This window comes from Streptomyces sp. NPDC093221 (genome assembly GCF_044753885.1).
Classification (GTDB): Bacteria; Actinomycetota; Actinomycetes; order Streptomycetales; family Streptomycetaceae; genus Actinacidiphila.
Window position 1 is genome coordinate 1 of record NZ_JBIVOA010000008.1, and the last position, 115,343, is coordinate 115,343.

Annotated in this window: 91 protein-coding genes, 1 tRNA gene and 4 pseudogenes (1 of these 96 running past the window's edge); 43 read left to right on the plus strand and 53 right to left on the minus strand. The window is 71.9% G+C overall.

Going from position 1 to position 115,343, the window contains the following annotated elements; translation table 11 throughout:
* Positions 1-425: 425 nt before the first annotated feature.
* A complete protein-coding gene (locus tag ACIQCJ_RS26570; RefSeq protein WP_355346088.1) occupies positions 426-986 on the minus strand; it encodes a MarR family transcriptional regulator in 561 nt (186 codons plus the stop codon).
* A gap of 116 nt (positions 987-1,102) precedes the next feature.
* On the opposite strand from ACIQCJ_RS26570, the gene ACIQCJ_RS26575 reads away from it, so the two are divergent.
* Positions 1,103-2,566, plus strand: a complete 1,464-nt coding sequence (locus ACIQCJ_RS26575) for an MFS transporter (protein ID WP_402712933.1) — start codon at positions 1,103-1,105, stop codon at positions 2,564-2,566.
* A 168-nt stretch (positions 2,567-2,734) separates the two neighbouring features.
* On the opposite strand, the gene ACIQCJ_RS26580 is transcribed toward ACIQCJ_RS26575, so the two are convergent.
* The gene (locus ACIQCJ_RS26580) at positions 2,735-4,486 is read right to left on the minus strand and encodes a SpoIIE family protein phosphatase (RefSeq protein ID WP_402712745.1); all 1,752 of its coding nucleotides are present in this window, start codon (positions 4,484-4,486) and stop codon (positions 2,735-2,737) included.
* 113 nt (positions 4,487-4,599) lie between these two features.
* Positions 4,600-5,967, minus strand: a complete 1,368-nt coding sequence (locus ACIQCJ_RS26585) for an NAD(P)/FAD-dependent oxidoreductase (protein ID WP_355346094.1) — start codon at positions 5,965-5,967, stop codon at positions 4,600-4,602.
* Positions 5,968-6,276: 309 nt separating this feature from the next.
* Between ACIQCJ_RS26585 and ACIQCJ_RS26590 the strand changes: the two genes are divergently transcribed.
* Positions 6,277-7,209 (plus strand): TetR/AcrR family transcriptional regulator, encoded by a 933-nt coding sequence (locus ACIQCJ_RS26590; RefSeq protein WP_402712746.1) that lies wholly within the window; start codon positions 6,277-6,279, stop codon positions 7,207-7,209.
* Between the two features lie 292 nt (positions 7,210-7,501).
* On the plus strand, positions 7,502-9,646 hold the full coding sequence (locus tag ACIQCJ_RS26595) for a sigma-70 family RNA polymerase sigma factor (RefSeq protein ID WP_402712747.1): 2,145 nt from the start codon (positions 7,502-7,504) through the stop codon (positions 9,644-9,646).
* A gap of 85 nt (positions 9,647-9,731) precedes the next feature.
* Here ACIQCJ_RS26595 and ACIQCJ_RS26600 read toward each other — a convergent pair whose 3' ends face one another.
* From ACIQCJ_RS26600 to ACIQCJ_RS26620, 5 genes are all read right to left on the minus strand, one after another.
* Positions 9,732-10,481, minus strand: a complete 750-nt coding sequence (locus ACIQCJ_RS26600; protein ID WP_391041504.1) for a DsbA family protein — start codon at positions 10,479-10,481, stop codon at positions 9,732-9,734.
* 122 nt (positions 10,482-10,603) lie between these two features.
* Positions 10,604-13,858, minus strand: coding sequence for a BTAD domain-containing putative transcriptional regulator (locus ACIQCJ_RS26605; protein ID WP_402712748.1), 3,255 nt, complete (start codon positions 13,856-13,858; stop codon positions 10,604-10,606).
* Between the two features lie 992 nt (positions 13,859-14,850).
* Positions 14,851-18,168, minus strand: coding sequence for a dTMP kinase (tmk, locus tag ACIQCJ_RS26610; RefSeq protein ID WP_402712749.1), 3,318 nt, complete (start codon positions 18,166-18,168; stop codon positions 14,851-14,853).
* A gap of 314 nt (positions 18,169-18,482) precedes the next feature.
* Complete coding sequence (gene topA, locus ACIQCJ_RS26615) at positions 18,483-21,317, minus strand: type I DNA topoisomerase (RefSeq protein WP_391130041.1); 2,835 nt, start codon at positions 21,315-21,317, stop codon at positions 18,483-18,485.
* Positions 21,318-21,552: 235 nt separating this feature from the next.
* Complete coding sequence (locus ACIQCJ_RS26620; RefSeq protein ID WP_355346115.1) at positions 21,553-21,747, minus strand: hypothetical protein; 195 nt, start codon at positions 21,745-21,747, stop codon at positions 21,553-21,555.
* A 203-nt stretch (positions 21,748-21,950) separates the two neighbouring features.
* Here ACIQCJ_RS26620 and ACIQCJ_RS26625 point away from each other — a divergent pair, with 203 nt between their 5' ends.
* Complete coding sequence (locus tag ACIQCJ_RS26625) at positions 21,951-22,433, plus strand: TM2 domain-containing protein (RefSeq protein WP_355346118.1); 483 nt, start codon at positions 21,951-21,953, stop codon at positions 22,431-22,433.
* Complete coding sequence (locus ACIQCJ_RS26630; protein ID WP_391041513.1) at positions 22,426-22,875, plus strand: DUF2752 domain-containing protein; 450 nt, start codon at positions 22,426-22,428, stop codon at positions 22,873-22,875. The genes ACIQCJ_RS26625 and ACIQCJ_RS26630 overlap by 8 nt, the downstream gene beginning before the upstream one ends.
* 110 nt (positions 22,876-22,985) lie before the next feature.
* On the opposite strand, the gene ACIQCJ_RS26635 is transcribed toward ACIQCJ_RS26630, so the two are convergent.
* From ACIQCJ_RS26635 to bldG, 5 genes are all read right to left on the minus strand, one after another.
* Positions 22,986-24,530, minus strand: a complete 1,545-nt coding sequence (locus ACIQCJ_RS26635; RefSeq protein ID WP_402712750.1) for a methyltransferase — start codon at positions 24,528-24,530, stop codon at positions 22,986-22,988.
* Positions 24,531-24,726: 196 nt separating this feature from the next.
* The gene (locus tag ACIQCJ_RS26640; protein WP_355346124.1) at positions 24,727-25,302 is read right to left on the minus strand and encodes a small secreted protein; all 576 of its coding nucleotides are present in this window, start codon (positions 25,300-25,302) and stop codon (positions 24,727-24,729) included.
* Between the two features lie 212 nt (positions 25,303-25,514).
* Positions 25,515-27,902, minus strand: coding sequence for a sodium-translocating pyrophosphatase (locus tag ACIQCJ_RS26645; RefSeq protein ID WP_402712751.1), 2,388 nt, complete (start codon positions 27,900-27,902; stop codon positions 25,515-25,517).
* 318 nt (positions 27,903-28,220) lie between these two features.
* Complete coding sequence (locus ACIQCJ_RS26650; protein WP_355346130.1) at positions 28,221-28,634, minus strand: ATP-binding protein; 414 nt, start codon at positions 28,632-28,634, stop codon at positions 28,221-28,223.
* A gap of 79 nt (positions 28,635-28,713) precedes the next feature.
* A complete protein-coding gene (bldG, locus tag ACIQCJ_RS26655; RefSeq protein ID WP_031520166.1) occupies positions 28,714-29,055 on the minus strand; it encodes an anti-sigma factor antagonist BldG in 342 nt (113 codons plus the stop codon).
* Between the two features lie 160 nt (positions 29,056-29,215).
* Here bldG and ACIQCJ_RS26660 point away from each other — a divergent pair, with 160 nt between their 5' ends.
* The gene (locus ACIQCJ_RS26660; RefSeq protein ID WP_402712752.1) at positions 29,216-31,798 is read left to right on the plus strand and encodes a DEAD/DEAH box helicase; all 2,583 of its coding nucleotides are present in this window, start codon (positions 29,216-29,218) and stop codon (positions 31,796-31,798) included.
* Between the two features lie 72 nt (positions 31,799-31,870).
* On the opposite strand, the pseudogene ACIQCJ_RS26665 reads toward ACIQCJ_RS26660, so the two are convergent.
* The 7 genes and pseudogenes from ACIQCJ_RS26665 to ssd form a co-directional block, all read right to left on the minus strand.
* Positions 31,871-32,122: pseudogene (locus tag ACIQCJ_RS26665) on the minus strand (Rv3654c family TadE-like protein); the annotation flags it as partial.
* Positions 32,119-32,490: a TadE family type IV pilus minor pilin gene (locus tag ACIQCJ_RS26670; protein WP_391158210.1), complete on the minus strand. Its 372-nt coding sequence runs from the start codon at positions 32,488-32,490 to the stop codon at positions 32,119-32,121. The pseudogene ACIQCJ_RS26665 and the gene ACIQCJ_RS26670, both read right to left, overlap by 4 nt.
* Positions 32,477-32,860: a DUF4244 domain-containing protein gene (locus ACIQCJ_RS26675; RefSeq protein WP_402712753.1), complete on the minus strand. Its 384-nt coding sequence runs from the start codon at positions 32,858-32,860 to the stop codon at positions 32,477-32,479. Before ACIQCJ_RS26675 ends, ACIQCJ_RS26670 begins: the two co-directional genes overlap by 14 nt.
* A 163-nt stretch (positions 32,861-33,023) precedes the next feature.
* A complete protein-coding gene (locus ACIQCJ_RS26680) occupies positions 33,024-33,827 on the minus strand; it encodes a type II secretion system F family protein (RefSeq protein ID WP_402712754.1) in 804 nt (267 codons plus the stop codon).
* Between the two features lie 188 nt (positions 33,828-34,015).
* A pseudogene (locus ACIQCJ_RS26685) lies at positions 34,016-35,044 on the minus strand (type II secretion system F family protein); the annotation flags it as partial.
* A gap of 277 nt (positions 35,045-35,321) precedes the next feature.
* Positions 35,322-36,476, minus strand: a complete 1,155-nt coding sequence (locus tag ACIQCJ_RS26690) for a TadA family conjugal transfer-associated ATPase (RefSeq protein ID WP_402712755.1) — start codon at positions 36,474-36,476, stop codon at positions 35,322-35,324.
* Positions 36,473-37,582, minus strand: a complete 1,110-nt coding sequence (gene ssd, locus ACIQCJ_RS26695; RefSeq protein WP_402712756.1) for a septum site-determining protein Ssd — start codon at positions 37,580-37,582, stop codon at positions 36,473-36,475. Before ssd ends, ACIQCJ_RS26690 begins: the two co-directional genes overlap by 4 nt.
* Before the next feature lie 438 nt (positions 37,583-38,020).
* Between ssd and ACIQCJ_RS26700 the strand changes: the two genes are divergently transcribed.
* Positions 38,021-38,866, plus strand: coding sequence for an HAD family hydrolase (locus tag ACIQCJ_RS26700; protein ID WP_355346325.1), 846 nt, complete (start codon positions 38,021-38,023; stop codon positions 38,864-38,866).
* Positions 38,867-39,193: 327 nt separating this feature from the next.
* On the opposite strand, the gene ACIQCJ_RS26705 is transcribed toward ACIQCJ_RS26700, so the two are convergent.
* Positions 39,194-40,051 carry an oxidoreductase gene (locus tag ACIQCJ_RS26705; protein ID WP_402712757.1) on the minus strand — a complete coding sequence of 286 codons (858 nt, stop codon included), beginning with the start codon at positions 40,049-40,051 and terminating at the stop codon, positions 39,194-39,196.
* Positions 40,052-40,157: 106 nt separating this feature from the next.
* Here ACIQCJ_RS26705 and ACIQCJ_RS26710 point away from each other — a divergent pair, with 106 nt between their 5' ends.
* Positions 40,158-41,225, plus strand: a complete 1,068-nt coding sequence (locus tag ACIQCJ_RS26710) for an ATP-binding protein (protein WP_402712758.1) — start codon at positions 40,158-40,160, stop codon at positions 41,223-41,225.
* Here ACIQCJ_RS26710 and ACIQCJ_RS26715 read toward each other — a convergent pair.
* Positions 41,206-42,522 (minus strand): hypothetical protein, encoded by a 1,317-nt coding sequence (locus ACIQCJ_RS26715; RefSeq protein ID WP_402712759.1) that lies wholly within the window; start codon positions 42,520-42,522, stop codon positions 41,206-41,208. The genes ACIQCJ_RS26710 and ACIQCJ_RS26715 overlap by 20 nt on opposite strands.
* A gap of 242 nt (positions 42,523-42,764) precedes the next feature.
* On the opposite strand from ACIQCJ_RS26715, the gene ACIQCJ_RS26720 reads away from it, so the two are divergent.
* The 6 genes from ACIQCJ_RS26720 to ACIQCJ_RS26745 all read left to right on the plus strand — a co-directional run bounded on the left by ACIQCJ_RS26720 (position 42,765) and on the right by ACIQCJ_RS26745 (position 50,751).
* Positions 42,765-44,993: a bifunctional SulP family inorganic anion transporter/carbonic anhydrase gene (locus ACIQCJ_RS26720; protein WP_402712760.1), complete on the plus strand. Its 2,229-nt coding sequence runs from the start codon at positions 42,765-42,767 to the stop codon at positions 44,991-44,993.
* Between the two features lie 87 nt (positions 44,994-45,080).
* On the plus strand, positions 45,081-47,039 hold the full coding sequence (acs, locus tag ACIQCJ_RS26725) for an acetate--CoA ligase (RefSeq protein ID WP_355346164.1): 1,959 nt from the start codon (positions 45,081-45,083) through the stop codon (positions 47,037-47,039).
* A 252-nt stretch (positions 47,040-47,291) separates the two neighbouring features.
* Positions 47,292-48,683, plus strand: coding sequence for a Na+/H+ antiporter NhaA (nhaA, locus tag ACIQCJ_RS26730; protein WP_402712761.1), 1,392 nt, complete (start codon positions 47,292-47,294; stop codon positions 48,681-48,683).
* Between the two features lie 45 nt (positions 48,684-48,728).
* Positions 48,729-49,292 (plus strand): phage holin family protein, encoded by a 564-nt coding sequence (locus tag ACIQCJ_RS26735; RefSeq protein ID WP_355346170.1) that lies wholly within the window; start codon positions 48,729-48,731, stop codon positions 49,290-49,292.
* A 13-nt stretch (positions 49,293-49,305) separates the two neighbouring features.
* Positions 49,306-50,334 carry an alpha/beta fold hydrolase gene (locus tag ACIQCJ_RS26740; protein ID WP_391158230.1) on the plus strand — a complete coding sequence of 343 codons (1,029 nt, stop codon included), beginning with the start codon at positions 49,306-49,308 and terminating at the stop codon, positions 50,332-50,334.
* Positions 50,335-50,568: 234 nt separating this feature from the next.
* Entirely contained in the window at positions 50,569-50,751 is a 183-nt protein-coding gene (locus ACIQCJ_RS26745; RefSeq protein ID WP_223187240.1) for a hypothetical protein, read from the plus strand.
* A 57-nt stretch (positions 50,752-50,808) separates the two neighbouring features.
* Here the strand turns inward: ACIQCJ_RS26745 and ACIQCJ_RS26750 are convergent, their stop codons facing one another.
* The 4 genes from ACIQCJ_RS26750 to ACIQCJ_RS26765 all read right to left on the minus strand — a co-directional run bounded on the left by ACIQCJ_RS26750 (position 50,809) and on the right by ACIQCJ_RS26765 (position 56,361).
* Positions 50,809-52,008, minus strand: coding sequence for a MarP family serine protease (locus ACIQCJ_RS26750; protein ID WP_401305924.1), 1,200 nt, complete (start codon positions 52,006-52,008; stop codon positions 50,809-50,811).
* Between the two features lie 255 nt (positions 52,009-52,263).
* On the minus strand, positions 52,264-53,046 hold the full coding sequence (locus ACIQCJ_RS26755; RefSeq protein WP_402712762.1) for an NUDIX hydrolase: 783 nt from the start codon (positions 53,044-53,046) through the stop codon (positions 52,264-52,266).
* The gene (gene nth, locus ACIQCJ_RS26760; protein WP_391041550.1) at positions 53,043-53,855 is read right to left on the minus strand and encodes an endonuclease III; all 813 of its coding nucleotides are present in this window, start codon (positions 53,853-53,855) and stop codon (positions 53,043-53,045) included. Before nth ends, ACIQCJ_RS26755 begins: the two co-directional genes overlap by 4 nt.
* Positions 53,856-53,934: 79 nt before the next feature.
* Positions 53,935-56,361, minus strand: coding sequence for an FUSC family protein (locus ACIQCJ_RS26765; RefSeq protein WP_402712763.1), 2,427 nt, complete (start codon positions 56,359-56,361; stop codon positions 53,935-53,937).
* Positions 56,362-56,551: 190 nt separating this feature from the next.
* On the opposite strand from ACIQCJ_RS26765, the gene ACIQCJ_RS26770 reads away from it, so the two are divergent.
* Positions 56,552-57,127: a MarR family winged helix-turn-helix transcriptional regulator gene (locus ACIQCJ_RS26770; RefSeq protein WP_402712764.1), complete on the plus strand. Its 576-nt coding sequence runs from the start codon at positions 56,552-56,554 to the stop codon at positions 57,125-57,127.
* A gap of 322 nt (positions 57,128-57,449) precedes the next feature.
* Positions 57,450-58,124, plus strand: a complete 675-nt coding sequence (locus ACIQCJ_RS26775) for a Crp/Fnr family transcriptional regulator (protein ID WP_033174884.1) — start codon at positions 57,450-57,452, stop codon at positions 58,122-58,124.
* 80 nt (positions 58,125-58,204) lie between these two features.
* Here the strand turns inward: ACIQCJ_RS26775 and ACIQCJ_RS26780 are convergent, their stop codons facing one another.
* The 11 genes from ACIQCJ_RS26780 to ACIQCJ_RS26830 all read right to left on the minus strand — a co-directional run bounded on the left by ACIQCJ_RS26780 (position 58,205) and on the right by ACIQCJ_RS26830 (position 69,897).
* Positions 58,205-59,164, minus strand: coding sequence for an alpha/beta hydrolase fold domain-containing protein (locus ACIQCJ_RS26780; RefSeq protein ID WP_391041556.1), 960 nt, complete (start codon positions 59,162-59,164; stop codon positions 58,205-58,207).
* A 3-nt stretch (positions 59,165-59,167) separates the two neighbouring features.
* The gene (gene kynU / locus ACIQCJ_RS26785) at positions 59,168-60,460 is read right to left on the minus strand and encodes a kynureninase (RefSeq protein WP_402712765.1); all 1,293 of its coding nucleotides are present in this window, start codon (positions 60,458-60,460) and stop codon (positions 59,168-59,170) included.
* A complete protein-coding gene (locus ACIQCJ_RS26790) occupies positions 60,453-61,289 on the minus strand; it encodes a tryptophan 2,3-dioxygenase family protein (RefSeq protein ID WP_401851871.1) in 837 nt (278 codons plus the stop codon). Before ACIQCJ_RS26790 ends, kynU begins: the two co-directional genes overlap by 8 nt.
* Before the next feature lie 335 nt (positions 61,290-61,624).
* Positions 61,625-62,383 carry a DUF3152 domain-containing protein gene (locus ACIQCJ_RS26795; protein WP_402712766.1) on the minus strand — a complete coding sequence of 253 codons (759 nt, stop codon included), beginning with the start codon at positions 62,381-62,383 and terminating at the stop codon, positions 61,625-61,627.
* 290 nt (positions 62,384-62,673) lie between these two features.
* Positions 62,674-63,087 carry a DUF3151 domain-containing protein gene (locus ACIQCJ_RS26800; RefSeq protein ID WP_355346204.1) on the minus strand — a complete coding sequence of 138 codons (414 nt, stop codon included), beginning with the start codon at positions 63,085-63,087 and terminating at the stop codon, positions 62,674-62,676.
* Positions 63,088-63,310: 223 nt separating this feature from the next.
* Complete coding sequence (fbaA, locus tag ACIQCJ_RS26805) at positions 63,311-64,333, minus strand: class II fructose-bisphosphate aldolase (RefSeq protein WP_355346207.1); 1,023 nt, start codon at positions 64,331-64,333, stop codon at positions 63,311-63,313.
* Positions 64,334-64,629: 296 nt separating this feature from the next.
* On the minus strand, positions 64,630-65,172 hold the full coding sequence (gene pyrE / locus ACIQCJ_RS26810) for an orotate phosphoribosyltransferase (protein WP_355346210.1): 543 nt from the start codon (positions 65,170-65,172) through the stop codon (positions 64,630-64,632).
* A gap of 29 nt (positions 65,173-65,201) precedes the next feature.
* Entirely contained in the window at positions 65,202-66,005 is an 804-nt protein-coding gene (locus ACIQCJ_RS26815; RefSeq protein ID WP_355346213.1) for an aldose 1-epimerase, read from the minus strand.
* A 23-nt stretch (positions 66,006-66,028) separates the two neighbouring features.
* The gene (locus tag ACIQCJ_RS26820; protein ID WP_402712767.1) at positions 66,029-67,183 is read right to left on the minus strand and encodes a CoxG family protein; all 1,155 of its coding nucleotides are present in this window, start codon (positions 67,181-67,183) and stop codon (positions 66,029-66,031) included.
* 296 nt (positions 67,184-67,479) lie between these two features.
* Positions 67,480-69,084, minus strand: a complete 1,605-nt coding sequence (locus ACIQCJ_RS26825; protein ID WP_391041565.1) for a polyamine aminopropyltransferase — start codon at positions 69,082-69,084, stop codon at positions 67,480-67,482.
* A gap of 288 nt (positions 69,085-69,372) precedes the next feature.
* A complete protein-coding gene (locus ACIQCJ_RS26830) occupies positions 69,373-69,897 on the minus strand; it encodes a DUF2617 family protein (RefSeq protein WP_355346222.1) in 525 nt (174 codons plus the stop codon).
* Positions 69,898-70,323: 426 nt separating this feature from the next.
* On the opposite strand from ACIQCJ_RS26830, the gene ACIQCJ_RS26835 reads away from it, so the two are divergent.
* The 4 genes and pseudogenes from ACIQCJ_RS26835 to ACIQCJ_RS26850 all read left to right on the plus strand — a co-directional run.
* Positions 70,324-71,499, plus strand: a complete 1,176-nt coding sequence (locus ACIQCJ_RS26835; protein ID WP_402712768.1) for a pyridoxal phosphate-dependent aminotransferase — start codon at positions 70,324-70,326, stop codon at positions 71,497-71,499.
* Positions 71,500-71,821: 322 nt separating this feature from the next.
* The gene (locus ACIQCJ_RS26840) at positions 71,822-72,082 is read left to right on the plus strand and encodes a CopG family transcriptional regulator (RefSeq protein ID WP_402712769.1); all 261 of its coding nucleotides are present in this window, start codon (positions 71,822-71,824) and stop codon (positions 72,080-72,082) included.
* Positions 72,079-72,525, plus strand: coding sequence for a type II toxin-antitoxin system VapC family toxin (locus ACIQCJ_RS26845; protein ID WP_401305902.1), 447 nt, complete (start codon positions 72,079-72,081; stop codon positions 72,523-72,525). Before ACIQCJ_RS26840 ends, ACIQCJ_RS26845 begins: the two co-directional genes overlap by 4 nt.
* 15 nt (positions 72,526-72,540) lie before the next feature.
* A pseudogene (locus ACIQCJ_RS26850) lies at positions 72,541-72,735 on the plus strand (aminotransferase); the annotation flags it as partial.
* A 57-nt stretch (positions 72,736-72,792) separates the two neighbouring features.
* Here ACIQCJ_RS26850 and ACIQCJ_RS26855 read toward each other — a convergent pair.
* Entirely contained in the window at positions 72,793-74,721 is a 1,929-nt protein-coding gene (locus ACIQCJ_RS26855) for a hypothetical protein (protein ID WP_402712770.1), read from the minus strand.
* Positions 74,722-74,857: 136 nt separating this feature from the next.
* On the opposite strand from ACIQCJ_RS26855, the gene ACIQCJ_RS26860 reads away from it, so the two are divergent.
* From ACIQCJ_RS26860 to ACIQCJ_RS26885, 6 genes are all read left to right on the plus strand, one after another.
* The gene (locus ACIQCJ_RS26860; RefSeq protein WP_402712934.1) at positions 74,858-75,757 is read left to right on the plus strand and encodes an ABC transporter ATP-binding protein; all 900 of its coding nucleotides are present in this window, start codon (positions 74,858-74,860) and stop codon (positions 75,755-75,757) included.
* The gene (locus ACIQCJ_RS26865; protein WP_402712771.1) at positions 75,754-76,758 is read left to right on the plus strand and encodes an iron-siderophore ABC transporter substrate-binding protein; all 1,005 of its coding nucleotides are present in this window, start codon (positions 75,754-75,756) and stop codon (positions 76,756-76,758) included. Before ACIQCJ_RS26860 ends, ACIQCJ_RS26865 begins: the two co-directional genes overlap by 4 nt.
* Before the next feature lie 20 nt (positions 76,759-76,778).
* Entirely contained in the window at positions 76,779-78,869 is a 2,091-nt protein-coding gene (locus ACIQCJ_RS26870; protein WP_402712772.1) for an iron ABC transporter permease, read from the plus strand.
* A gap of 96 nt (positions 78,870-78,965) precedes the next feature.
* Positions 78,966-79,232: a type II toxin-antitoxin system Phd/YefM family antitoxin gene (locus tag ACIQCJ_RS26875; protein WP_402712773.1), complete on the plus strand. Its 267-nt coding sequence runs from the start codon at positions 78,966-78,968 to the stop codon at positions 79,230-79,232.
* A gap of 9 nt (positions 79,233-79,241) precedes the next feature.
* Complete coding sequence (locus ACIQCJ_RS26880; protein WP_355346234.1) at positions 79,242-79,502, plus strand: Txe/YoeB family addiction module toxin; 261 nt, start codon at positions 79,242-79,244, stop codon at positions 79,500-79,502.
* Positions 79,503-79,603: 101 nt separating this feature from the next.
* Entirely contained in the window at positions 79,604-79,981 is a 378-nt protein-coding gene (locus ACIQCJ_RS26885; RefSeq protein ID WP_355346237.1) for a VOC family protein, read from the plus strand.
* A 34-nt stretch (positions 79,982-80,015) separates the two neighbouring features.
* On the opposite strand, the gene ACIQCJ_RS26890 is transcribed toward ACIQCJ_RS26885, so the two are convergent.
* Positions 80,016-80,615 carry a GNAT family N-acetyltransferase gene (locus ACIQCJ_RS26890; RefSeq protein ID WP_391158257.1) on the minus strand — a complete coding sequence of 200 codons (600 nt, stop codon included), beginning with the start codon at positions 80,613-80,615 and terminating at the stop codon, positions 80,016-80,018.
* 366 nt (positions 80,616-80,981) lie between these two features.
* On the opposite strand from ACIQCJ_RS26890, the gene ACIQCJ_RS26895 reads away from it, so the two are divergent.
* Positions 80,982-82,136 (plus strand): hypothetical protein, encoded by a 1,155-nt coding sequence (locus tag ACIQCJ_RS26895; protein WP_402712774.1) that lies wholly within the window; start codon positions 80,982-80,984, stop codon positions 82,134-82,136.
* Between the two features lie 34 nt (positions 82,137-82,170).
* On the opposite strand, the gene ACIQCJ_RS26900 is transcribed toward ACIQCJ_RS26895, so the two are convergent.
* Both ACIQCJ_RS26900 and clpB read right to left on the minus strand, forming a co-directional pair.
* Entirely contained in the window at positions 82,171-82,716 is a 546-nt protein-coding gene (locus ACIQCJ_RS26900; protein ID WP_355346246.1) for a YbjN domain-containing protein, read from the minus strand.
* A 184-nt stretch (positions 82,717-82,900) separates the two neighbouring features.
* Complete coding sequence (clpB, locus tag ACIQCJ_RS26905; RefSeq protein ID WP_355346249.1) at positions 82,901-85,516, minus strand: ATP-dependent chaperone ClpB; 2,616 nt, start codon at positions 85,514-85,516, stop codon at positions 82,901-82,903.
* Between the two features lie 368 nt (positions 85,517-85,884).
* On the opposite strand from clpB, the gene ACIQCJ_RS26910 reads away from it, so the two are divergent.
* The 3 genes from ACIQCJ_RS26910 (at position 85,885) to ACIQCJ_RS26920 (ending at position 89,531) form a co-directional block, all read left to right on the plus strand.
* Positions 85,885-87,159, plus strand: a complete 1,275-nt coding sequence (locus ACIQCJ_RS26910) for a cytochrome P450 (protein WP_401851774.1) — start codon at positions 85,885-85,887, stop codon at positions 87,157-87,159.
* 106 nt (positions 87,160-87,265) lie between these two features.
* Entirely contained in the window at positions 87,266-87,670 is a 405-nt protein-coding gene (locus ACIQCJ_RS26915) for a TIGR03618 family F420-dependent PPOX class oxidoreductase (RefSeq protein WP_355346252.1), read from the plus strand.
* Between the two features lie 214 nt (positions 87,671-87,884).
* Positions 87,885-89,531, plus strand: coding sequence for a phosphodiester glycosidase family protein (locus tag ACIQCJ_RS26920; protein WP_402712775.1), 1,647 nt, complete (start codon positions 87,885-87,887; stop codon positions 89,529-89,531).
* Positions 89,532-89,637: 106 nt separating this feature from the next.
* On the opposite strand, the gene ACIQCJ_RS26925 is transcribed toward ACIQCJ_RS26920, so the two are convergent.
* The 5 genes from ACIQCJ_RS26925 to ACIQCJ_RS26945 all read right to left on the minus strand — a co-directional run bounded on the left by ACIQCJ_RS26925 (position 89,638) and on the right by ACIQCJ_RS26945 (position 94,983).
* Positions 89,638-90,105, minus strand: a complete 468-nt coding sequence (locus tag ACIQCJ_RS26925) for a heat shock protein transcriptional repressor HspR (protein ID WP_391041587.1) — start codon at positions 90,103-90,105, stop codon at positions 89,638-89,640.
* Between the two features lie 5 nt (positions 90,106-90,110).
* Positions 90,111-91,310: a molecular chaperone DnaJ gene (dnaJ, locus tag ACIQCJ_RS26930; RefSeq protein ID WP_355346258.1), complete on the minus strand. Its 1,200-nt coding sequence runs from the start codon at positions 91,308-91,310 to the stop codon at positions 90,111-90,113.
* Between the two features lie 81 nt (positions 91,311-91,391).
* Positions 91,392-92,063 (minus strand): nucleotide exchange factor GrpE, encoded by a 672-nt coding sequence (gene grpE / locus ACIQCJ_RS26935; RefSeq protein WP_355346261.1) that lies wholly within the window; start codon positions 92,061-92,063, stop codon positions 91,392-91,394.
* The gene (gene dnaK, locus ACIQCJ_RS26940; protein WP_355346264.1) at positions 92,060-93,937 is read right to left on the minus strand and encodes a molecular chaperone DnaK; all 1,878 of its coding nucleotides are present in this window, start codon (positions 93,935-93,937) and stop codon (positions 92,060-92,062) included. The genes grpE and dnaK overlap by 4 nt, the downstream gene beginning before the upstream one ends.
* 170 nt (positions 93,938-94,107) lie before the next feature.
* Positions 94,108-94,983: an LCP family protein gene (locus tag ACIQCJ_RS26945; RefSeq protein ID WP_402712776.1), complete on the minus strand. Its 876-nt coding sequence runs from the start codon at positions 94,981-94,983 to the stop codon at positions 94,108-94,110.
* Between the two features lie 125 nt (positions 94,984-95,108).
* Between ACIQCJ_RS26945 and ACIQCJ_RS26950 the strand changes: the two genes are divergently transcribed.
* The 3 genes from ACIQCJ_RS26950 (at position 95,109) to ACIQCJ_RS26960 (ending at position 100,018) form a co-directional block, all read left to right on the plus strand.
* On the plus strand, positions 95,109-96,347 hold the full coding sequence (locus ACIQCJ_RS26950; RefSeq protein WP_402712777.1) for a nucleotide sugar dehydrogenase: 1,239 nt from the start codon (positions 95,109-95,111) through the stop codon (positions 96,345-96,347).
* 289 nt (positions 96,348-96,636) lie between these two features.
* Positions 96,637-98,907: a heterodisulfide reductase-related iron-sulfur binding cluster gene (locus ACIQCJ_RS26955; RefSeq protein WP_391041594.1), complete on the plus strand. Its 2,271-nt coding sequence runs from the start codon at positions 96,637-96,639 to the stop codon at positions 98,905-98,907.
* A gap of 73 nt (positions 98,908-98,980) precedes the next feature.
* Positions 98,981-100,018 (plus strand): YIP1 family protein, encoded by a 1,038-nt coding sequence (locus tag ACIQCJ_RS26960; protein ID WP_402712778.1) that lies wholly within the window; start codon positions 98,981-98,983, stop codon positions 100,016-100,018.
* Between the two features lie 14 nt (positions 100,019-100,032).
* Here ACIQCJ_RS26960 and dcd read toward each other — a convergent pair whose 3' ends face one another.
* The gene (dcd, locus tag ACIQCJ_RS26965; protein WP_355346279.1) at positions 100,033-100,608 is read right to left on the minus strand and encodes a dCTP deaminase; all 576 of its coding nucleotides are present in this window, start codon (positions 100,606-100,608) and stop codon (positions 100,033-100,035) included.
* Positions 100,609-101,014: 406 nt separating this feature from the next.
* On the opposite strand from dcd, the gene ACIQCJ_RS26970 reads away from it, so the two are divergent.
* A tRNA-Gly gene (locus ACIQCJ_RS26970) sits at positions 101,015-101,085 on the plus strand.
* Between the two features lie 328 nt (positions 101,086-101,413).
* Here ACIQCJ_RS26970 and ACIQCJ_RS26975 read toward each other — a convergent pair.
* The 3 genes from ACIQCJ_RS26975 to ACIQCJ_RS26985 form a co-directional block, all read right to left on the minus strand.
* Positions 101,414-102,565, minus strand: a complete 1,152-nt coding sequence (locus ACIQCJ_RS26975) for a hypothetical protein (RefSeq protein ID WP_402712779.1) — start codon at positions 102,563-102,565, stop codon at positions 101,414-101,416.
* A 101-nt stretch (positions 102,566-102,666) separates the two neighbouring features.
* The gene (locus ACIQCJ_RS26980) at positions 102,667-103,818 is read right to left on the minus strand and encodes a tyrosine-type recombinase/integrase (protein ID WP_402712780.1); all 1,152 of its coding nucleotides are present in this window, start codon (positions 103,816-103,818) and stop codon (positions 102,667-102,669) included.
* Positions 103,818-104,048 carry an excisionase family DNA-binding protein gene (locus ACIQCJ_RS26985; protein ID WP_402712781.1) on the minus strand — a complete coding sequence of 77 codons (231 nt, stop codon included), beginning with the start codon at positions 104,046-104,048 and terminating at the stop codon, positions 103,818-103,820. Before ACIQCJ_RS26985 ends, ACIQCJ_RS26980 begins: the two co-directional genes overlap by 1 nt.
* 689 nt (positions 104,049-104,737) lie before the next feature.
* On the opposite strand from ACIQCJ_RS26985, the gene ACIQCJ_RS26990 reads away from it, so the two are divergent.
* From ACIQCJ_RS26990 to ACIQCJ_RS27010, 5 genes are all read left to right on the plus strand, one after another.
* A complete protein-coding gene (locus ACIQCJ_RS26990; protein WP_402712782.1) occupies positions 104,738-105,631 on the plus strand; it encodes a hypothetical protein in 894 nt (297 codons plus the stop codon).
* Positions 105,628-106,320, plus strand: a complete 693-nt coding sequence (locus ACIQCJ_RS26995; RefSeq protein WP_402712783.1) for an ATP-binding protein — start codon at positions 105,628-105,630, stop codon at positions 106,318-106,320. The genes ACIQCJ_RS26990 and ACIQCJ_RS26995 overlap by 4 nt, the downstream gene beginning before the upstream one ends.
* A 110-nt stretch (positions 106,321-106,430) precedes the next feature.
* Positions 106,431-107,240, plus strand: a complete 810-nt coding sequence (locus tag ACIQCJ_RS27000; protein WP_402712784.1) for a DUF2637 domain-containing protein — start codon at positions 106,431-106,433, stop codon at positions 107,238-107,240.
* A gap of 329 nt (positions 107,241-107,569) precedes the next feature.
* Positions 107,570-108,043: a plasmid mobilization protein gene (locus tag ACIQCJ_RS27005; RefSeq protein WP_402712785.1), complete on the plus strand. Its 474-nt coding sequence runs from the start codon at positions 107,570-107,572 to the stop codon at positions 108,041-108,043.
* A complete protein-coding gene (locus tag ACIQCJ_RS27010) occupies positions 108,040-109,746 on the plus strand; it encodes a relaxase/mobilization nuclease domain-containing protein (protein WP_402712786.1) in 1,707 nt (568 codons plus the stop codon). The genes ACIQCJ_RS27005 and ACIQCJ_RS27010 overlap by 4 nt, the downstream gene beginning before the upstream one ends.
* 66 nt (positions 109,747-109,812) lie before the next feature.
* Here the strand turns inward: ACIQCJ_RS27010 and ACIQCJ_RS27015 are convergent, their stop codons facing one another.
* Both ACIQCJ_RS27015 and ACIQCJ_RS27020 read right to left on the minus strand, forming a co-directional pair.
* Entirely contained in the window at positions 109,813-110,421 is a 609-nt protein-coding gene (locus ACIQCJ_RS27015) for a DUF6907 domain-containing protein (RefSeq protein ID WP_402712787.1), read from the minus strand.
* Positions 110,414-110,809, minus strand: coding sequence for an ATP-binding protein (locus ACIQCJ_RS27020; protein WP_402712935.1), 396 nt, complete (start codon positions 110,807-110,809; stop codon positions 110,414-110,416). Before ACIQCJ_RS27020 ends, ACIQCJ_RS27015 begins: the two co-directional genes overlap by 8 nt.
* A gap of 266 nt (positions 110,810-111,075) precedes the next feature.
* On the opposite strand from ACIQCJ_RS27020, the gene ACIQCJ_RS27025 reads away from it, so the two are divergent.
* From ACIQCJ_RS27025 to ACIQCJ_RS27035, 3 genes and pseudogenes are all read left to right on the plus strand, one after another.
* Positions 111,076-111,834 carry a helix-turn-helix domain-containing protein gene (locus ACIQCJ_RS27025; RefSeq protein WP_402712788.1) on the plus strand — a complete coding sequence of 253 codons (759 nt, stop codon included), beginning with the start codon at positions 111,076-111,078 and terminating at the stop codon, positions 111,832-111,834.
* A gap of 172 nt (positions 111,835-112,006) precedes the next feature.
* Positions 112,007-112,150, plus strand: a pseudogene (locus ACIQCJ_RS27030) (glycosyltransferase); the annotation flags it as partial.
* A gap of 83 nt (positions 112,151-112,233) precedes the next feature.
* The gene (locus tag ACIQCJ_RS27035) at positions 112,234-113,265 is read left to right on the plus strand and encodes a serine hydrolase domain-containing protein (protein ID WP_402712789.1); all 1,032 of its coding nucleotides are present in this window, start codon (positions 112,234-112,236) and stop codon (positions 113,263-113,265) included.
* Positions 113,266-113,559: 294 nt separating this feature from the next.
* Here the strand turns inward: ACIQCJ_RS27035 and ACIQCJ_RS27040 are convergent, their stop codons facing one another.
* On the minus strand, positions 113,560-113,781 hold the full coding sequence (locus ACIQCJ_RS27040) for a dTMP kinase (RefSeq protein WP_402712790.1): 222 nt from the start codon (positions 113,779-113,781) through the stop codon (positions 113,560-113,562).
* A 1,025-nt stretch (positions 113,782-114,806) separates the two neighbouring features.
* Here ACIQCJ_RS27040 and ACIQCJ_RS27045 point away from each other — a divergent pair.
* Positions 114,807-115,343 carry the 5' end (the start) of a SpoIIE family protein phosphatase gene (locus ACIQCJ_RS27045; protein ID WP_402712936.1) on the plus strand. Its footprint extends 1,437 nt past the window's final position, so the window shows 537 of its 1,974 coding nt (coding positions 1-537); it begins with the start codon at positions 114,807-114,809; its stop codon lies off the right edge, out of view.

Below are 115,343 nucleotides of genomic sequence, written 5' to 3' on the forward strand. Positions count from 1 at the left end.
GACTTTTGGCACGCTGTTGAGTTCTCAAGGAACGGAAGCTTCCTTCAGACCGTTTCACCGGCCCTCCGGGCTTTCCCTTCGTCGTGTCTCCGACTCTATCAGACGCTTTCCAGTGCCTGACCCCCAGTCAGCGGGGCTTGTCTTTCCGGCTGTTCGGCCGTTCCGACGAGTGAGACATTAGCTGATCCCGTACCGCCCGGCCAAATCGGCCCGGTCGAACGAAACACCGCCTGCATTCCGCGGAAACACACAAACGCACGACAACAACGCGACAACACAAGGCTGTCGGTCATGGTCGAAAGGTTCCTGCGGAATGGCTGTCCGGGGACCGACCGGAGTCGGCGCTCACGTCGGACAACTCGGAGAACACTACGGACGAGGACCACCCATGTCAACTCGGGGCAAGGTGGTCCCGATCACACGGGTCAGTCCAGGTCTTCGAGCCGGCCGCCGGCGTCCGGCTGGCTGTACTCGACGCGGCGCAGGAGGCGGGTGAGGATCTCGCCGAGGGCGGCGCGTTCCACCGTCGTGAGGTCCTGGAGGAGCTCGTCCTCGAAGACGGCGGCCAGGCGCATGGTCTGGAGCCACTTGTCACGGCCCTCGTCGGTCAGCTCGACGATGACGCGGACGCGGTTGGCCTCGTCGCGCTCACGGGTGACCAAGCCCTCGGCGACCATGCGGTCGATCCGGTGGGTCATGGCGGCCGGGGTGAGGCCGAGGCGCTTGGCGAGGTCGCCGGGGCCGAGACGGTAGGGCTTGCCGACGACGACGAGTGCTTTGAGGACTTCCCACTCGGCGCTGCTGATGCCGAGGTCGACGAGCTGGCGGCCGTACGCCACGTTCATCCGGCGGTTGAGGCGGCCCAGGGCGGTGACGACCTTCTCCACCTGGGGGTCGACCTCAGGGAATTCGCGCTGGTAGGCGGCGATCTGGGCGTCGAGGTCCAGCTCCTGCGGCGCCCCCGGTGAACCTGCGGCTGCGGTCATCCTTCGAGTATGGCACGGAACCCTTTGCGCTAAAGCCCTTCGCGATGTACTCTTTAGCTTCGAACTTTAGTGCTGAAGTCTTCAAGGCGAAGACTCAATGGTCAAGTGGGGTGAGTGTGACAACGGCGATGGGCGCGGCGCTGCGCCGGATCCAGGTGGGGACAGCGCTGAGCGCGTTCGGGAACGGCTTCACGGTCCCGTTCACCTTTATTTACGTCTCGCAGGTGCGGGGGCTGGGCGCGGGTACCGCAGGTGTGGTGCTCGCGACGTTCGCCGTGGCGGCGCTCTTCGTGCTGCCCTTCACCGGTCGGGTCATCGATCAGCGCGGACCGGTGCCGGTCGCGGTGGTCGGTACGGTGCTGGCCGCCGCCGGGTCACTGGGGCTCGGGCTGTCCGGCAGTGAACCGGTGGTCATCGCGGCGGCCGGTGCGCTCGGGGCCGGTATAGCGGTGGTGCAGCCCGCGCTGGCGACGATGATCGTGTGGTGCTCGACGACCGCGACGCGGTCGCGCGCCTTCGCCACGCAGTTCTTCCTCAACAACCTGGGGCTCGGCCTCGGCGGTCTGCTCGGCGGTCTGCTGGTCGACACCGCGCATCCGGCGTCGTTCATCCGGCTCTTCGCCATCGAGGCGGCGATGTTCCTGGTGCTCGGCGCGGTCATAGCGACCGTGCGCATGCCGCACGCGCCGCAGGTCGACGGGGCGGTGCGGTCCGACGGCGCTGCCTCCGGCGGCTGGCGGCTGCTGCTCGGGGACCGGGCGATGGTCATGGTGTCCGTGCTGGGCTTCGTGATGTTCTTCGCCTGCTACGGGCAGTTCGAGTCGGGGCTCTCGGCGTTCGCCGTCGAGGTCACCCGGATTTCGCCGACCACGCTGGGCGTGGCGCTCGCGGCCAACACCGCCGTGATCGTGCTGGCGCAGTTCGTGGTGCTGCGGCTGGTCGAGCAGCGCAGGCGCAGCCGGGTCATCGCGGCGGTCGGTCTGGTCTGGACGGTCGCCTGGCTGGTGGCCGGGGCGTCCGGGCTGGTGCACGGCAGTCACGCGATGGCGGTCGCGGCGATCATCTCGACGTACGCGCTGTTCGGGCTCGGCGAGGCGATGCTGGCGCCGACCGTGGCTCCGCTGGTCGCAGATCTGGCGCCCGCGCGGATGGTCGGTCAGTACAACTCGGCGTTCGCCCTGGTCAAGCAGTTGGCTCTCGCCCTCGGTCCCGCCGTCGGCGGCCTGATGGCGGGTGCGGGCGCGTACGGGGCGTACATCGTGATGCTGGTGCTCTGCTCGCTGGCGATCTCGGTGACCGCGCTGCGGATGGGGCGGCACCTCACGCTCTTGCAGGACAGTCCGCATCTGGCGGCGGCCCGCGTGGTCGCCCGTTCCGCGCCGCGGCTCCCTGCCGGGACGGACACGGACACGACCGTGGACGTGGTCGTGGACTCGGCTCAAGCCAAGGACCTGGACCTGGACCTGGACCTGGACTCGCGGGTGACCGCGGAAGCCGACCCGGCCGCCCGAATACCGGCCGCGCCCGTCGGCGCCACGGCCGAAGCGCGACCGGAACCGGCCGCGACCGTCTCCCGGTAGTCGCCGCCCCCGCCCCTCCGGCCCGAGGGCCTTCCCGGCCCTCGGCCAGGCGGTCGGCCCCGGACCCGAACGGACTCGGACCCGAACGGATCCGGACCCCCAACGGCCCCGGACCCGGCCCAGCGGCGGGGACACCGTCACCCCGCCCGCCTCACCCCGCGGGCACCCTCAGCCCGGCAGGGCGAATTCGCACCAGACGGCCTTGCCGCCGCCCGGCGTGCGGCGGGAGCCCCAGGACGAGGCGACGGTGGCGATGATCGAGATGCCGCGGCCGGCCTCGTCGCCGGGTTCCGCGCGGCGGCGGCGCGGCAGGTGGTCGTCGCCGTCGGTGACCTCGATGATCAGCCGCCGGTCGGTGCGGCGCAGCCGCAGCCGCATGGGCGGGGTGCCGTGCTTGAGGGAGTTGGCGACGAGTTCGCTGGCCGCGAGGACGCCGAGGTCGCGCAGTTCGACGGGGAAGCGCCAGGAGGCGAGCACCCCGGAGGCGAAGGCGCGGGCGCGCGGTGCGGCCTCGACGCCGCCGAGGAGTTCGAGCGAGGCGTTGCGGAAGAGCTCGGCCTCGCTGCCGGTGTGGTCCGGGTACTGGAGGACGAGGACGGCCACGTCGTCGTCGTGTTCCGAGGTGACGCCGAGGGCGCGCATCAGGCGGTCGCAGATCACCTGGGGCGCGCCGGTGGCGCCGGACAGGGCCGACATCAGGGCGTCCACACCGACATCGATGTCCTCGCCACGCCGCTCGATCAGGCCGTCGGTGTACAGGACGGCGGTGCAGCCGGGGCCGAGGGCGACCGAGCCCGAGGTGTGGATCCAGCCGCCGGTGCCGAGCGGCGGTCCGGTGGGTTCGTCGGCGCGGCGGACGGTGCCGTCCGGGTCGCGGATCAGGATCGGCAGGTGTCCCGCGGTGGCGTACGACAGGCGGCCCTCGCTGGGGTCGTGCACGGCGTAGACGCAGGTGGCGATCTGGGTGGCGTCGATCTCCGAGGCGAGGCCGTCCAGGAGCTGGATGACCTCGTGCGGCGGCAGGTCGAGCCGGGCGTAGGCGCGTACGGCGGTACGGAGCTGGCCCATGACGGCCGCGGCACGGACGCCCCGGCCCATCACGTCGCCGATGACCAGGGCGGTGCGGCCCGCGCCGAGGGTGATCACGTCGTACCAGTCGCCGCCGACGGCCGCGTCGGTGCCGCCGGGCTGGTAGGTGGCGGCGACGCGGAGGTCGTCGGGCTGTTCGAGCTCCTGCGGGAGGAGGCTGCGCTGGAGGGTGACGGCGGTCTCGTGGAGGCGGCGTTCGCTCTCGCGCAGGCGCTCGGCGGAGTGCACCTGGTCGGTGACGTCGGCGGCGAAGACCAGGACGCCGCGGCGCTCGGGGTCGGGGTCGCCGGCCCTGACGGGGGTGCAGGTGAAGGTGAAGTAGCCGGGCTTTGCGGGTGAGCGGTCGTCGCCGCCGACCACCTTGCGGGCCTTGACGGTGCGTGGTTTGCCGCTGCGGTGGACCTGGTCCATGAGCGGGAGCAGGCCGAGCTCGTCGAGTTCGGGCAGCGCGTCGCGGGCCGGGGCGCCGGTGGTGCGCGCGCCGAAGACCTCCGTGTAGGCGTCGTTGACGAAGTCCACGCGATGGGCGGGGCCGTGTGTGACGGCGATGAGGGCCGGAAGGCGGCTGAGGACGCCGGTGACTGACGGTTCGTCGGTGACGGCGCCGGCGGCGGGGACGGGACCCGTGGCCCGGCCGGCCGGTGGGCCGGGGGCCTGGCGGGTGCCTTCGGGGTCGGCGTCAGGGGCGATGCCGCTGCCCGCGTCCTGCGGTGCCGTCGCGGGGTCGGCCGCGTCGGCGCGCGCGGGGTCGCCGACTTTGGCGCGCGCCGCGGGTACGGCACTGCGTCGCTGTGTTCCGGGGAGCCGGGCGCTCCAACGCGTAAGGTTCAAACGTCCGATTCCTCGTATTTGTCACTCTTTGCAGGTGCTGGCGCACGCGTGGTCACACCACCAGTGTGGCCGACTGGCGCCCCCGGGGGGAATCGCGCGGCGTCCGGGGCGGGTCAGGGGGCGTCGGGATCGCGGTGCGATCCGGCGGCCAGTTCGAATTCGGCGCGCGGGTGTTCCAGTGAGCCGAGCGAGACGATCTCGCGCTTGAAGAGCCCCGCGAGCAGCCATTCCGCCAGGACACGGGCCTTGCGGTTGAAGGTGGGGACGCGGCTGAGGTGGTAGGCGCGGTGCATGAACCAGGCCGGGTAACCCTTGAGTTTGCGCCCGTAGATGAAGGCGACACCCTCGTGCAGCCCGAGCGAGGCGACCGAGCCCGCGTACTTGTGGCGGTATTCGGTCAGCGGCCGGCCGCGCAGGGTCGCCAGGACGTTGTCGGCCAGGACGCGGGCCTGCCGCAGGGCGTGCTGGGCGTTGGGGGCGCAGTCGGTGCCGGGTTCCCGCGCCGTCAGGTCGGGCACGGCCGCCGCGTCGCCCGCCGCCCACGCCGTCTCCGAACCGGCGATCCGCAAGGTGGCCTCGGCGCGCAGCCGTCCGCGGTCGGTGAGCGGCAGGTCCGTCGCGGCCAGCACCGGGTGCGGTTTGACGCCCGCCGTCCAGACCACCGTCCTGGTGGGCAGCCGTTCGCCGTCGGACAGTACGGCGATCCGGTTCTCGCACGACTCCAGCCGCGTCTCCAGCCGGATGTCGACGTTGCGCCCGCGCAGCTCGCGGATCGCGTACTTGCCCATCTCCTCGCCGACCTCGGGCAGGATCCGGCCGGTCGCCTCGACCAGGACCCATCTCATGTCCTCGGGGCGGATGTTGTGGTAGTACCGCACGGCGTAACGCGCCATGTTCTCCAGCTCGCCGAGCGCTTCGACGCCCGCGTATCCGCCGCCGACGAAGACGAAGGTCAGCGCGGCCTCGCGGACGTCGACGTCACGGGTGGAGGAGGCGATGTCGAGCTGTTCCAGCACGTGGTTGCGCAGCCCGATCGCCTCCTCGACGGTCTTGAAACCGATGCCGTGCTCGGCGAGTCCGGGGACCGGGAGGGTGCGGGAGACCGAGCCCGGCGCGATCACGAGCTGGTCGTACGCCAGCTCCAGCAGGTCGCCGCCCTCCTCGTCGGTGACCGGGGTGGCGATGCTCGCGACGCGCTTGGCGTGATCGATGCCGCGCGCCTCGCCCACCACGATCCGGCACTTGCCGAGCACCCGCCGCAGCGGTACGACGACATGGCGAGGGGAGATGGATCCGGCGGCGGCCTCGGGCAGGAAGGGCTGGTAGGTCATGTACGGCTGCGGTTCGACGACGACGACTTCGGCCTCGTCGCGCTTGAGCTTCCGCTGCAACCGCAGTGCGGTGTACATCCCGACATAGCCACCGCCCACCACGAGAATGCGCGGGATGCCTGCTCTGTTCCTCGCTGCCGACTCCGTCATTGCTCCATGACGCAATGGACCATAGCCGTTTGTCCACAGCGCGGACGTGATGATTCCCCGGTTTCTTCGACGGGTTCGGCGACGCAGCAGGTCAGCGGTGCACCCATCACCGGGCAAAGGCCGCGCGGAAGTGCACGGTGCCCGTTGCTCCGATCGGGGGCGCGCGCCGGTCGGATCACAACCCCCTTCTTTCTTGACGTGGGCTCAACTATGTTCGTATCTCGTAGTACTGCGGGGGACGCGTACTGATGATCGCCCATGAGCGGGGAGTCTCCGGGGGGAGACGCGAATTTTCCGGGGGATACGTATATGCACATTCAGGACTCTCAGTGGACGACGGCCGCGGCCGGTTCGGACGGCGCCGTCGGCGGAAACCGTCCGGCACCGCTGCGCGTCGACGCGCAGCGCAATCTGGAACACGTACTGCGGGCCGCGCGTGAAGTCTTCGGCGAGTCGGGGTACGGGGCTCCGATGGAGGACGTCGCCCGCCGCGCGCGGGTCGGCGTGGGTACGGTCTACCGCCGTTTCCCGAGCAAGGACGTGCTGGTCAGGCGGATCGCCGAGGAGGAGACGGCGCGGCTGACCGAGCAGGCGCGTACGGCGCTCGGCCAGGAGAACGAGGCGTGGTCGGCGCTGGCGCGCTTCCTGCGCACCTCGGTCGCCTCGGGCGCCGGGCGGCTGCTGCCGCCGCAGGTGCTGCGGGTGCAGAGCCCGTCGACGGGCGCCGGTACGGAGCACGGCGGTACGTCGCCGCTGGGCGTCGAGCCGAACCGGGTGCCGCAGCAGCGCAATCCGTTCGCGACGGCGGCCGGGAGCGCCGCGGCGACGACGTCAGCGGGCACGGGTCCGGTTGCGGGCACGGGTACGGGTACGGGTACGGCCGGTGAGGTCGCGGACCACGCGGGCCGTGACGACATCGGCGGAAGCGACGGCGGCGCCGACCGGAGCAGCGACCAGGACGGCATACGGGCACTGCTCGATGTCGTCGGACGGCTCGTGGACCGGGCGCGCGAGGCGGGCGAGTTGCGCCTCGACGTGTCGGTGGCCGACGTCCTGCTGGTCATCGCCACCTCGGCGCCTTCGCTGCCCGATCCCGAGCAGCAGGCGGCGGCCTCGGCGCGGCTGTTGGACATCCTGCTGGACGGGCTGCGCTCGCGGCCCGGCGAGCGGGCGGCCGACACCCCGTCAGGGGGCGCGGCGGCGCGGGGCGAGGGCGTGACGGACGGTCAGGAGCCGGCGTAACGCGGCGCGGCTCACCCCGCGGGGCCGGGGCGCTACGACAGCGCCGGGCTCAGCGACTCAGATCAGCCGAGCAACACGGCTCGGCTTAAGGACCCGGCTCGATATAAACGGCTCGGCACCAGGCGCTCGGAGTCACGCGGCGGGACGTCGCGCGACCCGGCGCCGCTCGGGTCGGCGTCACGCGCTCCACCGATCGGGTGAACGTAGAGGAATCGTGAACGATCTCTCCACGGATGAGTGGTTCCCCGGTATCCCGTGACCCCGGCCCGCCCTCCTGTGCCACGCTTGCCCCGTGGAAGAGGCAAACGGCGAGTCCGGCGCTCCCGCCGCGGGCCCGGAGACCGGCGACGGGCTGCCCTCGCGCAGGGTGCCGGGGCAGCGCGAAGTGCCGGGGCAGCGCGACCCGGCCGCACGCGACGACGTCCGCGAGGAAGCCCGCGAGGGGACCGGCGACGGCGCGCGTGAGACCGACTGGGGCACGGACCGCGAGCCGGGCCGTACCGCCGACCCGGAGTCCGGCCGCGTACCCGCCCCCGCCGCGCCGCCGTCCGCCGGGACACCGGCCACCGAGGCGCCGACCACCGAGGCGCCGGCCGACGACGACCTGCTCTCCGTCCAGGGCCATCCCGCGCACACCGCCTCCGCCGAGGCCGACGCCCTCGAATCCGCGCTGTCCGACGCCGAGTTGGTGGCACGGGTGCGCGGCGGCCAGGACAGCGCCTACGAGGAGCTGTACCGGCGGCATGCCGAATCGGTTCGCCGCTACGCACGCACCTGCTGCCGGGACGCGCACACCGCGGAGGATCTGACCGGCGAGGTCTTCGCCCGTACGCTCCAGGCGATCCGCGGCGGCAGCGGCCCCGAGTCGGCGGTCCGCGCGTATCTGCTCACCACGGTGCGCCGGGTCGCGGCGTCCTGGGGCAACACCGCCAAGCGTGAGCACCTGGTCGAGGACTTCGCCGTCTTCGCCGTCTCCGCGGCGGGCTCGACGGCCACCGAGGACACCAACGAACTCGGCGCGGACGTACGGGCCATGCAGGAGGCCGAGCAGACGCTGGCCATCCAGGCGTTCCGTACGCTCCCCGAGCGCTGGCAGACCGTGCTGTGGCACACCGCCGTCGAGGACGAGTCGCCGTCCGCCATCGCGCCGCTGCTCGGCCTCACGCCCAACGCCACGGCCGTCCTGGCCCACCGGGCCCGCGAGGGCCTGCGCCAGGCGTATCTCCAGGCGCACGTCAGCTCCACGCTGACCGCCGAGGGCGAGTGCGCGCGGTACGCCGACCGGCTCGGCGCGCACGCGCGCGGGGGCCTGCGGATGCGCGCGGACCGCGAGTTGAGCAGGCACCTGAAGGAGTGCGAGCGATGCACGGCCGCCTCGCTGGAGCTGGCCGACCTCAACTCGGCGCTCAAGGGGCTGCTGCCGGTCGCGTACATCGGCTGGTTCGCCGCCGTCTACGCCGCCAAGGCCGCCGGGATCGTCGCGGTCGGCGGAGCGGTCGGCGCGGCGGGGGCCGCGGGAGGCGTGGCCGCCGCCGCTGCCGGGTCGGGTACGACGTCGAGCGCGGGAGGCGCGGCCGCGGGAGGCGCCGCGTCCGAAGGGCTCGGCGCGCCCGCCAAGGTCGGTATCGCCGCGGCCGTGGTGGTCGCCGCCGCGGCGGCGGCGTTCGCGCTGGCCCTCACCGGGGGCCACGAGAAGGCGCCGCCGAAGGCCCAGCCCAAGCCGCCGCCGGTCGCGGTGGTGACCACTCCCCCGCCGCCCGCGCCGAAACCCGCGCCGAAGCCGAAGCCGGTCGTCCCTCCGCCGCCCGTCCAGCCGGTCGAGAAGACGACTCCGCCGCCGAAGCCGAAGCCGACCCCGCCGAAGCCGAGTCCCAAGCCCGCGCCGAAGCCGAAGCCGAAGCCGGTGGTCCCTCCGCCGCCCGAGCCGGCCCCGACGACCCCCACGCCGACCCCGACACCGACACCGACCCCTCCGCCGCCCGCGCCGACCGCGTACAAGGTCAATTCGCTGGGCATCAGCGGTTTCGGCGACACTTCCGGGCCGACGATCCGGCCGTCGGTCACGAGCTGGTGGTGGAACCGCTGGGGCCTGACGATCGGCGGTACGCGGTACGAGCACGGCATCACCGTCCACGCGCCGTCGTCGCTGACCATCGACCTGAACCAGGCATGCGTCACCTATGACGCGCGGGCCGGGATCGACGGCCTGACCGGGCGCTTCGGCGCGGCCAGCTTCTCGGTGTACGGCGACGACACCCGGCTGTGGCAGTCGGGTGTCGTACGCGGCGGCGACGCGGCCGTGCCCGTGCACGTCGGGATCACCGGGTACAAGACGATCCGGCTGGTGGTCGATCCCGAGGGGCGGCACGGCGGCGGGCCCGGTCTCGGGCTGGCGAATCTGGCCGACTGGGCGGATTCGGTGATCAGCTGCTCGTAGGCGGCCGGTCCGTGGGGTTTACGACCAGGAGCGCTCCGCGGCGGTGAGCACTCTGCGGCCATGAGCGCTCTCGGCCATGAACCGATTAGCTGTTCGCGGCCGGTGCGTCCGCGGTGGTGGCCGGCGGGACCGCGCACACGCCGTCGGCGCAGGCGGCGTCCGCGGCCGCGTCCTCCGTACCGGCGAGGGCAGCGGCCTCGGCGGCCGAGTCCTTGGCGACCTGTTCGAGCGCCTGGAGGAAGACGGACGTCTCCTGGCCGCCCTGCACCGCCCACTTGCCCTCGAAGACGAAGGTCGGCACGGCCGTGATGCCGATCTGCCGGGCCTGGTCGATCTCCGCCACGACCTCGTCGCGCAGGTCGTCACCGGCGAGGAAGGCGGCGACCGCGTCCCGGTCGAGGCCGGCCGCGACGGCCGCGTCCGTCAGGGCCGTACGGTCGCCGATGTCCAGGCCCTCGCCGAAGTGCCCCGTCATCAGGCGGCCCTTGAGCCGGTTCTGGGTCTCGGGGCCGTACGTGTCCAGGGCGAAGCGCAGCAGGCGGTGGGCGAGCAGCGAGTTGTTTTCCACGACCGTGTCGAAGTCGAAGGTCAGCCCTTCGGCGGCGCCCATCGAGGCGAGCCGGTCGTCCATGGCCACGGCCTGCGGCCCGAATTTCCTCGCCAGCACCTCACGGTGCGGCTGCGGGCTCTCGGGCGCGGTCGGGTCGAGCTGGAACGGCCGGTAGACCACCTCGACCGAATCTCCCTGCGGGAAAGCGGCGAGGGCGCGCTCGAAGCGGGATTTTCCGAGGTAGCACCAGGGGCAGGCGATATCGGAGTAGATCTCAACTTTCAAGGCTTTTCACTTCCGGGCGTAGGCGGGCGCAGGCTATTCCTTGAATGCTCAATCAAGGTCTGTGTCGTCAACGAGGACGCGCGCGGGACCTATTCCCGTACGGCCGTACGCCCCCGCTCCGCCTACGAGCCCGCCGCCATCGCGTGCGCCGTCTCCAGCAGCGCCGCCACCGCTTCTGAAGCGTCCAGCACCGCGCCCTCCGCGCAGGCCGCCGCCCATTCGCCGTCGCCGAGGGCCGCCCTGGCCCGCTCCTCCACGGCGTCGGCGGTGACCAGCTCGGGCACGGTGCGCGGCAGCGGCCCGCGTACGGCCGAGGACGCCGCCGACATCCGGGCCGCCGACCGCAGGTCGCCCAGCTCGACCAGCACCTCGGCCGCCGAGTCGAGCTGCGCGCCCACCACCGGCTCCGTGCAGCCCTCCGCCAGCGCCAGGCTCGCCGACTCGGCGAGACCGAGCAGCGCCGCCACCGGGTCGCCCTCGGCTGCCGTGATCCGCGCGCCCAGGCTCGCGAGCAGCACCTTGAACGTCGGCGGCGGCGTACCGTCCGCCAGGTGCCCGACCGCCGTCTCGCACAGCTCCCTGGCCTGCCGCGGCTCGCCCCGGCGCAGGAGCAGCAGCGCCTTGAGGTAGCGGATGTACGTGCGGGCGTCCCACACGCTGTACAGCTCGGCTTCCTCCCCGGCCTGCTCGACCAGCTTGCGCGCCTCCTCGTCGTCCCCGCGGCGGTGCGCCAACTCCCCCATCCGGGCCAGCAGGAAGGCCCCTTCGCCGTCCGCGCCCAGCTCCCGGCCGAGCCGGTGCGCGGCCTCGAAGTCGGCGTGCGCCGCCGCGTACTGCCCGCGGACGACCTCGATCTCGGCGCTCGCGCCGTGCACTTGGGCGCGGATCCAGCGGTCGCCGAGCCGTTCCCTGCGCTCCTGGAGCTCCGCCCAGTCGGCGTCGATCCGCGCGAGCCCGCCCGGCGTGTCCACGGCGATGTGCGTACGGAGCATCAGCGCCACCGCGATCTCCCACTCGCCGCCGTACTCACGGCAGTTGGCGACGACGGTGTCGGCGTGCCGGCCGATCTCCTCGTCCCTGCCGAGCAGATACGTGGTGAACGGCCACAGCATGCCGGGGAAGCGCGCCGCGGGCGGGCCGCCCTGGCTGTACGCCGCCGCCAGCAGCGCGGCCATCGCCCGCGAGTCGGCCGAGGACCACTGCGCCTCCGAGGCGTGGTCGCTCTTCACGAAGAAGTGCAGCATCCGCAGGTCCAGGCGTGGCCAGAACATCCGGTCCGCCGGGTCGGGCGGGGGTTCGCCGCCCAGCTCCGTCACCCTCTCCAGCCAGGCGTCCGCTTCGTCGCGGTAATTGCGCAGCCACCAGAACCAGCCCATGGACAGCGCGATCGTGATCGCGTCCAGCTCCGCGTCCTGGCTCCCGGTGTCCTCTTTCCCGCCTGAGGGCGGCTCGACCAGCCGGTTCAGCGCGGCGCGGACGTTGTCCAGCTCCGTCTCCAGCACTTCCAGCCAGTGGAGTTGGTCGGCGCCGCGCAGTTCGGAGTCGGCCGTGCGGGCCAGTTCGCGGAAGCACGCGGTGTGCCGCCGCTCGGCCGCGGCCAGCTCCTCGGGCCGCTCGGCGGCGCGCTCGCCGGCGTACTCGTGGATAGTCTCCAGCAGGCGGTAGCGGACGTCCTGGCCGGGGGTGGGCGCGTGGACCGCCACCACCAGGGATTTGTCCACCAGTTGGGCCACCGTCTCCAGCGCGTCGGGACCGCACACCGCCTCGGCGGCCGACAGCGTGCAGCCGCCGGAGAAGACGCTCAGCCCGCGCAGCGTCGTACGCTCCCGCTCGGTCAGCAGCTCCCAGCTCCAGTCGACCACCGCCCGCAGCGTCTGCTGGCGCGGCAGCACCGTACGGCTGCCGCTGGTCAGCAGCCGGAACCGGTCGTCCAGCCGGTCCGCGATCTGCCGCGGCGACAGGGCCCGCAGCCGGGCCGCGGCCAGCTCGATGGCCAGCGGCAGGCCGTCGAGACGGCGGCAGATCTCGCGTACGGCCGCGTCGTTCTCCGCCGTGGTGAGGCGGGCGTCCGCGCGTACGGTCGCCGCGCGGTCGGCGAACAGCCGGTACGCGGTCGCGGGCGGCAGCGGCTCCACCGGGCGTACGACCTCGCCCGGTACGCCCAACGGCTCGCGGCTCGTGGCCAGTACGGCCACGCCGGGGCAGGCCGCCAGCAGCTCGGCGGCGAGGGAGGCGGCGGCGCCGATCAGGTGCTCGCAGTTGTCGAGCACCAGCAACAGGCGGCGCTGCGCGCAGTGTTCGAGCAGCCGGGCCAGCGGGTCCTCGCCGTGCGACGCCTCGGACAGGAACTGGTCGCGGCCCGCTCCGCCGAGCAGCAGCGTGTCGCGGCGACCGAGGGCGCTCAGCACGGCGTGCGGGACCGCCGAGGGGTCGTCCAGCGGGGCGAGTTCGACCAGCCACACGCCGTCAGGGTGACGGCGCGCCGCCACGTCGCCCGCCTCCTGCGCCAGGCGCGTCTTGCCCGACCCGCCGGGGCCGGTCAGCGTCACCAGCCGGGCCGCGGCCAAGTCGCTTCTGATGTCGTCGAGTTCGGCCTCGCGGCCGACGAAGCTGGTGAGGCGGGCGCGGATGTTGCCCTGCGCGGGGGGCGGCGGCCTGCGCCGCAGCAACTCGCCGTGCAGCGACCGCAGTTCCGGGCCCGGATCGGTGCCGAGCGCTTCCGCGAGTACGGTCCTGGTCTCCTCGTACGCCGCCAGGGCGTCGGCCGTCCTGCCCTCGGCGTGCAACGCCCGCATCAACTGGGCCCTGAACGACTCGTCCAGCGGGTGCTCTGCCACGGCCGCGCGCAGGCCGGGGAGGGTGTCCGCCGCCCTGCCGAGGCGGAGGTCGGCTTCCACTCTGTTCCGCAGGGCGGCCAGCTTCAGGGCTTCGGGGCGGGCCGCGGCGGACGCACGGTCCGGGAGGTCGGCCAGGGCCGGGCCGCGCCACAGGGTAAGGGCGCGGGTCAGGGTGTCGGCCGCCGTGGCGGCGTCTCCGGCCGCCAGGGCGGTATCGCCCTCGCGGGCGAGGCGTTCGAACTCGTACAGGTCCACCGAGTCGCGGGGGGCGGCCAGGCGGTAGCCGCCGGGTTCCGAGACGACGGCGTCCCGGCCCAGGGCTCGTCGCAGCCGCGACATCAGGGCTTGCAGGGCGCCGGCGGCGTCGGCCGGGGGGTCGGCCGCCCAGACCTGTTCGATGAGGGCTTCGGGGGGTACGGGGCGGCCCACGTTGAGGGCCAGCACCGCGAGGACGGCTCGCAAGCGGCTGCCGCCCAGGCCGATTTCGGGCCCGTCGTCGGAGGGGCGGGCCTCCGTGACCCCAAGAATCCGATACCGCACGGGGTCATCTTCGCGGACGGCGCCCCAAAAGAGCGAACCTTCGTCCTTGGGTGGGGGTGGGGGTTCTGCCCGCCCGCCCACCCGTGCGGGTGCTTTGTCGTCTACGGGTGCCGCTTGTGCCTGGTCGGTGCCGGTCCGGGGCACCTCCTCGAAATGCGGCTACCTGGTCGTGGGTATCCAGTGCCCTTCTTGTCACCGCATTTCTGCGGGGGCACCCCGGCCCGTCCCCTCCGGGTACGTCGGCGTCCGACGGTCCGGTGGGGGTGGTGGAGGGGGGTGGGTGGGAACCGGGGCCCTGCGCCACCCGACCTCCCAGCGGGGTGGGCGAAAGGGGGTGGGTGGGGTGCGGGACCTGTACGGCCGACGGTCCGCCCCGGGGTGAACGGAGGGGGGTGAGGACCGGGACCTGCTCCCCCCAACGTCCAGCCGGGGCAGGCGGAAGGGGTGGGTGGGGTGCGGGCCTCGCCTCACATGACGGCCAGGCGGGGTGGGCGAAAGGGGTGCGTGAGATGCGGGGCCTGCGCCACCCGGACGCCCGCCCGGGTGGGTGGGGTGCCGGGGCTGGGACCCGCCACGCCTGACGTTCGGCTGGGGTGGGTGGGGGGCCGGGATTTGCGCGGGCCGAGGGGCTGGCGGGTGCTGGCGGGGAGTCGGAGGGGGCGTGACCGGAGGGGTCTGTTGGGCGGTTGGGCGGTTGGGGAAGGGCCCGAGCTCTCCGATCCGCTCGGAGGGGGCACCGGCGCAGGGCGGCACGCCGGAAAGACCCCCTACCCTCCCCGGCAACCCCCACCGGACCGCCGGACGCCGACGTACCGGAAGGGGACGGGCCGGGGTGCCCCCGCAGAAATACGTTGACGGCCGGGTACCGAATGCGGAAAGGCCAGGTGATACGGATTTCGAGGAGGTACCCCGGACCGGCACCGACCAGGCACAAGCGGCACCCGCAGACGACAACACACCCGCACGGGTGGGCGGGCGGGCAAAGACAAACGTCAAGAGCGCCCCGGCGGCCGACGATCGTCGTCGTGAGGGCCGAGGAGTTCGTCGGCGAGAGTGGGCAGGTCGTCGAGAGGGGTCTCCTCGGCCCAGTTGGGGCGAGGACGGCGCGGAGCGGCCGAGGGCGTCTCTGCGGTGGGGAATTCGCGGGTGCGCTCGTTGCCCGGCTGATCCTCGGGGCGGAAGAGCCACGGCGGGACCCGGTCGGTCGGGTCGTCCGAGGCCGGGGACCCGACCGGGGGTACGACCGGCGGGAGCACCGTCGTGGTCTCGGAACTGTCCTCACGAGGGCTGTCCTCACGAGGGCTGTCTCCGCGAGAGCTGTCTCCGCGAGAGCGAGAACCGTCCTCATCCGAAGCCGACTCGTCAGAAGTGGTGCCGTCAGCCGACGAGGCGCCCTCCGCGGGAGCATCCTCCGGCTCGGCCGGAACGACCGGGAGAACCGCCGTCTCATCGGCGCCCGGACCAGCGGGCACGTCCGGCTCGGCCGGAACGGCCGGAACGGCCGGGAGAACCGTCGTCTCGTCCTCGGCGGGAGCCGAGGAAGGCGGCGGAGGCACGACATTGACCGTCGTGGTTTCGGCCGAGTCCGAAGTCTGCGGCAGCTCGGTGGTCTTCTCGGAGTCGGAGGAGCCGGAGGAGCCGACCGAACCGGCCGAACCGGCACTCGCGGCGGCGGCAGCCGCAGCCGCGGCGGTGCGGGCCTCCTCGGCCCGGAGAAGGGCCTCCTCCGCCTTGCGCTGCTTTTCGAGGCGGCGCGCGTCGGCCTCGGAGCGCAGGCGTGCCTGCTCCTCGGCGAGGCGGCGGAGCCGTTCCTGCTCGGCCGCGCGGGCGGCCTCCTCGGCCTCGCGGCGAGCCGTCTCCTCGGCGGCGATGCGCGCGGCCTCCTCGGCGCGGAGGCGTTCGGCCTCGGCCTCACGGGCGGCGGCGCGTTCGGCGATCTCGCGGCGGGTGGCCTCCTCGGCGGCGAGGCGGCGCTCCTCTTCCTCGCGGCGGAGCCGTTCGAGCTGGGCCTGGCGCTCGCGCTCCTGGCGCTCTTCCTCGGCCTTGCGGGCGGCCTCTTCGGCGGCGAGGCGCGCGGCCTCGGCGGCGGCCTGGCGCTCGGCCTCGGCGCGGGCCTCGATCTCCTGGGCGGAGAGCGGGAGGAGCTGGTCGAGGCGGTGGCGTACGACCGTGGTGACGGCGGCGGGGTCCTGGGCGCCGTCGACGACGAGGTAGCGGCCGGGGTCGGCGGCGGCGAGGGTGAGGAAGCCCGCGCGGACGCGCTGGTGGAAGGCGGCGGGTTCGGATTCGAGGCGGTCGGGCGCTTCGGTGAAGCGTTCGCGGGCGGCATCGGGGCTGACGTCGAGGAGCACGGTGAGGTGCGGGACGAGTCCGTCGGTGGCCCAGCGGGAGATGCGCGCGATCTCGGTGGGGGCGAGGTCGCGTCCGGCGCCCTGGTAGGCGACGGAGGAGTCGATGTAGCGGTCGGAGATGACGACGGCGCCGCGTTCGAGGGCGGGGCGGACGACGGAGTCGACGTGCTCGGCGCGGTCGGCGGCGTAGAGCAGCGCCTCGGCGCGGTGCGAGATCCCGCCGGAGGAGACGTCGAGGAGGATGGAGCGCAGGCGCTTGCCGATGGCGGTGGCGCCGGGCTCGCGGGTGACGACGACCTCGTGGCCCTTGGCGCGGATCCAGTCGGCGAGGGCTTCGACCTGGGTGGACTTGCCCGCGCCGTCGCCGCCCTCTATGGCGATGAAGAATCCGGTGGCGGCGGGGGCGACGGCCGGTTCCGCACCGGTCAGGGCCTCGCGCAGGTCACGCCGGAGCGGTACGCCGCTGCGGTCGTCGGTCTTGCCGAGGACGAGCGCGGCGACCGGCAGCAGCAGGGCGCCGATCAGCATCAGCGTGTACGCGGCACCGCCGTGGTCGAAGGTGAAGTGACCCTTCTGGATGCGGTGCGGGCCGATCGCGGCGGCGACCAGCGGCGCGACGATCACGGCGAGGGCGAGGACGGCGCGCGAGACCGCGTGCAGGTGCTCGGTGGTACGGCCGCGCCGTCCCGCCTCGGCTTCCTGCTCGATCAGGATGTGCCCGGTGTTGGCGGTGACGCCCGCCGCGGCGCCGGCCAGCAGCGCGAGCAGCAGGACGGTGGTCTGGTCGGCGACGATGCCGGTGAGGAGCAGGCCGAGCCCGGTGACGCCGATGGACAGCGCGAGCAGCCGGCGCCTGGACAGCGCCGGGAGCGTACGGGGGGCGAGGCGGATGCCGATGACCGTACCGGCGGTGAGGGCCAGGACGAGCAGGCCGAAGCCGGTCGGGCCGAAGCCGAGGGCGAGCGCGTGCAGGACGGCCACGGCCACGGCCGCGCCGATCGCGCCGACGACCGCGGCGGTCGCCAGCACCAGCAGCGGCAGTACGCCGGTCCTGCCGCGCTCGGCGCCCGCGGGGCCCTTGGGCAGCCGCAGTCCTTCGAGCGGGGAGCGCGGACGCGCCACCGTGCCGGAGGGCAGTTCGAGGAGGTAGAGCACCGACATGGAGGACGAGAAGAGCCCGGCCGCCACGTACGAGGCGAGCGCCACCTGGTGCTGGTCGAACCAGGTGACGCCGACCGCGATCAGCGTGTTCACCAGCGTGACGACGACGAGACCGGCCGCTGCCAGCGGCAGTGCGACGAAGCTCGTCCGCAGGTCCAGCCGGTGCAGCGTCGCCAGGTGGTCGGGCGCGGGCCGCACGGAGGTGTCGCCGGGCGGCGGCAGGAGCAGCGGGGCGGCGCCGTCCTTGGCGACGGCCCACAGCCGCTCGGCCACCCCGGTGACGAAGGCGGTCACCAGCAGCCAGGTCAGCGCGGTGTGCTGCGACCAGGTGATCCACAGCGGCGCGACGATGAACAGCCCGAGTCGTACGGCGTCCGCGCCGATCATCGTCCACCGGCGGTCCAGCCGGCCGCTCTCGGACGTCAGCGCCGACAGCGGGCCGAGCAGAACGGCGCCGAACAGCAGCGTCGAGACCAGGCGCGCCCCGAAGACGGCCGCGGTGGCGAAGGCGATACCCCGGTAGCCGCCGCCGTACGCGTGGTCGGCCACCGCCGCCTGCACGGCGAGCCACAGCAGGACGAGCAGACCCAGTCGGTCCGCCACCGCCCCGGTGAGCTGCGCGCTCCACAATTTGCGCAGCGCCGGGATTTTCAGCAGCGCACCGACCGCTCGCTCACGGCTGTCAGCGGCGAGGTCGGTGGCGAACGCGTCGGTCACGTCCCCCTCGACGTCCTCGGCCCTGACATCTGCGGCCGTGACGTCTGCGGCGGGCGGCTTGGGCTGCTCGGATGGCGTCATCCCAACAGCCTATCCGCCTTACGACGCCCTACACGGAGCCGGTCCCACTCCCGGGCGGACCACCCCTCAAGGAGGGCGGGGAAGCGCACTCACCTGGGCGAAGACCGCCCTTCGAGGGGCCCTTCCGCAGGCCCTTCAAGGGGGAGGAAGGGGAGGCAGGAGAGGCGGAAGGTACGGCGCGCTGACGCATGGCCAGCTCCTCAGGTGCGCGGGAAACCGCGCGACCGGCCCATGACCGGCGCGCGGTTCACCACCGGCCCGGTGGGGCAGGCGCTGTCGTCGCCCGCCCACCGGCCCGGTGTGCCGGACAGGCCCTAGTCGGCTGAGGCCGTCGACTTCTTCGCCGCCGCGGAGGCAGCCGCCTTCTTGGCCGGCGCCTTCTTCGCGGCAGTCTTCTTCGCGGTGCCGGAAGCCGCCGTCTTCTTTGCGGGAGCCTTCTTGGCCGGTGCCTTCTTGGCGGCGGTCTTCTTCTTCACGGGCCCCTTCGCCCGCTTCTCCGCGAGGAGTTCGTACCCGCGCTCGGGCGTGATCGACTCCACCTCGTCGTCACGGCGCAGCGTCGCGTTGGTCTCGCCGTCGGTGACGTAGGGGCCGAAGCGGCCGTCCTTGACGACGACGGGGCGCTCGCTGACCGGGTCGGTGCCCAGTTCCTTGAGCGGCGGCTTGGCGGCGGCGCGACCGCGCTGCTTGGGCTGGGCGTAGATGGCGAGCGCTTCGTCGAGGGTGATCGAGAAGAGCTGGTCCTCGGTCTCCAGCGAGCGCGAGTCGGTGCCCTTCTTCAGGTAGGGCCCGTAGCGCCCGTTCTGCGCGGTGATCTCGACGCCCTCGGCGTCCTTGCCGACGACGCGCGGCAGGGACATCAGCTTGAGGGCGTCCTCAAGGGTGACGGTGTCGATGGACATCGACTTGAAGAGCGAGGCGGTACGCGGCTTGACCGCGTTCTTCCCCGTCTTCGGGGTGTCCTCGGGCAGGACTTCGGTGACGTAGGGACCGTAGCGCCCGTCCTTGGCGATGATCGGGCGGCCGGTCGCCGGGTCGTCGCCGAGCGCGAAGTCGCCGCTGGGCTTGGCGAACAGCTCCTCGGCGTACTCGACGGACAGCTCGTCCGGCGGCAGGTCCTCGGGTACGTCGGCGCGGCGGTGGTCGTCCTCGCCGCGCTCGCCCTTCTCGATGTAGGGGCCGTAGCGGCCGACGCGCAGCATGATGCCGTCGCCGATCGGGAAGGAGGAGATCTCCCGGGCGTCGATCGCGCCCAGGTCCTCGACGAGTTCCTTGAGGCCGCCGAGGTGGTCGCCGTCCCCGTTGCCCGCGTCGGCGGCGGAGCCGACGGTGGCGCTGCCGTCGTCGGAGCCGAAGTAGAAGCGGCGCAGCCACGGCACGGCCTGGGCCTCGCCGCGGGCGATGCGGTCGAGGTCGTCCTCCATGGAGGCGGTGAAGTCGTAGTCGACCAGACGGCCGAAGTGCTTCTCCAGCAGGTTGACGACCGCGAAGGAGAGGAAGGTCGGGACGAGCGCGGTGCCCTTCTTGAAGACGTAGCCGCGGTCGAGGATCGTGCCCAGGATCGTGGCGTACGTCGACGGGCGGCCGATCTCCCGCTCCTCCAGCTCCTTGACCAGCGACGCCTCGGTGTAACGGGCGGGCGGCTTGGTCGAGTGGCCGTCGGCGGTGATCTCCTCGGCGCTCAGCGCGTCGCCCTCGGTGACCTGCGGCAGCCTGCGCTCGCGGTCGTCCAGCTCGGCGTTGGGGTCGTCGGCGCCTTCGACGTACGCCTTCAGGAAGCCGTGGAAGGTGATGATCTTGCCGGAGGCGCTGAACTCGGCGTCGCGGCCGTCGGCGGAGGCGCCGCCGACCTTGACGGTGACGGACTGGCCGACCGCGTCCTTCATCTGGGACGCGACCGTACGCATCCAGATCAGCTCGTAGAGCCGGAACTGGTCGCCGGTCAGACGGGTCTCGGCCGGGGTGCGGAAGCGGTCTCCGGAGGGGCGGATCGCCTCGTGCGCCTCCTGCGCGTTCTTGACCTTGCCCGCGTAGACGCGCGGCTTGTCCGGCAGGTAGTCCGCCCCGTAGAGCTGCGTGACCTGGGCGCGGGCGGCGCGGACGGCGGTCTCCGAGAGCGTGGTGGAGTCCGTACGCATGTAGGTGATGAAGCCGTTCTCGTACAGCTTCTGCGCGACCTGCATGGTGGCCTTCGCGCCGAAGCCCAGCTTGCGCGACGCCTCCTGCTGGAGGGTGGTGGTGCGGAAGGGGGCGTACGGCGAGCGGCGGTACGGCTTGGACTCGACGCTGCGTACGGCGAACTGGGTGTCGGCGAGCGCGGCGGCCAGGGCGCGGGCGGCGCTCTCGTCGAGCTGGAGCACCTGCGAGCCGGACTTGAGCTGGCCGGTGGCCGCGTCGAAGTCCCGGCCCTGCGCGACCCGGCGGCCGTCGACGGTGGTGAGCCGGGCGACGAGCGTGGAGGGGTCGGAGGCGTCACCGGTGCGGCCGGTGGCGAAGGTGCCGGTCAGGTCCCAGTAGTCGGCGGTACGGAACGCCATCCGCTCGCGTTCGCGCTCGACGACGAGCCGGGTGGCGACGGACTGCACGCGGCCGGCCGACAGCCGCGGCATGACCTTCTTCCACAGCACCGGCGAGACCTCGTAGCCGTACAGCCGGTCGAGGATGCGGCGGGTCTCCTGGGCGTCGACCAGGCGCTGGTTCAGCTCGCGCGGATTGCGGACGGCCTCCTGGATGGCGTCCTTGGTGATCTCGTGGAACACCATCCGGTGAACGGGCACCTTGGGCTTGAGGATTTCCTGCAAATGCCAGGCGATGGCCTCGCCCTCGCGGTCCTCATCGGTGGCGAGGAAGAGTTCAGTGGAGTCCTTGAGGAGGTCCTTGAGCTTCTTGACCTGTGCCTTTTTATCGGCATTGACCACATAGATGGGTTGGAAATCACTGTCCACATTGACGCCGAGCCGCGCCCAGGGCTGGCCCTTGAACTCCGCCGGCACTTCGGCGGCCCCGTTGGGGAGGTCGCGGATGTGCCCGACGCTGGCCTCGACGACGTATCCAGGGCCCAGATATCCCTTGATCGTTTTCGCCTTGGCAGGCGACTCGACAATGACGAGTCGCTGGCCGCTGTGTGCGGTCTCGCGGGTCGGGGACAACGTCGCTCTTCTCTCCCGGTCGAAGGTGTGTCGCTGCGGAGTGTGACCGTACCTCCCTGTCCCGTGTCAAACGGGAAAAGTCCACAACGCCACTGGAACGGTAACCCGACAACCGGTCTGTCTGCCGCATGGACGGCCGCTCCGGTCGGTTTCCCGGAGGGGCGCGGGGGCGCGTTCCCGGGGGCGCGTGCGTGATTTCACGCACGTCAGGAGGGTCGGGGAAGGGCGGTGGCGGTCAGACCTGTGTGAGACACCAGACGCCGGTGAGGAGCGCGACCGCGCCGAAGAAAATGGACATGACAGTTGCGGCGGTGGATCCCGCGGCCGTCACGGGCTGCCGGGCGCGCAGCCGGGCGGCCGTCCAGAGCAGGAGCGCGGCCCCGAAGACGGCGAAGACCGTTCCGGCGAAGAGTGCGGGCACCCGCTCCATGCGTCCCCTCGTCCCGTCTCGTCCTGTCCAGGTGTGTGCTCCCGGACGCTGCCACGCCAGGGCGTCCGGCACGCGAACCACGGGTGAACACAGGTCTCCGCTCCCAGGGGGTGGGACGCGGCGGGGGCCGTCCTGCAAAGATGTCCGGCAACGACCGGTACACAACAAGACGTTCAACGACGTTCAGCACAGGGGGACGGGGCATGTCCGACCAGAATCCGTACGGCCAGAATCCGTACGGTGACAAGCCGCAGGGCGACAATCCGTACGGGGAGCAGCAGCCCGGGGGCCAGCCCGGATACGGATACCCGCAGCAGCCCGGGGGCCAGGCTCCCGGTTACGGCTACCCGCCCCAGGGCGGCGGCCAGGCACCCGGTTACGGCTACCCGCCGCAAGGCGGCGGGTACGCGCCGCCCGGTGCCGCGTACGCCGCGGACCCGTCCGCGCCGTACGGCTACGACCCCTACGGGCGGCCGTACTCGGACAAGTCCAAGGTGGTCGCGGGAGTGCTTCAGCTCTTCCTCGGCAGCTTCGGCGTGGGCCGTTTCTACACCGGGCACACCGGCATGGCGCTGGGGCAGCTCTTCACGTGCGGCGGCTGCGGCATCTGGGCGCTGATCGACGGCATCATGCTGCTGGCCGGGGACAACCCGACCGACGCGCAGGGCCGGGTGCTGCGTGGCTGACGGAGTCCGTCGGCCACAGGTCGGCGCTCCCCCGGTCTCCCCGGGGGCGCGCCGCCCGTCGGCGGTTCTCGGCCACCCGGCCACCGCTCCCCTGGCGACGCTCGCCGCCGGGGTGGCGGGCGCCGTCTATCTCTACGGCACCGACCCGCACCAGCCGGGCCACTGGCTGCCGCGCTGCCCGTTCAACTGGGCGACCGGGCTGCTCTGCCCGGCCTGCGGCGGTACGCGCATGGTGTACGACCTGATGCACGGCGACGTGGGGCGCGCTTTCCACGACAACGCCGTCCTGCTGCTGGCCGCGCCCCTGGCGCTGTGGCTGTGCGGGCGCTGGATGGTCGAGGGGCTGCGCGGCCGTCGCCGGCGGCTGGTGGTGAGCCCGCGGGTGTCACTGGCCGTGCTGTGCGTGGCTGTGACGTGGACGGTTGTCCGCAACGTGTTCTGACGCGTCGTCCACTCCACCGCGCGTCGGTCCGCCGGGCCCCTTCTCCGAGGCGTCCCCGGGCCGCTCGCCAGGCCGCTCCCCGCGTCACTCCACCGCGTCACTCCGCCGCGTCACTCCACCGGGTCGAGGAACCCCTGTTCCACCAGCAGCCGGATCGACTCCGGCGTGCGGTCGCGCAGCACCACCGGGTCCTCGCCGAGCAGCTGCGCGATGGCGTCCACGATCCGCCCCGCGGTCAGCGTCCCGTCGCAGACGCCCGCGAAGCCCGCGCCCACCGTGTCGACCTTCGTCGCGCGCCGCATACCGCGGGCCGCGCGCAGCACCACGTGCTCCGGGTCCTCGGCGCCCGGCAGCCCCACCTGTTCCTGCACCACCCCGTCGCCGAGCGCGAAACGGGAGCTGAGCAGCGCCGCGTCGTCATGGGTGCGCAGGAAGTCCTGGCGGTCGAACCACCCGGCGATGTGCGGGCCGAGCGGCTGCTCCACGGGGTGCGGCCACTCCTCCGCGGTGATGACGGGCTGGTCCGCGCCCGACTTGCGCAGCGTGATCCAGCCGAAGCCGACGCCGTTCACCTTGCGCTGCTCGAACTCGTCGAGCCACGCGTCGTAGCGGGCGGCGTACGTGGCCGGATCCGTACGGTGGTCGCCGCCGTCGCGCAGCCACAGCTCGGCGTACTGCGTGACGTCCTGGACCTCGCGCTGCACGATCCAGGCGTCGCAGCCGCGCGGGATCCACGAGACCAGGCGCTCGCGCCAGTCCTGGCCCTCGGTGTGCTGCCAGTTGGCGAGGAGCTGGCAGTAGCCGCCGTCGTTGAGATGGTCTGCCGACTGCTGCACCAGGGTGCGGCACAGGTCGTCGCCCGCCATACCGCCGTCCCGGTAGGTGAAGCGCCCGCTCGGGGAGATCACGAAGGGCGGGTTGGACACGATCAGGTCGAAGCGCTCGTCGCGGACCGGCTCGAAGAGGCTGCCCTCGCGCAGGTCGGGTTCGCGGGCGCCGGACAGCGCGAGGGTGAGCCGTGCGAAGTGCAGGGCGCGCGGATTGACGTCGGTCGCCGTGACGCGGGTGGCGTGCCGGGAGGCGTGCAGCGCCTGGATGCCGGAGCCGGTGCCGAGGTCCAGGGCGCTGCCGACCGGCTCGCGCACGGTCAGCCCGGCCAGCGTCGTGGAGGCGCCGCCGACGCCGAGCACCAGGTCGGCCCGGTCGACGCCGGGCGTGCTCTCCCCGTCGGTCCCGGTACCGGTGCCGATACCGCCCGCGCCGCCGACCGCGCAGCCGAGGTCGGAGACGATCCACCAGTCCGCGCCCTCCTCACCGGCGTACGGGCGTACGTCCACGGTGGCGCGTACGTCGTCGCCGTCGCGCGCCAGCCAGCCGCCGGCCGCGTAGTCGTCGATCCGGGGCAGGGCGGCGCGGGCCCGCGCGTAGGACACGGGCCGTTGCAGGAGGAAGAGCCTGACCAGGGTCTCCAGGGGGCTGCCGCCACGGGTGGCGCGCAGGGCGGGGACGGTCTCGGCCCGGGAGAGGGCCGCGTAGGCGGCTGCTCCGAGGAGGTCGAGACAGCCGTCCGCGGTGAAGGCTGCGGCGCGCAGGTCGTCGCGCAGGGACGGGGCGTTCCGGGCGGCGGGGAGGAGGGGCGTACTCACACCGGCCATTGTCGCGGAATCGCCGCGGCCCGGCGCCCCTTGTGCGGGGCGGCGGGCCGTGGCGTATCGGACAGCGGGGGTGCTAAGGGGGTGCTACGGGGGCGCGGTCGTGGGCGCGGGGCCTTCGTGGGCGCGGTCCGGTGGCCACGGGCCGGGGGCCCGAGGCCGGGGCCTCAGGGGGCCGGGGCCTGAGGGGGCCGGGGGCCTACGACGCCGACGGTGAGGCCGAGGAGGAGCCGGACGCCTGCTTGCAGCCGGGCTGCTTGGCCATGGCCTTGCCGACATCGCCCTGGCGGAGCGAGTCGAGGGCCTGCTCGCCGTTCTGGCTGACCTTGCCCAGCGAGTTGGAGACGCCCTTGAGGCCGTCCGCGAACTTCGCCTGGTCGCTGGTGTCGAGCCCGTCGACCTGCTTCTTGAGCGTCCCGTACTGGGTGGACAGGCCGTTGAGGTCGTTCACCGCGTCCTGCTGGATCTTCGCACCGTCCTTGACCGGCGGGGCGCCGGCCTTGCTGACGATGTCGGCGAGCGACTTGTACGCCTCGGAGATCGACTGGAAGGCGGCGGAGTCGGCGGACTTGACGTCCTGGGGCTTGCCGTTGCTGTTCACCTGGGTGATCGCCGTGTTGGCGTCGTTGATCTTCTTGGTCTGGGCCGCGGCCTGGTCGCAGACGCCCTTCGCCCAGTTGTCCAGCTTCTTGTTGGAGTCGTCGCTGCACCCCGACAGCGCGAGCAGCATGACCGCACCGGAGAGCGCGGCCAGGAGCTTCTTGTTCACCTTCACCGGATGGGTCCCTTCCGTGGCCTTACGGCCCCGGAACATACACGGCTGACGGGTGGTCACCGTGAATCCGTGAGGTGATTCGTCCGACATTCAAGCCATTCGCACTAAGGTGCGGTGGGCGACCGCACACGTACCGGATCACGTACGGTCGCCCACCGGGCCCTCGGCGGACCGGAACCCTTGACGGGCCCGGCCCTTGACGGTGCGTCGGATCAGGCCACTGCGGCCGTGTCCGGGGTGCGGGTCCCGGTGTCCCCGCCGTCGCCGTCCTCGTCGCCCTCCATCGCGATGCCGCGCCGCTTGGAGATGTAGACCGCGATGACGATGACGGCGATCGAGACCACCGCGACGGTGACGCGTACGCCGAGATTCGCGTCCACGCCGTAGCTGAACTTGACCACTGCGGGGGCGATCAGCAGCGCCACCAGGTTCATCACCTTCAGCAGCGGGTTGATGGCCGGGCCCGCGGTGTCCTTGAACGGGTCGCCGACCGTGTCGCCGATGACGGTCGCGGCGTGGGCCTCGCTGCCCTTGCCGCCGTAGTGGCCGTCCTCGACGAGTTTCTTGGCGTTGTCCCAGGCGCCGCCGGAGTTGGCCAGGAACACCGCCATCAGCGTGCCCGCGCCGATCGCGCCCGCCAGGTACGAGGCGAGCGAGCCGACGCCGAAGGTGAAGCCGACCGCCACGGGCGCGAGGACGGCGAGCAGGCCGGGGGTGGCCAGTTCGCGCAGCGCGTCCTTGGTGCAGATGTCGACCACCCGTCCGTACTCGGGCAGTTCGGTGCCGTCCATGATCCCCGGGTGTTCGCGGAACTGCCTGCGCACCTCGTAGACCACCGAACCCGCGGACCGGGAGACGGCGTTGATGGCGAGGCCGGAGAAGAGGAAGACGACGGCCGCGCCGAGCAGCAGCCCGACCAGGTTGTTGGGCTGGGAGATGTCCAGGGACAGCCAGCGGGCGTCGGAGGCCGCTGGATGGGCCTTGGCGACGGCGGTGTCGATGGCCTCCTTGAACGAGCCGAACAGGGCGGTGGCGGCCAGTACCGCGGTGGCGATGGCGATGCCCTTGGTGATGGCCTTGGTGGTGTTGCCGACGGCGTCGAGGTCGGTGAGCACCTGGGCGCCCTCGCCGTGCACGTCGCCGGACATCTCGGCGATGCCCTGCGCGTTGTCGGAGACGGGTCCGAAGGTGTCCATGGCGACGATGACGCCGACGGTGGTCAGCAGGCCGGTGCCCGCCAGCGCGACCGCGAACAGCGCGAGCCAGACGGAGGTCCCGCCGAGCAGGAAGGCGCCGTAGACGGACAGGCCGATCAGCACCGCCGAGTAGACCGCGGACTCCAGTCCGAGTGAGATCCCGGACAGGATGACGGTGGCGGGGCCGGTCAGCGAGGTCTTGCCGATGTCGCGGACCGGGCGCCTGGTGGTCTCGGTGAAGTAGCCGGTGAGCTGCTGGATCACCGCGGCCAGCACGATGCCGATGGCGACGGCGACCATCGCCAGGGTGCGCGGGTCGCCTGCGTGGCCGGAGATGTCGCTGTCGACGCCCTTGAGGTCGGCGTAGGAGGACGGCAGGTAGGTGTAGACGGCGATGGCGACGCCGATCAGGGAGATGACCGCGGAGATGAAGAAGCCGCGGTTGATGGCCGTCATGCCGCTGCGGTCGCTGCGGCGGGGGGAGACCGCGAAGATGCCGACCATGGCGGTGAGGACGCCGATCGCCGGGATGAGCAGCGGGAAGGCGAGGCCGGAGTCGCCGAAGGTCACCTTGCCGAGGATCAGCGCGGCGACCAGGGTGACGGCGTACGACTCGAAGAGATCGGCCGCCATGCCCGCGCAGTCGCCGACGTTGTCACCGACGTTGTCGGCGATGGTCGCGGCGTTGCGCGGGTCGTCCTCGGGGATGCCCTTCTCGACCTTGCCGACCAGGTCGGCGCCGACGTCGGCCGCCTTGGTGAAGATGCCGCCGCCGACGCGCATGAACATCGCCAGCAGCGCCGCGCCGAATCCGAATCCTTCGAGCACCTTGGGCGCGTCGGCCTTGTAGATCAGGACGACGGCGGACGCGCCGAGCAGGCCGAGGCCCACGGTGAACATGCCGACGACGCCGCCGGTCCTGAACGCGATCCGCATCGCCCGGTGCGACACGTCGGTCAGGTCGGCCGGGGGTTCGCCGGGTGCCGGTGTCGCCGATCTGGCCGCGGCGGCGACCCGCACATTGCTGCGGACCGCCAGCCACATTCCGACATATCCGGTGACCGCGGAGAACACGGCGCCCACGAGAAAGAAGATCGACCGGCCGATCCGCTGCGAAGTGGTGTCCGAGGGCAGCAGCATGAGCAGGAAGAACGCCACCACGGCGAAAATTCCCAGAGTACGGAACTGCCGTGCGAGGTAGGCGTTGGCGCCTTCCTGCACGGCAGCCGCGATTTTCTTCATGCTGTCGGTGCCCTCGTCCGCTGCGAGCACTTGACGTACCAACACCGCGGCGAGCGCGAGTGCGCCCAGTGCGACGACGGCGATGATCCATACGAGGAGACGATTTCCGTCGGTCAGTACCGGTGTCGCGGCAAGCGTGTGAGGGGTAAGTGGCCCCGCCATTCGTCCTCCTTGACGTTTGGCGCATGGGCGTGCGGCTTCACGGCTCGACAAGCCGCAACGCTCAGGCGAGCTGAGCAAGATGGACGGATTGTAGGGAGCCGCAGCACTTCAAAACAGGGTGCCGCGTCGAAAAAGGATATTCGTGAACGCGGCGTTCGCCTGTGAACAGGAGTGAGTGTCGCCTGTGATCAGGCGAGAAAGATGATCTGAGGGGCGGCCGGGGGCCGCGTCGCGCTCAGAACGGTGTGCCGGTCTGGGGCCGGGCCGCCGGTCGAGAGAGCCGCCGGTCCACGGTCGGACGGGCGGGACGGGCTACGGTCAGACGGGCGGGACGATCGGCCAGCTCATGCGGATCACACCGCCGGTGGCGGTCTCGGTGACCTCGACGTCGTCGACCAGGCCACTGATCACGGCGAGGCCCATCTCGCCCTCGTCGCTCAGCTCGTCACCCGCGGCGTCGGACGCGGAGCCCGAGGCGTTGCCCGGGACCTCGTCGGCGACCTCGATGGAGAACTTCTTCTCCTCCTCGGTCAGCATCACCCGGACCGGTTCTTCCACACCGTTGCCACGGTGCAGACCCACCGCGCGGCTGCACGCCTCGCCCACCGCGAGCCGTACTTCGTCCAGAACCGCCTCGTCCACCCCCGCCCGGCGCGCCACCGCCGCCGCTACGAGCCGTGCTGTTCGCACATGCTCCGGCTGGGCGCTGAAGAGCAGTTCTACGGTGGGCATGGCCTCCCCTTCGGTCCTTTGGGTGGGCATCACGGGGGCCCGGACGGTGATCCCGTCCGGTACCCCTCGACGGCGATCGTCAGTCGGTCGCCGCGACAGCCTCGTCGACCGAGGTGTGAATCGGGAACACCTTGGTCAGACCGGTGATACGGAAAATCTTCAGGATGCGCTCCTGGTTGCACACCAGTCGCAGCGATCCTTCATGAGCACGCACCCGCTTCAGCCCGCCGACGAGCACACCCAGGCCGGTGGAGTCGAGGAAGTCCACTCCCTCCATGTCCACGACCAGGTGGTAACTCCCGTCGTTCACAAGCTCCACAAGCTGTTCCCGCAGCTTGGGCGCGGTGTACACATCAATCTCGCCGCCGACTTCGACGATCGTACGATCGCCGACGGTTCGGGTCGACAGGGACAGGTCCACGGATCCTCCAGCACCTTGCATCGACGCGGCGCCCCCCTGGGGCCCCCACCAGAAGGTAGGGGACGGATCGACGGCCGCGATGGCATTCAATCACTTCGCAGCGGGCGAGCACGACGCCTTACTGCGATTGTCCGTCACGCCGGTGACACACTGAGTGCCGATGGCCCAGGATCATCTTCCGCAGTCGGCGCACGGCCGCCCGTCCCCCCGAACCGCTTTGGAGCGGCTCGCCAGGGGGGCAGACCGAGCCGCGCGCATCACCCATACGGAGCACCTGCCCCCGCGGGTCGGCCGCCATGCCTCCTGGCCCGACACGATCAGAAGCGAGGTCGTGGACGCGATCCGCGCGGCCGGGATCGACCGTCCCTGGGAGCACCAGGCGCTGGCCGCGGGCCACGCGGCGCGCGGCGAGTCGGTGGTGGTGGCCACCGGAACCGCCTCCGGGAAGTCGCTGGCGTATCTGGCACCGGTGCTCAGCGCCCTGCTGGACGGCTCCGAGGCGCCGAACGGCCGGGGCGCCACCGCGCTCTACCTGTCCCCCACCAAGGCCCTGGCCGCCGACCAGCGCCGCGCCGTCACCCGCCTCGCCGCGCCCCTGGGCACCGCGATCCGCCCCGCGGTCTACGACGGCGACACCCCCGTCGAGGAACGCGAGTGGGTCCGGCAGTACGCCACCTACGTGCTCACCAACCCCGACATGCTGCACCGCGGCATCCTGCCCGGCCACGCCCGCTGGGCCTCCTTCCTGCGTCAACTGCGCTATGTGGTGATCGACGAGTGCCACACCTACCGCGGTGTCTTCGGCTCGCACGTCGCCCAGGTGCTGCGCCGCCTGCGCCGGGTCTGCGCGCGGTACGGGGCCGAGCCGGTGTTCGTGCTCGCCTCCGCGACGGCCGCGGACCCGGCGCGGGCCGCCTCCCGGCTCACCGGGGTGCCGGTGGCCGAAGTGACCGAGGACACGTCGCCGCGCGGCGGCCTGGCCTTCGCGCTGTGGGAGCCGCCGCTGACCGAGCTGTCCGGCGAGCACGGCGCTCCCGTGCGCCGCACCGCGACCGCCGAGACCGCGGAACTCCTCACCGACCTGGTCGTCCAGGGCGTGCGCAGCGTGGCCTTCGTCCGCTCCCGGCGCGGCGCGGAACTGGTCGCCCTGATCGCCCAGGAACGCCTGGCCGAGATCGACCCCTCGCTTCCCGGGCGGGTCGCCGCCTACCGCGGCGGCTACCTCGCCGACGAGCGCCGGGCCCTGGAACGCGACCTGCACTCCGGCCGCCTGCTCGGCCTCGCCTCCACCTCCGCCCTCGAACTGGGCGTGGACATCTCCGGCCTCGACGCGGTCCTGCTGGCCGGCTACCCGGGCACGCGGGCCTCGCTGTGGCAGCAGGCGGGCCGCGCCGGACGGACCGGGCAGGGCGCGCTGGCGATCATGGTCGGCCGGGACGACCCGCTGGACACGTATCTCGTCCACCACCCCGAGGCGATCTTCGAGCAGCCCGTCGAGAGCACCGTCCTGGACCCGGACAATCCCTACGTGCTGGCCCCGCACCTGTGCGCCGCCGCGGCCGAGCTGCCGCTCACCGACGACGACCTCGTCCTGTTCGGCCCCGAGGCGGCGTCGCTGATGCCGCAGCTGGAGAAGCGCGGGCTGCTGCGCCGGCGCGCCTCCGGCTGGTACTGGACCCGCCGGGAGCGGGCCGCGGACCTCACCGACATCCGCGGCGAGGGCGGCAGTCCCGTGCAGGTCGTGGAGACGGCGACCGGACGGCTGCTGGGCACGGTGGACGCCTCCTCGGCGCACACCGCCGTCCACGACGGCGCCGTCCACCTCCACCAGGGCCGCACCTACCTGGTCAAGCGGCTCGACCTGGAGGACGGCGTGGCGCTGGTCGAGCCCGCCGACCCGTCCTACTCCACGATGGCCCGCGACACCACCGACATCCGGGTGCTCAGCGGCGACCTGGAGGAGCCGTGGGGCGAGGCGCGGATCCACTTCGGCTCCGTCGAGGTGACCCACCAGGTGGTGTCCTTCCTGCGCCGCAAGCTGATCACCGGTGAGATCCTCGGCGAGACCAAGCTCGACCTGCCTCCGCGCACCCTGCGCACCCGGGCCGTGTGGTGGACCGTCACGGACGCGCAGCTGGACGCCGCCCGGATCCACCCCGAGGAGCTGCCCGGCGCCCTGCACGCCGCCGAGCACGCCGCGATCGGTCTCCTCCCGCTCTTCGCGACCTGCGACCGATGGGACATCGGCGGGGTCTCCATACCCCTGCACGCCGACACCGGCCTGCCCACCGTCTTCGTCTACGACGGCCACCCCGGCGGCGCGGGCTTCGCCGAACGCGCCTTCCACACCGCCCGCACCTGGCTCACCGCCACCCGCGAGGCCATCGCCTCCTGCGAGTGCGAATTCGGCTGCCCCTCCTGCGTCCAGTCCCCCAAGTGCGGCAACGGCAACGACCCCCTGGACAAGGCCGCCGCCGTCCGCCTCCTGGACTGCCTGCTGACGGCGGGCGCCGCCGAGGCCGCTGACGGCGCCGGGGCCGGTCCTGAGGCAGGGGACAGGGCCGGGTCCTGGGCCGGGGCCGATCCCGGGGCCGCGCCTGAGGCGGGGGACGGCGCCGGGGCCGGGGCCGGTCATGAGGTCGGTCATGAGGCAGGGGCCGGGCCCTGGGCCGAGACCGGTCCTGAGGCCGCGCCCGGTGCCGCCGACGGTGGCCGGGCCGGGGTCGGGACCGGGGTCGAGTGACGGTCCCGCGCGGGACCGCACACGGGCGCCGTCGACCTCCGCGGTGACGTCGGAGATCTCACCCGCCACCACGCAGCTCACCAGCCGGGCGCCCTGCGCCGCCGCCACCTCGGCCGCCAGCCCGCAGGCCCGCGTACGGCCCTCCAGCGCGTGGTCGGCCGCGGCGAGCGCCGCCAGATCTGCGGCGCCGCCCGCCCGGTGCCTGGCGATGACCGCCTCGTCCATGAAGAGCACGGCGGCGAAGACCGCGCCCAGCACGGCGATCAGTCCCAGTGACCACACGGTGGCGGAGCCCCGGTCCCCGCGGGGCGCGGGGGCCTTCACGGTTGCCCACCCCCGCCCACGGCGTCCTCGGCGAGCGCGACGGCCTCGGCCCGCAAGGTGACGGGGAAGCGCGGCGCCGGGACGGTGACCCGGACCCGGATCAGGTCGCCCGACCGCTCCACGCCGACCCGCGCTCCGGACGGCGCGGCCTCCCGCGCCACCCGCAGCACCTCGCCCGGCGCCTCGGAGCGCGCCGCGGCACGCGCCCCCGCCCGCGCCGCGTCCACGCACCGCACCTGCGCCGCAGCCGCCATCAGGCCCCAGATCAGGGCGGCGGTGAGCGCCACCAGCATCGGGATCACCATGGCGGCCTCCGCCGTCACATACCCCTGGTCGCGCGGCGGGCGGCCCCGCTCAGAACGGCACATGGAGTGCCTTCACGATCACGCCGGTCAACGCCGAGCGCACCGGCCCGCTCGTCACGATCTTGTAGAGCACCGCCGCGAACCCGCACGCCGCGATCGTCCCCACCGCGTACTCGGCCGTGCTCATCCCCGCCTCCGCCGCCGTACGGCTCATGTCCCTGTACCGCGCCGCCCTCCGCCGCATCCGGGCGACCCACCGCCGCCGCTCGGCCCGCGCCAGACGAACCGCGCGCGGCACCGGCGGCACCCGGAGCGCGGGCGGAGCCGAGGCCCTCGCGCCGGGCGGGTTCTTCGAGTTGATCGAGTTGATCGAGTTCGCCAGGGCCGGCTGGGCCGTCCGGGCGAGGTGCTGGTCCATCGTCTGATGCGTCATCGGGATCTCCTGGTGTCGTGGATGTGCGTGTGGGTGTGCGTGTGGACATGGCTGTTCGAGTCGTTCGCTTCGGGTGGTGCGTCGGGCACGGGCGATCCGGGGCGGCGTGTCAGCCCGTGCGGTCCGGGGCGGGGTGTCAGCCCGTGCGGTCCGGGGCGGGGCGTCAGCCCGTGCGGCCGAGGACGGTGCCCGCCAGGCCCATCACCACGGGGGCGACGCCGACCAGCAGGAAGGCCGGGAGGAAGCAGACCCCCAGGGGCGCGGTGGCGTGCACCGCGGCCCGCCGGGCCCTGGCGAGCGCCGAACGGGCGTACGCGGCCCGGTAGTCCGCGGCCAGCCGGGACATCTCCGCGACCGGTGCGCTGCCCGTCGTGGAGGCGCGGGCCAGGCAGCGCCCCATCTCGCGGGCGGTGGGCAGCCGTCCGAACCGCTGCCAGCACTCCGCCGGGTCGCCGCCCAGCCGCAGCTCGGCCCTGACCCGTATCAGCGCGGTCCCGAGTGGCCCGGCCAACGACCGGCCCACGGCGCCCGCCGCTTCTCCGGGTGACGCCCCGGCGGCGAGGCAGGCGGCCATCAGGTCCGCGCAGAGCGGGAGTTCCGACGGATCGGGCTCCTCGTCCGCCTCGGAGCTCTCTGTGGCGTTCTGCCGCCCCCGGAGTGATCTCCTGACCCCGAGGGCCGTGAGGACCCCCACCAGGCCGCCCAGCACCCCGCTGATCAACGTCGCGGCCCCCAGCCCGGCCGCGACCGGCGGACCCCAGTCGCGCAGCGGTCCCCTGAGCCGCCGCAGCGCCCGCCGAGGGGACCTCCGCGGCCGCCCGGTCCCCAGCGCCACGCGCAGCCGTCGCGTCGCCGCTTTCTCCCTCCGCGCCTCGGCCAGCGCCCCGCCGACGGCGGCCACCGCAGCCGCCACCAACGCGAGCACCACGAGGGCTGTCCCCAGGCTGTGGACACTCCCGGCGGTCACGGCCGCCCCCGGTCCCGCGACCCCGCCGGGGTCGCCGCCTTTCCCCGGCCGACCGTCGCGGTCTCAAGCACCGCGCCACCGGCCGCTGGAGAGCCGCCCCCCGAGGAACCGTCCTTCACGGAAACGGCGGCCGTCGAAGCGCCCTTCGCAGGACCGGGGGGCCGAGTTCTGGCCGCCGTCGGTCCGCCCTCCGCCGCGCGGATGATCCGCGCCGTCCACGCGAGCCCCGCCCATTCCAGGCAGCCGCCCGCGACCAGGCAGAGCAGTCCCGCCGGGGTGTGCAGCAGCACTCTTGAGGGGTCGGCGCCCAGGCCCGCGCCGAGCACGACGCCGAACAGCGGCAGCAGCGCGAGCAGCACCGACGTGGACCTCGGACCCGCCAACTGGGCGCGCAGGTCGTCGCGTTGATCGGCGTCCGCCCGCAGCGCCGCGGCGACCCGGTCGAGCGCGGCGGCCAATCCGGCACCGCCGTCCACCGCGACCTGCCAGCAGGCGGCGACCGCGGCGAGCCCGTGCGTCCCCGCGCCGAGCCGGGACGCCTCCCGCAGCGCGTGCGGCACGTCGCCGCCGAATCTGGCCGCCGACAGCACCATTCGTGCCGCGTCGGCGAGGTCGGGCGAGGCGGGCCAGCCCGCCGACTCGACCGCGTCGGTCAGCGCCGAGTGCGGTGGCCGTCCGGCCCTGAGGTCTCCGGCCACGGTGCCGCACAGCGCGCTCACCGCGACCGCCCGGCGCTCGGCCGCCGCCCGCTCGCCCCGCCGTCGCAACGCCCGCCCCACCAGCGGCACCGCCACGGCGCCCGCGACCACCGGCAGTACCGATCCCGTCAGCAGCCCCAGCCCACCGCCCACCGGCAGGCACACCGCCTCGGGCCCGACCCGGCCGCGCCGACCGGCGAACCGTGCGGCGAACCGCAGCGGCTCCCACGCCCGGCGACGGCCCGCCGTCCGTCCGTCGCGCCACCGCGCAAGCCGGATCGCCCACTCGCCGCGAGCCGTCTCCCGTGCCTTCCTCAGCCGTGCCAGCGGATTCGCCCGCTGCTCGCCGGTGACCGGCCCCCGCTCGCCCTCCCCCACCTCTTCAGGTCCTGGTCCGATGAGCAGATCGCGCGCCCGGCGGCGGGGATCGGAGGTGCGCCAGCGCGTCACGAGGAGGGCCAGGGCAGCGCAGAGGGCAGCGGCCCACCCGACCGAGGGCTGAAAGGTCGCCGCGCTCATGACGCACCTGCCCGGCGATGTCCGATCCCCGGCTCACGGCCCGGACCGCAGCACCAACGAACCCCCGGGACCGCCAGGACACCTCGTCGGGCGGCAGCCCGCATGACCGAGGGTGGACAGACCGGGGCGCTCATGACGCACCCGCCCAGCGATGCGCGACCCGCAGCTCGCAGCCCAGGCCAGGGGGATTCGAGGCGCGCCAGCGAAGCCCCGCGAGCAACAGAACCGGCACACCGGGCGGCAGCCCGCACGACATCAGGTTGAGAAAGCAGGGCGCTCATGACGCACCCGCCGAGCACAGTGCCGCCAACCGGTCCCAGCCGGGGCCGCGTTCGTGGTGGCCGCGGGCGTCGCGGAGCAGGGCGGGCACGGTGGCGACCAGACCGTCGGAGCCCCGTTTGAGTACGTGGATCTCGGCGAGGCGGCGCAGGCCGGAGCTGTCGCGGACGAGGTGGATGACGACGGCGAGTGCGGCGGCCAACTGGCTGTGCAGGGCGGCCCGGTCGAGGCCCGCGGTGGAGCCGAGGGCTTCGAGGCGGGCCGGGACGTCGGCGGCGGCGTTGGCGTGGACGGTGCCGCAGCCGCCTTCGTGGCCGGTGTTCAGCGCGCTCAGCAGGTCGGTGACCTCGGCGCCGCGGACCTCGCCGACCACGAGCCGGTCGGGGCGCATGCGCAGCGCCTGGCGGACGAGGTCCCGCAGGGTGACGTGTCCCGCGCCCTCCTGGTTGGCGGGGCGGGTCTCCAGGCGGACGACGTGCGGGTGGTCGGGGCGCAACTCGGCGGAGTCCTCGGCCAGGACGATGCGGGCCGCGGGGTCGACGAGGCCGAGCAGGCAGCTCAGGAGTGTGGTCTTGCCCGACCCGGTGCCGCCGCTGATCATGAACGACAGCCGGGCGTCGAGGACCGCGCGCAGCAGCCGGGCGGTCTCGGTGTCGAGCGTCCCGGCCGCGACGAGTTCGGCGAGGGTGAAGGCGCGGGCCCGCACCACGCGCAGCGACAGGCACGGCGAGCCGACCACGACCGGCGGCAGGACGGCGTGCAGCCGGGTGCCGTCGGGCAGTCGGGCGTCGACCCACGGGTGGGCGTCGTCCAGGCGGCGGCCGACGGTGGTCGCGAGGCGCTGGGCGAGCCTGCGCACGGCGGTGGTGTCGGTGAAGCGGACGGCGGCGCGTTCGAGACCGCTGCCGCGGTCGATCCAGACCTGGCCGGGTGCGTTGACGAGGATGTCGGTGACGGCGGGGTCGGCGAGCAGTGGCTCCAGCGGGCCCGCGCCGACGAGTTCGGAACGCAGTGCCGCGACCACGTCGAGGACTTCGCTGTCGCCGAGCAGGCGTCCGCGGGCGCGCAGCGCCGCGGCCACGCGTGCCGGGGTGGGTTCACCGCCGTGTTCCGCGAGGTGCAGCCGTACGGCGTCGAGGAGTTCGGCGTTCATACCGTCACGCTCCCGCCACTGGGCTGGGCCTGGGCGAGGAAGGCGGCGCAGAAGCGGGCGAGCGGGCCGCGGCTCGCGGAGCCCGGTGGTCCGCTGCCGGACAGGGCGTCCGACAAGCCTGGTTCCGGAGGGAGTTGGCCCGCCAGCGGCAGGCCGACGAGACGGGCGATCTCGTCGTCGGCGAGGCCGGAGGCGAAGGGGCCGCGGGCGACGACGCGCAGGTCCTTGAGGACCATGCCGACCGCCGCGGCGACGCGGGTGGCTGCGGCGACCGCCCGCAACTCTGCGGGTACGACGAGGAGTCCGACGTCGATCTGCGCGAGGGTCTCGGCGACCGCGTCGTCCACGCGCCGTGGCAGGTCGACCACGACGACTCCGCCGCGGCGGCGGGCCGCGCCGAGCACGGACCGCATGGCCTGGGACGGGATGAGCACGGAGTCGCCGCGGTCCCAGCTCAGGACGCTCAACGCGTCGAGCCTGGGCAGGGATTCCTCCAGTGCCCCGCTGTTGACGCGGCCCCGTGAGTCGGCGAGGTCGGGCCAGCGCAGGCCGCCGACGCGCTCGGCACCGAGCAGGATGTCGAGGCCGCCGCCGAGCGGATCGCCGTCGATGAGCATGGTGCGCCTGCCCGTACCGGCCGCGGTGACGGCCAGCGCGCAGGCCAACGTGCTGGCGCCCGCGCCGCCCCGGCCGCCCACCACCCCTACGGTCAGGGCGGGTTCGCTCACGCCTTCGGCGATGTCGGCGATGCGGTCGACCAGCCAGCTCTCGGCGTCAGGCAGGAAGAGGACATGGTCGGCGCCGATCGCGACGGCTCTGCGCCACACGTCGTGGTCGTGCAGATCACGCCCGACGACCAGAACTCCCTTGCGGCGGACGGTGTCCTGGACCCGCGAGGTGGCCTCGGCGCCGACCAGGACGAGGGGCGCTGTGTCCCAACTCGTCGCGCGCGGGGGCGCGGTGAAGACCACCTCCGGTTCCGTACCGGCCGCGGCGCACAGCCGCAGCAGGTCGTCGAGGAGCGTTTCGTCCTCAGTGACAATCAGCGGCCCGGCCGGGCCTTCGATGGCGGTCGGCCGCTGGTCGGGTGTCGTCGATCCCGTCATTTCCTGTCCCCCCTCGCTTCTGACGCGAGCACCGGTGTGCTCGCCTGCGATCAGGTTGGGGCAGACAGGAGAATTGAGATGATCTTGGTCGGAATCTGTGGACAACTCAGCGATTGTGGATAACTCCACCACTCTCACGGGTGAGTTCGCCGACGCCTGGCAACGATTACGGACCGTCACACGTCGTACACATCACAGCCGTGCCGCACGCGAGGGGGAACGACATGAGGATGCGAGTGGAAGGACGTCGCGAGAACCGGGAAAAGGCATCCGGACATGCGACGACCCCCGCCGGGGGGGAGAGCGGGGGTCGTCCCCACGGTCCGACTCGGGGGGGGAGGAGCCAGACCGGGTTAGCACGGTCGCGAACGATCCGTGACTTCCATGGTGTACCCGAAGCCCTTCTCAGGCAAACCCACACGCCCGAGCTTACGCCGAATGGTGGTTGCCTATGCTCGTCACGTGGAAAACCACCTGCCACCGCGCACCGCGGCGTTCTTCGATCTCGACAAGACCGTGATCGCCAAGTCCAGCACGCTCGCCTTCGGGCGCTCCTTCTACCAGGGCGGTCTCATCAACAGACGTGCGGTATTGCGTACCGCATATGCCCAGTTCGTGTACTTGGTCGGGGGCGCGGATCACGACCAGATGGAAGGTATGCGCAAATACCTCTCCGAGCTGTGCCGGGGCTGGAATGTCCAGCAGGTGCGGGAGATCGTGGCGGAGACGCTGCATGACCTGATCGACCCGATCATCTACGACGAGGCGGCCTCGCTGATCGAGGAGCACCACGCCGCGGGCCGCGACGTGGTGATCGTCAGCGCCTCCGGCTCCGAGGTGGTCCAGCCGATCGGCGCGATGCTGGGTGCCGACCATGTCGTAGCCACACGGATGGTCGTGGAGGACGGCGCGTACAACGGGGAGATCGAGCACTACGTCTACGGTCCCGCAAAAGCGGACGCCATCGCCGAGCTGGCGAAGTCGGAGGGCTACGACCTGGAGCGGTCCTTCGCGTACAGCGATTCGGTGACCGACATCCCGATGCTGGAGTCGGTCGGTCATCCGTACGCGGTCAATCCCGACCGGGCGCTGCGCAAGGAGGCCGTCTCACGTGACTGGCCAGTGCTGACTTTCAGCCGTCCCGTGCGGCTGAGACAGCGGATTCCGTCGCTGTCGATGCCGCCCCGGCCGGTGCTCGCGGCGGCGGCCGTGGGGGCGGCGGCTGCGACGGCCGGGCTGGTGTGGCTGGCGTCCCGGCGCCGTCGGCCCGCCCTTATGTCCTGATTGATCCCAAAAGTAAAGAAGTCGGGCGAGGGGTTCCCCTGCGCCTCCCACGGCGGTACAAAGGACGTAGCGGCCCGCGAGACCACGGAGTTCCGAGAGGAAGACCGCAGTTCACAGCACCAGGCCCCACGGACCGAGCATGGAAGTCAGGCACCCACGCGGAGCCGACCCGCTTATCGGGCCAGCCGCACCAGGTGACGGGCGAAGATCCCGGCCTGATCGGCAATTACCGTGCACGCACTGGTAACTTGACGGACATGGCAGCGGCGGCACCTCACGGTGCCGCCGCATCTCTTTTCAGCCACCACACATCCGGCGGTCGACCGCTCAGGCGGCGCCCCGCTGAAGCGCTTCGCACACCGCGACACTTTCGCGGACCCCGAGTTCCAGTGCCCGCCCGCAATGGCTGATCCACTGGACCATGCCTTCCGGAGTACCGGACGCGTATCCCTCCAGCGCCTTGAGATAACCGGCCCGGCCCAACTCCGCGTGACCGACCTCGGCCGGACAGATCGACTTCGGGTCGAGACCGCTGCCGACCAGCACGATCCGCTCGGCGGCCCGCGCGACCGGCCCGTTGAAGGACCCGAAGGGCCGCAGGCACAGCAATTCGCCGTGCACGACCGCGCCGACGACCAGCGCGGGCGCTTCGGTGCCCGCCCGCAGCAGGCCGGTCAGACCGTCCAGCCGGGCGGCGACCTCGGCGGGGTCGGGCAGCGGGATCTCGGCGATCTCGACCAGCGGCTCGTCCACCGGCTCCCCCGCCCGCCGCGGGCGGCCCACCGTCGGCTCGTCCGCCACTCCGCCCGCCGCCACCAGGTGCAGCCGGGCGAGCGCCTGCACGGGCGACTGCCGCCAGACACTGAGCAGTTGACCGGCCTCGGCGGTCAGCCGCAGCGCCGCGCCGACCGTGCGCGCCTGCTCGTCGGCCGAGAAGTCGCTGCGCCTGCGCACCTCCTCCAGCGGCCAGTCGGCGCCGGCCAGCGCCGCGGACCCGCGGGCACCGCGCAGCGCCGCCTCCGATGTGACCTCGGTGGAGCGGCGCCGCATCACCCGGTGCCCGTAGACCTTGTCCACCGCCTGCCGTACGGCGTCCACCGATTCGGGTACGCCCGGCAGCGCGCCGAGGACAGCCATCGGGTCCGTCCGACCGGCGGCGGGAGCGGGATCAGCGTTCGTAGCCATGGTTCCGACCCTAGCCACCCCCCAACCCGCGGAACGACCCCGAAAGAGTGGCCTTCCCCACTCCAAACGCTCACGATCCGTATCCGTGCCACTACTCTTGGCGAACATGAAGATCGCTTTCGTCGGGAAGGGCGGCAGCGGCAAGACCACGCTGTCCTCCCTCTTCATCCGCCATCTCGCCGCCTCCCGCGTACCGGTCGTCGCGATCGACGCGGACATCAACCAGCACCTCGGCCCGGCGCTCGGGCTGGCGGAGGACGACGCCGCCGCGCTGCCCGCGCTCGGCGCGCACCTGCCGGAGATCAAGGAATACCTGCGCGGTGCCAACCCCCGGATCGCCTCCGCCGAGACCATGATCAAGACCACCCCGCCCGGCCACGGATCCCGGCTGCTGCGGCTGGTCGAGGACAACCCCGTCTACGCGGCCTGCGCGCGCACCGTGCACCTGGACCGAGGCCACGGAGACGACAGGGACACAGAGAGCGCGGGGAACACCGGGGGCGACACCGCGCGGCTGATGGTCACCGGCCCCTTCAACGAGTCCGACCTCGGCGTCGCCTGCTACCACTCCAAGGTCGGCGCGGTCGAACTCTGCCTGAACCACCTGGTGGACGGCCGCGACGAATACCTGGTCGTGGACATGACGGCGGGCAGCGACTCCTTCGCCTCCGGGATGTTCACCCGCTTCGACATGACGTTCCTGGTCGCCGAGCCGACCCGCAAGGGTGTGGCCGTCTACCGCCAGTACAAGGAGTACGCCCGCGACTTCGGCGTCGATCTCGCGGTCGTCGGCAACAAGGTGCGGGACGCGGACGACCTGGCCTTCCTGCGCGCCGAGGTCGGCGACGACCTGCTGGTCACCGTCGGGCACTCGGACTGGGTGCGCGCGATGGAGAAGGGCAGGCCGCCGCGGTTCGCGCGGCTGGAGGAGGACAACCGCCGCGCGCTGCGCACGCTGCACGAACGGGCGGACGCCACGTATGAGCGCAGGGACTGGGCGCGCTACACCCAGCAGATGGTGCACTTCCACCTCAAGAACGCGGAGAGCTGGGGAAACGCGAAGACGGGCGCCGACCTGGCGGCGCAGGTCGACCCCGACTTCGTACTCGGCGAACGGGAACAGGACGAGCAGTTGCCCCGCCCCGCTGCGGCCGCTAGCGCACAGCCGGCCTGATCCGCTCGGGACCGCCCGCCGTCGCGGCGGCGGGCGCTCCGCCCATGAAGGTGTTCCAGCCGTCCTTGGGCGCCTGGCCCACGTCCAGCGTCCGCAGCCGCGCGAGCACCGCAGGGTCCTGCGCGTCCATCCAGTCCGCCACCTGCTTGAAGCTGACGCAGCGCACGCCTTCCTTGCCGCAGACCTCCTTGACGGTGTCCTCGACGGCCTTCATGTAGACGCCGCCGTTCCAGGACTCGAAGTGGTCGCCGATGAAGAGCGGGGCGCGGTTGCCGTTGTAGGCGCGCTCGAAGGCGGCGGCCAGTCCGTCGTGCATCTGCTTGCCCCAGGCGGCCTGCTTGGCGGGGTCGCCGTGCACGGTGCCCGACTGGTTGGCGAGGAAGTTGTAGTCCATGGAGAGCGTCTCGAAGGCGCGACCCGGCACCGGGATGTCCTGGAGCGGGAAGTCCCAGACGCCGTCGATCTTGGAGGGCCAGGTCTGCCGGCCGCCGATCGAGCTGGCGTCGTAGCGGAAGCCCGCGGCCTTGGCGGCCGGGATGAGATTGTGCTGGCCCTCCAGGCACGGGGCGCGCCCGCCGACCAGTTCCTTGCTGTAGTCGAAAGGCAACGGGTCGAGCTTGGTGAGGCCGGAGTTGGTCTTCCAGTTCTTCACGAAGCCCTCGGCCTGCTGGATCTCGCTGGACCACTCGTCGCTCGACCAGGTGCCGACGCCGCCGTTGGGACCGCAGAAGTGGCCGTTGAAGTGGGTGCCGATCTCGCTGCCGTTCTGCCAGGCGAGGCGCAGTTCGCGCAGGGTGTCGGTGATGCCCTGGCGGTCGTTGAAGCCGATGTCGGAGGCGCCGCGCGGGTGCTTGGGCGGGGCGTAGACGTCCTTGTGGTCGCCGGGCAGCAGGTAGACGCCGCTGAGGAAGTACGTCATCGCCGCGTTGTAGCGCTCGCCGACCTCGCGGAAGTGCGAGAAGAGCTTCTGGCTGTCCTCGCCCGCGCCGTCCCAGGAGAACACGACGAGCTGCGGCGGTCGCTCCCCCGGCTTCAGGCGCGTGAAGACCGGCTGATGGGGCTGCGGGCCGGTGTCGGCGGTCGAGCCGTCGCCGATGAGCCGGACGGCGTGGGGCGCCGCGGCTTCGGGGCGGGTGCCCGCGTTGCCGGGCTCGGCGCGGCCGACGGCCGGGGCGGCGCCGGGGCCGGACCCGGCGGCTGATCCGGAGCCCGAGTCGCTGGCGGCGGAGCACGCGACCGCGCCCGCGGCCAGCGCGGCTACGGCGAGTAGCGCCGGTGCCTTGCGCAGGGAGTGCATTCGTACCTCACATCACAGAAAAAGGGATTTGCCCAAAAAGTGACATGCTGCCTTGTCGTGACCGCAACGACCTGGCCGTTTATCTGCCAATTCACTCGATAGCAGTAAATAAAGCCCCGATCAGACCTCTGGACTTCACTCTCCGCAGTCAGTCGATTACTCTCCATTTACTGACGCTTGAGAGTAGCGAGCGATAACGCTCCGCAATCACGTCCCGCCGCCCACCGAAGGAGACGGGAATTATGCAGAGAATCCACCGGTCCGATCTGTCCGCTTCGATCACGGTCTTCCTGATCGCCGTCCCGCTGTCGCTCGGCCTCGCGCTGGCGACCGGGGCGCCTCTCCAGTCCGGCCTCGTCGCCGCGGTCGTCGGCGGCATCGTCGCCGGGCTGCTCGGCGGGGCGCCCCTCCAGGTCAGCGGCGCCGCGACCAGCCTGGTCGTGGTCACCGCCGATCTCGTCCACCGCTACGGATGGCGCAGCACCTGCGCCATCACGGTGCTCGCCGGGCTCGCGCAGCTCGTGCTCGGCATGGCGCGGGTGGCCAGATCCGCGCTCGCGGTCAGTCCCGCGATCGTCCACGGCATGCTCGCGGGCATCGGTACGGTCATCGCCCTCGGCCAGCTCCATGTGGTCCTCGGCGGCAGCCCGCAGAGCTCCGCCCTCGACAACATCACCGCGCTGCCCGGCCAGTTGGCGGTCACCAACCCGGCCACACCCGCCATCGGCGCGATCACCGTCGCCGTACTGCTCGGTTGGCGGCGGCTGCGAGGCAGGGCGGGACGGCTGCTCGGCGCGATCCCCGCGCCGCTGGCCGCGGTCATCCTGGCCACCGCCGTGAGCGCGGGACTGTCACTGCCGCGGGTGAATCTGCCCGCGTGGAGCGCGCCCGTGCTACCCACCCTGCCCACGGGGCCGGTCCTCGGAGTGGTCGCCGCCGTGCTCACCGTCACCCTGGTCGCGAGCATGGAGTCGCTGCTGTCCGCGGTCGCCATCGACACCCTCCAGGGCCGGCGTCCGGGACCGCACGCCCCGCCGGCCAAGCTCGACCGCGAACTGCTCGGCCAGGGCGCGGCCAACATGGTGTCGGGCCTGCTCGGCGGCCTGCCGGTGGCCGGCGGCGCGATCCGCGGCTCGGCCAATGTCGAAGCGGGCGCCGTGACGCGCCGCGCCACCGTGATGCACGGCGTGTGGGTGCTGCTCTGCGCCGGGCTCGCCTCCTGGGCGCTGGAGCTGATCCCGCTGGCCGCGCTCGCCGCCCTGGTGATGCTGGTCGGCGTCCGCATGGTGAGCTTCGCGCACATCAGACACGTCCAGCGGCACCGCGAATTCCCGGTGTACGCGGCCACGCTCGGCTCCGTGGTGCTGTTCGGTGTGCTCCAGGGCGTGATCGTGGGGATCGTGGTCGCGCTGTGCCTGTCGCTGCGCCGCCTGACGCACACGCGGATCACCGTCACCGAGGAGCCGGAGTGCCACCGGGTGCGGGTCACCGGCCAGTTGACGTTCCTGGCGGTGCCCCGGCTGACCCGGGCCTTCGCCCAGGTCCCCGACGGGGCCGACGCGGTGGTGGAGCTGGACGGCTCCTTCATGGACCACGCGGCCTACGAGGCGCTGAACGCCTGGTGCGCCAGGCACCGTTCGCGCGGCGGACACGCGACGCTCGGCGACGCGGTCGGACGGACCGTCAGCGAACCGGTGAGCGCGCACGCCTGCCGCCCCTGGACGCCGTGGCGCAACCACCACTGCACCCGCTCCGGCACCGTGCCCGCCACCAGCGGCGGTCAACTACTCGGCGGCGTCAGCGCCTTCCAGCGCAACACCGCGCCGCTGGTCCGCGAGGAGCTGGCGCGGCTGGCCCGCGAAGGACAGCGGCCCGGCCAGCTCTTCCTCACCTGCGCGGACTCCCGGCTGGTCACCAGCATGATCACCTCAAGCGGTCCCGGTGACCTCTTCACGGTGCGCAATGTGGGCAATCTGATGCCGCCGCCCGGCTCCGACGCCTCCTGCGATTCGGTGGCCGCCGCCGTCGAGTACGCGGTGGACGTGCTCCAGGTCTCCAGCATCACGGTGTGCGGACACTCCGGCTGCGGCGCGATGCAGGCACTGCTGGGCTCCGACCACGAGCCGGGCGCGCAGACCCCGCTGGCCCGGTGGCTGCGGCACGGCCGCCCCAGCCTGGCGCGGCTCAACCGGATCGGCAGACTCGGCCGCGGCGAGGTGGCGCTGGCGGACCGGCCGGTCGCCGACGACCTCGAAAGGCTGAGCCTGGTCAATGTGATGCAGCAGCTCGAACACCTGATGGCGCACCCCTGCGTGGCGCGTCGGGTCAGCGAGGGCACGCTCCAACTGCACGGCATGTACTTCCATGTCGCGGAGGCGCAGGCGTACATCCTGGACGGTTCGACGAGTGTGTTCGCGGCGGTGGGGCCCGACGCCGCACCGGACACCGCCCGGGAGGCCGCAAAGGTCTAAACCATTTTTCGGGTAGCTATTGTCAGGGTGGCCCAGGACTGGTGAGGTAGTGCTGGGACATGTGGGACACCCTGACAAGGAGCTGGCGTGAGCAGCAACGAGAGCCTGGCCAACCTGCTGAAGGAGGAGCGGCGGTTCGCTCCCCCGGCCGAACTGGCGGCGTCCGCCAACGTCACGGCGGACGCGTACGAGCAGGCGGCGGCCGACCGGCTGGGGTTCTGGGCCGAGCAGGCCCGCCGTCTGACCTGGGCCACCGAGCCCACGCAGACCCTGGACTGGTCGAACCCGCCGTTCGCGAAGTGGTTCGCCGACGGTGAGCTGAATGTCGCGTACAACTGCGTCGACCGCCATGTGGAAGCCGGGAACGGCGACCGGGTCGCCATCCACTTCGAGGGCGAGCCCGGCGACAGCCGCAGCATCACCTACGCGGAGCTGAAGGACGAGGTCTCCCGCGCGGCCAACGCGCTGACCGAGCTGGGCGTCGAGAAGGGCGACCGGGTCGCGGTCTACCTGCCGATGATCCCCGAGGCCGTCATCGCGATGCTGGCCTGCGCCCGGATCGGCGCCGCGCACTCGGTGGTCTTCGGCGGCTTCTCCGCCGACGCCGTCGCGTCCCGGATCGCCGACGCCGACGCCAAGCTCGTCATCACCTCCGACGGCGGCTACCGGCGCGGCAAGCCGTCCGCGCTCAAGCCCGCCATCGACGACGCCGTCTCCCGCTCCCCACAGGTCACCAACGTCCTGGTGGTGCGCCGCACCGGCCAGGACGTGGAGTGGACCGAGGGCCGGGACGTGTGGTGGCACGAGATCACCGCGCGCCAGTCCGCGGAGCACACCGCGCAGCCCTTCGACGCCGAGCACCCGCTGTTCATCCTCTACACCTCCGGCACCACCGGTAAGCCCAAGGGCATCCTGCACACCTCGGGCGGCTACCTCACCCAGGCCAGCTACACCCACCACGCGGTCTTCGACCTCAAGCCGGAGACCGACGTCTACTGGTGCACCGCCGACATCGGCTGGGTCACCGGCCACTCGTACATCGTCTACGGCCCGCTCTCCAACGGCGCCACCCAGGTGATCTACGAGGGCACGCCGGACACCCCCCACCAGGGCCGGTTCTGGGAGATCGTGCAGAAGTACGGCGTCACTCTGCTCTACACCGCGCCCACCGCGATCCGTACGTTCATGAAGTGGGGCGACGACATCCCCGCGAAGTTCGACCTGACGAGCCTGCGCGTGCTGGGCAGCGTCGGCGAGCCGATCAACCCCGAGGCGTGGGTCTGGTACCGCGAGCACATCGGCGGCGGCAGGACCCCGATCGTGGACACCTGGTGGCAGACCGAGACCGGCGCCATGATGATCTCCCCGCTGCCCGGCGTCACCGAGACCAAGCCCGGCTCGGCGCAGCGCGCGCTGCCCGGCATCGCCGCGACCGTGGTGGACGACGAGGCCAACGAGGTGCCGGACGGCTCCGGCGGCTACCTGGTCCTCACCGAGCCGTGGCCGTCGATGCTCCGCACCATCTGGGGCGACGACCAGCGCTACATCGACACCTACTGGTCCCGTTTCCCCGGCCGCTACTTCGCGGGCGACGGCGCCAAGAAGGACGAGGACGGCGACATCTGGCTGCTCGGCCGGGTCGACGACGTCATGCTCGTCTCGGGCCACAACATCTCCACCACCGAGGTCGAGTCGGCGCTGGTCTCGCACCCGAAGGTCGCCGAGTCCGCCGTCGTCGGCGCCGCCGACGCCACCACCGGGCAGGCCATCGTGGCGTTCGTCATCCTGCGCGGCACCGCGGAGGACAGCGCGGACCTCGCGGGCGCGCTGCGCGACCACGTCGGCAAGGCGCTCGGCCCGATCGCCAAGCCCAAGCGGATCCTCATCGTCAACGAGCTGCCCAAGACCCGTTCCGGCAAGATCATGCGCCGCCTGCTGCGCGACGTCGCGGAGAACCGCGAGCTGGGCGACGTCACCACCCTCACCGACTCCACGGTGATGGACCTCATCCAGAGCAAGCTGCCGAGCGCGCCCAGCGAGGACTGACACCCCCGGCCCCCGGCACACACCCGGCGCGGCCACACCCGCGCGACCACACCCGCGCGACCACACCCGTGAGGGGCGCCCCGGCAACCACCGGGACGCCCCTCACACGTTCGGGTTAGGCTGACAACACATCGCGGCAGGATCGCGACAAAACTTAAGGGCGCGCCGGGAAGTCTGGTCGGCACACGGGACACCTGTGTCCGCAGCCAGCCGCACCCGCCCAGGAGGCCGCCCCCATGACCGAGTACCCGCGTGACTGAGCAACCGCGCCGTCGCGCCGACACCGTCCTCGGACGGCTGCCGCTCCCGGAACGCACCTTCGTCCTGGACGCGCTGCGCGCGGAGACCGTCGGCGGAGTCCTGCTCCTGGTGGCCGCCGTGGTGGCGCTGGTCTGGGCGAACATCCTGCACCACAGCTACGAGAGCGTCAGCCACTTCCACTTCGGCGTCTCCACGCTCGGCCTCGACCTGTCCGTCGCGCACTGGGCGGCGGACGGCCTGCTCGCCGTCTTCTTCTTCGTGGCGGGCATCGAGCTGAAGCGCGAACTGGTCGCGGGCGAGCTGCGCACCCCCTCGGCCGCCGCGCTCCCGGTGATCGCGGCCGTGTGCGGCATGGCGGTCCCCGCGATCTTCTACACCGTCGTCAGTGCCACCGGCGGCGGCTCCCTCAAGGGCTGGGCCGTCCCCACCGCCACCGACATCGCCTTCGCGCTCGCGGTCCTCGCCGTCATCGGCACCGCCCTGCCCGCCGCGCTGCGCGCCTTCCTGCTCACCCTCGCCGTCGTCGACGACCTCTTCGCCATCCTGATCATCGCCGTCTTCTTCACCTCCTCGATCAACTACGCCGCGCTCGGCGGAGCGGCGGCCGGGCTGGTCGTCTTCTGGCTGCTGCTGCGCTCGGGAGTACGCGGCTGGTACGTGTACGTACCGCTGGCGCTGGTCATCTGGGGCCTGATGTACAACAGCGGCGTGCACGCCACCATCGCGGGCGTCGCCATGGGACTGATGCTGCGCTGCACCAGGCGCGAGGGTGAGCGCGAATCTCCCGGCGAGCACATCGAGCACCTGGTGCGGCCGATCTCGGCGGGACTTGCCGTACCGCTGTTCGCCCTCTTCTCTGCCGGGGTCGCGGTCTCGGGCGGCTCGCTGCGCGATGTGTTCACCAAGCCCGAGACGCTCGGTGTGCTGATCGGACTGGTGGTCGGAAAGATCGTCGGCGTGTTCGGCGGCACCTGGCTGGCGGCCCGCTTCACCCGGGCGCGGCTCAACGCCGACCTCAAATGGCCCGACGTCCTGGCGGTCGCCTCGCTCGCCGGGATCGGCTTCACCGTCTCCCTGCTGATCGGCGAACTCGCCTTCAAGGACGACGCGCTGCTCGCCGACGAGGCGAAGGCCGCCGTCCTGGTCGGCTCGCTGCTCTCCGCGGTGCTGGCGACGATTCTGCTGAAGCTGCGGAACAACAAATACCGCGCCTTGTGCGACGAGGAGGAGCGCGACGAGGACGGCGACGGAGTCCCCGACGTGTACGAGCAGGACCAGCCCGCCTACCACCTGCGGATGGCCGAGATCCTGGAACGGAAGGCCGCGGAACACCGCAGGCTCGCCCGTCTGGCCGGGGGCGACGGCGGAGATGACTCCGGCTGAGGCATGATCTGACGGAACGACAACGATTTGACGACGGAGGACGCAATGAGCGCAGCCCACGACGACGACGGGCGCAGCCTCGGCCAGTTGTTCGCCTCCGCCACGGCGGATGTCTCCGCCCTGGTGCACGACGAGATCGCCCTCGTCAAGGTGGAACTGCGGCAGGACGTGAAGCGGGCGCTGTTCGGCAGCGGCGCGATCGGTGTCGCCCTGACCCTGGCCTTCTTCGCCATGCCGATGTTCAGCATGGCCGCCGCGTACGGCATCCACGCGCTCGGGATCACCCTGGGGTGGTCGTTCCTGATCGTCGCCGGGGCGTACGTGCTGATCGCCGCGCTCCTCGGCCTGATCGCGTACGGCCGGTTCAAGAAGGTGAAGAAGCCGGAGCGCTCCATCGAGTCGGCCAAGCAGACCGCAGCGGTGATGAAGAACGCGAAGCCGCACCCGCGTCCGCAGGACACGGCCACGAGTCTGGACAAGGCCGCCGCCAAGCCCGCGCTGCCCCGCGCGGACAGGGACGCGGGACGCGGCGGCGTCCGGGATTCGGTGTCCGGCGCCGGGCCGGATTCGATGGCCGGTTCGACCAGAGCACCCGACCTGAAGATGTGACACTCTCTCCACCATGAGGGTCGTCGGCAGGTCGGGCAGTGCCACGGGAAACGACAGTGGAAGCGGTTCGGGAGAAGAGTCGCGGAACGGCTCGGGGAACGGGCCGGGAACCGGGCCGTCAGGTGCGGGCGGCGGCGGTTCCGTCCCCCGCCTCGAAGGGCCGTGGACCCACCGTGACGTGGCCGCGAACGGCGCCCGCTTCCACATCGCCGAGATGGGCGACGGCCCGCTCGTCCTCCTGCTCCACGGCTTCCCGCAGTTCTGGTGGACCTGGCGGCACCAACTGCCCGCACTCGCCGAGGCCGGTTTCCGCGCGGTGGCGATGGACCTGCGCGGGGTGGGCGGCAGCGACCGTACGCCGCGCGGTTACGACGCGGGCAACCTCGCGCTCGACGTCACCGGGGTGATCCGGTCGCTGGGCGAGCCGGACGCCGCGCTGGTCGGCCACGACCTCGGCGGCTACCTGGCGTGGACGGCCGCGACGATGCGGCCCAAGCTCGTACGCCGCCTCGCGGTCGAGTCGATGCCGCACCCGCGCCGCTGGCGCAACGCGATGCTGACCGATCTGCGGCACAGCAAGTCGGGCGCCTACATCTGGGGCTTCCAGTCGCCCTGGCTGCCGGAGCGTCACCTGGTGGCGGACCACGCGGAGTTGGTCGGCCGGCTGATCCACCAGTGGTCGGGGCCGCGGCTGCCGGACGACGAGGCCGTGGACGTCTACCGGCGCGCGATGCAGATCCCCTCGACGGCACATTGCGCGGTCGAGCCGTACCGCTGGATGGTGCGGTCGATGGCGCGGCCCGACGGCATCCAGTTCAACCGGCGGATGAAGCGGCCGGTCCGGGTGCCGACGCTGCACCTGCACGGCTCGCTCGACCCGGCGATCCGCAGCCGCAGCGCGGCGGGCAGCGGGGAGTACGTCGAGGCGCCGTACCGCTGGCGGCTCTTCGACGGCCTGGGGCACTTCCCGCACGAGGAGGACCCGGCCGCGTTCTCGACCGAGCTGATCAACTGGCTGAAGGACCCGGAGCCGGACCGCTGAGCCGTACGCTCCTGACGGGCCCAAGCCGCCGCCTCCGCACGGCCTCGCGCCGTAACTGACTCACCCTCAGCGAGGCTCTGACCCCCCATCAGGTGTCCCTCTGCCAGCGCGCCCGCCCCGTACGCATCAGGCGTCCGCGTGTCGGTCATATGATCCGCAAAATGCCGGACGCATACGCCAACCGGGCGACCGAAGGGCGATTACCGACCAAGGGCTGCGGGCACTTAGCTTCGTATGGGTTGGACGCACGACTACCGTGACGTATCACGCAATCGCCGTAACACTTCCGTCTCCGTCAACAGCGGGGCGCCCTTGGCCGTGCTCCCGCCGGGGGAGCCCCAGATCGGAATCCCGCGCATCCTGCGGCGCCGGGCCCGCTGGGTCGGCGCCCGGCTGCGGCACGCCAGGGCGCAGTGACCGCCCGGCCGACGGACGGCCCGGCCGACAGGTACGCCGGGCCGTCCGTCGGTCACCTCACAGCGCGCAGTTCTCCGTGTCGACCTGCCGGCTCGCCGCCGTGCCCGCCGCGATGTCCGGGCGGATCTCGTCGGCGGTAAGCGCGTAACCGGTGTTCGAGTCGTCGAGTGACTTGGCGAAGACGACGCCCGCCACCTGCCCGTTCGTGGTGAGCAGCGGGCCGCCGGAGTTGCCCTGGCGGACGGTCGCGTACAGCGAGTAGACGTCGCGGTGGACGGTGCCGCGGTGGTAGATGTCCGGGCCGTTGGCCTCGATACGGCCGCGGACGCGGGCGGCGCGTACGTCGAAGGCGCCGTTCTCCGGGAAACCGGCCACGATGGCGTCGTCGCGGGACTGTACGTCGCCGCTGGTGAATGTGAGCGCCGGCGCGTTCAGACGCGGCACGTCCAGGACGGCGATGTCGCGCTGCCAGTCGTAGAGGACCACGCGGGCGTCGTACAGGCGGCCCTTGCCGCCGATCTGCACGGTGGGCTCGGAGACGCCGCCGACGACGTGCGCGTTGGTCATCACACGGTCCTTGGCGAAGACGAAGCCGGACCCTTCGAGGACCTTCCCGCAGCCCGACGCGGTGCCGACGATCTTGACGATGCTGCGGCGGGCGTCGGTGACGACGGCGCTGTGCACGAGGTTCGGGTCGGGAGGGGGCACCGAGGTGATCGGCTCGGACCCGAAGGGCCCGAAGACCTGCGGCAGGCCGTTCTGCGCGAGGGTGGAACTGAAGTCGGTGAACCAGGTGTCGGCTTCCTGCGGCACCACCCTGGAGACGCCGAGCAGCACCTTGGACGAGCGCACCTCGCGGCCTATCGTCGGCAGCGCCGTGGTGGCCAGCGCGCTGCCGATCAGCCAGGCCACCAGCAGCATGGCGAGCACATTGACCAGCGCGCCGCCGCCCGCGTCGATGGCGCGGGCGGGCGACCACGTGATGCGGGTCCTGAGCTTGTTGCCCAGGTGCGTGGTGAACGCCTGCCCCACCGACGCGCACACGATGACGACCACCACGGCGGTGATCACCGCGACCGAGCCCGGCGAGGAGTGGTCCGTCGCCTTGTCCCAGAACAGCGGCAGCAGATAGATCGCGGCGAGACCGCCGCCGAGGAAGCCGACCACCGACATGACTCCGACGACGAAGCCCTGCCGGTAACCGACCACGGCGAACCAGACGGCGGCGAGGATGAGCAGAAAGTCCAGCACGTTCACCTGGACACGGTCTCATGGCCGCCCCGCCCGACGGCACCGTACGGCCCAGGTGACCTGCGCGGTACGGCCGATGACCGGCACCAGGGGGCCGAACTCGCCCTGGACACCCCTCGGAGGAGCCCCGGCACGCGCCCCCGAGGACCGCCGTACGCGCCTCGGCACGCGCGCCCGGGCACCGCCCGTACGCGCCTCGGCACGCGCCCCCGAGGACCGCCGTACGAGCCCCTCAGAGGCGGGGGACGGCGCGGACACGCCCTAGGCGAGCGGCACCTTGCGGTCGCGGTCCCAGGGCCGCTCCCAGCCCGCGAACTGCACGATCCTGTCGATCAGCCCCGCGGTGAAACCCCAGACCAGCGCGCCTTCGACCAGGAAGGCCGGGCCGAGGAAGCCGCTGGGGTGGGTCAGGGTCGCGCGGTTGGCGGGGTCGGTGAGATCGGCCACAGGCACCCGGAAGACGCGCGCGGTCTCGGCCGGGTCGACCACGCCGACCGGGGTGGGCCTGCGCCACCAGCCGAGCACGGGGGTCACGACGAAGCCGCTGACCGGGATGTAGAGCCGCGGCAGCACGCCGAAGACCTGGACGCCCGTCGGGTCGAGGCCGGTCTCCTCCTCGGCCTCGCGCAGCGCGGCGCGCACCGGCCCGTCGCCGTCCGGGTCGCCGTCCTCGGGGTCGAGGGCGCCGCCGGGGAAGGAGGGCTGGCCCGCGTGCGAACGCAGCGCCCTCGACCGCTCGATGAGCAGCATCTCGGGGCCCCGGTCGCCGTCCCCGAACAGGATCAGGACGGCGGACTGCCGCCCGCCGCCTTCGGGCGGCAGAAAGCTGCTGAGCTGTTCCGGCCGGACCCCGGCGACGGCGTCGGCCACCGGTTCGAGCCACCGCGGCAGCCCGGCCGTGCTGATCTCGACCCCGGTGCCTTCTCCGGCATCGGCGCCGAAGCCGGCTCGCGCGTCGGCGCCGAGGCTCGCTCGCGCGTCCGCGCCGAAGCCCGCGCCCGTCTCCGGCCCGGCACCCGTGTCCGCCCCCCGCGCGTGGGTCATGAGGCCGCCAGCGGGGGCGCGGGCTGGCCCGGGTAGTCCGGCGGGGGCTTCAGGCGCTGTCCGGGGGCGCCGCCCTTCTCGTACTTGAGCAGCTTCTCCGCCTTCTCCGGGTCCGTCTCGCCCTCGCCGTAGGCCGGGCAGAGCGGGGCGATCGGGCAGGCGCCGCAGGCGGGTTTGCGGGCGTGGCAGATACGGCGGCCGTGGAAGACGACGCGGTGCGACAGCATCGTCCAGTCCGACTTCGGGAAGAGCCCGGCGACGTCCTCCTCGACCTTCTCCGGGTCCTGCGACGCGGTCCAGCCGAAGCGGCGGGCGAGGCGGCCGAAGTGGGTGTCCACGGTGATGCCGGGGACACCGAAGGCGTTGCCGAGTACGACATTGGCCGTCTTGCGGCCGACGCCCGGCAGGGTCACCAGGTCCTCGAGACGGCCGGGCACCTCACCGCCGAACCGGTCCCGCAGCGCCGCCGAGAGCCCCTGCACGGACTTCGCCTTGGCGCGGAAGAAGCCCGTCGGGCGCAGGATCTGCTCCAGCGTCTCGGGGTCGGCCACCGCCATGTCCTCGGGCGTCGGGTACTTCGCGAACAGCGCGGGCGTCGTCTGGTTCACCCGCAGGTCCGTGGTCTGCGCGGACAGCACCGTGGCGACCAGGAGCTGGAAGGGATTCTCGAAGTCCAGCTCTGGATGCGCGTACGGATAAACCTCCGCCAGCTCGCGGTTGATCCGCCGCGCCTGCCGTACCAGTCCCGCATGCGTCTGCGCGACCTTCGCCTTCTTGATCTTCTTGACCACCGCACCACTCGTCGCCATGCCGCCAGCCTACGGGCCGCCGCCGACACAGGGCGCCACAACGATCGGGGCGCGGTGGCGCGGGGCCGGGACCGGCGGCTCAGGGGCGGCGGGGCGCGCCGTCACCGGCCGCGCCGGACGTGTGCGGGAGGTCGTCCCCCGGTCCGGGGCGCTCCCCCGCGGCACCCGCCGTCACGCCGTGCGGCCTGTCCGGTACGGGCCCGGCGGCATGCGAGCCGGTGACGATCCGCGAAGTGTCGGCGGGGCCCGCGCCACGCCCGGTGAAGCCGCGGCCGACGCCGTGTCCCGGCGGGAGTACGGCCAGTTCGTGCAGGAGCTGCCGCAGCCGCAGCAACGGCCTGGTGACCGGCGGCAGCACCGTACCGGCGGCGGGGAGCCTGGTCAGGAGCGCCGCGTCGGCGGTACGCAGGGCGCGGGCGACCTCGGCCGCGGGCCGGCCCTGCGGGGCGGGTGCGAGCGCCAGGGCGGTGGCCGCGTGGCCGAGCGCGCGGCTGGCCTCCGCCAGGTGCGGCGCGGGCGCGAGGCCGGGTGAGCGGCGCGGGCCGAGCGCCAGGGCCCTGGTCTGCCGGGTGACGGCCGCGTAGAGGGTGAGCCGGTGCCGTACGAGGCGCGGGTCGTTGCCCCACACCAGGGGGCGGGTCAGCGGGCGCGCCACCAGGGCGAGCTGCTGGAGGCGGTGGTCCACCACGCGCACCAGGGCGTCGAGGTCGGCGCCGTCGGGGCTTGCGGACCCGTCCTCGCGGTCGGGGCGGCCGTCGTGCTCCAGGCGCGCGGCGGCGGCGTGCAGCAGCTCGCCCACGGCCGCGAAGTAGCTGCCGCGCGCGCTGCTGACGGTGTCGCGCGTGCTGGTCGGCAGGACGACCAGGGCGACCGCTATGCCGATGGCGGCGCCTATGGCGGTCTCTTCGAGACGCAGCATCAGCAGACCGGCGGAGAACTCGTGGAGCTGGGTGTAGAGCTGCGACACCATGATCGTGACGAAGAAGATCATGGCCGCGTAGGAGAGGCTGACCAGGTAGAAGCCGCAGGACATGCTGAGCACGATGACCGCGATCACCCACAGGGTGTGGCCCGCGGTCAGGTGCGCGAGGCCGATGCCCGCGCCGAGGCCGAGCAGGGTGCCGACGACGCGGTTGGTCGCCTTGATGAAGGTCTCCGAGCGGGTGGCGGTGCCGGTGAAGGCGATGAAGGCGGCGATCACCGCCCAGTAGTAGCGGGCCTCCGACAGCTCGCGGCCGATGACGATGGCCAGGGTGCCCGCGACGGCCACCTGGATCGCCTGCCGGGTGGTCAGCGAGAGGCCGCTGAGCCGCCGCCAGCCGCCGCGCGCCGAGACACCGCCCGCGACCGCGGCGGAGCCGGGCAGCCCGCCCATGGCCAGGGTCACGGCGGGGGCGAAGTCGGCCGGGGCGTCGAGAGCGTCGTCGTGGGTGCCGTGAGCGGGACGGGGGTCGCGGCCGGGGCCGTCTGCCGCGCCTTGTGCGGCCTTCGGGCGCCGCACCTTGTGCCCGCTTCCGTTGTGGGATCGTCCGACGTCCGCCTCCGCGGCGCGCCTGACCTCCCTGACCAGCACCGTGAACTCCCAGGCGGCGGTGGCCAGGTGATAGGCGAAGCAATCTGTGGCGGGTTCGGCGCGCGCGGCCGTCACCGGGTCGTCGGAGTCGACGAGTGACAGTACGTCCCTGGCCCGCCGTTCGGCCGCCGCGTATTCGCTGCGCGCCAGGTGCGCGGCGATGGCCGCGGCCTCGGGCGCGAGGCGCCCTCCGGTGCCCGCGAGCGCGTCGGCCGCGGTCGCCACGGCGTCCACCGCCAGATGCGCGTCCAGCGTCCTGCGGCGTACTCCGGCCGCGGACCGGCCCGGCGGCAGGGTGCCGGGGTGGGCCGACCAGCCCTCGATGACCAGCGCGGTCTCGGCGAGCCTGAGCTGGCGCGAGTGCAGCTCGCGGCGGAGCCGGGCCAGCCGCCGCACGTCCTCGGGGTCGGTCTCCAGCAGGTCGGCGCAGACCCGGGCGACGGCCCCGGCACGGGCGCCGAAGGCGCGGCGGACGCGGGTCAGCGTCCGCTGGGGGTGGGCGCGCAGCACGGTGGTGGACAGCAGCAAGACCCAGCCGGTGGCGATGCCGACGGCCGCGAGCAGGTCGGGGAGCTGCGCGAGGCGGGCGTCGAGGAAGGCGGCGAAGAAGTAGCCCATCCAGATCATGAAGCCGTAGAAGAAGTACGGCAGTCCGAAGCGGCGGATGAAGACGGCCACGAACATGACGGCGACGAAGACCGCGAGCATCGCGTCGGTGTGCCCGGCCACCGAGACGCCGATGACCATGCCGGTGCCGATGGCGACCGGGAAGAACACGGCCGTGCGGATCTTCGGCAGCACCTGGGTGCCGTCCAGCGCCATCGAGCCCATCATCGCCATGACGGTGCCCAGCAGCATGCCGACGAGGGTGCCCTGGGGACCCGCGTGCGTGGCGCGCCCGTAGCCGTACTCGATCGCCAGGGTGGTGCTCATGGCGACCGCCGCGCCGAACGCCGTGCGGAGTCTTTGCAGGCCCGGGTCCGATCCGACTATCCGGTCCCAGACCTCGCGCGTCCAGCCGCTCGACCCCACCGCGTCCCCTCCCGCTCGGCCTCGCCGAATTCATCGGTATGATGCCGATATTAACACGTGCATCGTACCGATATCTGGATCTGGAGTGGCCGTGGCAGGGACCGCGAAGGCAGAGGGGACCGAGGGGACCTCCGCCGCGCTCGATGTGATCGAGCATCAGACCGCCGTGCTCGTCAGGAATTTCGAGCTGTTCTACCGGCGCACCGACATCCACGACACCCTGGACCGGGCCGAGTACCTGCTGCTGCGCACCCTGGCCGGGGGCGGCCCGCAGGACATCAACTCGCTCGCCGCCGCGCTCGGCCTCGACCCCTCGACGGCCGGCCGCCAGGCGGCAGCGCTCCAGGCCCAGGGCCTGGTCGCCCGCTCCCCCGCCCCCACCGACCGGCGGCGCAGCATCGTCACGCCGACCGCCGAGGGGCTGCGGCGGATGGAGGAGGTACGCGCCCGGCGCGCGGAGAGCCTGGCGGGACTGCTCGACGGCTGGACCGAGGAGGAACGGCGCACGCTGGGTGCGATGTTCACCAAATACAACCGGTCGGTGGCCGCGCGCTTCCGGACGGCGGCACCGGGGACGGAAGCACCGGAGGCCGCCCACGAGGGCGCCCACGAGGGAGCGTCCACCGCGGCGCAGGCACCGGTGCCTGAACCGGTGCCGGTGCCGTAAATCCGCGAAGGTCCGGTAAACCCGCGCCGACGCGGGCGTTCGAGCCGTCCGGCGCGCAGGAATTCGTACGAAATTCGTACGGCCTTGCGCGAAGGGCCCACTCCAACACCCCAGCCGTTATGTTGTTCGCTTATAGCGGAATCCGGCTCAGGGGCCACCCGTTCGGCCCTTCCTGAGCCGTTTACGGACCCCGATCGGACCCCCAATCGGACCCCCGGAGCACGGCTACGGGCCTGGATAAGACATCCTTGTGATTGATCGCACTGTTTGAGACGTCATGCATCATGGGGAAATCCCAGCGATGTCGACAAGGAGAGAGCTCGTGGACGACGTTCTGCGCCGTGCCCCGCTTTTCGCGGCGCTCGACGACGAGCAGGCCGCTGAACTGCGCGCCTCCATGACGGAGGTCACGCTCGCGCGTGGCGACTCGCTGTTCCACGAGGGTGACCCCGGGGACCGGCTGTACGTCGTCACCGAAGGCAAGGTCAAGCTGCACCGCACCTCGCCCGACGGCCGCGAGAACATGCTCGCCGTGGTCGGCCCCGGTGAGTTGATCGGCGAGCTGTCGCTCTTCGACCCCGGCCCGCGCACCGCCACCGCCACCGCGCTGACCGAGCTGAAGCTGCTCGGCCTGGGCCACGGCGACCTCCAGCCCTGGCTGAACGTACGGCCCGAGGTCTCCACCGCCCTGCTCCGCGCCGTCGCCCGCCGCCTGCGCCGCACCAACGACGTCATGTCCGACCTGGTCTTCTCCGACGTCCCCGGCCGCGTCGCCAAGGCGCTGCTCGACCTCTCCCGCCGCTTCGGCGTGCAGTCGGAAGAGGGCATCCACGTCGTCCACGACCTCACGCAGGAAGAGCTGGCCCAGCTCGTCGGCGCCTCGCGCGAGACCGTCAACAAGGCCCTCGCGGACTTCGCGGGCCGCGGCTGGCTCCGCCTGGAGGCCCGCGCCGTGATCCTCCTGGACGTCGAGCGGCTGGCCAAGCGCTCCCGCTGACCCCCTCGGCACCGCACGCACACGAAGGCCCCCGCCCGGTCGAACCGGGCGGGGGCCTTCGCGCTGCCGGGCAGCCCCGGCTACCAGGCGAGTTGGGCGATCTCGTCCGCGACGGCCGCGCAGGCCGCCGTGGACGGGTCGATCAGCGGGAAGTGGCCGGTGCCGGGCAGCCACGCGGCGACGACCTCCTCGCCCGCGACCGCCGCGGCACGGGCGAAAGCCTGGCTGACCTGCGACGGAACCTCATTGTCAGTGGTGCCGTGCACGATGGTTGTGGCGATACCGGTGGGCAGCAGCGCGGCGGGGTCGGCGTCAGGCAGACGTGCCGTCAGGTGCTCGGGTCCGCCCAGCAGGTCGACGACCGCGCCGGAGCAGACACCCAGCCGGATCGCCGAGGTGAGGTCGGCGATCGGGGCGAGGGCCACGACGCCGCGTACGGGGGGAGGTGAGGGGCGGTGCCAGGGGGATTCAGGGGGCAGGACATGACGGGCGGCGGCCCACAGCGCGAGGTGGCCGCCCGCGCTGTGGCCGGTCAGGACGGTGCGGCGGGGGTCGACCACGTCGGCGCCGAGCGCCCGCACGGCGAGCGCGGGCAGCGCGTCGAGGGCGGCGGCCACGTCGTCGAAGGTGTCGGGCCAGCGCCCGGCCGGTGGCAGCGCGTCGGGCGCGGGGTCCGAGCCGTCGCGGCCTTCCTGCGGCGCCTCAAGGGCCGGGCCGCGGCGGTATTCGACCGACGCGACAGCGTAGCCGTGGGTGGTGAGGTGGGCCGCGAGCGGCGAGACGTGGGCGCGGTCGTGGGCGGCGCGCCAGGCACCGCCGTGGAAGAGGGCCACCAGCGGGGCCGGACGGCCGGTGGGGGCGCCTTCGGCGGGGGCGGGCCGGTAGAAGTCGACCACCTGGTCGGGGTGGTCGCCGTAGGACGCGGTGGCGTCCGGCGGCACCGGAGCGTGGCCGAACGCCGACGCCTCCTCGGCCGCCGCCCGTCGCCCGGAGGCGGCATCGGCGGCGGGCGGGGACGTGGAGGGGTCGGCAGCGGACATCGGTTACGTGGTCCCTTCGGGTACGTCGAGCGGGTCGGTTTTCTGCGGTACGGCGGTGGGTCGGGCCGCGACGGGCGTGCCCGGCCCGCCGGCCAGGACGTCGGCCAGTACGCGGGCGGCGCGCAAGGCGTCGGCGTACCGGGTGTAGAGCGGTGTGAAGCCGAAGCGCAGCACGTCGGGGCGCCGGTAGTCGCCGACGATGCCGCGCGCGGTCAGCTCGCGCATCACCTCGCCCGCCCCCGCGCAGCGCAGCGAGACCTGGCTGCCGCGCTCCGCGTGGTCGGCGGGTGTGATCGGCTCGGCGCGCCCGTACGGCACCAGCGCGGCCACGCAGTCCAGGAAGAAGTCGGTCAGCGCCAGGCTCTTGGCCCGCACGTCCGCGACGGCGACACCGTCCCAGACGTCGAGCGCCGCGTCCAACGCGAGCAGCGACAGGATCTCCGGCGTGCCGACCCGCCCGCGGGGCGCGCCGTCCGCCGGGGCGTACTCCGGGGCCATGCCGAACGGGTCGGCGTGCGAGTTCCAGCCCGGCAGCGGCGAGTCGAAGCGCGGCTGAAGCTCACGCCGCACATAGAGGTACGCGGGCGCGCCGGGCCCGCCGTTGAGGTACTTGTACGTGCAGCCGACCGCGAGGTCCACGCCGCCCGCGTCGAGCGCGACGGGCAGCGCGCCCGCGCTGTGGCACAGGTCCCAGACCGCGAGCGCGCCCGCCGCGTGCAGGGCCGCCGTGACGGCGGACAGGTCGTGCAGCCGCCCGGTGCGGTAGTCCACGTGGTTGACCAGCGCCACGGCGGTACGTTCACCGGCCGCGTCCGCGATCTCGGCCGCGTCCACCGCGCGCACGGTGTGACCGGTCAGCCGGGCCGCCGACGCGGCGATGTAGCCGTCCGTGGGGAAGGTCGCCGCGTCTACCAGGATCTCGGTGCGGTCGGCGGGCGCCATCCGCACGGCGGCGACCAGCGCCTTGAAGACATTCACGCTGGTCGAGTCCCCGACCACGACCTGCCCCGGCGCGGCGCCCACCAGCGGCGCGATCCGGTCGCCGATCCGCTCGGGTGCGGTCCACCAGCCGCTCTCCTCCCAGGACCGGATGCGCAGCTCGCCCCACTCCCGGGTGACGACGTCGCTCAGCCGGGGCAGCACGGCGGTGGACAGCGCGCCCAGCGAGTTGCCGTCCAGATAGACGGTGTCGTCCAGCACGAAGCGGTCCCGCACGGCGGCCAGCGGATCGGCGGCGTCCAGCGCGTCCGCGCGGTCCTGAAGGGCGGCATCCCGTGCCGCGACGGCCTCAGACATGGCTGCGCGCCGTCCACAGCTCGGGAAAGACGTTCTTCGTGGCGCGCTTCTCCAGCCAGGCCACCCCCGCCGAACCGCCCGTGCCCGACTTGGCGCCCATCGCCCTGCGCGTGGCCACCAGGTGGTCGTTGCGCCAGCGCCAGACCAGCTCGGCGACATCCGTCAGGGCCTCGCCGAGCCTGATCAGCTCGGTGTCCTGGTCGGCGTCCGCGTACACGCTCTGCCACGCCCGCTCGACCTCCGCGTGCGGCTCGTACCGCAGCGCCGGGTCGCGCTCCAGCACCTCGGCGGGCACCGCATAGCCGCGGCGGCTGAGCAGCCGCAGCACCTCGTCGTACAGGCTCGGCTCGGTCAGCGCCTTCTCCAGCTCCGCGTGCGCGCTGGGGGTGCCCCGGTGCGGCACCAGCATCGACGCGGACTTGTCCCCGAGCAGGAACTCCAGCCGCCGGTACATCGCCGACTGGAACCCGGAGCCCTCACCGAGGGCCGACCGGTACGCGTTGAACTGCGCGGGGGTGAGATTGGCGATCGGTTTCCACGAGGCGTTCAGCGACTCCAGCTCCGGCAGGCTGCGCCTGAGCGCCGCCATCGCCGTCGGCAGGTCGTCCTCCCTGAGCGCCGCCGCCGCGGTGGTCCATTCGTGGACCAGCAACGTGAACCACAGCTCCATCACCTGCGTGGTGACCAGAAAGGCCATCTCGCCGGGCTCGTCGGACAACGGGTGCTGCAAGTGGGTCAGTACGGACGCCTGCACGTAGTCCTCGTACGGCGTGCTGCCCTCGAACGAGAGGTTCGGGGTCGCCGCCTCATCGGTCGGTGCGTCGGACATGGTCTTACCTCCAGAAGCGGACCCGGGATCACCGGGCTACGCCGAGATCATCTGCGGTGCGGCCCAATCCGGCAAGGCCAGGCTCCCCCCAGGGTGCCCCTGCGCAAGGGCCACCGCCCCCGGGGTGCGCTCGCGCGAGGGGCTGCGCCCCTCCGGCACCGCTGCGCAGGCGGGTTCGCCGGTAGCCAGCGAGCCAAAGGCGGCGCCGGTGTTGAAAGGGAGAACGCGCACAGCGACCGAGGAACGAGGGAGCGAGCACGATCGACCGTCGACACCGGATTTAAGCCGCCGGAGGCGAGAGGGCGGCAAAAAGGGGGCGCCAGAGGGATCACCCCTCACTCCACCCCCGGACCTCCCACGTACGTCCCCTTCGGGTCGTACGGCCACTCGTTCGCTCGGCACCCGTTCAGGCCCTTGATCTGCTGCATCATCACCGGGGCCGGCTTTCCCGGGCCCGGGCAGCCCTCGTGGCCGTGGCCGATGCGGTGGCCGACCTCGTGGTTGATGATCAGGGCGCGGTAGCCCTCGATGGGGCCCTTGAACTCGGGGGAGCCGAGCAGCCAGCGCTTGAGGTTGACGACGACGGTGGAGCCGACGTCGCAGTTGACCTCGCCGCGGGTGAGGAGACCGGCGGCGCCGCAGATGTCGTCGACGGTGTCGGGGGTGGCGATCTTGACGACGAAGTCGGCGCGGCCGGAGGAGACGAGCTGGAAGCCGTCGTGGCCGTCGGCGGTCCAGCCGCGGGGGTTGGCGAGGATGGCGGCGATCTCGTGGGCGGCGTCGGCGGCGGACAGGTCGATACCGCCTTCGACCTCGACCTTGTAGCGGCGGACGGTGCCGTGTCCCGTGGCCTTGCCGCTGGCGTCGGCGGTGCTGAAGCGGCCGGTGCCGGAGACGGGGACCTTCGGCGGCTCCGCCTTGTCCCTCGCGGACGGCGGAGTGCCGCCCCCGGTGTCACCGTCACTGCCGCTGGCGTCGCGGGCCGGTGCCGTGGTGGCGCCGAGGCCGTGGTCGATGGCGGCGGCGGAGTCGACGTTCCTGCCGTGGTTCCAGGTGGCGTACCCGACGCCCGCGGTCACCATGATCAGTCCCACGGCCAGGGCGGAGCCGACTATCGCGGCGCGGCCCCTCGTCCGACGTCGGCCCGGTTGACGGCGTGGCTGTGCCAAGACTCCCCCTGCGCTGGCGCAGCGGTCGTCGAGGCCCCGGCTCCCCGGCCGGTCTCACCCCGTGCTGCGTGTGGACAACCGGATCAGAATCGCACATGGATACGGGGGATGAGGCGTCGGTCCGCCCTTGTGGCACGACTGCGACAAAGCACGTTCCCCCTGGTGAGACCCAGGGGGAACGCGGGGGAAACAGGAAGAGAAGGGCGGGCCGGCCGTCAGGTCAGGGTGTCGGCGGCGGTCGGCGAGCTGTCCCGCAGGAAGACCGTGCAGCGCTCGTACTCGTCCTGCTCGCCGATCGCCTGGGCGGCGCGGGCCAGCGCGTGCAGGGCGCGGAGGAAGCCGCGGTTCGGCTCGTGCTCGAAGGGCACGGGACCGTGGCCCTTCCACCCGGCGCGGCGCAGCGAGTCGAGGCCGCGGTGGTAGCCGGTACGGGCGTAGGCGTACGACTCCACGACGCTGCCGGCCTCGAAGGCGTCGTCGGCGAGCTGCGCCCAGACCAGCGAGGAGGCCGGGTATTTCGCCGCGACCTCGGCGGGCGCGGTACCGGAGGCGAGCAGTTCGCGCGGCTCCGGGTCTTCGGGCAGATGGGTCGGGGCGGGTCCCCCGAGCAGGTTCTCGTTGATGGCCATGCGTTCCAGTCTGCCCGAGCCCCCACCGTAAAGGCCCCCGGCAGATGCCAGGGGCCTTCGGCGGCGAGCCCGAAACCGCGCGGGGAGGCCCGGAGGCCGCCCGCACACGCAGCCGTACGAGGGCCGACAACGTCATGCGGTCCGTCCCGGAACCCGTCCGGAAGCCGGTCCCGTCCGGAAGCCGGCCCTGTGCGGAACGCCGTCCCGGAACCCGTCCGGAGGACTACTTGCGCTTGTTGCCCGCCGACCGCAGGTTCTCGGCGGCGACGACCACGCGGGCGGCCATGCCGGCCTCGGCGGCCTTGCCCCAGACGCGGGGGTCGTAGGTCTTCTTGTTGCCGACCTCGCCGTCGACCTTCAGGACGCCGTCGTAGTTGCGGAACATGTGGTCCGCGACGGGCCGGGTGAAGGCGTACTGGAGGTCGGTGTCGATGTTCATCTTGACGACGCCGTTCTCCAGCGCCTCGTTGATCTCCTCGAGCGTGGAGCCCGAGCCGCCGTGGAAGACGAAGTCGAAGGCGTTGGCCTTGCCGTACTTCTGGGCGACCGCGTCCTGGAGCTCCTTGAGGATGCCCGGACGCAGGACGACGTTGCCCGGCTTGTAGACGCCGTGGACGTTGCCGAAGGAGGCGGCCAGCAGGTAGCGGCCCTGCTCGCCCAGGCCGACGGCCTCGACGGTGCGGTAGGCGTCGTCGACGGTGGTGTAGAGGTTGTCGTTGATCTCGTGCGAGACGCCGTCCTCCTCACCGCCGGTCGGGGTGATCTCCATCTCCAGGATGATCTTGGCCTTGACGGCCTCGGCCAGCAGTTCCTTGGCGATGGCGAGGTTGTCGTCCAGGTTCTCCGCCGAGCCGTCCCACATGTGGGACTGGAACAGCGGGTCGCGGCCCGCTGCCACGCGCTCCTGCGAGACCTTCAGCAGCGGCCGCACGTACGCGTCCAGCTTGTCCTTGGGACAGTGGTCGGTGTGCAGCGCGACCGTGATCGGGTACTTCTCGGCCACGATGTGCGCGAACTCGGCGAGCGCGACCGAGCCGGTCACCATGTCCTTGTTGTACTGACCGCCCAGGAACTCCGCGCCGCCCGTGGAGATCTGGATGATGCCGTCGCTCTCCGCCTCGGCGAGGCCGCGCAGCGCGGCGTGCAGGGTCTGCGACGAGGTGACATTGATGGCCGGGTAGGCGAACTTGCCTGCCTTCGCCCGGTCGAGCATCTCGCTGTAGACCTCGGGGGTTGCGATGGGCATCGTGTCCGCTCCTCATGATCTGCGGGTGGTCCTGCTGTGGCCTTACTGGCGTGGCGACGTCTTTGTCGCCCCCATCTTCCCAGACTCGAACGGATACACCACCTCCGTGCACACCCAGTGGACGACGGCCTCTGGAGTGTTTCACGTGAAACACTCCAGAGGCCGGAAAAACGCAGGTCAGAGCCGGTCGAAAGCGCTCAGGACCCGGTCGGGGCAAGCTCGGAGCCCGCTCAGCGCCGACTCAGCACCGGCTCAGGACCGCGACACGGCTGCGCGGCTCAGGCGGCTCACGCGACTCAGGCGAGGCCCAGGTCGTCCAGCGAGTACGCGGCCAGGTACGGCAGTCCCGCGTCCGCGATCGCCCCGGCCGCGCCGCGGTCCACGATGACGGCGACGGCCACCACCTCGCCGCCCGCCTCCCGTACCGCCTCGACCGCGGTCAGCGGCGAACCGCCCGTGGTCGAGGTGTCCTCGACCACCAGCACGCGTCGGCCCTTGACCTCGGTGCCCTCGATACGGCGCTGCAAGCCGTGCGCCTTGTTGGCCTTGCGGACCACGAACGCGTCGAGCCGCTGCCCGCGCGCCGCGGCGGCGTGCAGCATCGAGGTGGCCACCGGGTCGGCGCCGAGCGTCAGCCCGCCCACCGCGTCGAAGTCCAGTTCGGCGGTGAGGTCGAGCATCACCTGTCCGGCGAGCGGCGCGGCCTCGCCGTCCAGGGTGATCCGGCGCAGGTCGACGTAGAAGTCGGCCTCGAGCCCCGAGGAGAGGGTCACCTTGCCGTGCACCACGGCCTTGTCCTTGATCTGCCGCAGCAGCGCGTCTCGCGTCTGGTCACTCATGCCGACAAGTATCCCGGCAGGCCGGGGGCTCAGCCGATCCGGTGCCAGGTCCACTCCGTGCTGATCTCCAGCGGGTCGATCGGGGTGACCAGGCGGGGCAGGGTGTTGAGGCCGTTCGGCGGGCCGGACTGGGGCTCGACGCAGACCGCCTCGGTCGGCTCGGTGTAGACGACCGCCCATTCGGAGGGGCTGGTCACCCGGACCGTCATCTCGCCGGGCCAGGTGAGGGTGATGTCCACGCCGTCGGGCATGCCGAAGCAGTCGTCCCAGGGGCCGGGCCTGGGGTCGACGCGGTTGCCGTTCGGCAGGTGGTTGTCGCCGCGCTCCTCCTGCCAGGCGGCGGTGAAGGCCAGTTCAACGTCCTGGCCGCCCTGGCCGAGGTTGCGCAGCCACCACGGGTGCCAGCCCGCCTGCGCGGGGAAGGAGTCGCCGGACGCGTCCGCCTCGACGCTGAGCGTCAGCTTCACCGAGTGCGGGGCCAACTCGACGGTGTGCGTCACCCGTCCGGGGTACGGCCACGGCTCGGCGAGGTCGAAGTAGTACGCGGCGGTGGTCTCGGTCGCGGGCGCGGCCTCCTGCCAGGCGGTGTGGCGCCCGGTGCCGTGGATGGCGTGTGGGGGCGCGTCGACGGGGAGTTGATGGGTGACACCGCCGTTGCGGAACACCCCGTTCTCCGTACGGCCGCACCACGGCACCATCAGGAAGGCGCCGAATTTGTCTCCCTGGCGCAGGAGTTCGGTCCCGCCGACCTTCAATGAGGCGATCCGGCAGCCGTCGTGGGGCCGCAGGATCAGTTCGGCGTCGCCCGCCGTCAGCTTCGTCTCGTTCGACACGGAACGAGAGTAACCGGGCTGTGTTACCTGCGGCGTCGCAGCACCCGGCCGACGACCACGGCGGACGCGACGAGAGCCGCGGCGGCGGGGGCCGCCCAGCGCAGGGTCGCCGCCGCGGAGGTGGCGTCCGGCGCGGGTACGGGCGCGTAGCGTCCGCGCGGCGGCGCGTGGTCGACCTCCTCGGCGCTGCGGCCGATCATCGTGCGGCGGGCGTGCGCGGCCTCGGCGGGCGGCACCAGGTCGTCCAGCGCGGCGGCGCTCTCCGGGACCTCCACCTCGACCTCGACCAGCTCGAAGTCGTCCAGGTCGGACGGCGGGGCGGGCTCGCCGAGGTCGTCCACGACGTCCGCCTCGGGCTCGGCGGGCTCGGCATCCTCATCGGAGTCGGCCTCGGCGGAGTCGGCGGCGGCGTCGGCGTCGGCGTCGGTGTCGGTGTCGGAGGGGTCGGACTCCGTGGTGATCCTGGAGTCCCCGGCGGGCGTGTCGGCGGCGTCCTCCGCGGTGTCATCAGCGGTGTCAGCCGTATCGCCAGCGGTGTCAGCGGCTTCCTCGGCCACGGCGTCCGCCGCTCCCGCCTCGGCGCCCGGCTCGTCCGCCCGCTCCGAGGATTCCGGCCGCTCCGAGGCCGCCCCTGCCTCCACGACCGGCACGATCGTTTCTTCGACGGTCACGTCCGAGGACGCCGGGTCCGGGGCCGTCTCCTCCTCCGGCGCGTGCGCCGCCAGGTCCGCGGAGAAACGGTCCAGCAGCCGCCGTACCGCCGCTTCCACGACGTCCGGCTCGTACGACGCCAGGCGGCCCTCGGCCTGGGCCGCGCCGCGGAAGATCAGCAGGGCGCCCGGCTCCGGGTGCGTGGCCTCGGCCACGACGATCTCCAGCGTGGCCTTGACCGTGCCCGTACCGCGCACCTCCGTACCGCTCGCCTCCGCCGCGAAGGGCGACGAGGTGCCGGTGACGCGGACCGTGCCGCGGTAGGTGATCGTGGAGCCGCCCACGCGCAGGCGGAGGCGGCCCGCGGCGCCGCCTTCCGGCGCGGACCCGTCAGCCCCGTCGGCGCCGTCCGCGGCGCCGGACGCGTCCGGCTGCCAGCCGGGCAGGCTCGCGGTCACGCGCGCGGGGCTGCGCAGGGCGTGGCCGATGCGGGTGGGGCTGACCGGGACGAAGACCTCGTGCTCCATGCGGCGGAGCCTACCCACCGGGACGGTGCCACGCGGCTTCGCGGGCGGAACTTTTTACGGGCATACGTGGCACGCGGCCCGGGCCCGTACGGACGCGCCCGCCGCCGTACGCCACCGCCGTACACCCGCCCCCTTGTGCACACGCCCGCCGCCGTACACCCTCCCCCTTGTGCACCCGCCCGGCGCCGTACACCCGCCCCCCTGTCGACGCGCCCGCCGCCGTACACCCGCCCCCGCACCCGTACGCGGGCGTCCCGTCCCCTTACGCCACCCGGCGTCCCCGCCGGCCGGCCGTCTCACCGCACCCTCGGGCGCAGCAACGTCGAGGCCGGGAGGGACTCGGTGGGGCGGCCGGCCAGCGGGGCGGCGGCGGCCTTGCGCAGCAGGGCGGGGGTCAGCCAGAGGTCAGGGGGGTGGCGGGGCGGGAGGGCGATGGCGGGGGTGGTGAGGCCGGACAGCACGAAGCCCCAGTTCGTGGCGGACGGCGGCACCGAGCCCGACCAGCGGTCGGGCCCCGCCTGCGCCCCGCACGTGCGGCCGGTGATCCAGTACGGCGCGGTCCGCAGCCCCACCGCCCGCAAGGTGGCCTCGATGGTCCAGAAGGTGTGCGTGGAGGCGCTGGGCGTGCCCGCGTGGACGGCGAGCCGCCCGCCGGGGGCCAGCGTGCGCGCGGCGAGCCCGTAGAACTCCTCCGAGTACAGCTTCGCGCTGCGCGAGATCCCCGGGTCCGGCAGGTCGGCGATGATCACGTCGAACGGTCCGCGCCGCTCCTCGCGCAGCCAGTCGAAGGCGTCGGCCGTGACGGCGGTGACGCGCGGGTCGTCGTACGCGTGCCGGTTGAGCGCGGACAGGCCGGGGTCGGTACGGGCGAGGCGGACGAGTTCGTCGTCGAGGTCCACGACGGTGACGGCGCGGACCCCGCTGTAGCGCAGCGTTTCGCGCAGGGCGAGGCCGTCGCCGCCGCCGAGGATGAGGACGCGGCCGTGCGGGCCGTTCATCGCGGGGTGCACCAGGGCCTGGTGGTAACGGAATTCGTCCGTGCCGCAGACCCGTAGCCGTCCGTCCAGGAAGAGTTGGAGCGGGGCTCCGGTCCTGCCGCCGCCGGTGAGGACGATCTCCTGCACGGCGGTCTGCTCCGCGACGCGCACCTGTCCCCCGTACACCGCGTGCCGCGCCGCCGCTTCGAAGGGCCCGGCGGCAGCGGCGGCGGCGCCGAGCACCGCGAGCACGGAGACGTTCGCGGCCAGCAGCCACCAGCGGGTGCGGGCGGACAGGTCGCCGCGGAAGAGCCACAGCACGGTCGCGCCGCCCGCCACCGCGTTGACCACACCGGTGGCCAGCGCGCCGGTCAACTGCCCGAAGTGCGGCAGGAGAAGGAAGGGGAAGGCGAGGCCGCCGACGAGCGCGCCCACGTAGTCCGCGGCGAAGAGGTCGGCGACGGCGCCGCCCGCGTCCTGCCGCCGGATCCGCTGGACGAGCGTCATCAGCAGCGGTACCTCGGCGCCGATCAGCACGCCGATCGCGAACGCGCAGCCGATCATGGCCAGTCGGGCCTGTCCCGCCCACGCGAAGCAGGCGTAGAGCGCCATCACCGACAGCCCGCCGACCAGCGCGAGCGCCGTCTCGACGGCGGCGAAACCGGCCGCGGCCCGTATCCGCAGCCGCTTGGCGAGCAGCGAGCCGCAGCCCATCGCGAAGACCATCACGGAGAGGATGACCGACGCCTGGGTGACGGAGTCGCCGACCAAGTAGGAGGCGAGCGCGACGAGTTCGAGCTCGTAGACCAGGCCGCAGGCGGCGCAGACGAAGACGGCGGCCAGGACCAGCGCGCGTGCGGCGCCCGCGGCCACGGGAAGCCGCAGGTCGAGTGGTGCCGCGGTGCGGCCTGGCTGGTCGATCATGAGTGCACGCTATGTCAGTCCGGTGGCGGCACAAGTCACCCACAGGGGTGTAATCAGGGGCGGTTGACGGCGCTTTCGCGGACCGCACCGGCGCACGGGGGTACGGGTGCGGCGCACGGTGTGGACGTATGTGCCGTCGGCCGTACGGGCGTTCGTCCGTCGGTGCGTACGGAGGTACGGTTCGCGCGCCGGACCGCCCGCGCGCGGGTGCCGCCGACGTACGTCCGTACCGCACGGGTCGGGAGGCGCGGCTCCGCGCGGACCGGCGCCGTACGCCCCAACACCCCTTCAAGGAAGGGCGTTCACCCGGGTCCTGGTGGTCACCAGCCGTCCCTCCTGCGGGTACGCGTGCCAGGTGCGCCACCGCACACTGCCCTCCGCGCACTGCACGAGCATCGCGGTGAAGGCGTGCGGGTCGCCGGGGAAGGTGCCCGCGAGACCATTGGGGTGGTCGGCGACCAGCGCGAGCAACTCCTGGGCGCGGCCCGCGAAGGAGCCCTGCGACAGCGTCTCGATCCGGGCCGCGAACTCGTAGTCCCAGCCGCCGACCCTGCGTGCCACGCCGAACGGCAGCGGCGCCTGGCTGCCCGGCATGCACGCGACGGTCTCCGAACACCCGCCGTCACGACCGGTGTCGACCAGGACCTGGTGGGACGCGCCGAGCAGCCGCATCTGGACCTTGGCCCGCAGCCCGCGCGTGTCGCCGACTTCGAGGTCGAGCACGGCGAGCGCGGGCAGCGGGTCCTTCCCGAGACACCACGCGAGGTCTCCGGCACGGGTGTCGGTGTAGGCGGTCTGGAGGGTGGTGAGCATGGGTCGGCTCCGCAAGCACGCAGTGGATGATGGGCCGACCCGCGTCTGACGGAGAGACGCGGCGGCTCGGTGCCCACGTGGGGTCCGGTAGATCCGAGAGCTACGGAATCATGAAACTCACGCCGTCCTCAGCGTTTTTACCCATCTGTGCGTACTTTCCATCCCTTGGAGCGCTTAAGGGCTCACGTGTTCACTACGTCGTTCCCACACCGCTTCCGGGCGCGCCCGGCGCACACCCCCGGCTGCGGACGCCGTACGGTACGGAACCCGGGACGCGTCCCGGTACGGTCCCCGTACGGTTCCGACGGAGAGTGGGTGCGGGAAATGGGCGGGCGGGAAGCGGACGGGCGGGAAGCGGGCGGGCTGGAAGCGGGCGGGCGGGAAACGGGCGGGCGGGAAATGGCCGGGCTGGAAGCAGGTGGGCGCATGCGGGACAGGCCGCTGCTGAACCGCCGCCTCGACGGCCTCGGTACGACGATCTTCGCCGAGATGTCGGCGCTGGCCCTCTCGACCGGCGCGATCAACCTCGGCCAGGGCTTCCCCGACACCGACGGTCCCGAGTCCGTACGGGAGGCGGCCGTCCGCGCCCTGCGCGACGGCCGCGGCAACCAGTACCCGCCGGGCCCCGGCGTCCCCGAGCTGCGGCGCGCCATCGCCGACCACCAACGCCGTTTCTACGGGCTCGACTTCGACCCCGACACCGAGGTCCTGGTCACCGCGGGCGCCACCGAGGCCATCGCCGCCGCGATGCTCGCCCTGCTCGAACCGGGCGACGAGGTCATCGCGTTCGAGCCGTTCTACGACTCCTACGCCGCCTGCATCGCCATGGCGGGCGCCGTCCGCGTCCCCCTGACCCTGCGCGCCCCCGACTTCCGCCCCGACCTCGCCGCCCTGCGCGCCGCCGTCACGCCTCGTACGCGGCTGCTCCTCCTCAACTCCCCGCACAACCCGACGGGCATGGTGCTCACCCGCGACGAGTTGGCGGCCATCGCCGAACTCGCCGTCGAACGCGACCTCATCGTCGTCACCGACGAGGTCTACGAACACCTGGTCTTCGACGGCGGCGAACACATCCCGCTGATCTCGCTCCCCGGCATGCGGGACCGCACGGTCTCCATCTCCTCAGCGGGCAAGACCTTCTCGTTCACGGGTTGGAAGGTCGGCTGGGTGACGGGGCCGCGGGAGCTGGTGGCCGCCGTCCGCACCACCAAGCAATTCCTCACCTACGTCGCCTCCGGGCCCTTCCAGTACGCCGTCGCCGAGGCCCTCGCCCTGCCCGACACGTACTACGCCGACTTCGCCGCCGACCTCCGCGCCAAGCGCGACCTGCTGGCGGCGGGCCTGCGCGACGCCGGCTTCCGGACCTACGAGCCCCAGGGCACGTACTTCATCACCACCGACATCACCGAACTCGCCCCCGGCACCGACGCCCTGACCTTCTGCCGCGCCCTCCCCGAACGCTGCGGCGTCGTCGCCGTCCCCAACTCCGTCTTCTACGACCACTCCACCGCCGGCCGCACCCAAGTCCGCTTCGCCTTCTGCAAACGCCCCGAAGTCCTCACCGACGCCGCCGACCGCCTCCGCAAGGCATTCAACGGCTGAGAGCCGCCCCATTGGCCGTGCCTGCCAGGAGCCGCAGCCCATCGAAGAACAGGCACGTGATTGCGCCGTGCAGTGCCATGTGACTGACCCGTTCCCGGGCGGCGTGCCACGAGGTCCGCCGCTCCGGGGCCACCAGCGGCCCGTCCAGCAGCCCGGGTATGTGTTCCCGCCCGGGTGGAACCTCCTCCAGCACGTGCCAGGGCACGCCGGCCCCCAGTCATCCATGGCCGGAGGCCAGGGGACGCGTTTCGCAGCCAGGCGCTGCTTAACTGTGCCGCCATACGACATGCACCATTCGTGGTACATGGACTACTCTTGGTACATGTCTATGAAGCGCACCAACGTCTACGCCGACCCGGAAGATCTGGCGATCATCAAGGAAGCCGCCGCCCGGCGCGGGGTCAGTGAAGCCGAGATCATCCGGCAGGGCATCCACCTCGCCGCCATGGCGAACCGCGTCTGGGACGAACCGCTTTTCTCCCGCACCTTTGAAGGTTCGGGACGTACTCCTTCCAAGGACGACGTCCGCAACGCGGTCGCCGACGGCGTCCGGCGCGAGGGCGATTCCGAGGTCACGGCGTGATCATCGTCGTCGCCGACACATCGGGCCTGCTGGCCGCGCTCGACTCCACGCACCCGGAACACCAGGGGGCCAACGAGGCGATCATGGCTGCCGGACTCCTCGTGATGTCCCCACTGCTGCTCGCCGAGATCGATCATGTCGCGACCCGCGAGCTGGGACGGGAAGCGGCTGTCAGCGCGATCGACGACATCCGGCGGTGGATGCGGACAAGCCGGATCGTCGTGCCGGAAATCACCGAGGCTCACCTCTCAGCCGCACAAACGCTGCGCGCCCGGTATACCGCGCTCAGCCTCGATCTCGCCGACGCCGTGAACGTCGCACTCGCTGCCGAGTACGACACTGACGCCGTTCTCACGCTCGACTGCCGGGACTTCCGTGCCGTCCGCCCATTGAGCCGGCACAAATCCTTCCGCATCCTGCCCGACGACCTACCGCTGCAATGAGTGCGTGAAAACGGAGTGGCCTGGGTGACGGGGTCGCGGGAGCTGGTGGCCGCCGTCCGCACCACCAAGCAGTTCCTCACCTACGTCGCCTCCGGGCCCTTCCAGTACGCCGTCGCCGAGGCCCTCGCCCTGCCCGACGCCTACTACGCCGACTTCGCCGCCGACCTCCGCGCCAAGCGCGACCTGCTGGCGGCGGGCCTGCGCGACGCCGCCGACCGCCTCCGCACGGCATTCAACGGCTGAGCGGGGCCGGGCTGCCGAGGCGGCTCAGCCGATCCGGTCCAGCGCCTCCGTGGCCGCGCGGCAGATCTGTTCGTCCAGGAGGATGCCGCCGCCGTAGCGGCGGTCCGCGTCCAGCACGGCGCGCAGCGTCGGCGCCGCGGCCGCCGCGGGGCTGCCGATGCGTCCCAGCGCCTGGACCGTTCGCAGGACGAGCGGCGTGACCTCGTACGCGGCCAGCGGCCGCAGTTCGGGCAGCAGGGTGTCGACGGCGGTGGCCGCGTCGCCGGTCAGCCGCCACCATGCCTCGGCCGCGCCGACCCGGCTCCACGCGCCGGGGCAGCCGAGCAACGGCCGGACGGCGTCCGCGTAGCGGAAGGCGAGGGAGCCGAGGTCGGCGAGACGGGCCAGTGCCGGGCGGCCGAGGCCCGCAAGGGCTGCCGCGCCGATCACGCGCAGGGCCAGTTCGGGGTCGCCGGTGACGCGCCAGTGCGCCCAGGCAGCGGTTTGCGCGCCGTGCCACCCCTGCGACGCGGGCGGCGGCACACAGCCGATTCCGTCGGCGCCGCGCGGGGGACGCAGGTCACCGCGGGCGAGTCCGGCGAGCAGGTCGGCCACCGCCTCGCCGCCCGCAATGCGGGCCGCGGGACCGATCCGCCCCAGGGCGTCGGCCGCGGGCCCGGCGTACGTCGTGTCGAGCAGTCCGGCCAACTCCGGTGTCGCGGGCACGGCGGACGGGCCCCACGCGGTGAGGGCGTTCAGCACCTCGGGTATGCCCCGGGCGCCGGGGCCGCCGCGGAGCCGTTCGCGGAAGGCGGGCAGCAAGTGCGGCGCCCACCGCAGGGGCGGCGGCTCGCCCCTGAGGTAATGGCTGCCGAAGCGCTCCCGGTACCGGGGCAGGGCACGGTCGTCGGCCGCGCCCATCAGCGCCCGCACTGCCAGATCGACGGTCAACGTCGAGGTGGCGGCCCGGTCCTGCTCCTGGACGAAGCGCGCCAGCCGGTCCGCGTACGGGGTCACCGCCGCTCCGCCCCCGGCGAGGATGTCGAGCGCTTGCGCGCGGACCCGGTCCTCGTCGTCCAGTCCGGCGACGACCGCTTCCCACAGTCCGGCCGACGGACGCCGCCAGTACCGCAGTTGGGCGTCGGCTGCCACCAGGGCGGCGCGGCGCAGGTCCGCCCTCGGGGCCCCGGTCAACGCGCCGACCAGTTCCCGCGCCTCCCGCGGCTGCGCCCGCAGCGGATCCGCGAAGCCGCGGACCGCCTCGCGCCCCCGGGACCCCCATGGCACGTCGGGCAGGGACGCGGCACCAAACGCGACGAAGGCGCTTCCGGCCGTGCCGCCGAGTCCCCTGGCGGCGGCGGACGTTGTCGCGGTCGGCAAGGCGGCCCGGATCGCGGCCAGCCGGACCAGGGGGTCGGGGTGCGTCAGCCAGGGCCGGCACCAGGACGCGTCGGTGACAGCGCCGTGCGCCGACAGGCTTCCCAGCGCCAGTAGTTGGGCTTGCAGGGCCGTGGGGTCCGATTCAGCCGCCGCCTGCTTCCTGAGGCCGTCGAGGGCCGACGCGTCGTCGCCCGGGACCTCCCCCAGGAACACGGCGGCACAGGTCCGCACGCCCGCGTGCGGGTCGGACAGGAACGGGACCACCCGCGGCCGGCCGGCCACCAGCGCAGCCAGCGCCAGCCGGTCCTCCCGCCACCGCTTCCCGGACAGCAGGCGGGCCTGCCGGGCGAGCAGATCGAGGACCCTGCGGCGGTGGTGCGGGTCGAGGGCGGGGAGAAGACCGAGGAGAGCGGCGGCGGCCGGGGCGAAGTACGGGGCTCCGACGTGATCGCGGAGGCGCTTGTCCAACTCCGCCCAGGAGGCGCGCCGGTCGGCAGCCGTCAGGAGTCCGGCCAGCAGCCCCGGTGTCCGCTCGCGCCTGGGCGGGACCTCTTCCAGAACGTGCCAGGGCGCTCCGGCCCCCAAGGTGTCCACCAGGGGAGCCTAGAGAGGCCGGGTTCGGACGCGGGGGCGCGGGTCCCGGAGGGGCAGAGGTGACCCCGGCGGGAAGGGGGGATTAGGTTAGGCTAACCTAAGCAGTGTGAGAGCTGGGGAGAGTGCTGGCGGCGGGATGCCCTCGCGGGGGCATGAGTTGGCGGCCACAGGGATGACGGTCGCGTACGACCGGGTGGATGTCGTGCATGACGCCGCCGTGTCGCTGCGGCCGGGCGAGGTGACGGCGCTGGTGGGGCCGAACGGCAGTGGGAAGTCGACGCTGCTGCGGACGCTGGCGCGGTTGCAGCGGGCCCGGGAGGGCGCGCTGACGCTGGACGCGGGGACGGACGGATTCCAGCTCACGTCACGGGAGTTCGCGCGGCAGGTGGCGCTGCTGACCCAAGGGCGGCCGACGCCGAGCGGGCTGAGCGTGCGGGACGTCGTGGAGTTCGGCCGGTATCCGCACCGGGGGCGCTGGGGGCGGCCGGACCCCGGCGGGACCGGCGCGGTGGAGCGGGCGCTGACGCTGACCGGGGTCGAGCACCTGGCCGCGCGGGGCGTCGAGCACCTGTCGGGGGGACAGCTCCAGCGGGTCTGGCTCGCGAGCTGCCTCGCGCAGGAGACCGGCGTGCTGCTGCTCGACGAGCCGACGACGTATCTCGACCTGCGGTACCAGATCGAACTGCTCGACCTGATCCGCGACCTCGCCGACGACCACGGGATCGCGGTCGGCGTCGTCCTGCACGACCTCGACCAGGCCGCGGCCGTCGCCGACCGCGTCGCGCTGCTCCACGACGGCCGGATCGTCGCCGACGGCCGGCCCGAGGACGTCCTGACCCCCGAACGCCTCACCGAGGTCTACGGCATCCGGGTCGACGTCGACACCGACCCCTCGACCGGCCGGCTGCGGACCCGTGCCGTCGGCCGCCACCACAGCAGAAGCCAGACCGAGAACCGGACCACAAACGACCGGAACACAAACGACCCGACCACAAGCGACCGGAACAGAAGCGAAAGGCTCCACCCCACCTCATGAGACGCCTCCCCGTACCCGCCGCCGCAGCCACCGTCGCCGCCGTCGCGGCCCTCGCCCTGACCGGATGCGGAACGACGCACTCCGCCGCCGACGAGTCGGTCAAGTCCACGGACTCCGCCTCCGCTTCGGCCTCGGGGCCGATCACCCTCACCGACGCCAGCGGTACGGAGGTACGCCTCGACGCGCCCGCCACCAAGGTCATCGGCACCGAGTGGAACGTCGTCGAGGACCTGGTCGCGCTCGGCGTCGACCCGGTCGGCGTCGCCGATGTGAAGGGGTACACGGACTGGGACAAGGCCGCCCCGCTGAAGAACTCCCCCAAGGACATCGGCACCCGCGGCGAGCCGAGCATGGACACGATCGCGGCCCTGTCGCCCGACCTCATCGTCGCCACCACCGACCTCACCTCGTCCGCCGTGACCCAACTGCGGAAGATCGCCCCCGTCCTCCAGATCAGGTCCGCCGACTCCACCGACCAGATCGGCCTGATGACGAAGTCCCTCGACCTCATCGCGCAGGCGACCGGCACCACGCAGAAGGCGACCGAGGTCAAGCAGGCGTTCGACGCGAAGCTCGCCGAGGGCAAGAAGGCCCTCGCGGACGCTGGCCTCGCCGGGACCCCGTACGCCTTCGGGGACGGGTACGTGCAGGCCAACCAGGTCTCGATACGCCCGTTCACCAGCGGCTCCCTGATCGGGAACGTCAACGAGCGGATCGGCCTCACGAACGCCTGGAAGGTCAAGGGCGACAAGGACTACGGCCTGGCCACCACCGACGTCGAGGGCCTCACCGGGCTCGGCGACATCCGCTTCACCTACATCGCGAACGCCTCCGACGGCGACCCCTTCGCCGACACCCTCGCCAAGAACGCCGTGTGGAAGTCGCTGCCCTTCGTCAAGGCGGGCCACGTGAGCCGACTGCCCGACGGCGTCTGGATGTTCGGCGGTCCCGCGTCGATGGAGGCGTACGTGGACGCCGTCGTCGCCGCCCTCACGAAGTAGCGAAAGGGCGAAGCAGCGCCGTGAGCGTCACGACTCCCCCGCGCACCACCGAGCCCGCGGCCGACGCACGGACGGCCGCGCCCGCCCAGGGCGCGGCCGCGGTGACGGCCGGACTGGTCCTCGTCCTCGTCCTCGCGGTCGCCGTCCTCGCCGTCGTCGACATCACGCAGGGCACCGCCGACGTCGGCGCGGGCGAGGTGTGGAAGGCGCTGACCGGACGGGCGGAGCACGGCGACGCCTCCGTGGTCATCGCCTCGCGGCTGCCGCGCATGGTCGCGGGCCTCGTCGTCGGCGTCGCGCTCGGCGCGGCCGGCGCCGCGCTCCAGGCGGTCAGCCGGAACGTACTCGCCGCGCCCGACACGCTTGCGGTCAACGCGGGCTCGTACCTGGCGCTCGGCATCCTCACCGTCACCGGCGCCTCGCTGCCGCTGCTCGCCTCCTCGGGCGTCGCGTTCGTCGGCGGTCTCGCGGCGGCGGCGCTGGTGCTCGCGCTGTCCGGGCTCGGGGCCGGGACCGTACGGCTGGTGCTGGCGGGCAGCGCCCTCGCGCTCGGCCTCGGCTCGGTCACCGACGCGCTGCTCCTGCTCTTCCCCGAGCAGACCAACGGCCTCTACCAGTGGAGCCAGGGCAGCATCAGCCAGAACGGCTTCGACGGCGTGAACCAGATGGCGCCGATCGCGCTGCTCGCCCTGCTCGGGCTGCTGCTGGCCGGCCGCCGCATCGACGCGCTCGCGCTCGGCGACGACGCGGCCCGCGGGCTCGGCGTGCCGGTCCTGGGCACCCGCGTCACGGTCGTCCTGCTCACGACGCTGCTGTCCGCGGCGGCGGTGACGCTGGCCGGGCCGATCGGCTTCGTCGGCCTGTGCGCGCCCGCGCTCGTCCGCCCGCTGGCCCGGCGGTTCCGCGGTCTGGTCAGGGCGCGGGCGGCCGTTCCGGTCGCCGGGCTCGCCGGCGCGGCGCTGGTCCTCGGCTCCGACGTGCTGCTGCGGGCCACGGTCGGCGCCGAGTCGGCGGTCGCCGTGCCCACCGGGGTCATCACGAGCGTCGCGGGCTCCGTCTTCCTCGTCGTGATCGCGCTGCGCACCCGCGGCTCCGGCGCGTCCGCCGCGCCGGACCGGCTGCGTATCCCCAGCCGGGCGGCGTTCGTCGCCGTCCTGGCCGTACTCGTGGCCGTGTTCGTCGCCGCGGCCGTCGCGGCGGTGCTTCTCGGCGACACCAAGCTGCTGCTCGGCGACGTCGTGAACTGGGCGCAGGGCAGGGCCGACCACGTCGTCACCTTCGTCCTCGACACCCGCGTGCCCCGCGTGCTGGCCGCGCTCCTGGCGGGCGCCGCGCTCGCCCTGTCCGGGACGCTCGTCCAGGCCGTCACCCGCAATCCGCTCGCCGAGCCCGGCATCCTCGGCGTCTCGGGCGGCGCCGGTCTCGGCGCCGTGCTGCTGGTCACCACCGTGCCGACCGCCGGATCGTGGAGCGTGGCGGGCGCGGCCTTCGCGGGCGCGGCGGCCACCGCCGCGGTCGTCTTCGGGCTCTGCGCCCGGGGCGGTTTCCAGCAGAACCGGCTCGTCCTGGTCGGTGTCGGCGCCGCCGCCGGGACCTCGGCTCTGATCAGCCTGCTCATCGTCCTCACCGACCCGTTCAACGCGACGAAGGCGCTGATCTGGCTGTCCGGTTCGACGTACGGCAGGACCATGCCCGATGTGCTGCCGGTCGCGGCCGTCCTCGTCGTCGGCGCCGCCGTGGCCTTCTCCCGCCGCGCCGAACTCGACCTCGTCTCGCTCGACGACGACACCCCGCGCCTGCTCGGCCTCGCCCTCGGGCCGACCCGCCTCGGCCTGCTCGCCGTCAGCGTCCTGCTCAGCGCCACCGCGGTCGCCGCCGCGGGCACGATCGGCTTCGTCGGCCTCGTCGCCCCGCACGCCGCCCGCGCCCTCGTCGGCCGCCGCCACATCCGCGTCATCCCCGTCGCCGTCCTCCTCGGCGCCACCCTCGTCTCCGTCGCCGACCTCCTCGGCCGCACGGTCATCGCTCCCGCCCAGCTCGGGGCGGGCCTGATGACAGCGGTCATCGGGGCGCCGTACTTCGTGTATCTGCTGGTCAGGACGCGGCGGTGACACGGTCACGACGGTGACAGTCGCGCCGGGCGCTCCGGCGCTTGTCACACCCCAGGAGGTCGACGTACAATTTCCTGTACGTAAAGGAGGCCGACTATGAAGACCATGACGTACTCGGAGTCGCGCGCGCGGTACGCCGAAGTGCTCAACTCCGTCAACGACGACCGCGAAGAGGTCGTCATCACCCGGGCCGGACACGACCCGGTCGTCATCGTCTCCCTCGCGGACTACGAGTCCCTGAAGGAGACGGCCTACCTGCTGCGCAGCCCGGCGAATGCCCGGCGCCTCCTCGCGTCCATCGACGAGTTGGAGAACGGCGGCGGCACGGTACGCGAACTCGTGACGGACACGACGGACGAATAAGGGCCGCACGTGAAGATCACCTTCTCCTCCCGCGCCTGGGAGGACTACCTGTGGTGGCAGCTTCAGGACCGGAAGATCCTCAAGCGCATCAACACCCTCATCGCGGATATCGCCCGGAACGGCAACGAGGGGATCGGCAAACCGGAACCCCTCAAGCACGGATTCCAGGGCTACTGGTCACGCCGCGTCAATGACGAGCACCGCCTGATCTACCGCGTCACCGAGGACAGCGTCCTGATCGCACAGTGCCGGTACCACTACGAGAGCTGACCTCGAGGACCGACAGGACGGACCGATTCCTGGGAGCGATGAGTTTTCCGTGCCCCGGCGGTCGTAGGGGGAGGTGTACCTACGAGGAACAGGGAGCGGTCATGTTCGGACAGACGCAGGCGTTCAGCGGATTCTCGGTGGACGACGTGGAAGCGGCGAGGAAGTTCTACGGGGAGACGCTCGGAATCCGGGTGTCCGAGGCGAACGGGCTGCTGACGCTGCACCTCGCGGGGGACCGCAACGTGCTGGTGTACCCGAAGGGGGCGGACCACCGGCCCGCGACCTTCACGATTCTCAACTTCCCCGTGCCGGACATCGACGCGGCCGTGGACGAGCTGGGCCGCCGGGGCGTGCGGTTCGAGCGGTACGAGGGGATGCCGACGGACGAGAAGGGGATCTTCCGCGGCGGCGGCCCGCTGATCGCGTGGTTCACCGACCCGGCCGGGAACGTGCTGTCCGTGCTGGAGCAGGACGCGTAGGGCCCGACGGCCTCACGCGGGCGGCACGACGGCCTCACGCGGGCGGCACGACCGCGTCCGTCGCGAGGCGCGCGTGCAGATGGGAGTCGTGGCGCGCGCCCGCCGGGTCGAGGAAGAAGGCCCGCATCAGGCCCTCCTCACGGAAGCCCGCGCGGGCCGCGACCCGGCAGGAGCCGGGGTTGGCCAGCGAGTGGTCGAGGCTGATGCGGTACACGCCGAGGCCGCCCGCGGCGGGGACGGCGAAGGCCCAGCCGGCGGCGGCGTGCAGGGCGCGGGCGGCGACGCCGCGGCCACGGGCGGCCGGGGTGACCCAGTACGCGGCCTCGGCCTGCCCGGGGACGCGGTGGACGTCGCGGATGGTGACGTAGCCGAGCAGGTCGTCCGAGGCGGCGTCGGTGACGGCGAGCGCGGCCGAACCGTTCTGCCAGGAGACCAGCCGCGGCGCCAGCCATATGGCGGCGCGGTCCGCGACCGGCGCGGCGTTGACGGCCAGGCCACCGGCCCAGCGCAGGATCTCCGGGTCCTCCATGGCGCGGGCGACGGCGGGCTCGTCGGACTCGGCGAAGGGGCGCAGACGCAGGTCACCTGCGGTGAGCTCGTGCGGGGTGAGGCTGCGGGCGAATGCGGAAGTCATGTCCGCACCCTAAGCCGGGGGCCGGGGCGGCCCGACGATCACCCGGCGACGGCCCGAGGCGGTCGCCCCGGGACCGCTCGGCGACGGTCAGGTCGGCACCCACCGGCGCCCCAGCAACCGCCCACGCCGGTCACCCGCCACCACCCGGCGACCTCACACCGGTCACCCACCGGCGCCCCAGCAACCGCCCACGCCGGTCACCCCGCCATCACCCGGCGACCGCAAAAGCGACCCCCCGGCACCCCCGACCCTGGGTGAACGTGCGTCCTCCTCGGGCGTGTCAGACCCGGACCACGGGGCGCGGAGCGCGATAGTCGGTTTGTCCGACTAAGAGAAGTTCGCGAGCCCCCCGAGGAGCCGGGTCCATTGGTCGTCGTCGAACCGGTGACGTCGTCGCCGAAAGCACTGGCCGTGCGGGCGGCGACGGGGGCCGGCCCCGCGGTGGCGGGCTTCGTCGTGGCCCGGATGGCGGGCCTGGTGGTGCTGACGTTGTGGGCACACCGCACCCACCGCCACCCGCGCGATCTGCTCGGCCTGAGCTGGGACGGCCTCTGGTACCACCGGATCGCGGAGTGGGGCTACGGCACCTTCATCCCGGCCTGGGAGGCGCCGGGCCTGCGGTACGACGATCTGGCCTTCTTCCCGCTCTACCCGATGACGGTGCGCGCCGCCGACGCGGTGCTCCCGGTCGGCTCGGTGGCGTGCGCGCTGCTCGTGGCGTGGGCGGGCGCGGTGGCCGCCGCGTGGGGGATCTACGCGGTGACCGAGCACCGATACGGCCGCAGGACGGCGACCGCGCTGGTCCTCGTATGGGGGCTGCTGCCGCACTCGGTGGTGCTGTCGATGGCGTACACCGAGTCGCTGATGACGGCCTTCGCCGCCTGGGCGCTGTACGCGGCCGTCACGCGCCGCTGGCTGACCGCCGGACTGCTGGCCGTACTCGCCGGGCTGACCCGGCCGAACGCCATCGCCGTGGCCGCCGCCGTCTCGATCGCGGCCCTCGCGCACTGCCGCAGGGACCCGCGCGACTGGCGGGCCTGGGCCGCGGCCGTCGCCGCGCCGCTCGGCTGGTGCGGCTACCTCGGGTGGGTGGGCCTGCGGACCGGGGCCGTCCGCGGCTACTTCGACGTGCAGACCCGCTGGGGCTCGCGGTTCGACTTCGGCCACTACGCACTGCACTACGTCAAGCACATGGTGCTCGAACCCGAGACGCTCTCCGCCTACATGGCGACGGCGGTGTGCGCGGCGGCGGCCGTCCTGCTCGTACTGGCGCTGCTGGACCGGATGCCGCTGCCGCTGCTGGTGTACGCGGCGGTGCTGGTGGTGATCGCGCTGGGCGGCGCGGGCTTCTTCTCCTGCAAGCCCCGCTTCCTGCTGCCCGCCTTCCCGCTGCTGGTGCCGTGCGCCGCGGCGCTCGCGAAAGCCCGGCCGCGCACCGCCGCCGTGACGGTGGCGGCGCTGGCCGGGATCTCACTCGGCTACGGGACGTACCTGCTGACGGTCGTCCCCGTGCCCCTCTGACGGACCCGTGCCCCTCCGAGGCGAGGGGACCGCGTCAGTCGTCGCTGCCGCCGTCGCCCTCGGCGCCGCCGTCCGTGCCGCCCTCGACGTCCTTCTCCAGGCCGAGCGTCTCGCCGACCCACTTGTCGAATTCGATGGACGCGCGCACCCAGCTCACCGTGCTGGACACGAAGTGCTCGAGGCCGACGCCGAGGCCGATCAGGAGCTGGGCCTCGCCGATCAGACGGACGGAGCCGTCGTCGTGCGTGTGCGTGTAGACCTTGGGCCACAGGGTGCGGCGGTTCCAGTCGTCGATGACCTCGTGGAGCTGAGGCTTGTCGTCGACCGAGTACGCGTGGTCGTAGAAGGTCCGGACGGCGAAGACCGCCTGCTCACCCTCGCCGCGGAACATGAAGTACGTGCGGAATTCCTCCCACGGCGCGGCGAGGTCGCCCTCCTCGTCGACGAGGTACTTCAGCTCCATCTGTTCGAGCAACTGCTTGACCAGTTCCTGGTCAGGGATGACCACGCTGCCGGCGGGTCCGTTCGGCTCGGGGTCCTGGCCCCCGAAATTGGGGATCGAGGACGGGTCGATGCTCACGGTGAAGGTTCCCTTCGAGACGTTTCTCCTCCATCCTCCCCCATTCCCGCCGGGCGGTGGCAACCCCCGGCGATACGCGTTGGGCGTACCGCCGGGAGCCCGCCGGTGAAAGGCGTCACCACCCGCCCCCGAAGGGCGTCACCGCCCGCCCGCGAAGGGGGTCACCACCTGCCCGTCGGGCACCTCATTTGCTGAGGTCGGGCCCCGTCGTCGGCCCCACGATCAGGCCGTCGGCCGCCCGGTCCACCCGTACGTTCTGCCCGTCGATCACCTCGCCCGACAGGATCGCGCGGGCCAGCGGGTCGCCGATCGCGGTCTGCACGAGGCGGCGCAGCGGCCGGGCGCCGTACGCCGGGTCGTTGCCCTCCTCGGCGAGCCAGTCGAGGGCGCCGTCGGTGACTTCGAGGGTGAGGCGGCGGTCGCGCAGCCGGTCCGCGAGCCGGTCGGTCTGGAGCCGGGCGATCTGCCGCAGCTCGGTCGGGTCGAGCGCGGAGAAGACCACGGTGTCGTCCAGCCGGTTCAGGAACTCCGGCTTGAAGGACGCGCGGACCGTCTCCAGCACCCGCTCCTTCTTCTGCGCCGGGTCCAGCGCCGGGTCGACCAGGTAGTGGCTGCCCAGGTTGGAGGTGAGGATCAAGATGACGTTGCGGAAGTCGACCGTACGGCCCTGCCCGTCGGTCAGCCGTCCGTCGTCCAGCACCTGGAGCAGGATGTCGAAGACCTCGGGGTGCGCCTTCTCCACCTCGTCCAGCAGCACGACGCTGTACGGGCGGCGCCGTACCGCCTCGGTGAGCTGGCCGCCCTCCTCGTACCCGACGTAGCCGGGAGGCGCGCCGACCAGCCGGGCGACCGAGTGCTTCTCGCCGTACTCGCTCATGTCGATCCGGACCATGGCCCGCTCGTCGTCGAAGAGGAAGTCGGCGAGCGCCTTGGCCAGCTCGGTCTTGCCGACGCCGGTGGGGCCGAGGAAGAGGAAGGAGCCGGTGGGGCGGTCGGGGTCGGCGATGCCGGAGCGCGAGCGGCGTACGGCGTCGGAGACGGCGCGTACGGCCTCGGTCTGGCCGATCAGCCGCTTGCCCAGCTCCTCCTCCATGCGCAGCAGCTTCTGCGTCTCGCCCTCCAGCAGGCGGCCCGCGGGGATGCCGGTCCAGGCGGCGACGACGTCGGCGATGTCGTCGGGGCCGACCTCCTCCTTGACCATGTTCGTCGAGGGACCCTGGGCCGCGGCCTCTTCCTCCTCCCTGGTGGCCTCCTCCAGCTCGGCCTCCAGCTTGGGCTTCTCGGCGTAGAGCAGCTTGGACGCGGTCTCGAAGTCGCCGTCGCGCTGGGCGCGTTCGATCCGCGTACCGATGTCGTCCAGCCGCTCCTTCAGCTCACCGACCCGGTTGAGGCCCTGCTTCTCCTTCTCCCAGCGCGCGTTGAGCCCGCGCAGCTCCTCCTCGCGGTCGGCGAGGTCCTTGCGGAGCTTTTCCAGCCGCTGTACGGAGCCGGGGTCGGTCTCGTTCTTGAGCGCCATCTCCTCCATGCGCAGCCGGTCCACGGCCCGCTGGAGCTCGTCGATCTCGACGGGCGAGGAGTCGATCTCCATGCGCAGCCGGGACGCGGCCTCGTCCACCAGGTCGATGGCCTTGTCGGGCAGGAAGCGGGAGGTGATGTAGCGGTCGGAGAGGGTGGCGGCGGCGACCAGCGCGGAGTCGGCGATCTGCACCTTGTGGTGCGCCTCGTAGCGGCCCTTGAGGCCGCGCAGGATCGCCACGGTGTCCTCGACGGACGGCTCGGCGACCAGCACCTGCTGGAAGCGGCGCTCCAGCGCCGGGTCCTTCTCGATCCGCTCGCGGTACTCGTCCAGCGTCGTCGCGCCGACCATCCGCAGCTCGCCGCGGGCCAGCATCGGCTTGAGCATGTTGCCCGCGTCCATGGCGGAGTCGCCGCCCGCGCCCGCGCCGACGACGGTGTGCAGCTCGTCGATGAAGGTGATGACCTGGCCGTCGCTGTCCTTGATCTCGGCCAGGACGGACTTCAGCCGCTCCTCGAACTCGCCGCGGTACTTCGCGCCCGCGACCATCGCGCCGAGGTCGAGCGAGACCAGCCGCTTGTCGCGCAGCGACTCGGGCACGTCGCCCTTGACGATCCGCTGGGCCAGGCCCTCGACGACGGCGGTCTTGCCGACGCCGGGCTCGCCGATCAGCACCGGATTGTTCTTCGTACGGCGGGACAGCACCTGGACGACGCGGCGGATCTCCTGATCGCGGCCGATCACCGGGTCGAGCTTGCCCTCGCGGGCGGCGGCGGTGAAGTCGGTGCCGTACTTCTCCAGGGCCTTGTACGTGCCCTCGGGGTCCTGGGTGGTCACGCGCTGCCCTCCGCGGGCGGTCTCGAAGGCGTCGAGCAGGCTCTTGGCCTTGGCGCCCTGGGCGGCGAGCAGCTCACCGGCGGGTCCGCCCTTGACGGCGGTCCCGATCAGCAGGTGCTCGGTGGACAAGTAGGCGTCGCCCAGCTCCTTGGCGCGTTGCGAGGCGTCCGCGATGACGGCCAGCAGGTCGCGGTTGGCCTGCGGGGGCGCGACGGTGGAGCCCTGCACCTTCGGCAGAGCCGCGACCAGCCGCTCCGCGCCCGCCCGCAGCGTATCGGGGTCGGCGCCGGTGGCGGCCAGCAGGTCGAGGATGTTCTCGTTGTCCGTGCCGCTCAACAGGGCGAGCAGCAGATGCGCGGGCGTCAGGTCCGGGTTGCCCTCGGAGACGGCCCGGGTGTTGGCGGCGTTCAGCGCTTCCCGGCTCTTGTTGGTCAGCTCGGCGTCCACTGGCGTCGGCTCCTCCTCTTGATCGACGTGTCCGATGCTCCGATGCGATCGGCGTAAACCTGCCTTGAGCAACATGAGGCAAGTTGAGTCTATTCCACTCAAGGTGACTTTGGGGCGACTTCGGGAACGGTCACACGGAGACGTCGGGAACGGGGCGGAGAGTCCGCGCGCCGGACCCCGCGGCGAGCAGATGTGTTTTTGTATGAACGTTGAGTAAATCCCGGCGGCGGTGCGACAATGCCTGCTTCAACTCCGCTGGAAGGCAGCGGAGTTGGGGTCCGCTCCAGCCGTTTTGGCCGCATCTGCGCTTGTCCGTACGGCCGCATGTCCGCTTGACTCCTCCATACCCGCCGTCCGTGAGGACTCCCATGAGCGACGCGCACTCCATGGACCCGACCGGCGCCGCGCTGCACGCGGACGCCGCCGCACTGCGCGAGGCGGGGGCCGTCTGCCCCGTGACACTGCCGGACGGCGTCCCCGGGATGATCGTCTCGCGTTACCAGGAGCTGCGCGATTTCTTGGCCGACCCCAAGGTGGCCAAGAACGCCGCGCACTTCGCCGCCCTCCAGCGGGGCGAGGTCCCCGAGCAGTGGCAGCTCAACGCCTTCGCGCTGGTCAACGGCATGACGACGGCGGACGGTGACGACCACAGGCGGCTGCGCGGCCTGGCCACCAAGGCGTTCACCCCGCGCCGGGTGGCCGCGATGCGCCCCCGGATCGAGGCGCAGGCCGCCGAGCTGCTGGCCGCGCTCCCCGGCCGCGCGGACGCCGACGGCGTGGTCGACCTGCGCGAGTGCTACGCCTATCCGCTGCCGATGGGCGTGATCTGCGAGCTGCTGGGCATCGCCCCCGCCCACCGGGACCGGCTGCACGCCCTCAGCCGCCTGATCGTCAGCACCAGCAGCTCCGCGGCCGACGCGATGGCCGCGCAGCGCGAGACGTACGCGATCCTCGGCCAGGTCGTCGCGGAGCGGCGCGCGGCACCCGGCGACGACCTGACGAGCGCGCTGATCGCGGCGCGCGGCGAGGAGAGCGGTGACGGCTCCGGCGACGGCTCGGGCGGCTCCCGCGACGGCTCCCGCGCTGCCTCCGGCGGGCGCCTCAGCGACGCCGAGCTGACCGGCACCCTGCTGCTGATGATCGTCGCCGGGCACGAGACGACCCTCAATCTGATCGTCAACGCCGTACGCGCCCTGTGCGGCCACCCCGACCAGCTCGCGCTCGTGCTGGCGGGCGAGGTGTCCTGGGACGCGGTGGTCGAGGAGACGCTGCGCTGGGACGGCCCGGTGGCGAATTTCCCGTTCCGCTACCCGATCACCGATCTGGTGGTTGACGGCACCTCTGTGCCGCGTGGTACAGCCGTCCTCGCCGGATACGCCGCCGCCGGACGCGACCCGCGCGAGTACGGCCCCGACGCCGACCGCTTCGACATCACCCGCCCCGCCAACCGGCACCTCGCCTTCGGCCACGGCAGCCACTACTGCCTGGGCGCGCCGCTGGCCCGCCTCGAAGCGGTGATCGCCCTGCGCGGCCTGTACGCCGCGTACCCCGGCCTCGCCCTCGCCGTCCCCGACGCCGAACTCCCGCCGCTGCCGGGCTTCGTGGGCAACAGCACCGCCGCGCTCCCGGTCCGCCTGACCTGACCCGTACGAGCCCGGGCCTGACCCGTACGAGCCCGCGCCCGGCCCGTACGAGCCCGAGGCCGCCCCCTGCGCACCCGCCCGCGCGCCTCCGCGTACCGTCCCGTCCATGGCATCCGATCCCCGCTCCCCCGCACCCGGCTACCTCGCCTTCTGGCGCGAGCGGCACCTGTGCACCCTCACCACCCCGCGCCCCGACGGCTCCCCGCACGTCGTCCCGGTCGGCGTCACGTACGACCCCGAGGCGGGGCTCGCCCGCGTCATCGCCAACGGCAGGAGCACCAAGGCCCTGAACGTCCTGGCGGCGGGCCCCGGCGGCGCGCGGGTCGCGGTCTGCCAGGTCGAGCGGCGGATCTGGGCCACCCTCGAAGGCGTGGCCACCGTCTCCGCCGACCCGGACCGCGTCGCCGAGGCCGTGCGCCGCTACACCGAGCGCTACGGCCGCACCCCCTCCCCCAACCCGGACCGCGTCGTGATCGAGATCGCCCTGACCCGGGCGATGGGCAACGCGTGAGGGGGTATAACAGCACGCCGTCGGCGTAACGCCCACAACACGCGTAACAGCCGCAACGCCCGTACGGCGTACGGCGGATGACGGCATTCGTCGGCTGTTCGCCCGGAACTCACCCCCACAAGGCGGGGTCTTCGCGTAGGACGGCTCTCATCGGGCGCGGAAGCCGCCCGCCCGCAGTCGTCAGCCGTCAGCCGTCGTACGTGAAGGGGTCTTCATGGAGCACACCAAGGGTGCCGCGCGGGTACGCGTCCGCACCGTCGTGGCCGCCGTCGCCGTACTCGCCGCCGTCGTACCGCTCGCCCTCGACTCGACGGCCCAGGCCGCCGTGCCCGGTCACGGGCCGGACCCCTCGGCTGCCACCGGCCACCGCAACCCCGTCTCGTCGCGGTGGACGACACGGGACCTCGCGCCCGGCCTCCAGGTCCGCACCGGGACGATCCGGCGCGCGGACGCGGCGCCGTCCTGGACCGTCACCGTCCAGCGGCCGGCCACCAGCAGGCTGACCGGCGCGCCGACCGGGCTCGAAGTGAGCGACAGGGCGTGGGCGGACGACACGGCGGCGCGGCTGCGCGCGGCGGGCTTCGCGCCACGCGTCGAGACCGTCCAGTGGCCCGCCTACAGCGACACCCCGCACGGCACGATGGGCCTGCGGGTACGGATCGGCGGGTACGCCACGCAGGCCGCCGCCACGGCCGCCGCGCAGCCCGTCACCGCGGCGGGCTTCCTCACCGCAGTCGAGTGGACCGGCTACGACGCCGACCAGCCCGCCGACGTGCAGAACATCCACATCGCGACCGTGGACCCGCGCGTGTTCCGCGGCACGGTCGTGGGCACCCACGACGGCGACGTCGCGCGCCGCGAGACCCCGTCGTCGGTCGCCAGGAAGCTGGGCTCCCTGGTCGCCGTCAACGGCGGCTTCTTCGTCATCACCAACGCCGGCGGCATCCAGGGCACCCAGTCGGGACTCGGCGCCTACGACGGGCGGCTGGAGTCGATGTCGGCCGGCGCGCGCGCCGCCCTGGTGCTCGCCGACGGCGGGCGGCACTTCCGTATCGCCGACCTGAACAGCACGGCCACCGCCCGCGCGGGCGGCGCGTCCTACGCCGTGCAGGGCGTCAACCGGCTGCCCGGCACGGTCCGCGACTGCGGGCGCCCCGGCGGCACCCCGAGCGAGCTGCCCTGGCAGGACGTCACCTGCTACGAGAAGGACGACCTGGTGGTGTTCACCCCTGCCTTCGGCGCCGCCCTGCCCACCGGCACCGGTGTCCAGGCCGTGCTCGACGCCCGGGGCGACGTGGTGTCCGTCGGCGCGCGCGGCGGCCGGGTCCCCGCCGACGGCTCGGTGCTCCAGGGCATCGGCTCGGCCGCCGACTGGCTGACCGCGTACGCCCGTACGGGTGAGCACGTATCGGTCGGGACGACCATCCGCGACACCGCGGGCGAGGTCCTCGCCCTCGGCCCCGACGACAGCGTCGTCAGCGCCGCCCCCACCCTCGTCCAGGACGGCCGGATCGCCGTGGACGCCGCGGCCGAGGGCGTCGTCGACCCGCTCGACCTGTCCTTCGGCTACGTCTGGGCCAACGGCCGCCAGCCCCGCACCCTGGCCGGGATCGACGACCGGGGCCGCCTGCTGCTGGTCACCGTCGACGGCCGCCAGACCGGCGGCGGCAGCGAGGGCTTCACGCTCATGGAGGCCGCCGCCTTCATGCGCTCCCTGGGCGCCGTCCAGGCCCTCAACCTCGACGGCGGCGGCTCCACCACCTTCGCCGTCGACGGCACCCTCGCCAACAACCCCTCGGACGCGACGGGCGAGCGCGCCGTGGGCGACTCCGTCCAGGTCGTCCCGGCCGCGCTCCACTGACCGGCGCCGCCGACCGGACGCACGACGACGGACGGTCCGTCTCCCTCACGTGAGGGAGACGGACCGTCCGTCGCAAGGAGCCTTGGGCCGTACGGGTGAGCGGGCGTCAGCCGTCGCGCTTGGGCCGCCAGACCACCAGCGCGCTGGTGTGCTGGACGTCCTGGTAGGGAACCAGGTCGCGGCGGTACGAGGCGTGCACGGCTGCCTCGCGCTGCTGGATGACGGCGGCGGCGCCCTCGACGGCGGCGGAGAGTTCGGCCACGCGCGCCTGGAGGGCGGCGACCTGGTTCTCCAGCTCGATGATCCGCTTGATGCCCGCGAGGTTGATGCCCTCGTCCTGCGAGAGCCGCTGCACCTCGCGGAGCTGCTCGATGTCACGGGTGGAGTAGCGACGGCCGCGCCCGGCGGTACGGTCGGGCGAGACCAGCCCGAGGCGGTCGTACTGACGCAGGGTCTGCGGGTGCAGCCCGGACAGCTCGGCCGCCACCGAGATGACGTAGACCGGGGACTCCTCGGTCAGTTGGTAGGGATTACGGCCGCGCGGGCCTCTCATACCGCTTCCGTCGACGCTCATTCAGGTCACGCTCCCTTTGCGGCCTTGAACAGCTCCGCCCGCGGGTCGTGCCCCGCGGTCGCTTCCCGGTAGGACTCCAGCGCGTCCAGCGCCTTGCCCTCGGTCTTCTCCGGCACCGCCACCTCGATGGTGACGAGCAGATCGCCCCGTGAACCGTCCTTGCGCATGGCGCCCTTGCCGCGGGCGCGCAGCGTACGGCCGTTCGGCGTACCGGCCGGAAGCTTGAGGGTGACCGGCGGGCCGCCCAGGGTGGGCACCTTGATCTCGCCGCCGAGCGCCGCCTCGGCGAAGGTCACCGGCACGGTGACCGTGAGATTGGACTCGCGGCGCCCGAAGACCGGGTGCGCTCCGACGTGCACGACCACGTACAGGTCGCCGCCGGGGCCGCCGCGCTCGCCGGGCGCGCCCTTGCCGCGCAGCCGGATCCGCTGCCCGTCGGTGACACCGGCCGGGATACGGACCTGCATGGTGCGCGAGGAACGGGCCCGCCCGCTGCCCTTGCAGACGTCGCAAGGGGTCTCGGCGATCAGGCCGCGGCCCTTGCAGTCCACGCACGGGTCGGTGAGCGAGAAGCCGCCACCGCCGCCGCGCGAGACCTGCCCGGTGCCGACGCAGGTCGGGCACACCCGGGGCGTGCCGTTCTTGTCGCCGGTGCCGGAGCACGCCTTGCAGGGCGCCTGCGAGGACATCCGCAGCGGGACCGTGGCCCCGTCGACCGCCTCGGTGAAGCTCAGCGTCACCTCGGACTCGATGTCCTGGCCGCGGCGCGGCTGCACCCGCGTGCCCGCGCCGCCCCGGTTGAACAGACCGCCGAAGACGTCGCCCAGGCCGCCGCCGAAGCCGCCGCCCTGCCCGCCGGTGGTCTGCCCGCCGGGCTGGCCGCCCGTGCCGCCGAACAGGTCGCCGAGGTCGAAGTTGAAGCCGCCGGCGCCGCCCGCGCCGGGACCGGGGCGGAAGCCGCCGTTCCCGAACAGCGCGCGGCCCTCGTCGTACTCCTTGCGACGCTTGGCGTCGGACAGCACGTCGTTGGCCTCGGAGATCTCCTTGAAGCGCTCCTCGGCCTTCGCGTCGCCCTTGTTGGCGTCCGGGTGGAACTCGCGGGCGAGCTTCCGGTACGCCTTCTTGATCTCGGCGTCCGTGGCGTCCTTGGGCACGCCGAGGACCTTGTACAGGTCCTTCTCCAACAGGTCCCTACTGACGCTCATCCCCGACGTCCCTCCTCTCCACCACTTCCAGGCGCGCCGCCGGTGACCGGCACACTCCTACGCCCACTTACTTCTACGCCGTCAGCCCTCGTCCGGGCCACCGGTCTCCTCTTCGTCGGCCTTCTTCTCCGCCGCCGACTCGTCCTTGCCCTGGCTGCCCGGCTGCGGTTCGGCGACCGCGACCCTGGCGGGCCGCAGATTGCGCTCCCCGATGCGGTACCCGGGCTGGAGGATCTGCACGCATGTGGTCTGCGTGACATCCGGCGAATAGCTGTGCATCAGGGCCTCGTGCACCAGCGGGTCGAAGGGCTCGCCCTCCTTGCCGAACTGTTGCAGCCCCAGCTTCGCCGCCACCGTCTCCAGCGACTCGGCGACCGACTTGAAGCCGCCGACCAGCTCGCCGTGTTCCCGCGCCCGGCCGATGTCGTCGAGCACCGGGAGCAGTTCGGTGAGCAGATTGGCGACCGCGACCTCCTTGACGGCGACCCGGTCCCGCTCCACCCTGCGGCGGTAGTTCTGATACTCGGCCTGGAGCCGCTGGAGGTCCGCGGTGCGCTCGTTGAGCGCGGTGCGCACCTGGTCCAGCTGTGCCCGCAGGGCCGTCAGCTCCTTCGCGTCCCCGTCCGGGGCCGGGGCCGCCGGGCCCGCCTCATCGGCGGACCCGGCGGCCTTCGCGGCGGCGTCCGGCTGCTCCTCGCCGGCCTCTGAAGGGACGTCGGGCTCCGACTCGAAGCCCTTCGGCTCCTCCGTCACGCGGCACCGTCCCTCTTGTTGGCGTTCTCGTCGTCGACGATCTCGGCGTCGACCACGTCGTCGTCCGCGGCGGCGTCGGCCTGACCGTCGGAGGGGGCGTCGGCGGTCGCGCTGCCGGAGGCGCCGTCGGTCTGCGCGTACAGCGCCTGGCCCAGCTTCTGGCTGGTGGCCGCGACCTTCTCGGTGGCCTCGCGGATCGCGGCGGTGTTGCCGTCGTCCGTCGACTCGTTCTTCAGCTTCTCCTTGAGGTCCGCGACCGCGGTCTCGACCTCGGACCTGACGTCCTCGGGGAGCTTGTCCTTGTTGTCCGCGATGAACTTCTCGGTCTGGTAGACGAGCTGCTCACCCTGGTTGCGGGTCTCGGCGGACTCGCGGCGCTTGTGGTCCTCGTCCGCGTACTGCTCGGCCTCCTGGCGCATGCGGTCGACCTCGTCCTTGGGCAGCGAGGAGCCGCCGGTGACGGTCATCCGCTGCTCCTTGCCGGTGCCGAGGTCCTTCGCGCCGACGTGCATGATGCCGTTGGCGTCGATGTCGAAGGTGACCTCGATCTGCGGCATCCCGCGGGGGGCGGGCGGCAGGCCGGTCAGCTCGAACATGCCGAGCTTCTTGTTGTACGCCGCGATCTCGCGCTCGCCCTGGTAGACCTGGATCTGGACCGACGGCTGGTTGTCCTCGGCCGTGGTGAAGATCTCGGAGCGCTTGGTCGGGATGGTCGTGTTGCGCTCGATCAGCTTGGTCATGATGCCGCCCTTGGTCTCGATACCGAGGGACAGCGGGGTGACGTCGAGCAGCAGGACGTCCTTGACCTCGCCCTTGAGCACACCGGCCTGGAGGGACGCGCCGATGGCGACGACCTCGTCCGGGTTGACGCCCTTGTTGGCGTCCTTGCCGCCGGTCAGCTCGCGCACCAGCTCCGCGACGGCGGGCATACGCGTCGAGCCGCCGACCAGGACGACGTGGTCGATCTCCGAGAGCTGGATCCCGGCGTCCTTGATGACGTTGTGGAACGGCGTCTTGCAGCGCTCCAGCAGGTCGGTGGTGAGCTGCTGGAACTGGGCGCGGGTGAGCTTCTCGTCCAGGTGCAGCGGACCCTCGGCGGACGCCGTGATGTACGGCAGGTTGATCGAGGTCTCGGTGGACGAGGACAGCTCGATCTTCGCCTTCTCCGCCGCCTCGCGCAGGCGCTGGAGGGCCATCTTGTCCTTGCCCAGGTCCACGCCGTGGCCGGACTGGAACTGCTTCACCAGGTAGTCGACGACGCGCTGGTCCCAGTCGTCACCACCGAGGTGGTTGTCGCCGTTGGTGGCCTTCACCTCGACGACGCCGTCGCCGATCTCCAGCAGCGAGACGTCGAAGGTGCCGCCACCGAGGTCGAAGACCAGGATGGTCTGGTCGTCCTTGTCGAGGCCGTAGGCCAGCGCGGCGGCGGTCGGCTCGTTGACGATGCGCAGCACGTTGAGGCCCGCGATCTCACCGGCCTCCTTGGTGGCCTGGCGCTCGGAGTCGTTGAAGTACGCGGGGACGGTGATCACCGCGTCGGTGACCTTCTCGCCCAGGTACGACTCCGCGTCCCGCTTGAGCTTCTGCAGGATGAAGGCGCTCATCTGCTGCGGGTTGAAGTCCTTGCCGTCCAGGTTGATCTTCCAGTCGGTGCCCATGTGGCGCTTGACCGACCGGACGGTCCTGTCGACGTTGGTGACAGCCTGGCGCTTGGCGACCTCGCCGACGAGCACCTCGCCGTTCTTGGCGAAGGCGACGACGGACGGCGTGGTCCTGGCGCCCTCTGCGTTGGTGATGACGGTGGGCTCGCCGCCTTCGAGAACGCTGACGACGGAATTAGTCGTGCCCAGGTCGATGCCGACCGCACGTGCCATGGTGAAATCCTCCTGCTGACTTGAGTGGAACTGACTCAAGACTGCACGACCCGGGATCTTCTGTCAACAGACGTGAGTCGACCTCACTCAACTTATCTCTGCTTTATGTGCGCAGGGCGGATGTTCTCGCAGGTCGGACGGGGTGCGGCGAGGTGCGGCGAGGTGCCGCGTCAGCGGCTTGGAGAGGCCGGCACCGGGCGGTCCGCGCGCAGCGCCGCCAGCAGCGGACCGGACTCGGCCGGCCGGGCCGTCAGCGTACGGAAGGCGAGGGCGCCGTCCGGCACCTTGCGCAGGCTTCCCGCCAGCTCGTACAGCGCGGGCAGCGTACTGAGTCCGGGATCGGCCGTGAGGGACGAGGTGGCCGTGTCGACCAGGCCGAAGAACCGGGCCGGATGGCGCAGCGTGTCCGCCCCGCGCGCCTCACGGGTCAGCGTACGCAACAGTTCGCGGCGGCGCTCACCGGTGTGGGCGCCGACCGCGGCCTCGATCCGGTCGAACCCGGCGAGGACCACCACCATGTGGTGGTCGACGCGGATGCCGCTGAGCCGTTCGAAGGCGCGGATCGAGCAGGCCGCCCCGCCGCCGCTGAAGGCGCGGCCGAAGGGTTCGTACGCGGCCGGGCTCGTACCGCCGTCCGGGCGGGGACAACTCGGCACGCCGACCTTCAGGGAGCGCGGTACGCCGACGGCGGCGGCGTGGCGGCGGTCGGCGGACAGGTGCAGCAGGACGGCGGCGTCGGAGGTGTCTTCATCCGGGGGCGCGCCGGAGCCCGGGCCGCGCTCGGCGTTCTGGCCGCCGTGGGCTCCGCTGCCGCCCTGGCCGCTCGGGCCGCCCTGGCCGCTTTCGGAGCCCAGCATCAGGATGTTGCGCGCCTGCGGCACCAGCGCGCGGGGCCGCTCCTTCGCGTACCGGGCGAGCACCTTCTCCGCGGCCCGGTCGGTGTGGATGTTGCCGCTGAACTTCCGGTAGGACGCCCAGCCCAGACCCGCCGTCACCACAAGGAGGAGCCCGGCGCCGATCGCGACCCAGCGCAGCACGGCCCGCATGCCCGCCTCCTCCCGCGTGATCGTGGCGCCTCGTCCGTCATGGCCCGCTCGCGCGGCGGCCCGACATCCGATGAACTTAATGCGCCTTTGCCATACTTGTCACGATTAGGGCTAATTTAAGCGTCATGGAACCCACCGAAGACAGCCGGCACGTCGTCGTCGTAGGCCAGGGCCAGGTCGGACTGCCGCTGGCACTGCGGGCGGCGGAGGCCGGTTTCACGGTCACCGGGATCGACATCGACGAACAGCTGGTCAAACGGCTGACGGCCGGGGACTCCCGCGTCGGCGACGTCCCCGCGGAGCGGCTGGCCGAGGCCCTCGCCTCCGGCCGCTACCGGGCCAGTACGGACTACGCCGACGCCCGCGACTTCGACGTCTGCGTGATCACCGTCCCCGTACCGGTCCACGACGGCGTCCCCGACCGCGGCGCGATCGTGGACGCGGGCCGGGCCGTCGCCCCGCACCTGCGCCCGCGCGCCACCGTCGTCCTGGAGTCCACGACCGTGCCCGGCACCACCGAGGAGCTGCTGCGGCCGGTCCTGGAGGAGATCAGCGGCCTGACCGCGGGCAGCGCCTTCCACCTGGGTTACAGCCCCGGGCGCACCGACCCCGGCAACCCCCGGTGGCGGCTGGAGAACACCCCCAAGGTCGTCTCCGGTGTGAACGTACGATCGCTCCTCGCCGTCGACGGCTTCTACTCCCGAATCGTGCGCAATACGGTGCCGGTTTCGTCGCCGCGCACCGCCGAGCTGACCAAGCTCATCGAGGACGCCTTCCGCCAGGTGAACATCGCCCTGGTCAACGAACTGGCCACCGTCACCGGGCCGATGGGCACCGACATCCGCGAGGCGATCGACGCGGCGGCCACCAAGCCGTACGGCTTCCTGCCCTTCCACCCCGGCCCCGGCGTCGGCGGTCACCGGCTGCCGGTCCCCCGCGGCCTGCTGCGTTTCGCGGCGCTCGCCGAGGAGATCAACGGGCTGATGCCCACCCAGGTGGTGGACAGGATCGCGGCGGGTCTCGACGCCAGGCAGCGGCCGGTCGAGGGAAGCCGCGTCCTTCTGCTGGGTCTCGCTTACAAACGCGACAGCGGCGATCTTCGCGAATCGCCCGCGCTCGCCATCGCGGCCGGGCTGACGGCGCTCGGCGCCCGGGTGCGCGCGGTCGAGCCGTACGCGGACCCGGCCCGGCTGCCCGCCGACCTGCTGTGCGTGGAGCTGACCGAGGAGGAGGCTGCGGCGGCGGATGTGGTGGTCGTCGCGACCGACCACGACGTCTTCGACTACACGATGGTCGCGCGGGCGGCGACGTACGTCTTCGACACGCGGAACCGGTGCCGGGGTGAGAGCGTGGAGCGGCTCTGAGCCGGTCACGGCAGGGCGCGACAGGCCGCACCGCGACGCAGATCACGAGTTGCACGGCTGTATGCGCCCGCGGATCGCGGGTAATCTCAGCGGAGACCGGATTAAGTTACCGCTTAGTACGACCTTGCTCGTACGACTCGTACGGGACCTTTCTCGTACGACTCGTCCGACTCGTACGACCCTGTACAAGCGTTGCCCGTACGACCTTGCCCAGCACGAAGCCTTCCCGCCCGATCCTGAACCCACGGCCCCCTCCCACTGAACCGCCGCGCAGGCCCGAGGAGCCCACATGCAACTCGCCGCGATCATCGTGTCGCTGGTCCTCACCGCGGTCGGCGTCGCCCTGATCAGCCTCGCCGTCGCGCAGATCTTCCGGTTCGTCACGCTCGGCCAGCCCGTGCCCGCGGGCTCCCGCACGAACGACTGGGTGGCCAGGTCCACGACCCTGGCCAGGGAATTCGTCGGCCACACCCGGATGAACAAGTGGGGCGTCGTCGGCGTCGCGCACTGGTTCGTGGCGGTCGGCTTCCTCACCCTCGGCCTGACGATCGTCAACGCGTACGGCCAGCTCTTCAAGGCCGACTGGATCCTGCCGTGGATCGGCACCTGGCTGCCGTACGAGGTGTACACCGAGTTCATCGCGGCGCTCACCACCCTCGGCATCCTCACCCTGATCGTGATCCGGCTGCTGAATCTGCCCTCGCGCGCCGGCCGCAAGTCCCGCTTCACCGGTTCGACGGCCTGGCAGGCGTACTTCGTGGAGTACGTCGTTCTGATCATCGGCCTGGCGATCCTGACGCTGCGCGGCCTGGAGGGCGCCCTGCACGGCGTCGACCACTACGAGGCCGCGTACTTCGTCTCGTACCCGCTGGTCGCCGCCTTCCGGAAGATGAGCACCGGCAGCCTCCAGAACACGGTCTACGCCGTCGCCATGGTCAAGCTGGGCGTCACGATGATCTGGGCGATCGTGCTCGGCCTGCACACCAACATGAGCGTGGCCTGGCACCGCTTCCTGGCCTTCCCCAACATCTGGTTCAAGCGGAACGCGGACGGTCCGGTCGCGCTCGGCGCGCTCCAGCCGATGGTCTCCGCGGGCAAGCCCATCGACTTCGAGGACCCGGGCGAGGACGACCAGTTCGGCGTCTCCCAGATCGAGCACTTCTCCTGGAAGGGCATCCTCGACTTCTCCACCTGCACCGAGTGCGGACGCTGCCAGTCGCAGTGCCCCGCCTGGAACACCGGCAAGCCGCTCTCCCCCAAGCTGCTGATCATGTCGCTGCGCGACCACGCGCACGCCAAGGCGCCGTATCTGCTGGCCGGCGGCGGCAAGAACGCCGAGGGCGAGGAGACCGGTACGCCCGAGCAGCTCGCGGGCGTCCCCGCCGCCGCGCTCGCCGAGGCCGAGCGCCCGCTGATCGGGACGGCTGAGGAGAACGGGGTCATCGACCCCGACGTGCTGTGGTCCTGCACCACCTGCGGCGCCTGCGTCGAGCAGTGCCCGGTCGACATCGAGCACATCGACCACATCGTCGACATGCGCCGCTACCAGGTGATGATCGAGTCGTCGTTCCCGAGCGAGGCGGGCACGATGCTCAAGAACCTGGAGAAGAAGGGCAACCCGTGGGGCCTGCCGAAGAAGCAGCGCCTGGCCTGGGTCAAGGAAGTCGACTTCGAGGTGCCGGTCGTCGGCGAGGACGTCGAGGACCTGACCGAGGTCGAGTACCTGTACTGGGTCGGCTGCGCGGGCTCTCTGGAGGACCGCGCGAAGAAGACCACCAAGGCTTTCGCCGAACTCCTGCACATCGCGGGCGTCAAGTTCGCGATCATGGGCGGCGACGAGAACTGCACCGGTGACTCCGCCCGCCGCCTGGGCAACGAATTCCTCTTCCAGCAGCTCGGCCAGGAGAACGTGGCCATGCTCAACATGGCCTTCGGCGAGTCCCTCGACGAGGACGGCGCGGTGGACCCCTCCACGCGCAAGCCGCGCGCCTCGAAGAAGATCGTCGCCACCTGCCCGCACTGCTTCAACACCATCGCCAACGAGTACCCGCAGCTCGGCGGCGAGTACGAGGTCGTCCACCACACCCAGCTCCTCCAGCACCTCGTGGACGAGGGCAAGTTGGTGCCGGTCACGCCGGTCGAGGGCCTGATCACGTACCACGACCCCTGCTACCTCGGGCGGCACAACAAGGTCTACACACCACCGCGCGAGATCATCGCGTCCGTGCCCGGTCTGCGAAACGAGGAGATGCACCGCCACAAGGAACGCGGCTTCTGCTGCGGCGCGGGCGGCGCCCGGATGTGGATGGAGGAGCGGATCGGCAAGCGCGTCAACAACGAGCGCGTCGACGAGGCGCTTTCCCTCAACCCGGACATCATCTCCACCGCGTGCCCGTTCTGCCTGGTCATGCTCTCCGACTCCGTCAACGGCAAGAAGAACGACGGCCAGGCGAAGGAGGCCCTCCAGGTCGTGGACGTCTCGCAGCTTCTCCTCCAGTCGGTGAAGGCGCCGGCGGACGCGGCCGAGCTGAGCGAGGAAGCGCCGGCCGGGACGGCCTGATCCGGGGCCTCACCAGCCCTTACGGGTTCCCCTAGGGGTTTGCCCGGGGGTCCGTCGACGGGTTCGCCGCCGCGTGTCACAGGTTGGCAGCAATGGGCGGCGGCGGACCGGCCGACAGGAGCGGTGCGGCGGCTTACCGGGTACGTTCGATGACGTGGCTGGATTCAGGAATCGACACGGTGAGGGCGGTGGCCGGGGCGGCCGTCCCGGCCAGGGGCCGGGATACGGCGCGGGTCACGGGCAGGGCGCGGGGTACGGGCAGGGCGCCGGTTACGGGCAGGGCGCGGGTCACGGGCAGGGCTCGTACGGAACGCCTCCCGGCGAGCCGGAGTACTACGCGCCCGCGGCGGGGCAGCCCGGCGGGTACGACGAGTCGCCCGGCCAGACGAAGGCGTTCACGCTGGGCGCCGGGTTCGCGGGCCAGGGCCAGGAGCCGTACGTCGATCCGTACGCCGGGCAGCAGCCGTACGCGCAGCCTTCGCACGCACAGGACCCGTACACCCAGCCCCCGTACTCGGGGGACAACGTGGCGACGTACCGCGCGGGTCAGTCCGCCGCGCCGCCGGTCGGTCCGCGGCTGCACTGGAAGGAGTTGCTGAGCGGCGTCGTGCTGCGCCCCGGCCGCACCTTCTGGCAGATGCGCGACCACACGGTCTGGGGCCCGGCCCTGACCGTGACCTTCCTCTACGGGCTGCTCGCCGTCTTCGGCTTCGACGCCGCCCGCAGCGACGTCCTGGACGCGACGCTCACCACCAGCATCCCGTGGGTGCTCACCACGGCCGTCGCCGTCGTCATCTCCGCGGTCACGCTCGGCGCGGTCACCAACACCCTCGCGCGGCAGTTCGGCGGCGACGGCGCCTGGGCGCCGACGATCGGGCTCTCGCTCCTGATCACGACGCTCACCGACGCCCCGCGTCTCTTCTTCGCGCTCTTCCTCGGCGGCGCCAACAGCTTCGTCCAACTCCTGGGCTGGCTCACCTGGCTGGGCTGCGCCGCGCTGCTCACCTCGATGGTCAGCAAGTCGCACGACCTGCCGTGGCCGAAGGCGCTCGGGGCGGCGTCGATCCAACTGGTCGCGCTGCTCTGCCTGTTCAAGCTGCCGCTGATCTGACCCGCCCCGTGGTCTCAGACCTTGGTGCGGTGGAAGTTCATGAAGGACCGTGAAGGCGTCGGCCCGCGCTGCCCCTGGTAACGGGAGCCGTACTGCTGCGATCCGTAAGGGAATTCGGCGGGCGAGGTCAGCCGGAAGAGGCAGAGCTGCCCGATCTTCATTCCGGGCCAGAGCTTGATCGGGAGCGTCGCGACATTCGACAGCTCCAGGGTCACATGCCCGGAGAAACCGGGGTCGATGAACCCCGCGGTCGAGTGCGTCAGCAGCCCCAGCCGCCCCAGACTCGACTTCCCCTCCAGCCGAGACGCCATGTCGTCGGGCAACGAGATGACCTCGTACGTCGACCCGAGCACGAATTCCCCCGGATGCAGGATGAACGGCTCGTCACCCTCCGGCTCCACCAGCCGCGTCAGATCCGGCTGTTCCACCGCCGGGTCGATGTGCGGATACCGGTGGTTCTCGAACACCCGGAAGAACCGGTCCAGCCGCACATCAATACTCGACGGCTGCACCATCGACGGCTCGAACGGGTCCACGCGCACGCGTCCGTTGTCGATTTCGGCTCGAATGTCCTTGTCAGAGAGAAGCACGCCCCGAAGGTTACGCGCCCGGAGCGGCCCCGACCCAATCCTCCGGCCCGGAGCCGCCACCTCACCGGCCTCCGACTACCGCTTCTCCCCGCCCCCGGCCACCGGCACCGCGTGCCTCAGCCGCGCGCACTTGGGACACCTCAACAACCGCCCGGGCCCCAACCGCTCGGCCCCCAAATGCTGCATCGGGAACGAAGCCGTACTGAACACATGCCCCTCGGCACAACGAACAACGGTGCGCTCCATCAAGTCCCTTCCCCAACCAACCGGCGTGGACGACAAACCCACACATTAGGGGATCAACCCACCGCGCACCCACTCACCACTCCGCCCCCAACCTACGCCCCACCCCACCCCCCACATGCGGTAGACTCCCCCACGAAGCCACCCCCACCAGGGCCTTCACGCGGATGTAGTTTAATGGTAGAACATGAGCTTCCCAAGCTCAGAGCGCGGGTTCGATTCCCGTCATCCGCTCTTTGATAAAGCCCCAGGTCGAAGACTTGGGGCTTGTTTGTTGTCTGGACCAATTCGAGGGTCGCGTGCCATTCGCGTGCCACTAGGCCGAAATTCCGGACGCTAATGCCCCGATTAACCGTGACTGACCGGTGAACACCGAGGCTTTCTCGAATCGCGAGACGCCTTTTCAGTGAGGCGCGTCACACGATTTCACGAAGAGTGCCCCCGTTGGTCCCCTTATGCGCCCTCATCACGGCACCGAAGTCCCCTACGCGGACGCTCTGAACGCCCTCTGATGCCGTCCCCGCCTGGGCGTGCCATGGCCGTGCCACACGGGGTTGCGCCCTCACCCCTCGGTCTTTGACTCGGTGCCGGCGTCGCTGTCGTCGTCCGCTGCGTAGACGTGGACGGAGCGTTCGCTGTTGAAGGGCTTGAACCAGTCGTTGATGCCCATGGGGGCAATTCTCATGTGGGCGAAAGCAGGGTCTTCGTCGATTCCGTCCGCGGAGGGCTGGTAAAGCCATTCGTGATCCATGTCCTCATAGACCTCATCGGCGAAGATTTCGAAGGCTTGGCGGACCTCGTCGCCGAGCAGTCCGTACAGGTCGGCTGTCACCTCGGCCTCGGTCAGGAGGAGGCGCATGAGCAACTCCTCGGCGACACAGGTCAACGGTCCGAAATCCGGCTGCGTAAGGCGGGCGGTCATGCAGACAGCCGTGGTGACCAGTCGGCGCACGAACAGCACGTCGTACTTGAGGACGTACCGCTCGGGCAGACCCTCGAGGACCATGAAGACCTCGTCGCTCTCGGCGACGTTCGGCCCGTCGTTCTCCAGCCGGCCGAGGTCGGCGAACAGTTCATCCACGAGAAGGTGAATGCCGTACACGAGGGCGCCTGCGGCGATCTCGGCCGATTCCTCGCTGACGAGCGGACCGTATCCCTCCTCGTCCTCCTCTTCCTTGTCCTCGGTGTAGCCGAAGGAGTCGAGGGAGAAGGCATGGAGCTGAGTGCCCATGGTGCGCAGCTTGCTGCGCATCGCCTCCACTTCCGCCTCGTCGGGCTTGCCCGATGAGGACTCGGTACGTGCTTCACGGTGCAGACGGGCACGCTCGGCGGGATCCAAGGCCGGCGCATCCGGTCCGTCGGCTGCGTCGAGGCTTTGCTGCGCGATGCCATCATGCAACTCGACCTCGCAGCGGGCGATGGTCCAGTCCGCGAGTAGTTCGGTGCGTTCGAGGATGTCCGTCATCACCGCTTGCACGGCTTCCTCCGCCATTTCCAGCGCGGGCGCGTCCACGAACACCTTCACGATCGCACCACCTGGGTAGACCGCGATCACCCGGTCGAGGACATCGACCTCCAGGTCGTCCGGTCCTTCGATCGCGTCGAGCTGGTCCAGGTGCTTGCCCAACAGGTTGATCACGCCTTCGCGCTGCAGCGCGTCCAGTTCGGGGGCGCCTTCGGGGACCTCCGCGTCCACCGTCACCACATACGTCATGCGGCCGATCGTGCCGGACGTCGAATACGCACGGCTAGGTTCACGCCAACACGGCGACCGCGGCAGGAGAACCTGCTACGGCCGCCGTGCGGCACACGCCATCAAGCGTGCCGGGCATCGCCTCCAGACTGCTTGCCACCAGCGCGCCGGTCACGGACATGGGCGTCGATGGCCTGCGCCAGCCGCCGCTGATGCTCCAACGTGGAGTGCTGGTAGATCAGCTGGGCCTTCTGCGACGAGTGCCCGGCACGGACCATCAGGTCCTTCAGCTTGGCGCCGGTGTCGGCTGCGAGGGTGTTGCCAGTGCCCCGCAGGTCGTAGAACCGGAAGGCCGGCGGCAGCCCGACCGTGTCCCGCGCCCGGCGCCACCTCCGTCCGAACGTGGAGCGCCGGAACGGTGCGCCCTTCTCGCCGACGAACAGGAGCCCGTCCGGCTCCTTCGCCGCGAACCAGTCCAGGTGCCGCCGCACATCCACCGCCAGGAAGCCAGGCAGCACGACGACGCGTTTCCCGGCCCGCGATTTCGGATCACCTGTGACCCGTCGACCCGTCGTCAACTCGGGGGAGGCACGGCTGATCCGCAGCACCACGACCCCGTCGTTCACGGTGACGTCCGGCCGCCGCAACTCGGCCTGCTCTTCCGGACGCAGGCTGGCGAAGGCAGCGAGGTAGACCATCAGCCGCCAGCGCGGACCGACCGCGTCGGCGAGGGCGTCGACCTGCTCGATGGTGGCGATGGGCCGCTCGTCGGCCTCCTCCTTGCCCGCGCCCTTGATGCGGCACGGGTTGCGGCGGATCAACTCGTCGTCGGCCGCGGTCTGGAGGATCGCTTTGAGCAGCCGGTACGCCTTGGCGACCGTCGTCGCCGCCCCGGTCGCCTCCAGCCGCTCGGCCCGCCAGGTCCGCACCCGGGGCGGGGTGATCTCGTCGAGGTCCCACTGGCGGAAGCCGGGCAGGACGTGGAGCCGCAGCAGACGCCGGTATAGCTCCTCGGTGGTCGGCGCCAACCCGCGCTCCGCGACCCAGCGCAGGGCATACTCCTCAAAGTTGACCGCACCCGCGTCCGGATCGGTCCAGTCCCCGCGGGTGAGGTCGGCCTCGATCTGGGAGAGCCACACCTCGGCGTCCGTCTTCGTCTCGAATGTCTCCGGCGCTCGCCGCTCCAGGCCGTCCGGCGCACGATAGCGGGCTTGGAAGCGGCCGGACGGCAGCTTGCGGATGGCGCCGAAGCGGCGCCGTGACTGCTTGGCCATCAGGCAGCCCTCCCATACGACGAGCGCGCACGGACGCGGGTGTGGCGGCGGGTGACGGGCTGGACCGTGTTGGCCTCGATGTAGGCGTCGAGGACGGTTTCGGTGATCCGGACGTGGCGGCCGACCTTGACGAAGGCGATCCGCCGCTCGGATATGAGGCGGCGAATGAAGCGCTCGCCGGTGCCGAGGCGTTCGGCGGCCTCGGGGATCTTCAGCAGGCGCTCAGGCACGGGCGGCCCCCTCCGTCGCGGCGCGCGGCGCGGAGAGGCGATGCGGGGATGAAGCGGGTGGGCGCAAAGCAGGGCTCCTTCTCCGGTCGGCGCGGGGTGGCAGCCCCAGTGGTGCCGGCCGGTGGTTCAGGGATGGGCGTAAGCCGTGGAGGGCTTTCGGAGGGACGTCATGTTGTACCTCGGGAAATGCCGTTTGGGAAACGGCATTTTCGGGTGTACAACGCGGCTGCGTAAATACGGAAGCGGGTCGCAGGCCGGACGGTAGCACCGAATCCCGGACGCGCCCTGAATCAGCCCAGAACGGACAACGCGGACTCTGTGTCAGGACGTTGACCTGGCCGGACCTTGGTTTGGACGATCCTTGATCTACGGCTACGGTGCGGGCCATACGCCGCAAGGCTTTTCACTCCGAATTCCACAGAAAAGCAGAGCTATGTATGGACTGTTCGACCGGGGTGTGGTTTAACTGTCGATCCCACCGTCCATAACGAGAAAGGCCCCCGGCGCTGAGAACGCCGGAGGCCGAAGCAGAAACCCTGTCCGCCCATCCCTGAACGGTCCGCCAGCACGCCGGGGCTGCCACCCCGCATGGCCCACTGACAAGGAGCTCTGTGCACCACAGTACGACCCCGACCACCCGCACCGCACCCCCGTTCCCCCGACCCGTCCCGACGGCGGGGTGGTGAGCGGTGGCCCGAATACGCACCATCAAGCCCGAAGCCTTCAGCTCCGAGTCCCTCGCCGCGGTGTCCCTGTCGGCCGAGCGGACCTTCTTCGGCCTGCTCACGCAAGCCGACGACCACGGCCGCTTCCGCGACCAGCCCGCCGTCATCGCCGGCCTGCTCTGGTCCCTGCGCCCCGACCACGGTCCCCTTGGTGTCGAGGACGACCTCACCCAGCTCGCCGCCGCCGATCTCGTCTGCCGCTACGAAGGCGACGACGGCAAGCAGTACCTCCACGTGGTCACCTGGCACCGCCACCAGAAGATCAACCGGCCCAGCGGAGTCCGCGCACCCCCCTGCCCGCAGCACGACGGCCCGGCCGACGTCCGTGAGCCGTCGCGGAGGACTCCACGACCCCTCCGTGAGGGTGCGGTGAGCCCTCATGGAGGACTCACCGAGGAGTCGCGACGGCTCAGTGAGATCTCATTGAATCGCGAAACCTCAGGTCAGACGGCATTCGATGAGGGCTCACTGAGCCCTCGGCGTCCGGATCTTGGACCTAGGATCGTGGATCTAGGATCTGTTCCTTCGGGGGGCGCGAGCGCCCCCGCGCCCACCCCGGTCGTCTCAGCGAAGCAGCTCCTCGGCGAGTACGTCGCCGCGTGCGCCCACCGCCCGCCGGAGAAGTTCCTCGGGCACCTCGGCCGCGAGGTCCAGCAGTTGCTCGCCGAGGGCATCGCGGCCGACCACGTACGGGCCGGGCTGGACCGTCTCCGCGCCAAGGGCCTGAGCCCCAGCGTGCTGCCGAGCCTGGTCAACGAGGCCATGAACGCCAGTCCGTCGCAGGCCAACGCCCGTACGCCGCACCGCGCGTGGACGAATCCCGCCGACGTCGAGGCCGCCTACGGGGGTGACCTGTGACGACCGCAACCCGCGAACCCCGAACCGCCGGCGGCGCGGTGAACCGTCTCGCCGCGATCCTCTCCGCCCGAGGCATCGACCCGCACACGCGCGTCCTGGCGCCCGAGCCGGAACCGGCAACCGCGCTGGAGCTCGCCGACGCCCGTATCCCACCCCGCTACCGGCACGCCCTCGCCGACCACCCGCGCGTCACCGCCTGGGTCACCGCGATCACCGCCGCGGGCAGGCCAGGGCCGGGCGGAGCGCCGGGCATCGCCACGGGCCCGTCGCTGCTGATCGCCGGACCCACCGGCACCGGCAAGACCCACCAGGCGTACGGCGCGATCCGGAGCCTGCTCGCCGCCGGTGTCCGACTGCGCTGGGCGTCGACGACCGCCGCCGACCTCTACGCAGCCCAACGCCCCCAGCACGGCACCGATCCCGAGCAACAGCTCTGGCGCCTGGCCCGGTGCCCCCTCCTCCTGCTGGACGACCTCGGCGCCGCCAAGCAGTCCGCGTGGACCGAAGAGCTGACATATCGGCTGGTCAACCACCGCTACAACCACATGCTGCCGACGCTGGTCACCACCAACCTGCCCGTCGCTGAACTCCGCGACGCCGTCGGCGACCGCGTCGCCTCCCGCCTCGCCGAGATGACCGACCGCGTCATCCTCACCGGCCGAGACCGCAGACGGCACGACGCCTCGTAACGGGCCCCGCTCGCGAAAAAGAGGCCCACCGGCCGCCTGTCACAACCACTTCCACCGCCTCCGCCGACGCGTGCCAGCGCGGAAGCCACCCCTTCCCCGGAGATCCCCGCATGCACCCGAACGCCCATGTCCCCGTGCCCCGGGCCACCGCCTGGGACCGCGCCGTCATCACCGTCCTCGGCGGCGCGGGCTGCGCACTCTCCTACGACGCCCTTCAGCAGATGGCCGTCGCGATCCACGTCCGCCCAGCTCTGACGTACCTCTTCCCCGCCGTCATCGACGGCTTCATCGCCTACGGCATCCGCGCCCTGCTCGTCCTGCGCACCGCGCCCTTCCGCGCCCGCCTCTACATCTGGACCCTCTTCACCACCGCCACAGCCGCCAGCATCTGGGCCAACGCCCTCCACGCCATCCGCCTCAACCAGCAAACCCACACCACCGGCCTCCACCTCGGCGACACCACCGTCGGCATCCTGTCCACCCTCGCCCCACTCGCCCTCGCCGGAGCCGTCCACCTCCACATCCTCATCACCCGCCACGACGCACCCGCAGCCCAAGTGCCAGTACACCGGCCGACGGAGACCCCGCCGTCTTCGGACTCGGCACCCGAGACCGAAGAACCGCCCACACAGGACGCGGAGGCCGAGGCGGACCCGTCGTCCGGCCAGCCGCCTGTCGAACACGCGCGCGCCGAAGAGCAACCCTCCGCGATACCCGACGAGTCGGTTCGCCGGATCGGCCGCCCGCCCAGCGCCGAACTCGACGAACTCCTTGCCCTGGCCCGTCCCGTCTTCGTGGCGCACGAGAACCCCACCCGGGCCGTGGTCCGCGACCACGTCCACGCCGCCGGCCACACCATCGCCGAGGACCGGCTCACCCAGGTCATGACCGCCCTGCGCCGCGAGCAACACGGCCGCTGACCGGAACTCCCCGCAGGCCAAAGGGCGGGCCCGCCAACGCTGGCCCGCCCATCCGGTCACCCCGACGACCGGGCACGGAACACAGCCGTGAGCGCACGGAATCAGGTAGCAGGACCGGCTGCCGGGACCTTCCCACCCGCCCGCCATGGCCGACAACCCCCGACACCGGCCCAACTCCGAACGGAGACACCCCCGTGCACGACCCGCACCACAAAGCTCCCGCCCGCCCCGGACAGATACCAACCAACCCGGCCCCGAGCGGAGCAAGTTGTGCGTTGGGACACTCCCCCGTCGGGGGAGCGTCCTGCACGCGGTCCTGCGCCCCGGGGGTGGCACAGGCCACCGGCCGCCAACGGGCGGCCGATGCGGGGTACGGAACCGAGGGCGGCCCCGCACCAAGGACAAGCCCGAGCCGTACTCGCACGCAGCGCCGTACCCGTACGCGTCAGAACAAGCAGCGCGCCGCCGTCAGCGTCCGCCTCAGCGCGAATGAGCGGGCCCAGGTGAAGGCCGCCGCCGATCACACGGGAGCCAGCCTCGCCAAATTCATGGCCCAGGCATCCCTGGCCGCCGCCCACGATATCAACCGCGTCGCCGCGAACCTCCTCGACCTACGAGGCACCATCCGCGAACTCATCGCCGCTCGAACCGACCTGGCCCGCATCGGCAACAACATCAACCAGATCACCCGCACCTTCAACTCCGGCGGCGACCCCATCGGCGCCGAAGCCGCCCTCGCCGACGTCCGCCGCGCCGCCGCCCGGCTGGAAGCTGCCGCCCAAGCCCTGGCGGAGCGGGCGTGATCCCGTCCATCCACAAGGCCGGCACCCGCACCGCGGGCGCCATCGCCTACCTCTACCGCACCGGCCGCGGCCACGAAGCCCACACCGACCCCCACCTCATCGCCTCCCTCGACGGCCTCGCCCCCGACCCCGCCCGCGACACTAACGCCACCTTCAAACAGCTCGCCGCCTACCTCGACCTGCCCGTCCAGGCCGCCGACCCCGACGAACGCCCCGCCAAGCCCGTCTGGCACTGCTCGGTCCGCGCCGCCCCGGAAGACCCCGTCCTCACCGACAGCCATAGGGGCGACATCGCCCGCCGCATCGTCCACGCCACAGCCATCGCCCCCGACGGTGACGACTTGGCCTGCCGCTGGATCGCCGTCCGGCACGCCGACAACCACATCCACATCCTCGCCACCAAAGTCCGCCAGGACGGCGCCAAGCCCCGCGACTCCTTCTCCTACAAACACGCCCAAGCCGAAGCCCGCCGCATCGAGATCGACTACGGCCTGCGTGCCGTCACCCCCGGCGACGGCACCGCCGCCAAACGCCCCACCCGCGCCGAAACCGAAAAGGCCCAGCGCACCGGCCACTCGCGCACACCCCGCGAACAGCTCCGCACGATCGCGCGCACCGTCGTCGCCGTCTCCACCAGCCCCGAGGAGTACCTGCGCCTGCTGGCCAGCAGCGGCGTCCTCGTCGAAACCCTGCGCTTCCCCTCCGGCGACATCCGCGGATACAAGGTCGCACTCGACGGCGACACCAACTCCGCGGGCAAGCCCGTCTGGTTCTCCGGCTCCACCCTCGCCCCCGACCTCTCCTACCCCCAGATCCACCAGCGCCTGGCCGCCACCGACCCGGCCCCGGCAGCCGGCCCGCGCCGGCCCAACCCCTGGCACCAGGCCACCGCCGCCACCGAACGCATTCCCCACCACCTCGACCAAAACAACGACGCAGCCTCCCAGGCCCACATCGCGGCGTTCGCCGAAGCACTCGACATCCTCCCCCTCCACGCACCCAACGACATCCGCCCACAACTACGCGCAGCCGCTGCAGCCTTCGAACGCGCCAGCCGCTCCCGCATTCACGCCGACCACCAGCACGCCCGCGCCCTCCGCAACGCCATCCGCACCATCGCCCGCCAACCCACCACCACCGACGGCACCGGCCTGGCGATGTTCCTCGACGCCGCGATCCTCGCCGTGATCGCCATCCGCCGCTGGTCCGCCGCCCGCCACCACAACCAGCAAGTCGAAGCCACCCGCCAAACCCTCACCCACTTCCAAACCGCCTACGACCAAGCCGCCGCAGCCCCACTCGCAGCCCTCGCCCGCCGCACACCCCCGCAACCCGTCGTCGAACGCCACGCCCATCAGATCCGCCAGACAGTTCCCGCCTACGCGGAACAGATCCTCAATGACCCCAGCTGGCCAGCCCTGGCCACCACCCTCACCGACGCCGAAACCGCCGGCCACAACCCCACCCGCCTCCTCCGCCAAGCAGCCGACCAACGAACCCTGAAGGACGCCCACTCCCCCGCCCAAGTCCTCACCTGGCGCCTCCACCGCCTGGCAGCACGCCCCGCCCGCGGCCCCCGCGCCCAAGCGGCGATGGCCCGCAGCACCACCCTCACCGCGGGAGCCCACCGCCCTGTCCCTCCGACAACGTTCATCCCGCAAAGCACCGACCCCATCGGACGGCCACCCCACCGACACCGCTGACCGGGCAACGGAAAAGGCCGGCGGCCCCGCTCGGACCAAACCGGACGGGGCCGCACCGAACTGCGATCAGCCAGAATTCGGGCCTGCCTTCACCAAAGACGCCGTTGGGACCACCTCGGTGGAAGCCCCACTGGCGGGGATCATTCGAACGCCGTGCTGTTCGGCCCAGTCGGCGCGGGCAGCGACGAGCCGGGGCCGCACCTCGCGGTCGAGGCGGTCGGCCTGGGCCCGCAGTTGCGCGGCGATCTCGGTCAAGCCGTTCGGGTCGAGGCCGTTGATCCAGATGTCACCGACGACCGCGAGATTGACGACGGGAACGCGCGACTCGGGATACTCGGCGAAGGGGTGGCAGTCGATGCCACCCGAGAAGACCTGGCCGTTCCCCACCATCTCACCGTCGGCGGCCGGGTTGTGGACCCTCATCGGCTGACCCTCAAACTGCACCCAGTGGCCGACGTCCGCCAGCCGCGCCGGAAGCAGCTCAGGAGGCACACCCTCCCGGCTCGGGTCCTCCTCCGCCCACTCCGGCAGATATCCCTCGACGACGAAACCCATCGTCGTCCCGATCGTCCACGTACCGCGCCCCGAAAGGGACTCGCTGCCCGCAACCGGCAGCCCATCGGCCAGCCTGGCAGAGACCAAACCCGTACGACCACGCACCGGGATTTCAGTCACGTCCCATCTCTCCCATCGTGTCGCCACCAGCCGATCCACCTGCACTGCTGTCGCCGGCGACCACTGCCCACAACAGCTTCCCGACGCCCGCGCGCCCGCTCACACCCCAGCAACCACCCGTCAGCGCGTCGACCAGGGCCAGACCGCGGCCCCACTCATCGTCCATCGATGGCTCCTTGACCACCGGCCGTGTCTCGTCGGCGTCATGCACCTCGATCCGCACCCCGCCGGCCAGACGCTCGAACCGCGTCTCGATCAGCCGGTCCCACGGCACCTGCGCATGCCGCACCGCGTTGGTGAACAGCTCCGACAGCACGAGTTCCGCCTGGTCAGACAGTTCACCTTGGCCCCAGTTGACGAGGTCACGCCGCAGCTCCTCCCTCGCCAGGCCTACGCACCGAGGACGGCTCGCCCACCTGCGTACGAGCAGGGCGGTCCCATCCCCATTGGGTGCTTCGTCATCTGACGGCCGCCCGCCCGGTCGCCCCCGGGCGGGCGGCGGCTCTTGCGCTAATTCATTCCACGGTTCATCGATCACACGCATAGGATGACGCCGGAATGTCGCCCAATGTGATGTCATTGAAGGCGTCAAAGCGGCGGCTTCAGAGGCGTTATTCGGGCGTCAGAGCCGCCGACGAGGAAGGGAGTGGTCACATGAGTACGCCGAACAGCTCGCTCCGCGCCGCCCGCATGGGTCTGCTTATGTCCCAGGACGACTTCGCCCGCGCCCTGCGCGAGGCGGGCCAGCGAACAGGAGAACCCAACGACGCCTCCAAGCGGCTCGTCCAGCGCTGGGAGGCAGGCGTCTCCACCTCCCCGCGTCCCGCCTACGCCCGAGCCCTGGAAGCCGTGACCGGCCTGCCCATTGAGGTCCTGGGCTTCACAACCCCCGTACCCCAGGACCGCGTCGCCGCCGACGGCAATGGCGGCCACGACCTCGGCACCTCACCCACCGGAATAGCAGCCGTCCACGGATCACCCATCGCCCAGCCCACACCCCGCGGCAATTACTCCGGCGTCTGGCTCTCGCGGTACGAGTACGTCTCCTCCGGCCGCGGCAACGACGTGTTCACCGGCCTGCACTACGTCGTCATCCTCCAGCACGGCGCCCGCCTCACCGTACGCAGCCTCCCCGGCTCCTCCGACTCCCCCCTCATGATGGACCTCACCATCGACGGCAACGTCGTCACCGGCACCTGGACCGAACAGACCGCCCCCGACGGCTACTACCGCGGCGCCCGCTACCACGGCGCCATCCAAATGCTCGCCGAACCCACCGGCCGCCGCTTCACCGGCAAATGGGTCGGCTTCGGTAAGGAGATGGACGTCAACACCGGCCCCTGGGAGCTCCTCTTCCAGGACGCGTCCACCAACAAGGCCACCCTCGACCGCTACAACCAGCGCCCGGAGTGACCAGCAGAAGCGAGGGGGCGAAGCCGACTACCAACGCCGACTTCACGGAAGCCGGGCAAGGACCCAGCTCTCCCCTTCGACCGAGCTTCTCTGGATGAGATTCCCAGCCCCCTCGCACCAGTGAGGATCCGCGATCTCCTACAGCGCAGCCCGCCGCGCGGTCGGGAAACCCTCCCTCGCCCACGACATCAACCGGCTCCGTACGACCCCGGGGATGCTCGACGCATTGCGCGAGATCGGCTACGCGAACGCCGCCCGCTACCCACTGAGCACGACCGCCTCCGCCTTGACCGCACTCGGCGACCCGCTCGGCTAACCCACCGCCGTGGCACACCGTTCGCCCACGACGGCCTCACTACGCTGGCTGGAGGGAAACCACCGGCACTCGACGGGGAGACCATGACACTCGACACCGACCGCATCCACCAGCTCCTGGACGACGGCGTACGTGACAAGGTCTACCCGGGCGCGGTCTGGGCCGTCGGCGACCCACACGGCACCACAGCCGGCGGAGCAGTTGGCCTTCTGGACCCCGGCGAGCCGGACCAGCCGATGCGGGTCGACACGGTCTTCGACATCGCCAGCCTCACCAAGATCCTCGCTGTCTGGTCCACCACCGGCATCCTCGTCGAGAGCGGCAAACTCCAGCTCGACGCCCCGCTCGGCACTTTCTGGCCCGAGGTCGCCGGCCACCCGCTCGGCGACGCCACAGCCCACCACCTGCTCACCCACACCGCGGGGCTTCCCCTGCGCGCCAACCTGCGCAACCTCTACGGCACCGACCCGCAGGACATCCGCGACGGCGTCCTCCACGAAGCCCTCCACCGCCCACCCGGCGAGGCAGTCGAATACACCGACCGCGCCGCCCTCGTCCTCGGCTACCTCGCCGAATACCTCAGCGGCCAGCCCCTGGACCAGCTCGCGACCACCCAGGTCTGGCAACCACTGGGCATGACCGAGACCACCTTCGGCCCGCTCACTCCCGAGAACGTCGCCCGCAGCGCCCCGACCGAACTGGACAACGAAACCGGCCGCCACCTCAAGGGCACCGCCCACGACTTCTCCGCCCGCCTCCTCGGCGGCACCTGCGGCATCGCCGGCGTCTTCTCCACGGCCGCCGACCTCTCCGCCTTCGCCCGCCACATGCTCAACCCCACCCAAGCCGCCTTCGGCCCCACCTGGACCAAGGACTCCCTCCACCTCCACACGGGCACCCTCACCCCGCCGCGCGGCCTCTTCTGGCACCCCGCCCCCGGCACCCTCCCCACCGACGACACCTGGGTCCACTACGGCTTCACGGGCACCGCCCTATGGATCTCCCCCACCCACCACCGCTGGGCCACCCTCCTCACCAACAAGCTCTACTACACCCGCGACCGCGCCCCCCTGTCGGAGGTCCGCGACACCTTCCGGTCGATGGCCTTCGAGTAGATACAGTCCGAGCGGCTCAATCCCAGCGACATCCCTCCCACCCGCCCCACAGGGCAAGCCACTTCAGATGTCACCCGATCGTCCACCAGACCCCAAGGCATTCCGAACACGACGGCGTCTGGCCTCCAAGACGTTCCCTTCGGCGGTGTAGTACTCAGTCAAGGTGCGTTACTCGGAGTGGTCGCTCACGCTGGCAAACATTCGCTTGATCCAAGCGCGCTCGGACTCGATGCGGCAGAGCGGTAGCAGATCGCCGGCGCGGTCAGCGACGAAACTGCAGCGCAGTGCAGTTCCTCACTCGTCCCGACTGACCCGTAGAAGGGAACCAGTCCAGGCGGCCAACTGTGCGATCAGCGCCCCCACTTGGGAGGTCCGGGACGAGAGGAACGGCAACACGATCAGGGCAGGGACGAGCGCGAGAGTCACAATGAGCACCGGGACGAGGACCAGGGCCACCAGCAGCGCTCGCTGGATGCCTCGAAAACGTGCAAGCAGGCCGCTGACCGGACCGGGCATGAGTTCTTGAGTCCTTTTCTCTGAGGCTCTAAGGCGCCTGCCCCACCACGCGCGATGGGACGAAGGGGCAGATTCCACCGCCCAGTGTGACCATCCTCCAACGGCCGGCCCGTTGCTACCGCTTGAATGTTGTTCTGCAGACAACACAGGGTTATCGGCTGACAACGGTGATGGCGAGGATCGTGGACGCAAAGCGCGCTGGACGACCGTGGGGGCCAGCTCGTGGATCATGCCAGGAGGTCAACGAACTGGTCACGATCATCCGGGCATGGCTGGATGAGACAGGCGTATCCGTCAGAACTTTGCACCTGCACCTGACTCCGGAGCACTTCCGCGACCATCAAGTCCCCGAACTGCATAGATTGCGGGAACGCCTTGCAGGTGTGGACCTGGTTTGGGAGCTGGTGGAGGCCGTCGCCGACATCTGCTTTCCTCAGGACTCCGCCGATACATCCCTGCGTCGGCTGGAGCAGGCAAAGGTGCTCTGGGACGCTTCACAGCACTCCCCCACCCTGCCGAAGACGGTCAACTCCCACTTGGATGCGACGAAGGAGCTCTTAGCGGCCAAGGACCGCACCATTGCCGCCTACCAGGAGATCGACCGGGCAAGGCAGGCGTACCAGACCAGTGAGCAAGGGCGGCACCAAGCCCTGCAAGCAGCGACGCTAGTCTTCGCATTGCTCGGCCAGGCGCAGGCAAAGATCGCGGAGCTTTCCCGGAGACTCGACGCCCTGCAGACAGGCCCATCCGGAACTCCGCATGCGGTGCACTCGCTGCAACAACGCCTCATTCGGGCACAAAAGCAAGAGAAGGACATCCGCCTGGCTCTCGTCCGCGCCGAAGAAGAGCGGGACACGGCACAGCGCGTCGCTGACCACGCAGCTCGGCGGATCCGTGATCTGGAGAACGAAGTAGCCCTCCTCAAAGCAGAGGGCATCAGCACACCCGAGGCAGAGGTGCTGACGCAGTCACTGGAAGGTCTGCCGTCGGTCGAGATCCCGAGTGCAGATCCCGCAGACGCGGCCATGGATGACGTGGACCGAGCACTCGACAAAGTGCGCGAAGTCCTGGAACACGGCCACGAAGCAGTGCAAGAGGCGGCAGAGGAGGTCGGCTGGAGCGCGGACCGGGACGTGCCTCGCGCCGACCAGAGCGGCTGGAGGACCGTTCCAGGACAGGTGGTGGAAAGCAGCGAAGCGTCGCCCCACGCATCAGACAGTAGCGACGATCAGAGCCAGAGGTTGTTTGAAACAACTCGACACAATCCTCTGGGTACCAGTAACCCTCCCAGTTCCGCTGTGCTGGCACGACGATCCGCCGAGGAACGACAACGCTACGTAGGCGCGGCTACCCGGCGCATCAGCCGTGGCCTTGATCTGGATGAGATCATTCTCGGCCTCTGCCGCGGAGCAGTCCCTTCCTTCGCTGACAAGATCCTCGTCTACTTGAGAGATCCACTGCCGGTCGGCGACGAACGACCATCGGGGCCGCTGCGCCTGCGCCTGCGGCGTGTGGAGGAGAACGGCCCGAAAGCACTGGAACCCGGCTGGAGCGAGCCAGCA

Excerpts from the sequence above, each read along its gene's own strand:
- ACIQCJ_RS26910 (WP_401851774.1), top strand. The coding sequence starts at position 85,885 with ATGAGCGACGCGCACTCCATGGACCCGACCGGCGCCGCGCTGCACGCG.
- ACIQCJ_RS26590 (WP_402712746.1), top strand. The coding sequence starts at position 6,277 with ATGCACATTCAGGACTCTCAGTGGACGACGGCCGCGGCCGGTTCGGAC.
- ACIQCJ_RS26830 (WP_355346222.1), bottom strand. The coding sequence starts at position 69,897 with ATGCTCACCACCCTCCAGACCGCCTACACCGACACCCGTGCCGGAGAC.
- ACIQCJ_RS26860 (WP_402712934.1), top strand. The coding sequence starts at position 74,858 with ATGCCCTCGCGGGGGCATGAGTTGGCGGCCACAGGGATGACGGTCGCG.
- ACIQCJ_RS26710 (WP_402712758.1), top strand. The coding sequence starts at position 40,158 with ATGAAGATCGCTTTCGTCGGGAAGGGCGGCAGCGGCAAGACCACGCTG.
- ACIQCJ_RS26720 (WP_402712760.1), top strand. The coding sequence starts at position 42,765 with ATGCAGAGAATCCACCGGTCCGATCTGTCCGCTTCGATCACGGTCTTC.
- dnaJ (WP_355346258.1), bottom strand. The coding sequence starts at position 91,310 with ATGAGCGTCAGTAGGGACCTGTTGGAGAAGGACCTGTACAAGGTCCTC.
- ACIQCJ_RS27035 (WP_402712789.1), top strand. The coding sequence starts at position 112,234 with ATGACACTCGACACCGACCGCATCCACCAGCTCCTGGACGACGGCGTA.
- ACIQCJ_RS26650 (WP_355346130.1), bottom strand. The coding sequence starts at position 28,634 with ATGCCCACCGTAGAACTGCTCTTCAGCGCCCAGCCGGAGCATGTGCGA.
- ACIQCJ_RS26975 (WP_402712779.1), bottom strand. The coding sequence starts at position 102,565 with ATGACGTATGTGGTGACGGTGGACGCGGAGGTCCCCGAAGGCGCCCCC.
- tmk (WP_402712749.1), bottom strand. The coding sequence starts at position 18,168 with ATGACGCCATCCGAGCAGCCCAAGCCGCCCGCCGCAGACGTCACGGCC.
- ACIQCJ_RS26660 (WP_402712752.1), top strand. The coding sequence starts at position 29,216 with ATGGCCCAGGATCATCTTCCGCAGTCGGCGCACGGCCGCCCGTCCCCC.
- fbaA (WP_355346207.1), bottom strand. The coding sequence starts at position 64,333 with ATGCCCATCGCAACCCCCGAGGTCTACAGCGAGATGCTCGACCGGGCG.
- dnaK (WP_355346264.1), bottom strand. The coding sequence starts at position 93,937 with ATGGCACGTGCGGTCGGCATCGACCTGGGCACGACTAATTCCGTCGTC.
- ssd (WP_402712756.1), bottom strand. The coding sequence starts at position 37,582 with ATGACGGGATCGACGACACCCGACCAGCGGCCGACCGCCATCGAAGGC.
- ACIQCJ_RS27025 (WP_402712788.1), top strand. The coding sequence starts at position 111,076 with ATGAGTACGCCGAACAGCTCGCTCCGCGCCGCCCGCATGGGTCTGCTT.
- ACIQCJ_RS26820 (WP_402712767.1), bottom strand. The coding sequence starts at position 67,183 with ATGGAGCACGAGGTCTTCGTCCCGGTCAGCCCCACCCGCATCGGCCAC.
- ACIQCJ_RS26790 (WP_401851871.1), bottom strand. The coding sequence starts at position 61,289 with ATGTCCGACGCACCGACCGATGAGGCGGCGACCCCGAACCTCTCGTTC.
- ACIQCJ_RS26745 (WP_223187240.1), top strand. The coding sequence starts at position 50,569 with ATGGGTTGGACGCACGACTACCGTGACGTATCACGCAATCGCCGTAAC.
- ACIQCJ_RS26755 (WP_402712762.1), bottom strand. The coding sequence starts at position 53,046 with ATGACCCACGCGCGGGGGGCGGACACGGGTGCCGGGCCGGAGACGGGC.
- ACIQCJ_RS26625 (WP_355346118.1), top strand. The coding sequence starts at position 21,951 with ATGTCCGACCAGAATCCGTACGGCCAGAATCCGTACGGTGACAAGCCG.
- ACIQCJ_RS26690 (WP_402712755.1), bottom strand. The coding sequence starts at position 36,476 with ATGAACGCCGAACTCCTCGACGCCGTACGGCTGCACCTCGCGGAACAC.
- ACIQCJ_RS26585 (WP_355346094.1), bottom strand. The coding sequence starts at position 5,967 with ATGACGGAGTCGGCAGCGAGGAACAGAGCAGGCATCCCGCGCATTCTC.
- ACIQCJ_RS27000 (WP_402712784.1), top strand. The coding sequence starts at position 106,431 with ATGCACCCGAACGCCCATGTCCCCGTGCCCCGGGCCACCGCCTGGGAC.
- ACIQCJ_RS26950 (WP_402712777.1), top strand. The coding sequence starts at position 95,109 with ATGGAACCCACCGAAGACAGCCGGCACGTCGTCGTCGTAGGCCAGGGC.
- ACIQCJ_RS26825 (WP_391041565.1), bottom strand. The coding sequence starts at position 69,084 with ATGATCGACCAGCCAGGCCGCACCGCGGCACCACTCGACCTGCGGCTT.
- kynU (WP_402712765.1), bottom strand. The coding sequence starts at position 60,460 with ATGTCTGAGGCCGTCGCGGCACGGGATGCCGCCCTTCAGGACCGCGCG.
- ACIQCJ_RS26885 (WP_355346237.1), top strand. The coding sequence starts at position 79,604 with ATGTTCGGACAGACGCAGGCGTTCAGCGGATTCTCGGTGGACGACGTG.
- ACIQCJ_RS26915 (WP_355346252.1), top strand. The coding sequence starts at position 87,266 with ATGGCATCCGATCCCCGCTCCCCCGCACCCGGCTACCTCGCCTTCTGG.
- ACIQCJ_RS26620 (WP_355346115.1), bottom strand. The coding sequence starts at position 21,747 with ATGGAGCGGGTGCCCGCACTCTTCGCCGGAACGGTCTTCGCCGTCTTC.
- ACIQCJ_RS26840 (WP_402712769.1), top strand. The coding sequence starts at position 71,822 with ATGTCTATGAAGCGCACCAACGTCTACGCCGACCCGGAAGATCTGGCG.
- ACIQCJ_RS26955 (WP_391041594.1), top strand. The coding sequence starts at position 96,637 with ATGCAACTCGCCGCGATCATCGTGTCGCTGGTCCTCACCGCGGTCGGC.
- ACIQCJ_RS26920 (WP_402712775.1), top strand. The coding sequence starts at position 87,885 with ATGGAGCACACCAAGGGTGCCGCGCGGGTACGCGTCCGCACCGTCGTG.
- ACIQCJ_RS26890 (WP_391158257.1), bottom strand. The coding sequence starts at position 80,615 with ATGACTTCCGCATTCGCCCGCAGCCTCACCCCGCACGAGCTCACCGCA.
- ACIQCJ_RS26980 (WP_402712780.1), bottom strand. The coding sequence starts at position 103,818 with ATGGCCAAGCAGTCACGGCGCCGCTTCGGCGCCATCCGCAAGCTGCCG.
- ACIQCJ_RS26875 (WP_402712773.1), top strand. The coding sequence starts at position 78,966 with ATGAAGACCATGACGTACTCGGAGTCGCGCGCGCGGTACGCCGAAGTG.
- ACIQCJ_RS26735 (WP_355346170.1), top strand. The coding sequence starts at position 48,729 with ATGAGCGCAGCCCACGACGACGACGGGCGCAGCCTCGGCCAGTTGTTC.
- ACIQCJ_RS26765 (WP_402712763.1), bottom strand. The coding sequence starts at position 56,361 with ATGAGCACCACCCTGGCGATCGAGTACGGCTACGGGCGCGCCACGCAC.
- ACIQCJ_RS26865 (WP_402712771.1), top strand. The coding sequence starts at position 75,754 with ATGAGACGCCTCCCCGTACCCGCCGCCGCAGCCACCGTCGCCGCCGTC.
- pyrE (WP_355346210.1), bottom strand. The coding sequence starts at position 65,172 with ATGAGTGACCAGACGCGAGACGCGCTGCTGCGGCAGATCAAGGACAAG.
- nth (WP_391041550.1), bottom strand. The coding sequence starts at position 53,855 with ATGGCGACGAGTGGTGCGGTGGTCAAGAAGATCAAGAAGGCGAAGGTC.
- ACIQCJ_RS26715 (WP_402712759.1), bottom strand. The coding sequence starts at position 42,522 with ATGCACTCCCTGCGCAAGGCACCGGCGCTACTCGCCGTAGCCGCGCTG.
- ACIQCJ_RS26670 (WP_391158210.1), bottom strand. The coding sequence starts at position 32,490 with ATGTGCCGTTCTGAGCGGGGCCGCCCGCCGCGCGACCAGGGGTATGTG.
- ACIQCJ_RS26925 (WP_391041587.1), bottom strand. The coding sequence starts at position 90,105 with ATGAGCGTCGACGGAAGCGGTATGAGAGGCCCGCGCGGCCGTAATCCC.
- ACIQCJ_RS26675 (WP_402712753.1), bottom strand. The coding sequence starts at position 32,860 with ATGACGCATCAGACGATGGACCAGCACCTCGCCCGGACGGCCCAGCCG.
- ACIQCJ_RS26635 (WP_402712750.1), bottom strand. The coding sequence starts at position 24,530 with ATGGCCGGTGTGAGTACGCCCCTCCTCCCCGCCGCCCGGAACGCCCCG.
- ACIQCJ_RS26645 (WP_402712751.1), bottom strand. The coding sequence starts at position 27,902 with ATGGCGGGGCCACTTACCCCTCACACGCTTGCCGCGACACCGGTACTG.
- ACIQCJ_RS26835 (WP_402712768.1), top strand. The coding sequence starts at position 70,324 with ATGCGGGACAGGCCGCTGCTGAACCGCCGCCTCGACGGCCTCGGTACG.
- ACIQCJ_RS26700 (WP_355346325.1), top strand. The coding sequence starts at position 38,021 with ATGGTGGTTGCCTATGCTCGTCACGTGGAAAACCACCTGCCACCGCGC.
- ACIQCJ_RS27040 (WP_402712790.1), bottom strand. The coding sequence starts at position 113,781 with ATGCCCGGTCCGGTCAGCGGCCTGCTTGCACGTTTTCGAGGCATCCAG.
- ACIQCJ_RS26705 (WP_402712757.1), bottom strand. The coding sequence starts at position 40,051 with ATGGCTACGAACGCTGATCCCGCTCCCGCCGCCGGTCGGACGGACCCG.
- ACIQCJ_RS26780 (WP_391041556.1), bottom strand. The coding sequence starts at position 59,164 with ATGTCCGCTGCCGACCCCTCCACGTCCCCGCCCGCCGCCGATGCCGCC.
- ACIQCJ_RS26800 (WP_355346204.1), bottom strand. The coding sequence starts at position 63,087 with ATGGCCATCAACGAGAACCTGCTCGGGGGACCCGCCCCGACCCATCTG.
- ACIQCJ_RS26945 (WP_402712776.1), bottom strand. The coding sequence starts at position 94,983 with ATGCGGGCCGTGCTGCGCTGGGTCGCGATCGGCGCCGGGCTCCTCCTT.
- ACIQCJ_RS26570 (WP_355346088.1), bottom strand. The coding sequence starts at position 986 with ATGACCGCAGCCGCAGGTTCACCGGGGGCGCCGCAGGAGCTGGACCTC.
- ACIQCJ_RS26740 (WP_391158230.1), top strand. The coding sequence starts at position 49,306 with ATGAGGGTCGTCGGCAGGTCGGGCAGTGCCACGGGAAACGACAGTGGA.